Here is a 95,928-nt window from a genome sequence, read left to right as displayed (position 1 = left end):
TCCGGGAACCGGATGTGCGCGACCTTGTCCGAGACCCGGACCTCGTCGAGGGCGGCCATCAGCTTGTCCGCCCGCTTGGCCATGTTCTGCGCCGCGGTCGCCTTCGTCGCCTTCGCACCGAGCTTGGCGGCCTGCACCCGCAACGCGCCCGCCTTCTTCTCCGCGTTCGCGCGCTCACGGCGGCGGCGCTGCTCGTCGGTGGCGCGGGCGTCGAGGTACTTCTTCCAGCCCATGTTGTAGATGTCGGCCTCCCCGCGGACCGCGTCGAGGAACCACACCCGGTTCACCACGTCGCCGAGGAGCTCGACGTCGTGGCTGATCACGATCAGCCCGCCGTCGTGGTTCTGCAGGAACCCACGCAGCCAGGTGATCGAGTCCGCGTCGAGGTGGTTGGTGGGCTCGTCGAGCAGCAGGATGGTGTCCGAGCGGCCGCCGGATCCGTCGGAGGCGGCGAACAGGATGCGGGCCAGCTCGACGCGGCGGCGCTGACCACCGGAGAGGGTGCGCAGCGGCTGGGCGAGGATCCGATCCGCCAGCCCGAGGCTGCTGCAGATCCGGGCCGCCTCGGACTCCGCCTCGTAGCCGCCCGACGCCGAGAACCGGTCCTCGAGCTGCCCGTACTTGCGGATCGCCTTGTCGCGCTCGGCGTCGTCCACGGCCTCCGCCATGATCGCCTGCTGCTTCTCCATGCTGCGGAGGATCTCGTCGAGGCCGCGGGCAGAGAGCACCCGATCCTTGGCGAGCACGTCGAGGTTGCCCTCCCTCGGGTCCTGCGGCAGGTAACCCAGGTCCCCGCCGCGGATCACCTCGCCCGCGTAGGGCTCACCTTCACCCGCGAGGATGCGCAGCGTGGTGGTCTTGCCCGCACCGTTCCGGCCGACAAGACCGATCCGGTCGCCCGCCTGGACCCGCAGGGCCGGGCCCGGCGCGAAGAGCAGGGTCCGCACACCGGCACGAACTTCGAGGTCAGTAGCGGTAATCAATGAAATCTCCTGAAAGAAAACGAATGTGCCTCGGCGCGCGCGCAGCACACGACCTCGAGGGCGGGCGTCGCGGTCTGTCCTGAGGCTGTGCTGAACTCGATGTCCGAGGCGTGAACCAGGGAAGGCTGCACCCGAGCCGTTCGTCTCCGGACGGCTCGTCGCGACGGTTACACGTCGATTTCGCGTGCCATTTCTCGCCGGCCGGACGTGCGAATCGCGGCGTCGACCCGGGACGGGGTACGGCGGCGTATCAGGGGCCGTTGAATGCATGCACCGTCGCGAACAGTGCTGAGAATGGGTTCTAGCGCTGCGTTCTCTGTACCCAGATCAGGCCGGTGAGAAGCCGGCCTCGGGTCTTCGCGGCGGAACGGACATGCATAGCGGGGCACTGTACGAGGTGGCCCCGACCGTGTCAAAAGTGTGCGAGCAGGGTCGCTGCGGGGCGCGATCGTCGACGTGTCGTGGGGTCGGGCTCACCGAGCGTCGGCGGCCATCCGGCGTCGAGGCCCGGTCCGCTGCTCATACGGATGGGGCATCCGACGACTCCGGACAACTGAAATCCGTTGCGTCAGTAGCTCACATCGGCGCACGCGACCGTCGACCGTCGAGCGCTCCCAGACGTTTGACGCCTCGGGTCGCCCGGTGTGGCCGATGCGGGCCGGCCGGCGCCGCCGGACGAGGAGGGGTCCGGTGGACGGTCCGCGCCTGCTCGGCGCCGCATGTGCGGCCGGGTGTTTCCGGAGCCGACGTGGTGGTCGGTTTTGGGGCACATGTGATACGCCGCCGCGTCGCTCGGTGGACGGCGTTTGCAGAGCTGAGCGGGGGTGGCGATCCGGGAGCGGGTCGGTTTCGTCCGATTTACGCGCCGGGTCGGCGGCAATCGTCCCACTGAACGGAATTGTGACTGGCCGCACTGGCGCCGACGCCCTGTGATGTGGATTACACATTCGGTGCGAGTTCGCCGGGTGCACAGCTCCACCCCCTTGTAGTCCGTGCCGCACACGTGCCCGGATCGCACATCGAGGCCTGAAATCCATTGGGCCTGAGATTTATTGGTATCCCGGAAGGACCCCACCACGATGGTCACCACCCGCACAGGCGGCGAGATGTCGCAGCCCCCCGGCGCCCAGGGAAGCTCGTCCGCACCCGAAAAGTGGACGCCCCGCCTGATCTTCTCGCTGGCCTCGATCGTGCTCGTTCTCGAGATGCTCGCGGTCAGCTACATGATGATCTCGATGGCCCTGCCGGCGATCGCCGCGCATTACCAGACCACGCAGGGTGCGTGGCTGCTCACGTCGTTCCTGCTGCTCGGCGCGGTCACCGCCCCGCTGATCGGCAAGCTGGCCGACATGTACGGCAAGCGCAAGATGCTGCTGGCCTGCATCGTCGGCGCCGCGCTCGGATCGTTCATCTCGGCGATCGCGGGCAGCTACGCCGTGCTCATCGCCGGACGCGCGCTGACCGGTCTGCTGGTGCCCTGCCTGTTCCTGAGCTACTCGCTGATCCGTGACGTGTTCCCGGCCAAGACCATCGCGCTGGCCGTGAGCATCGCGACCAGCGGCATGGGCCTGATCGCGATCCCCGCCCCGTTCCTCACCGGCTGGCTGATCGACAACCACGGCTTCCGCAGCATCTTCTGGTTCTTCGTCATCGGTCTCGCGGTGCTCGCCGTGATGATCTTCGTCAGCACCTCCGAGTCCCAGGTCCGGCTGCGTTCGCGCCTCGACTTCCTCGGTGCGGCCCTGCTGGGTGCGGGCATTGCCGGCATCCTGATCGGCATCAGCTTCGGCCCGACCTGGGGCTGGAAGTCGGGCTCGACCCTGGCCTACCTGCTCGGTGGCGTCGCGCTGGTCGTGGCGTGGCTGGTCACCGCCGGCACCGTCAAGGAGCCGCTGATCGACCTGAAGGTGCTGAGCCGTCGTTCCGTTGCCTTCACCGCCACCGCGGCCGGCTTCATGTACGGCGTCAGCGGCCTGTACACCATGCTGCTGCCGATGCTGGCCATGACGCCGGCGATCATGGGCCTCGGCTACGGATTCGGCGTCGACGCCGAGGGCTTCGCGGTCTTCCAGGCGCCGATCGGTGCCCTCACGGTGGTCGGCGGCCTCATCGTGGGCATGCTCGTCGGCCGCAACGTCAAGCCGCGGCTGCTGCTGGCGCTCGGCGCCGCCTCCGCCGCTCTCGGCTGCACCCTGACCGCCTACTCGCACGACACCAAGGGCCTGCTGATCGTCTTCGCCGGACTGGTCGGCCTCGGCATGGGCCTGGGCTACGCCTCGATCCCCAACCTGCTGATCGAGGCGGTCCCGCCGCAGCTGCAGGCGTCCACCGCGAGCATCGTCGGCGTGTTCCAGAGCGTGTTCCCTGCGGCCCTGCCGGTCATCGCGTTCACCGTGATGAACAACTCGCACATCGCGCCGATCCCGCTCGAGATGACGCAGGGCGTCGTGTTCTACACCGACAGCGGCTTCAAGGTCGCCTTCCTGATCGCGGCGGCCGCCTCGGTCGCGTGCCTCGCGGCGGCGCTGCTGCTGCCGAAGCGCATCGAGCAGGTGAAGGTCCCGGCGGCCCAGGCCTCCGGCGAGCCGGCCATGGCCACCGTCGACTGATCGCCCTCACCAACTGAAGGGCACCCCCGTCCGGTCGGAACCGGACGGGGGTGCCCTTCACCCGTTTCGGTGTCGGATTCGCCCACTGACCGGAACAGCGTCTGGGTGTCCGGTGCCCGCAGTGGCAATGTGACGGTGAACACTGGCGGACCTATACCGCCTGTCGAGACGGAGGTAGGCGATGACATCGGACCTGAGCTACGAGGGCACTCTTCGGGAGATCTCCACGGAGTCGGGCATCCTGCGTTACCACGAGGCCGGTGACGGGCCCCCGCTGCTGCTGCTGCACGGCTCTGGCCCCGGCGTCACCGGTTGGCGCAACTTCCGCGGCAACCTCGGTGTCTTCGCCGAGCACTTCCGCTGCCTGGTCCTCGAGTTCCCCGGCTTCGGGGTCAGCGACGACTTCGGTGGTCACCCGATGGTCACCGCCCTGGAGTCGGTGGTGAAGTTCGTCGACGCCCTCGGGCTCGACAGCGTCGACATCATCGGCAACTCGATGGGTGGCGGCGTCGCCATCAATTACGCCATCGCTCACCCCGAGAAGGTGCGCCGGCTGGTGACCATCGGCGGCATCGGCAAGAACATCTTCAGCCCCGGCCCCGGCGAGGGCATCAAGCTGCTCCAGGAGTTCACCGAGGCGCCGACCCGCGAGCGCCTCATCCAGTGGCTGCACTCGATGGTCTACGACCCGGCGATGGTGACCGAGGAGCTCATCGAGGAGCGCTGGACCCAGGCCACCGATCCGGAGACCCTCGACAGCGCGCGCCGGATGTACAGCAAGGTGGCCTTCTCGATGATGGTCAAGGCGATGGAGGCCTCCGACGCGCCGCCGCCGTGGGCGATGATGCACAAGGTGAAGGCGCCCACGCTGCTCACCTGGGGTCGCGACGACCGGGTCAGCCCGCTGGACATGGCGCTGATCCCGATGCGCACGATCCCCAACGCCGAACTGCACGTGTTCCCCAACTGCGGACACTGGGCGATGATCGAGCAGAAGGACGCATTCGAGAGCGCCGTCCTGGCCTTCCTGCGTCGCAAGGACGCGGCCGGCCGGCCCTGATCGTCACCCGAAGCGCGCAGCGCCGAGGCGTCGAAAGACGCCTCGGCGCTGCGTTTTTGGTTTCAGGTGCGGTAGCGCTCGAGAGAATGCTCCGAAAACGACTCGGGCGCTGTGACCGAAACGGTCACAGCGCCCGAGAGGAGAGATGCCTGGCTCAGGCGCTCGCGCCCTCACGCTCCGCGACGATGTTCAGTGCGATGTCGATCAGCATGTCCTCCTGGCCGCCGACCAGCTTGCGCTTGCCGGCCTCGAGCAGCAGGGTGCGGACGTCGACCCCGTACCGCTCGGCCTGGATCTCGGCGTGCCGCAGGAAGCTCGAGTACACACCCGCGTATCCGAGGGTCAGGGTCTCGCGGTCGACGCGGACCGGCCGGTCCTGCAGCGGGCGGACGATGTCGTCGGCGGCGTCCTGCAGGGCGAACACGTCGCAGCCGTGCTTCCACTCGTACAGGTCGGCGACCGCGATGAACGGCTCGATCGGGCAGTTGCCCGCGCCCGCGCCGTGTCCGGCGAGGGACGCGTCGACGCGGTAGACGCCCTCCTCGACGGCGACGACGCTGTTGGCCACCGACAGCGAGAGGTTCTCGTGGGCGTGGATGCCGATCTCGGTGCCCTCGTTGAGCACCTCCTTGTAGGCCCGGACCCGGTCGCGGACCCCGCCCATGGTCAGGCGTCCGCCCGAGTCGGTGACGTAGACGCAGTGCGCGCCGTACGACTCCATCAGCTTGGCCTGCTTGGCGAGCTCCTCCGCGGGCGCCATGTGGCTCATCATCAGGAAGCCCGAGACGTCCATGCCGATCTCGCGGGCGGTCTCGATGTGCTGCGCGGAGACATCGGCCTCGGTGCAGTGCGTCGCGATGCGCACCGATCGCACACCCAGCTTGTAGGCGTGCTTGAGCTCCTCGATGGTGCCGACACCGGGCAGCAGCAGCGTGGTCAGCCGAGCGTTCTTGATGGAATCCGCCGCGGCCTCGATCCACTCCCAGTCGGTGTTCGAGCCGGGGCCGTAGTTGACCGATCCGCCTGCGAGACCGTCACCATGGGCGACCTCGATGGCGTCGACGCCCGCGGCGTCGAGGGCGGTCACGATTCGCTTGACGTCCTCCGGCGAGATCCGGTGGCGCACCGCGTGCATGCCGTCCCGGAGGGTGACGTCCTGGACGAAGATGGTGGGGTTACTCGTCGGGCGGGTGGTGGGAGTGCTCACTGGGTGGCTTCCTTCTTCTGTGCGATCCGCTCCGCGATCTGCTGTCCGGCGGAGGTCATGATGTCGAGGTTGCCGGCGTAAGCGGGCAGGTAGTGTCCGGCGCCCTCGACCTCGAGGAAGATCGACACCTGGTGGGTCGGGCGGTTGCCGTCGACGACCAGCGTCTCGACCGGCTGGTCGGCGGGGATCTCGGTGATCTGGACCTGCTGCTTGAGGCGGTAGCCGGGGACGTAGGCCGAGACGTCGCCGACCATCTTCTCGACGGACTGACGGATCTCGTCGTGCGTCGCCGGGTCCGGGGCGTCGACGAGGCAGAACACCGTGTCGCGCATGATGAGCGGCGGCTCGGCGGGGTTCAGGATGATGATCGCCTTGCCGCGCTTGGCGCCGCCGACCGACACGATCGCGGCGGACGTGGTCTCGGTGAACTCGTCGATGTTGGCGCGGGTACCGGGGCCGGCCGACTTCGACGCGATCGAGGCGACGATCTCGGCGTAGGCCACCGGGACGACCCGGGAGACGGCCGCGACCATCGGGATGGTGGCCTGGCCACCACACGTCACCATGTTCACGTTCGGGGCGTCGAGGTGGTCGTCGCCGTTGACCGCGGGGATCACGTACGGCCCGATGGCGGCGGGGGTGAGGTCGATCATGCGCTTGCCGAGCGGGCGCAGGCGCGCATCGTTCGAGATGTGGGCCTTCGCCGACGTGGCGTCGAAGACGATCTCGATCTCGTCGAAGTTCGGGAGCCCGACGAGGCCCTCGACGCCCTCCGCGGTGATCGGCACGCCGAGCTTCGCGGCCCGTGCCAGACCGTCGGAGGCGGGGTCGATACCGACCATCGCGCCCATTTCCAGGTACTCCGAATGGTTGAGCACCTTGATCATCAGATCGGTGCCGATGTTGCCCGATCCGATGATCGCGACCTTGACTTTGCTCATGCTTCCTTCTCTCCCACGAAACGGGCGGTCACGGTGCCGAGACCGGACACGGTGACGGTGACGGTGTTGCCGGCGGCGACGGTCGCCATCGGGCCGAGGGCGCCGGACAGGATGACCTGACCGGCGAGCAGCGGCTGGCCGAGGTCGCGCGCCGCGCGGGCGAGCCACACCACGGCCTCGATCGGGTCGCCGAGGCAGGCGGCGCCGTTGCCGGAGGAGACCTCCTGGCCGTCGACGGCCATCGACATGACGACGTCGACCGGTGCGACCTCGTCGAGGGTGCGGCGCTCGGTCCCGAGGACGTACACGCCGGAGGACGCGTTGTCGGCGACGGTGTCGCCGAAGCGGATGTCCCAGTTCTCGATGCGGCTGTCGCAGACCTCGAGTGCGGCGACGGCGTACTCGATCGCGCCGCGGACCTGGGCCGCATCCAGCGGGCCCTCGGCCAGGTCGGCGCCGAGCACGAAGCCGACCTCGCCCTCGATCTTCGGCTGGATCAGCAGGCTCATCGGGATGTCGGCGCCGTCGGCGTACGCCATGTTGTCGAACAGGACGCCGAGGTCGGGCTGGTCGACGCCGAGCTGCTGCTGGACCGCGACCGAGGTCAGGCCGATCTTGCGGCCCACGATCTTGGCGCCGGCCTGCTGCCGGAGGTCGTTGACGCGCTGCTGGACGGCGTAGGCGGCGGCGAGGTCGTCGGCGCCGATCAGCTCCCGCACCGGCGTGCAGGGCGCACCGGCCGCGGCTGCGGCCGCGAGGCGGTCCGCGGCGGCGGCGATGTCGGACTCGCTCGCCGCGATGGAGTTCGTGGGCTGGCTCATGGTCCCTACTGTTACGGGATCCGTGCGGCCGAACCAGCCCTTCGTCTCACTCAGCGATACGCTCGAATGATGACGGCCGCCGCGAACCTCGACACCGTGCTCGGCAAGGCGGTGACGATCCTGCGTGCCTTCCGGGCGGAAGACCAGGTCCTCACCCTCGCCGACCTGGTCCGGCGGACGGGGCTGCACAAGGCGACCGTGCACCGCCTCGCGGGGGAACTCGTCGCGAACCGACTGCTCGACCGCGTCGAGGGCGGTTACCGACTCAGCGGCGGCCTCTTCGAGCTGGGGATGCGGGCATCGCTCGAGCGCAGCCTGCTCGAAGTCGCGATGCCGTTTCTGCAGGACCTGTACGAGCGGACCCACGAGACCGTGCACCTCGGTGTGCGGGAGGGCCACGACGTCGTGTACATCGCGAAGATCGGTGGCCACCGTCAGGCGAAGTCCCCTTCCCGAACCGGTGGACGAAATCCGTTGCACTGCACCGCGATCGGCAAGGCCCTGCTCGCGCATGCAGGTCCGGAGATCCAGCAGGAGGTGCTCGCGTCGCCGATGACCCGGCGCACCGCGCACACGGTGGTTGCCCCCGGGCTGCTGCGTCGCCAGCTGACACGGATCGTGGAGACGGGCGTGGCCTTCGAGCACGAGGAGTCCGCGCTCGGCCTCACCTGTGTGGCCGCGCCGGTGCTCGGCCAGGGCGAGGAGCCCCTCGCGGCCATCAGCGTCACCGGGCCGACCGGACGGTTCCGACCGGAGGGTCAGGTCGGAGCCGTGCGTGCGGCGGCCGCAGGGCTGGGGAGTACCTTGGCGCGCCGCGAGCGGCTCCGGTAGGGGGAATCGGGACCGTCCGCCATCGCAGCGCGGCGCGGGGGCGGCCGGGCACCGTATGTAGAGTGCACATCGCATGCATGACGCGCCGTGCACCAGGACCGTTGCCCTCGTGCCCGGTGTCGACTTCCCGCACTAGTGAGGCACTGTGACTGACTCGATCGCTCATCAACAGCAGTTCTACGTAGCGGACGGCGTGTCCGACGACGAGATCGCGCGGCAGGCGGACCTGTACGGGCCGCTGACCGACAGCGTCAGGGAGCTGATCGAGATCGCGCTGCTGACCGAGGTCGACGACCCCGAGGTGCGTGCGGCGCAGGAGCACATCGAGTCCGCGAAGCGGTTGCTGCGGCAGCGGATGATCCCAGGACCCTATGGCGTGCGATGGGGCGCCTCGGGCCAGAAGCGGGCCTGGGGCAACGCCGCGGCCGGGCTCCGCAACGCGGTCGCGCCGCCGTTGGTCGTCGAGTGCGAACCGGACGGTCGAGCCTGGGCCGATTTCCACCTCGGTGCGGCCTACGAGGGACCCGCCGGACTGACTCACGGTGGGGTGTCCGCGCTGGTGCTCGATCAGGTTCTCGGTGCGGCGGCCGAGGCGGGCGGTGCCCCCGGAATGACCGGGACGCTGACCCTGCGCTACCGCCGCCCCACCCCGCTCGGCGCGCTGCACGCCGAGGCGCGCATCGATCGCCTCGAGGGCGTCAAGACCATCGTCACCGGGCATCTCGCCGGGCCGGACGGTGTCTGCGTCGAGGCGGAGGGGGTCTTCATCCTGCCGCGCTGGGCTCGGGGCAAGGACAGCGCCACGGTCTCCGATCCGGTCTGACGGTCTCCCGCCCGGACCGCGGCGGGGTCGGCGCCCGATGGCGGCGTCGGAATCGACACCGTCGCGCCCGACGGTCCGGAGCCTCGGCACCTCGCTCCGAGAACCGGCGCGCCGCAACTGGACCTGACCCCGGACACTGCGGACGTCCTGCCCGGCGAGCCGAGTCTGTGATCCGAGTCCGCGGCGACGCGCTCTACCGTGCGATCGGGCGCAAGATGATCTCGGTCGGGTGTGCGTCGCGCGGCGTCTCGATCGCGCCCCGTACCGCGCCCGCGACGCTGCTGGCCTTGAGGAACTCGTCCGGGTCGTAGGCGCCGCCCTCGGTCCCGATGATGTCGCGTTGCATGTCGGTGTCGATCCGGCCCGGGTGGATCGAGGTCACCCGCAGGGCGGGCTCCTCCAGCCGCAGCGCATCGCCGAACGCGCGCAGGGCGAACTTACTGGCCGCGTAGGCGCCCCAGCCGGCGTTGGCGCGGAGTCCGGCGCCCGAATTGATCAGCACCACATGTCCGTTCGCCGCCCGCAGTGCGGGCAGCAGCAGCCGGGTCAGCTCCGCGACGGCCACCACGTTCGACTCGAACGAGCGGCGCCACGCCTCGGCGGGGGTCTCGGCGATCGGGCCGAGCTCGGCCACACCCGCGTTGTGCACGAGGACGTCGAGACTCTCGATTCCCGCGACCGCGGCGGCGACCGCGCCGTGGTCCGTGAGATCCGCAGGCAGGCCGACGGCACCGGGCAGCTCCGCGAGCATCGGCTCCAGCGACTCGGGTCGGCGCGCGCCGAGCAACAGGTCGTGGGTGGGCGCGAGCTCGCGGGCGATGGCGGCGCCGAGGCCGCGGCTCGCCCCGGTGATCAGTGCAGTCGGACGCATGGAGTCGAGGCTAGCCGAACCGCCGGGGCGCCCTATGCGTTCTCCTTGGCGAAGGTGCGGGCCCCGATCAGGCCCAGCACCAGCGCGAGGCTGACGGTGACGAGGGTGCCGATGTAGACGTCGGAGGACCCGAAGTCGCCGCGGAACAGGGCGCGAGCGGCGTCGACGGTGTGCGAGAGCGGATTGAGCCGCGCCAGGGTCTGCAGCCACCCTGGGCCGAGGGTCATCGGCAGCAGGATCCCCGAAAGCAGCAGCAGCGGAACCGAAACCATGTTCAGCACGGAGGCCAGCGAATCCTCGGAGCGCGTCGCGAGGGCGAGCGCATACGAGGCGGAGGACATCCCGGCCGCGATGATGGCGACCAGAATCAGCGTCAGCACGAAGCCGAGCGGGTTGGGCCGCAGGTCGAAGAGCACCACCGCCACCAGGGTCAGGATGGTGGCCTGGACCATGAGCACCACCATGTCCTTGAGCACCCGGCCGAGCAGCAGGGCCCCGCGGCTGGCCGGGGTGACCCGCTGGCGTTCGATGATCCCGGCGCGCAGCTCATAGACCATCGCGAAGCCGGCGAACATCGAGCCGAACAGTCCGATCTGCATGATCAGTCCGGGCGTGAACAGCAGCCAGGGATCGGTGCCCGCGCCCATCGGGCCCGCGACGCCCTCGAGCAGCGGACCGAACAGCACCAGGTACAGGATCGGCTGGGTCAACCCGATCAGGACCCACAGCGGGTTGCGCAGGTTCGCGCGCAGGTGCGCCCAGAAGATCAGGCCGGTCTCGTTGAAGAAGGTCATGCTTGGTCTCCGTCCCGAAGGGATCGCCCGGTCACGGTCAGGAACACGTCGTCGAGGCTGGGTCGCTTGACGGTGAGCGAGCCGGGCACGATGCCTGCCCCCTGCAGCGCGTGCAACAGCGGGATGACCGCCGCGTCGCCGTGCGCGACGGTCAGGTGGATGTGATGGCCCTCGGTCAGCTGCGAGCGGAGGTCGAGGGCGTCGTCGGCCACCGCGATCGCGCGCGCCGTCAGCTCGGGGGCGATCTCGAGGCTGATCACGTCGCCCGAGATGCGCCGCTTGAGCTCGTCCGGGGTCCCCTCCGCGACGATCTCCCCGTGGTCCATCACCAGGATGCGGTCGCAGAGGGCGTCGGCCTCGTCGAGGTAGTGCGTGGTGAGCACGATGGTGGTGCCGCGGTCGCGCAGCGAGCGGATGTGGTCCCACAGATTGGCGCGGCTCTGCGGGTCCAGGCCGGTGGTCGGCTCGTCGAGGTAGATGAGGTTCGGCTGGTGCACGAGTCCGAGCGCGATGTCCACCCGTCGGCGTTGACCGCCCGAGAGCTGCTTGCACTTTCGGCCGCCGAGGCCGTCCAGGTCGAGGGCGGCGAGCAGCGCCTCGGCGTTCGCGACTGCGGTCGTCTTGCTCAGCCCGAACAGCCTGGCCTGCAGGATCAGTTCGTCGAGGACCAGCTCCTCCTCGTTGGTGGACCCGCCCTGCGCGACGTATCCGATCCGGGAACGGACCCCGCGGGGGTCCCGGCGCAGGTCCGCGCCGGACACCGTGGCCTCGCCTGCGGTCGGGTTGATGAGGGTGCTGATCATGCGCAGTGTGGTCGTCTTGCCCGCACCGTTGGGACCGAGCAGGCCGAGGATCTCGCCCTCGTACACCTGGAAGTCGATGCCCTTGACGGCCTCGACGGGTCCGGTCTTGGTCGAGAAGGTGCGCGCGAGTCCCGAGACGCTGATCATGGCTGGGATGCTCATGGGCCCACGATAAGCAGACCCACCGACATCCGGCGACCGATATTCAGCGCGCCAGTGCGGGATGCAGCTCCAGTTCCTGGGTCTTGACCACGAAGTAGACGTGTTGTCCCGGGGTGAGGTCGAGGTCGGCGACCGCGGCCGCCGTGACGTCGGCGGCGGGGCCGATGCTGCCGTCGGGGTGGTCCGCGCCCCTGACCCGGACGGTGGCCCCGTGCACGTCCAGCTCCGCGATGGTCACCGCGATCACGTTGCGGGGGCTGGCGTGCGGCGGCGGCTCGAGGTGCACGGCGACCGCGCCCGGCCGGAACAGGGCGACGGCGTCGGACCCCACCGCGGTCTCGCCGATACCGGACAGCGTTGTGCCCCAAGAGGTCCGGAGAAGTCCCGGCTCCTCGATCGTCCCGGACACCAGGTTGACCCCCGCCATCCGGGCGGCGAAGGCGCTCCGCGGCGAGGTCAGCACGTCGCGCACGCTCCCCCGTTCGACGATCCGACCGGCCTCGAGGACGATCACGTGGTCGGCGAGCGCGAGGGCGTCGAGCAGGTCGTGGGTGACGAGCACGGCGGTGCGCCCTTCCTCCCGCAGGATCCGGCGCAGCAGTCGACGCACCGCGGGAGCCGAGCCGACATCGAGGGCGGCCATGGGTTCGTCCAGCAGCAGCAGCTGCGGGTCGGCGGCGAGGGCGCGGGCGATCGCGACGCGCTGGGCCTGGCCCCCGGACAGCTGCGACGGCCGCCTGCCCGCGAGCGGTTCGGCCTCCACCTCGCGGAGCCATCGGTCGGCGATCCCGCGTGCCGCGGAACGGGTTTCGCCCCGGCTGCGTGGCGCGAACGCGACGTTCTCGGCGACGCTCAGGTGCGGGAACAGCAACGCCTGCTGCGAGAGCATCGCCACGCCGCGCGCGTGTGCAGGTACGAAGGTCCCCGACGCCGTGTCGGTGAGAACCCGTCCGTCGAGCTCGACGCGGCCCCGGTCGGGCCGGACGAGCCCTGCGATCAGTGAGAGCAGCGTCGACTTGCCTGCGCCGTTCGGGCCGAGGACGGCGAGCACGTGCCCGCCGTCCAGGTCCAGGTCGAGGTCGACGCCGCGATGGTCGAGGCGGGCATGGACCCGGAGCCCGCGGTGTCCGGCGGCCCGCTCCGTGGTCGCGCCTGCCCGGCTCACAGCACGCCGCCGGACCGGCGCCTGCTGGTGCCGATGACGATCAGCGCCGCGACAAGGACGAGCAGCAGCGACAGCGCAACCGCGGCCTCCGGATCGGTCTCGCGCTGCAGGTAGATCTCCAGGGGCAGGGTCCGGGTGACACCCTGCAGCGAGCCCGCGAAGGTGAGGGTGGCGCCGAACTCGCCGAGCGAGCGCGCGAAGGCCAGCACGGCGCCGGAGATCAGGCCGGGCAGCACGAGCGGGAGGGTGACCCGGCGCAGCACGGTGGTCGGCCGGGCGCCGAGGGTGGCGGCCACGGTCTCGTAGCGACTGCCTGCCGTGCGCAGCGCGCCCTCGAGGCTGACGACGAGGAACGGCAGCGCGACGAAGGTCTGCGCCAGGACCACCGCGGTGGTGGTGAACGCGATCCGGATCCCGAACGCCTCGAGCTGATGCCCCAGCAGGCCCTGCCTGCCGAAGGTGTAGAGCAGCGCGATGCCGCCGACGACGGGCGGCAGCACGAGCGGAAGCAATACCAGCGAACGCAGCACCGACTGGCCGGGGAAGCTGCTGCGGGCCAGGACGAGCGCCATCGGGACGCCGATGAGCACGCACAGCACCGTACTCGCTGTGGCGGTCCGCAGGCTCAGCAGCAGTGCGGCCCTCGATGATTCGGAGGTGACGAGCGGCACGAAATGGGCCCAGTCGATCTCCAGCAGCATCGCCACCAGCGGCAAGATCACAAAGCAGGCGCCCAGCAGGGCCGGGAGGTACACCCATCGGGGCAGTCCTACGGCGACCTCGCCCCCTGGCCCTCGGGAGCGGGTCACGGTGCGGAGCGCCCCGATGGGGGTCACGGTGCGGCGAATCCCGCCCCGGCGAGCACCTGACGGCCGGTGGGGCCGGTGACGAGTTCGACGAACTCGGCTGCGGTGGTGCTGTTCTCGGAGCTCTTGAGCTCGGCGATCGGGTAGGTGTTCACGGCACCCGAGGACTCGGGGAACGGGACCGTGGTGACGGCGGCACCCGCGCCCGCCGCGTCGGTGACGTAGACCAGCCCGGCGTCCGCCTGCCCCGAGGTGACCTTCCCGAGCACGTCGGTGACCGAGGACTCCTCGCTGACCGGGGTGATGTCGGTGCCGGTCGACTCCTCGATCTTCTGGGTCGCCGCTCCGCACGGCACCTGCGGCGCGCACACCACCACCTGGTTGCCCGGGTTCGCGAGGTCGGCGAAGGTGGCGATGTTCTTCGGGTTGCCGGGCGGGGTCACGATGGTGAGCGTATTGGTCGCGAAGTTCACCGGGTCGGTGGCGGTGAGCCCGGCGTCGACGGCCTTGGTCATGTTCTTGGTGTCGGCGGAGGCGAACACGTCCGCGGGCGCGCCCTGGGTGAGCTGGGCGACCAGGTCGGACGAGCCGGCGAAGCTGAACTCGACGTTGGTGCCGGGGTGCTCGGCCTCGAACTTCTCACCGAGCTCGGTGAACGTCTTCTTCAGCGAGGCCGCGGCGAAGACGGTGATGTCGCCGCTGACCGGGGCGGCCGCCGCGGACGTGGTGGTGTCCCCGGCCGGCTCGGAGTCCGAGCTCGAGCAGCCGGCGACGAGGGTGGCGGCCGTCAGCGCGGCGAGCGCCGCGGCCGTCGGGCCTATGCGCCTCGCGCGGGAAGTGCGGGTCACGACATTCCTCCTGGGGTTTCGACGATCACAGTGGTCGCCTTGACAACCGCTACTGCGACCTTCCCGGGCTCGAGCCCGAGTTCGGCCGCGGATTCACTGCTCATCAGGGAGACGACGGTGAAGGGGCCGCACTGCATCTGCACCTCGGCCATCACCTTGTCGGCGGTCACCTTGGTGACCAGGCCGACGAGGCGGTTGCGGGCTGAGCTGCCGACCCCGAGCGGGTCCGGCGGGGGCGTCGCGTGCTCGCGGGCGAAATCGGCGAGGGCCTTGCCGTCGATGACCTTGCGACCGGACTCGTCCTTGGAGGCGGCGAGACTGCCACCGTCGATCCAGCGACGGACGGTGTCATCGCTGACCCCGAGCAGCGCGGCCGCGTCCTTGATCCGTATGGACGACACGTGAATCCTTCCGTTGGAACGGCTTTCGATGCCGTCGATAGTCGAGAGTGTGATGGTCAGTTCATGCCGAGGTCGACCACCCGTAGCTCGGTCAGTCCGCTCACGTAGCGGCCGCCCTTGGCGTCGCCGGGGACCACCAGCCGTGGCTGCTCCAGGGGACGACCGTCCTCGGTATGGGCCACGAGTACCGGCGTCGCGGCGAAATCCGGGGCGAACTCGCCCCAGGAGACGGCTGCGCGGTACCCGTCGGAGCCCGTGGCGAGCACGGCCAACCGCAGGGCCGCATTCTTCGCGCTGGGGTCGGTGACGACGCCGAGGCCGTTCAGGACGTCGGCGAGGGCGGCACCGTCGTAGACGTGCGACTGCCTGCCCTTGCTGCTGTCGAACTCCACCGCCTGGGTCTGGGCGGGGAAGGACCGCAACCACTCGGCGGTCAACGTGACCGGTTCCCTGACGGCACCGACGACGACCCTGACGCCGGCCGGCTGCCCCGCAGCCATCTCGGTGGCGACGGACGCGGAGGAAACCGGCCCCGCCGCGGCGGATACGACGACCACGCGGTCGTCGGACGAGCAGCTGGAGCCGACGAGCGCGACGCCCACCAGGAGCAGAGCAGAGCAGATATGGTTCCGCGTTCGCGTCATATCATGAACTCTAGAACAGAATTTGCGTTGATTCGATACCAGATTTCCCGCAACTGCGGTTCCGATAGAGGCGGCATGGCCGAGGGGTCAGTAGACATCGCGCACGTACCTCTTGTCGGCCGCCAGGGACCGCACGTAGGCCTTCGCCTCATCCGGGTCGAGGCGCCCGTGTTCCCCGGCTATCTCGACCAGGGCCAGGTCCACGTCCTTGGCCATCCGGCTCGCATCCCCGCACACGTAGAAATGGGCGCCGTTCTGGAGCCAGTCCCACAGCTGCGCACCGCGCTCGCGCATCCGGTCCTGGACGTAGACCTTCTGTTCCTGATCGCGCGAGAACGCCAGCTCGAGCTCGGTGAGGAAGCCGTCCCGGTGCATCGACTCGATCTCGTCGCGGTAGTAGAAGTCGGTCGCGGCGTGCTGCTCGCCGAAGAACAGCCAGTTCGGTCCGGAATGCCCGAGCGCGCGGCGCTCGTGCAGGAAACCGCGGAACGGGGCGATGCCGGTGCCGGGGCCCACCATGATCATCGGCGTATCGGAACCGCTCGGCGGCCGGAAGTGGCTCGACTTCTGCACGTAGATGCCGATCTGCCTGCCCTGCGCGTGATCGGCGAGGAACGTCGAGCACACTCCCCTGCGCGCGGCGCCCGCGACCTCGAAGCGCACCGCGGAGACGGTGAGCTGGACCTCGTCGGGGTTGTGCTTGGCGCTCGAGGAGATCGAATAGAGTCGCGGCTGAAGGGGTTTGAGTGCGGTGAGCCACTCGTCCGGGTCGGCGCGGGTGGGTAGCTCGGCGAGCACGTCGACCGATTGACGCCGCCAGATCCACCGCTCGAGGTCGGCCTTGTTCTCGGGCTGGAGCAGGGCGCCGAGGTTCTCGTCCCGGGTGCGCTCGGATACGAAGCGGAGCAGATCCGGGGTGATCCGGGCTATCTCGAGTCGTTCGGTCAGCGCGGTCCGCAACGACATCTCCCCGTATCGGGGAACGTCCACCACGGATTCGCCGCGCGAGCCGGTCACCGCCAGCCACTCGTCGACCAACTGCACGCTGTTGCGTGGCCACACCCCGAGCGCGTCGCCCGCGTTGTAGGCGAAGTCGGGATCGGAGGTGTCAAAGGCGAACTGCCGCACATCCTTCGATGATCCGGCGCCGCTGAGCGCGACGTTCTTGACCAGCGTCGTCAGCAGCGGGTTCTTCTTCCCGAAGGGGGCTATCTCCGGTTGCACCCGTGGCGCGGGAGCCACCGCCGGTGCCGGCGCGGGCGCGGGCGCGGGCGCACCGACGGTGACCAGGCTCCGCTCGCGGACCGACAGGGCGGTCAGCACGGTGTCGAGCCAGGCCGCGGCCGAGTCCTCGTAGTCGGGTTCGCAGTCCACCCGCGGAGCGATCCGGGTCGCGCCCAGCTCCGCCATCCTGGCGTCGAGCTTGCGGCCGTGTCCGCAGAAGTCGTCATAGCTCGGGTCCCCGAAGGCGAGCACCGAGAAGCGCGTCTGCGCCATCGGCGGGGCGCCCGCCGCGGTGAGCGTCGCCCACAGTCCGCTGCCGTTGTCCGGCGGATCCCCGTCGCCCGCCGTGCTGGTGATCAGCAGCAGCTCGCGGACCTCGGGGAGCGTGCTGAGGTCGTACTCGTCCATGCCGTGCAGCGAGGCCGGGTGGCCCGCCGCGGTCACCTGCGCGGCACAGGCGGTGGCGAACTCCTCCGCCGTTCCGGTCTGGGAGGCCCAGAGGATCACGACCGGCGGGCGTTCGGGTTCGGGGGCGGTGCCCTCCTGCGGCGCCGGTGCGGGTCGGGCCTCGGCCCGGGGAAGTTCGGTCGCCAGGCCGCCGGGAACCGCACTGCGCGAGAACATCCCGGCCAGGAGCCCGTCGATCCACGCCCGGTTCTCCGGCTCGAAGGGCGCGCCGGCGGGCAGCGTCGGCACGCCGGGTGCGCGGCGGGCCCCGTCGGAGCCGAGGGCCGTGAGCATGCCCGCGAGATACCGACGCTCGAGGGCACCGAACGCGGCTGCGGGCTCCGCGTCCAACCCGAGGATGCGGGCGAGCGTGTCGACCTGGGGCAAGGTTGATTCCTCCGTGCGGGGTGCCGCGGGCTCGGGGCTCGGATCATCGGCGACCACGAGCGGCGATTCGTCGTCGGCGCTCGTGGACACGCGGGTGAGGGTCACGGCGCAGGCCTTGAACTCGGGTTGCTGGGAGATGGGATCGATCGCGTCGTTGGTGACCGCGTTGATGCTGAGGTACTCGCCGAATGCGTCGTTCCAGTGGAACGGGGCGAAGCAGTTCCCCGGCCGGACCCTGTCGGTCACCACGGCGGGCAGCACGGCGCGGCCGCGTCGGGAGGCGACCTCGACCCGGTCCCCCTCCGCGATCCCGAGCCGGTCCGCGTCCTCGGGATGGATCTCGACGAACGGCCCGGGGTTGAGCTTGTTCAGCTTGGCGACCTTGCCGGTCTTGGTCATCGTGTGCCACTGGTGCGGGAGCCTGCCGGTGTTCAGCAGGATCGGGTAGTCGTCGTCGGGCATCTCCGACGGCTCGATGTGGGGGCGGGCGAAGAACACCGCCCGCCCGGTCGTGGTCGGGAAGGCCAGCCGCGGTGTGGTTCCGTCCTCACGTACCAACAGCGTCTGGCTGACCCCGTCGTTGAGGTAGCGGACGGGGTTGCGGTCCTCCTCGCGGCCGGGCGGAGCGGGCCACTGGACCGGTGTCTCGCGGAGCCGGTCGTAGCTGACACCCCGCAGGTCGTAGCCGGTCTTGGGGTTCCAGAACCCCTTGATCTCCTCGAAGACCTCCTCGGCCGAGCCGTAGGTGAAGGCCTCCGCGTAACCCATCTCGCAGGCCACCCGCGCGATGATCTGCCAGTCCGGCATGGACTGGCCGACGGGATCGAGGGCCTGCCGGAACAGCGTCAGGTTCCGCTCGGAGTTGACCATCACGCCGTCGGACTCGGCCCACAGCGCCGCGGGCAGCAGGATGTCCGCGTAGTCGTTGGTCTCGGTCTCGAGGAAGGCGTCCTGCGCGATCACCAGCTCGGCGGCCTCGAGGCCCTCGATGACGGTCTTCCGATTGGCCACCGTGGCAACGGGATTCGTGCAGATGATCCAGCACGCCTTGATCTCGCCCGCTGCCATCCGCCCGAACATCTCGATGGTGCCGCCGCCGACCTCCGTCCGCAGCGACCCCCTCGGGATGCGCCACCGGTCCTCCACGAACTCCCGGTCGGCGTCGGAGATCACCGAGCGTTGCCCTGGCAGGCCGGGCCCCATGTACCCCATCTCGCGTCCGCCCATGGCGTTGGGCTGGCCGGTCAGCGAGAACGGGCCGCTTCCGGGCTCACAGATCGCACCCGTGGCCAGGTGAAGGTTGCAGAGCGCGTTGGTGTTCCAGGTGCCGTGGGTGCTCTGGTTCAGCCCCATCGTCCAGCAGCTCATCCAGTTCCGCGCGGATCCGATCCATTCGGCGGCCTGGCGGATCCGGTCCTCGGGGATGCCGGTGATCTCGCTGACCCGCTGCGGCGAGTAGTCGTCGAGGAAGCTCGGCATCACCTCCCAGCCCTCGGTGAACTCGTTGATGAACTGCTGGTCGGTGTGCCCGTTCGCGATGAGCAGGTGCAGCAGACCGTTGAGCAGCGCGAGGTCGGTTCCCGGCTTGATCTGCATGAACAGATCGGCTTTCTCGGCGGTTGTGGTGCGCCGCGGGTCGACGACGATGAGTTTCGCCCCCGCCTTCACCCGGTCCATCAGTCGCAGGAACAGGATGGGGTGGCAGTCGGCCATGTTGGCCCCGATCACGAAGAAGACGTCCGCATGGTCGAAGTCTTGATAGGAGCCGGGCGGGCCGTCCGCGCCGAGGGACAGCTTGTAGCCGCTGCCCGCGCTGGCCATGCACAGCCGGGAATTCGATTCGATCTGGTTGGTGCCGATGAAGCCCTTGGTGAGCTTGTTGGCCAAATACTGTGCCTCGAGCGACATCTGGCCGGAGACGTACAGCGCCACCGCATCTGGGCCGTGTTCGTAGACGATGGACCGCAGGCGCGCCGCCGTCTCGCTGATCGCGGTGTCGACCTCGCGGGGCTGCGGCGGCTCGCCCCGTGCAGGGCGGACCTGGGCGGTGTCCATGCGCCCGCCTGCGGCGAGCATGTCGGCCGTCGTGGCGCCCTTGGTGCACAGGCGCCCTGAGTTGGTCGGATGCGACTTGTCCCCGGCGGCCTTGGCGACGAGGCGGAGTCCGGTACTGCTGTCGAGGCGGACGTCGAAGGTCATGCCGCACCCGACCCCGCAGTACGCGCACACCGTCTTGACCACGGCGCCAGCCTGTTGCTCCGCCACCGCCCCTCCTTCCGGTCACAGTCGGTGCCAGGCACCCGGTCAGGCGACCGCCGCGGGTCGCATGAAAATCTTCATCCGCGGGTATTTCGCGGAATGGACTCCGCTGTTGCCGATACATGAACTAGTTCTCTCCGCCGATGCGGTTTCGTGTGTGCCGCGACCTGTGCCGCCTTCGGTAGCGTGGCGTCCGTCATCCCGTCGACCAGGAGGCCGTCCATGCGTCTGTCCACCCGCAACCAGCTGACCGGGGTCGTCACCGAGGTCACCGTGGGCGCCGTGATGGCGACCGTGAAGGTGCGGCTCGACGGGGGCGAGCAGATCGTGACCGCGTCCATCACCAAGGAGGCCGTCGAGGAGCTGGGCCTCGCGCCGGGGGTGCCGACGACCGTTCTCGTGAAGTCGACCGAGGTCATGCTCGCCGTCGAGTGAACGGCTGTGGTGGCGCCGAGGTGTTCCTAGACTGGGCGGTGCGATGAGACGCCCGTCACATCGCGGCGGCACGACCGAGGTCGAGGAGCACCCGTGGCTGGAGAAACCGCGTCGGAGCAGGCTGCGTTGAAACAAGACGTGTTCAACTACGTCATCGTCGGGGCCGGCAGCGCCGGATGCGTTCTTGCGGCCCGCTTGACCGAGGACCCGGGCGTCTCGGTGCTGCTGCTCGAGGCAGGCGGCGAGGACGACGCCGACGAGATCAAGATCCCGGCAGCCTTCCCGACCCTGTTCAAGACCAAGTGGGATTGGAACTACGAGACCACCCCGCAGAAGCACCTGGACGAGCGCCGCGCGTACTGGCCGCGGATGAAGGCGCTCGGCGGCTGCTCGTCGATGAACGCGATGATCTACATACGCGGCAACCGCGCCGACTACGACGGCTGGCGCGACGAGCACGGCGCGCAGGGCTGGGGATACCAGGATGTGCTGCCCTACTTCGTTCGCGCGGAACATAATTCGCGCCTGTCGGGCCAGTATCACGGCAGCGACGGTCCGCTCCGGGTGGAAGACCGCCGATACACGCACGAGCTGACCGACGCCTGGGTCGCCGCCGCGGTGTCGGCGGGGATCAAGCCGACCGACGACTTCAACGGCGCCGAACAGGAGGGGGCCGGCCGATACCAGGTCACCTGCCACAAGGGCAGGCGCTGGTCAACGGCCGACGGCTACCTGAGGCCCGCCCTCGGGCGGCCGAACCTCACCGTGCGCACCGGCGCCCACACCACCCGGGTGCTGCTGCGCGGAGACCGTGCCGTCGGCGTCCGATACCTGCAGGGCGGTGTCGAGGGCACCGCCCACGCATCCGTCGAGGTGATCCTCAGCGGCGGGGCCATCAACAGCCCGCAGCTGCTGATGCTCTCCGGCATCGGCCCTGCCGAGCACCTGCGCGAACTGGGCATCGACGTGGCGGTCGCACTGCCGGGGGTCGGCGAGAACCTGCGGGACCACCCGGTCACCCCGATGCTCTGGAACACGAGGAACACCACCGACCTGGCCGACTTCTCCACCCCGCTGCGGCTCGCGCAATGGCAGGCCACCGGCCGCGGACCGCTGGCGTCCAATGTCGGCGAGGGCGGCGCCTTCTTCGCCAGCCGCGACGGCCTCCCGGCTCCGGACCTGCAGATCCTGGTGGCGGCGTCGGGCTTCTACGACAACGGCCTCCGGGAACCGGTGGGCAAGCGGTTCACGGCCGGGGTCACCCTTGTCGACGTCGCCAGCCGCGGCCGACTGCGGCTTCGTTCGGCGGATCCGCTGTGGCGGCCGGAGATGGATCCCGCCTACTTCGAGGAGCAGGTCGACATGGATGCGATGCTGGCCGGCTGCAGGCGCGCCGTCGACATCGCCGGTGAGTCCGCGATCGCGGCGTTTCTCGACGGGCCGAGTCTGCCGATCAGGATGGACAGCGACCGCGAGCTCGCCGACCACATCCGCGCCTGGTGTCAGACCCTCTACCACCCCGTCGGCACCTGTTCGATGGGCGACGGCGAGGACGCCGTGGTGGATTCGCAGCTGCGCGTGCGCGGGGTCGAGGGCCTGCGGGTGGTCGATGCCTCCGTGATGCCGACAGTGCCTCGCGGAAACACCAACGCCCCCACCATCATGATCGCCGAGAAGGCCGCGGACCTGATCCTCGGCAAGCCCCCGATCGGCACGCCGGGACCACGATGACCACCGCTGACGACAACCAGATTCGAGGACATGCCATGACCACGCTCGAGACCGGCCCCACCACCGATGCGGGAGCCACCTTCGACTCGCTGGATCCAGGGACCGGCGAGGTCGTCGGCACCTATCCCATTCAGGATGCGGCGGCGGTGGCCGAGACGGTCGAGCGCGCGCGGGTCGCGGCGAAGTGGTGGTCCGGGCTCAGCTTTGCGCAGCGCCGGACCCACCTGGACGCGTGGGCCGGAGTGCTCACCCGCCGGATCGCCCAGCTGGCCGAGGTGATGCACGCCGAGACAGGCAAGCCGCATTCCGACGCCCAGCTCGAGGCCGTCATGGCGATCGGCCATCTCGCCTGGGCGGCCAAGAACGCGCCGAAGGTGCTGGGGCGCAAGCGGGTTCCCTCGGGGCTGGAGATGATCGACCATGCCGCGAGCGTGGAGTACCTCCCGCTCGGGGTGGTCGGCGTGATCGGGCCGTGGAACTATCCCGCGTTCACGCCGATGGGCTCGATCGCCTACGCGCTCGCGGCAGGCAACGCGGTGGTCTTCAAGCCCAGCGAGTTCACCCCCGGCGTGGGGGCCTGGCTCGTCGACGCCTTCACCCAGGTGGTGCCGGATCATCCCGTGTTGCAACTGGTCACGGGTCTCGGGCCGACCGGGGAGGCGCTGTGCCGCTCCGGCGTCGACAAGCTCGCGTTCACCGGATCGACCGCGACCGGCAAGAAGGTGATGGCAGCCTGCGCGGACACCCTCACGCCGGTGGTCATCGAGGCGGGCGGCAAGGACGCGCTGCTGGTGGATGCCGATGCGGACCTCGACGCCGCCGCTGACGCGGCGCTGTGGAGCGGAATGTCGAACGCGGGACAGACCTGTGTCGGCACCGAGCGGGTGTACGTGCACGAGCGCGTGTACGAGCCGTTCCTGGCCAAGCTCGTCGCGCTCGCCGAGGGCGTGCGGGCGGGCACCGATCCCGAGGCGAAGATCGGCCCGATGACCATGCCGACCCAGTCAGGCGTGGTGCGCAGCCACGTGCTCGACGCCATCGAGCGGGGCGGCCGCGCGGTGGTCGGAGGCCCGGACTCGGTGGGAGACAGGCTGGTTCAGCCGACCGTCCTCGTCGATGTCCCCGAGGACTCGATCGCGGTCACCGAGGAGACCTTCGGCCCGACGCTGACGGTCGCGCGGGTTCGCGACATGGACGAGGCGATCGAGCGCACCAACGCCTCGCGCTACGGACTGGGCTCGGCGGTGTTCAGCAAGCGCCGCGGCACCGAGCTCGCCCGCCGGATCCGGTCGGGGATGACGGCGGTGAACTCGGTGATCGCGTTCGCGGCGATCCCGTCGCTGCCGTTCGGCGGGGTCGGTCAGTCCGGCTTCGGCCGGATCCACGGCCCGGACGGGCTCAAGGAGTTCACCTACTCCAAGGCCGTCGCCCGCAGGCGGATGCCTGCGTTGATGGCGCTGACCAGCTTCACCCGCACCGCCAAGACCGACAAGATCCTCACCACAATCGTGACGCTGCGGCACGGACGCGGGTGAGACGAACCGCCGTTCGCGCCCCTGAAGGGTCACCCCTCCAGGGGCGCTAGGCGGGTACGTCCACAGTTGCGTCGCCTGCCGGTTCCGCCGAGTCCGCCGGCTTGCGGACGAAAAGGCATGCCGCGATGAGCACGAACGACAGGATCCCGGCGACGAGGAACACCGCCCGCACACCCTCGACGATGGCGTCGGGCGAATCGGCAGCATCACCGGATCGTGAGGACACCACCGTCATCACCGTGACGAACAGGGCCGTGCCCGCGGCACCGGCAACCTGCTGGAAGGTGCCGACCACCGCCGAACCGTGCGCGTAGAGGTGCGGGGCCACCGATCCCAATCCCGATGTCATCAGCGGTGTGAACGTCGCCGCCAGACCAAGGCACAGCGCCATGTTCGACAACAGCAGCCACCACAGCGAGGTCGAGGTGCTCACCGCCGTCAGCATCCACACACCGACGCTGACGAGGATCGATCCGGGGATGACCAGCACGACCGGGCCCCGCTTGTCGTAGACGCGGCCCACGATCGGTCCGGCGAGACCCATGAGGAGGCCGCCGGGCAGGGTGATGAGACCCGTTTCGAACGGGTCGAGGTGAATCACCGACTGCGCGAAGTACGGAACGATGATGAAGGTGCCCATCATCGTTCCCATGCCGACCAGCATCGCGACGACGGAGATGGTGAACTGGCGGGATCCGAACACGCGCAGGTCCAGCAGGGCGCGATCCTCGCGTTGCAGCCTGGTCTGTCGGGCGATGAAGCCGAACATCGCGGCCGCACCGATGAGGAACGGCAACCACACCGGGGTCGTCGAGGATCCCTGCGCCGATTCGCCGATGCTCACCAGGCCGTAAACGAGGCCACCGAATCCGAGTACCGCGAGTGGGACCGACAAGAGATCGATGCGCGCCGTCGTCGTCTCGGACACCGACACGAGGAAACGTGCGCCGACGACCAGGGTCACCAACGCGAACGGGGCCACGAATCCGAAGATCCAGCGCCACCCGAAGTGGTCGAGGATGAAGCCCGACACGGTGGGCCCGAGGGCAGGCGCCACCGCGATCACGATGGAGATGTTGCCCATCATCGCCCCCCGGCGAGCGGGCGGTACCAGCGTCATGATCGTCGTCATCAACAGCGGCAGCATGATGGCCGTCCCCGACGCCTGCACGATGCGGGCGATCAGCAGCACACCGAAGCCGGGTGCGGCGAACGCGATGAGTGTTCCCGCCGTGAACAGCGACATGGCGAGCGTGAACAGGGTGCGGGTGGGGATGCGCTGGATGAGATAGCCGGTGAGCGGGATGATCACCGCCATCGTGAGCATGAACGCGGTCGTGAGCCACTGCCCCACGCTCGGCGGTACGCCCAATTCGACCTGCAGGACGGGGATGGCGATGGACATCACCGTCTCGTTGAGGATCACCACGAAGCTGGCTACCAGCAGGACACCGATCACCTGGAGGTGGCGCCGTTCGATTCGGTCGCCTGCGTCGGCGACCCCGTCGGTCTCGAGACGGGTGGACTCGGTCACGGTGGACCTTTCGGATGGTGGGAACAGGGGTCACGCCGGCGGCCGACGGGACAGGGTGGGGATGGTTATCGAACCTACTGGTCTCTTACGCTGCCTGCCACTCAATTTTCGGGCCGCCGCCTCGCGAAGCCGATCACCCGGTGCGGGCGCGGACGGGTGAATCGAATTCGGGATCGAGGTCACCCCGGCGGGCGTAATCGGCGCGGCGGACGCAAACTAGGACGATGGCCGCCGATCCCGGATTCATCCCGACGCAGCTCGCGGCCCGGGCAGCGTACCTGCTACGCGGCAACGACCTGGGCACCATGACCAGTGCTGCCCCACGGCTGTACCCGCACATGTGGAGCTGGGACGCCGCGTTCGTCGCGGTCGGGCTGGCGCCGCTGAGCGTGGAGCGGGCCGTCGTCGAGCTGGACACGCTGCTGTCCGCCCAGTGGGGCAACGGGATGATCCCGCACATCGTGTTCGCGAACGGGGTCGACGGGTACTTCCCCGGACCCGCGCGCTGGGCCTGCGGCGAGCTGGCGGCGACGGCCCCCGTCGTCCCGCAGACCTCCGGCATCACGCAGCCACCGGTGCACGCGATCGCGGTCCAGCGGATCCTCGACCACTCCCGTAGGCACGGCCGCAGCACCAGGGCGGTGGCCGAGGAGTTCCTCGACCGGCGCTGGGGCGATCTGGTGCGCTGGCACCGGTGGCTCGCGACCGCCCGCGACCCGAAGGACAACGGGCGGATCAGCCTGTACCACGGCTGGGAGTCCGGGATGGACAACTCACCGCGCTGGGATGCCGCGTACGCCAACGTCATCCCCGGTTCGGTGCCGCCGTACCTGCGCGAGGACACCGCGATCATCTCCGACCCGACGCAGCGGCCGTCGAACGCCGAATACGACCGCTACCTGTGGCTGCTCGAGGAGATGAAGCTGGCTCGCTACGACGACGCCGAGCTGGCGTCCACGATGAGCTTCGCCGTCGAGGACGTGTTCGTCAGCGCCGTGTTCTCGCTCGCCTGCGACGTTCTCGCGACGATCGGCGAGGAGCATTCGGCGCCGAAGTCCGACGTCCGGGACCTGCGGTACTGGGCCGAGAAGTTCCAGCGCGGCACCATCGCGACCACGGACCCGCGTTCGGGCGCCGCCCGCGACTTCGACCTGCGGTCAGGGCGCTGGATCCCCACCGAGACCCTCGCGATGTTCGCCCCGCTGCTGTGCGGCGGGCTGGACCGCGACGCCGAGCGCGCTCTGGTGCGGATCTTCGAGGGACCGCGGTTCTGCGGGCATCCGGATCTTCGATACGCGGTGCCGCCGTCGACCTCGCCGGTCTCGGGCGACTTCCGGCCGCGCGAGTACTGGCGCGGCCCGGTGTGGCCCGTCATGACTTGGCTGTTCTCCTGGGCGTTCGCCCGCCGCGGGTGGGCCGAGCGGGCCAGGCACCTGCGGGCGGAGGGCCTGCGGCAGGCCGCCGACGGCAGCTTCGCCGAGTACTACGAGCCGTTCACCGGCGCGCCGCTTGGCAGCATGCAGCAGTCCTGGACCGCGGCCTCGGTACTGGACTGGCTGGGCTGAGCCCATTCGCGGATTTCGTCTCGCTGGGCGGGAAGTCGGGATCCGGTACCCCGGGTGCATCGGGTCAGGTATGACGTAGACCACACCGGACCGAAGGAGCAGGGCAGTGCGATTCACCTATGCCGAGGCCATGACCGACCCGGCCTTCTATGTGCCGCTCGCGCAGGCGGCGGAGGAAGCCGGCTATCACGGGATGTCGATCGCGGACAGCCTCTGCTACCCGAAGGAATCCGATTCGGTCTATCCGTACACGCCCGACGGGAGCCGGGAGTTCCTCGAGAACAAGGCGTTCGTCGAGGCGTTCGTCCTCGCCACCGCGCTCGGGATGGCGACGACCACGCTGCGCTTCACCACGTTCGTGCTGAAGCTGCCCATCCGTCCCCCTGTCCTCGTCGCCAAGCAGGCCACCTCGGTGGCCTACATGATCAACAACCGGCTGAGCCTCGGCATCGGACTGAGCCCGTGGCCGGACGATTTCGAGGTGCTCGGCGTGCCGTGGGAGCGGCGCGGCAAGCGGACGAACGAGGCGATCGACATCCTTCGCGGTCTGGTGAGCGGTGACTACTTCGAGTACCACGGCGAGATCTTCGACCTGCCCGCGATCAAGCTGAGCCCGGTGCCGAGCGAGCCCATCCCGATCCTCGTCGGCGGCCACAGCGACGCCGCGCTCCGGCGGGCGGTGGTCAGGGGCGACGGGTGGATGCACGCGGGCGGGGGTGACGAGGAACTGGACGTCCTGCTCGCGAAGCTGCAGCGGATGCGCAAGGAGGAGGGCAAGGAGACCAGCCCGTTCGAGATCCACGTGATCTCGCCGCAGGCCTATACGGTCGACGGGATCAGGCGACTCGAGGACAAGGGCGTGACGGACGTGATCGTCGGCTTCCGCGACCCCTACAGCGTCGCGCAGGACACGGAGCCGCTGGACGCGAAGGTCGCAGCCCTGAGGGGCTATGCCGAGACCGTGATGTCGAAGTGCGGGTGACACGCGCGATCCGACGCCAAAAGTTCATCCTCGGTTTCGTGGTCGTGTCCGAAATATCGGTTTAGTCTCGGGCGATGACGTCGTCGAGTCGTAAGCGTGTCCGAGCCGTCACCCGCCTGGTCCCGGTGCTGCTGGCCGGTGCCCTCGCCTTCGCCGTGCCTGGCACCGCGGGCGCCGAACCGATCAACGGTCCCGACGTCGCCTCGTGGCAACACCCGGGCGGGTCGGGCATCGACTGGTTCGCCGTCCGCGCCTCCGGCCACGAGTTCGCGATGGTCAAGGCCACCGAGGGACTCTGGTACGTCAACCCGTTCTTCGTGCAGGACGGGATCGGCATGCGCGCGGCCGGGATGAACCGCGGCGCTTACCACTACGCCGACGTCCGGCAGTCGCCCGAGGCGCAGGCCGCGTTCTTCGCCTCGACCTCGTTCCCCGTGATCGGGGGCGACGGACTGCCGCCGGTGCTCGACATCGAGGACGCCAAGGGCCTGCCGCCCGCCGCGGTGATCGACTGGACGCGCCGCTACCTCAACTCCGTGCAGGCGCTCACCGGCAAGCAGCCGATCATCTACACGTACCCGAACTTCTGGCGCACCGCGATGGCGAACACCACCGAGTTCTCCAACTACCCGCTCTGGATCGCCGACTACAACGGCAGGAACGAGCCCGGCCCGCTGCCCGGCGGCTGGCGGCACTGGACGTTCTGGCAGTACACCAGCACTGGCCGGATCCCCGGCGTGAACGGCAACGTCGACCTCAACGTCTACGGCGGTGGCCTCGGCGACTTCGGCAGCTCCGCGAACCCGTTCGGTTCCTGAGGTCACGAATCGGCCATCCGCCTAGCGAGATCGGCGGGCGTACGCTTCGGGGGTGCGCAGGCGCGAGGCAGCCTGGGAGTATCTCCGCGGCGCGCTGTGGGTGCTACCCGCCATAGCCGTGGTGCTGGCGCTGGCCCTCGGGTCGGTCCTGTCGACCGTGAACGCCCGCCCCGGTACGTGGATTCACCGGATGGCGTTCCAGGGCACCCCTGACGACGCCCGCACGCTGCTGATCGGCACCGCAGGCACGATGATCACCGTCATCGCGCTGACGCTCGGCCTCACCGTGGTGGCGCTGCAGCTCTCCTCCACCCAGTTCTCGCCGCGGATCCTGCGCAACTTCCTGCGTGACCGCCCGAATCAGGTGGTGCTCAGCGTCTTCGTGGCGACCTTCGCGTACAGCATCGCCGGTCTCTACACCGTTGGCGTGTCCGCGGGCAGCCGGACCGCCGACTATCCGCGGTTCGCGGTGAGCTGGGCGATGGTGCTGCTGTTCCTCAGCCTCGGTGCGCTCGTCTACGAGATCCACCACCTGACCCATTCGCTGCAGATCGACGAGGTCATGCGCACGGTGGAACGGAACACCCGCGAGGTGGTGCGGCACGGGCTGCCGGGCACCACGGCGCCATCGGCGCTCCCGGACGCGCCGCCGTCGGCGACGGTCGTGTCCTCGAGCCGCAGCGGCTACGTGCAGGCGGTGCACCCGGAGGAGTTGGTCGGTCACGCCGCCAGGCACGGGGTGAGCATCAGGATCGCGCCCCGCGTCGGGGACCACATCGCCGCGGGCGCCACCCCGCTCGCCTGGGTGTGGAGCGAGGCCGGTGGTGGTTTCGACGAAGCCGGGGTCGGGCGCGCGGTCGAGCAGTCCGTCCGGATCGGGTTCGAGCGGACTCTCGAGCAGGACGCGGCGTTCGGGATACGCCAGCTCGTCGACGTCGCCTCGAAGGCGTTGTCCCCCGCCATCAACGACCCCTACACCGCGGTGCAGGCGATCGATCACCTCACCGCGATCATGGCCTCGCTCTCCCGTCGGGACCTCGGGTCGCTCGTCCTGGCGGCGGGTCCGGCAGGCGGCACCGTCACGGTCCCCGCCCACACCTTCGCCGACTATCTGGATCTGGCGTGCGCCCAGATCCGGCGCTATGGCGCGCGCGAGCCCACCGTCGTGCTCGCCCTGATCCGGCTGTTGCGGGACAGCGCCGCGGCCACCACGGACGCCGGACGCCTCACGGCGATCGGGTTCCAGCTCGGGCTGATCGAGGCGGACGCCGCCCGCGAGATCGTGCAGCCGGCGGACCTGACCGCCGTCGCTGCGGCAGCGGGCGAGCTCCGGGATCGGCTGGAGCTCGCCCGCTGACCCAGGTGACGGTCAGCCGCAGATGGCCGCGTCCACGATCCCGTACACGGCGTCGTCGGAGTCGGGGCCGAGCCCGTTCGTCACCGACGCCTCCATCCGCCTGCTGCCGTCGAGGGTGGTGAAGGCGAGGGTGGTGTAGCCGGGGATGCCGCCGCTGTGGCCCCACACGGTCTCCCCACACGGGGTGTTCCTGGACAGGGCGCCCAAACCGTACCCGTGATCGTCGGTGATGGACCGGGCCGAGGTCAGCTCGGCGAGCTGGGCGGGCCGCAGGAGCCGGCCGTCGACCAGTGCGGTCAGGAAGAGGTCTAGGTCGGCGGTGCTGGAGATCAACTCACCTGCCGCGCCACCCCAGCTGGGGTTCAGCTCGGTGACGTCTACCAGCCGCCCGTCGACGGGCTCGTAGCCGCGGGCGTGCAACCCCGGGATGAACACGCTGCCACCCGGCGCGCTGGTCTCGCGCATCCCGAGCGGCCGGGTGATCCGCTCGGCGACCTCGGTGTCCCAGGATCGCCCGGTGACCTTCTCGATCAGCATGCCCGCCACGATGTAGTTCGTGTTGGAGTACGACCAGTCGGTGCCAGGGGCGAAGTCGAGTGGCTTGTCGGTGGCGATCGACACCAGCTCGTGCGGCGTGTAGGGCCGGAACCGGATGTCGAAGAACGCGGCGCCGTGCAGCGGAAGCGCCTTGACGTAGTCGTACAGCCCGCTGGTGTGCTGCAGCAGCATCCGCACGGTGATCGCGTCCCCGTCGGGGAGCAGTCCCGGCAGGTACCGCGCGATCGGCGCGTCCAGGTCGACCCGGTCCTCCTCCACGAGCTGCAGAAGCACGGTCGCGACGAAGGTCTTGGTGACGCTCCCGACGCGGAACAGGCCGCTGGTCGGTACCGGCCACGAGGTGCCGAGCACGCTCTCGCCCGAGGCGGCTGTCGTGGTCAAGTCGTCGCGCGTCGTGCGGACCTGCACGCCGACCGCGCCGTTCGCGAGGACGCGGTCCATCGCCTGCTGCACCGCCGTACCGGTGGCGGTGGCGGGTGCCTGCGGCTGCGCGAGTGCAGGCGTCGCGCCTGCGAGCAGTGCGGTGACCGTGACGGCCAGCGCGCCTGCTACGAATCTGCTTCTCATGGTGGGGTTCTCCTCGACTGTCGCCCGATGTCTCTCGGCACCGACGCTATTGACGCGCGACGGGTGCGACGATCCCCCTGACTGCCGGATCTGAGGTACAGCCTGCCCCACCCCGGACACGAAAGGGCGCCCTCCGGAAAACCGGAGGGCGCCCAGGTTCGCGAGGGTCAGACGCCGACCCGTCCGCCGCCCGACTTCCACGCCACGACGACCGACGGCCGCGGCTGGCTGGTGCCGCCGTCCGGCCAGTGCGAGGCCGGCTTGTCGGCGCTGGCCCCGTCGAGTTCACCCGGGTGCTGCACGCAGACCATCACGCGGGACTCGCCGACGATCGGCCCGCAGGTCTCGGCGCCCTTCGGGACGGTGAGGAACTGCTTGGTCTCGCCGCGCCGGTCGCCGTCGAGCACCACGCTGAACAGGCCGTCGTTCGACTTCAGCGCGTTGCCGTCGGTGGAGATCCACAGGTTGCCGTGCGGGTCGAACGCCAGGTTGTCCGGGCAGGAGATCGGGCTGACCTGCGTCTTGTCGAACCCGCCGAAGTAGGTGTCGGCGGCCGCGGGATCACCGCAGACCAGCAGCAGGTTCCACGTGAAACCGGTCCCCGCGTGCTCGTCCTCGATCTCGAGGACCTGCCCGTTCTTGTTGTTGTTGCGGGGGTTCGGCTCGTCGGTGGCGGGCTTGCCCTCCTCGCCGCGCTTGGTGTTGTTGGTCAGCGCGACGTACACCTTGCCGGTCTTCGGGTTCGGCTCGAAGTCCTCGGGGCGGTCCATCTTGGTGGCGCCCACCTTGTCGCCCGCGAGCCGGGTGAACACCGCGACCTCCTCCGGGCTCATCCCGTCGACCAGGGACTCGGCCTTACCGTCCTCGCCGGTGCGCAGCAGCGGGATCCACTGGCCCTTGCCCGCGAACCGTCCGGAGGACGGCAGCTTGCCGGAGCCGTCGATCTGGTCCGGCTCGTCGCCGGTCAGCTTGGCGACGTACAGGGTCCCCGCGTCGAGGATGGTCAGGTTGTGCCGCATGCTCGATTGTCCGTTGCCGGGCATCATCTTTCGCGCGGAGACGAACTTGTACATGTAGTCGAACCGCTCGTCGTCGCCGCTGTAGGCGACCACGGTGCCGTCGTCGGTGACATAGATGGTCGCGGACTCGTGCTTGAACCGGCCCAGCGCGGTGTGTTTGATCGGGGTGGACGCCGGATCCCACGGGTTCACCTCGACGACGTACCCGAAGCGGTTCGCCTCGTTCGGCTCCTGCACGAGGTCGAAGCGGGGATCGAAGCGCTCCCACTTCCGCTCACTCGCCCCGCCCTCGATGCCGTACCGCTTCAGCCGGGCGGCGACGGTCGGGTCGGTGACCTGATCGGCGTTCGCGAAGTACTGGTTGAAGTTCTCCTCGCCGGAGAGCACCGTGCCCCAGGGAGTGATGCCGCCGGAGCAGTTGTTGAGCGTCCCGGCCACCCGGGTGCCGGTGGGGTCGGCGGTGGTCTTGAGGAAGTCGCTGCCCGCGGCGGGACCGGTCACCAGGAACTGCGTGTTCGCGGTGATGCGGCGGTTGTTGGGGCCGAATTCCGGTGTCAGCCTGCCTGTTCCGGACTCGCCCTTGACCTGGACGACGGAAAGGCCGTGCGCGGAGATCGCGGTCTGGAACTGCTCGACGGTGGGGTTCGCGGGGTCGTAGCCGGTGAACATGAAGGGCTCGGTGGTGTACTCGTGGTTGACCACCAGCAGGTAGGTGTTCGGCTGGCCCTCGACGGGGAGCAGACCGGCGAAGTCGTTGTTGAAGCCGAACTGCATCTCCTGCGCCTGCGGCGTCTGGTTGGCGAAGTCGAACGCGGGCGCGCCGGGCAGCACCGGGTCGCCCCAGCGGATCACGACGGCCTGCTCGTAGCCCTCGGGGACCACGACGGCGTCCTCGGTGTTCGGCGCGACCGCGGTGAACGCGGTGCCGGCCGGGGCCTCGCCGCCGCCTGCCGCCGCCGTCGTGGAGCCACCGGCCGAGCCGCTACCGGAGTCGTCGGAACATGCGACCAGCGCGCCGCCCGCACCGACCGCGAGCACCGCGACGGCACCGGACTTGAGCAGCCCACGCCGCGACATCGCGGAGCGGACGATGTCGCCGAAGTACTCACCGCCGGAGGTGTTGGGCACCTCGTGCGAGCAGGCGTTGCCGCACTTGTACTGGCAGGTGATCGATGCCCGCGATGACTTGCCGTCGTGAGTGACGAACAGCGCGAGGGGCTTCAGCTTCACGTGGTTCTCCTGGTCGAAGGTTCAACTCGGGAGACCGTAGAAGCAGTAAGCAAGGGCAAAGGAACGGCAAAGTGAACGACCGGACAATGAGGCGACCCTAATGTCCAGCGTCCTTGCCGCCCAGGGGGAAACGGCCTTGCCGCGCTGCCGGCCAGCGCAGAGCATCGATCGGATCGACGCTACCGAACAATCCTGGAGGAACATCAATGACGCTGAACTCCACCGACGGGGGCAATGTCCGTGAGATCGAGGCCGTGGCGGCCCCGGACCGGTTCGCCCGCGGCTGGCACTGCCTCGGGCTGGCGCGGGATTTCCGCGACGGTAAGCCGCACTCGATCGAGGTCTTCGGGACCAAGCTGGTGGTCTTTGCGGCCAGCGAGGGCGAGCTCAAGGTGCTCGACGCCTACTGCAGGCACATGGGCGGGGACCTGAGTCAGGGTTCGGTCAAGGGTGACTCGATCGCCTGCCCGTTCCACGATTGGCGCTGGGGCGGTGACGGCAAGTGCACCGGCATCCCCTACGCCCGCCGGGTCCCGCCACTTGCCCGCACCCGCGGCTGGCTCGCGCTCGAGCGTAACGCGCAGCTGTTCGTCTGGCATGACCCGCAGGGCAACCCGCCGCCAGCCGACGTGACGATTCCCGAGATCGAGGGCGTCGGCAGCGACGAGTGGACGGACTGGACCTGGAACTCGGTGCTCATCGAGGGCTCGCACTGCCGTGAGCTCGTGGACAACGTCGTCGACATGGCGCACTTCTTCTACGTGCACTTCAATGTGCCGCGTTCGTTCAAGAACGTCTTCGAGGGCCACGTCGCCTCGCAGTACATGAGCTTCACCCCGCGTACCGACGTGAACGTGGACGTCGATTTCGGCGAGGACAGCATCACCCAGTCCGACGCGTCGTATCACGGCCCGTCCTACATGATCGACAGGTTCCACGCCGACATCGGTGCGGACGAGCCGCTCGAGGCCGTGCTGATCAACTGCCACTACCCGGTGACGTCGAATTCTTTTGTGCTGCAGTACGGGATCATGGTCAAGAAGATGGCCGGGATGTCCGCCGAACAGGCCGACGAGATGGCCAAGGGCTTCGGGGACGGCACGATGGCGACCTTCGAGCAGGACATCGTGATCTGGAAGAACAAGGCAAAGATCGACAACCCGCTGCTGTGCGAGGAGGACGGCCCGGTCTACCAGCTCCGGCGTTGGTACAGCCAGTTCTACGTCGACGTCGAGGACATCACCCCGGACATGGTCACCCGGTTCGAGTTCGAGATCGACACCACCCGGTCCGGGAAGCACTGGGATGAGGAGATGGCCGCGAACCGGGCCGCCAGGGCGGCGGAGCCGGCGAACGCGTAGCGCCCACACCGAACCGTGCGCGAGTCCCACCCCATACGAGGGTGAGACTCGCGCACGGGCGGCGAAGGGGCTACAACACCTGGGAGAGGAAGGCCTGCAGGCGTTCGGTCTGCGGGTCCTCGAACAGCGCCTCGGGTTTGCCGGTCTCCACCACGACCCCGCGGTCCATGAACAGCACGGTGTCGGAAACCGAACGGGCGAAACCCATCTCGTGGGTGACTACGACCATCGACATGCCGCCGGACGCGAGGTCGGTCATCAGCGCCAGCACCCCCTTGACGAGCTCCGGGTCGAGCGCGGAGGTGGCCTCGTCGAAGAACATGATCTCCGGCTTCATCGCCAGGGCCCTGGCGATCGCGACCCGCTGCTGCTGACCGCCGGACAGGTTGCCCGGCCGCGACTGCGCCTTCTCCGCCAGCCCCACCAGCTCGAGCTGTTCGAGGGCGACCGCCCGCGCCTGGTCCTTCGACAGCCCGCGCAGCTTCCGGGGTCCGAGGGCGATGTTGTCGAGCACGGTCCGGTGCGGGAACAGGTTGAAGTGCTGGAACACCATGCCGATTCGCTGCCGCAGGGCGTCCGGGTTGTCGCCGAGCACCGACCGGCCGTCGAGCAGGATGTCGCCCTGCTCGGGCTCGTGCAGGCGGTTGAGCACCCGCAGCAGCGTCGACTTGCCGGAGCCGGACGGGCCGATGACCGAGGTGGTCTTGCCTGCGTCGACGTGGATGTCGACGCCGCGCAGCACCTTGTTCGTACCGAAGGACAGGTGCAGGTCGGTGCCGGTCAGCGAGACCGAGGTGGTCGCGGTGGTCACGGGCTATCCCCTTTCCACGACGATGGCTTGTTCGAGCGGGTCGAGTGTGCCGGAGGTGTCGGCCCTTCCGGTCCGCAGCCGCCGGTCGATGTAGTTCACCAGGTGGGTCAGCGGGATCGTCAGCGCCAGGTAGAACAGCCCGGCGGCCACCAGCGGCGACAGGTTGCCGGTCTGCGCGTTGAGGTCGCGTCCGACGGCGAACAGCTCCCTCTGGGTCGCCAGCAGGCCGAGGAAGTAGATCAGCGAGGAGTCCTTGATCAACGAGATGAACTGGTTCATCAGCGCGGGCAGCACCCGGCGGACGCCCTGCGGGATCACCACCAGGGTCATCGCCCGGCGGTAGCTGAAGCCGATCGCGCGGGCCGCCTCCAGCTGCCCCGGCTCCACGCTCTGGATGCCGGAGCGGAAGATCTCGCCGATATAGGCGGCGGCGAGCAGGGCCAGCGCGGCGGCGCCGAGCCAGTACGGGTTGTTGCCGGTCAGGCCCTTGACCACCGGTCCGACGCCGAGGCCGATGATCAGGATGATGACCACCGCGGGCAGCCCGCGGAAGACGTCGGTGTAGACCCGGGCCGGCCAGCGCAGCCACCGGGTGCGCGAGATGCCTGCGACCGCGAGCAGCATGCCCGCCACGGTGCCGATCACGCCCGAGGTGACGGCGAGGATCACCGTGTTGGGCAGGCCGGTCTTGAGCAGGTCCGGGATGGCCTTGCGGTACAGGTCCCAGTCGAAGAAGGTGGCGCCGAGCTGGGCGAGCGTCGACTGCTGGGCGGTCTGCGACTGCTCGGATCCCGTCGCCTCCGGCTTGGCGAGCGCCGCGAAGTCCGGCAGCTCCGGCGCGGGCGCCGCCTTGCTGCCCGGCTTCCAGCCCTCGGGCAGCTCGCGGGGCACCCAGTCCGAGTACAGCGACGCCCAGGTGCCGTCGGCGATCACCGCGTCCAACCCGGAGTTCAGTGCATCGATCAGGGGCTGCTTGTCCTTGTTCACGGCCCAGCCGACGAAGTTGTTGAGGCTGAAGGTGTTCTGCACGATCGAGGTGGGGTCACCGGGCTTGATCGCGCCCTCGGCCTGCTGGGACGGGGCCACCCAGGCGTCGATCTGACCGGTCTTGAGGTTCGCGTACGCGGTGTTGTAGTCGGGGAACTTGACCGGGTCGAGCTTCAGCGTGTTCACGACGTAGTCGTCCTGGACGGTGCCCTGCACGACCCCGATCCGGGTACCCGCGTTCAGGTCCGAGAACCCGTGGATGGCGCTGCCGTTGGGCACCACGAGCGAGAAGTAGCCGAAGTCGTAGCCGTTGGTGAAGCCGACCGTCTTGCGCCGCTCGTCGGTGGTGGTGATCGAGGACGACCCGACGTCGAATCGGTTCGTCGCGACCTGCGAGAGCAGACCGGCGAACTCGGTACCGGAGAACTCGATCTCCAGGCCGAGCTTGGCGGCCACGGCCTTGAGCAGCTCGTTGTCGTAGCCGGTGAAGGTGCCCGAGGAATCGACGCAGATGCTCGGCGGGGCGTCGGACAGGGTCCCGACGCTGAGCTTGCCCGGCGTGGCCAGGCCGAGCGCGCCGATGTCGATCTGATCCAGCGGCTTGGTGCTCGGCGTGGTGTACCGATCCTCCGCGGCCGCGGCGGCGGCCGCGTCCAGGTTGGTGGGTACGGCGGAGGCGCTGCCGACGCCGGGCGGGGCGCACAGGTCGGTGGCCGAGGTGGCCGAGTCGTCGCCGCCACCGCACCCGGTCAGCGTCAACGCGAGCAGCGCCAGCAGGGCGACGAGCACCCGACTCTTCACGACATGTGGACGAACCATGCAGAGGAGCCTAGCGGCGCCCGGGGCCGGGACCGGGGAACCGTTTCGGTTCGGTGAAGGCCGATCAGGCCAGGCCCTCGATCGGCTCGGGCAGCCGGTCCGCGCGCCAGCGCAGGGCCTCGAGGACCGTGGAGAGGTCGTAGTCGGGCCCGCCGGCGCCGACGGTGAACAGGGTGACGCCCGCGTCCAGGAAGTCCTGTGCGGCCTCCGGGCCGGGCCAGGCGACCGACCGCTCGATCCGCGCGGGTTCGCGGCCGACGGCCGCGCAGTGGTCGGCCAGCACCCCCGACTTGTGTCGCAGCGCCTCGAGGTCGGCGAAGCTGTGCCACACGTCCGCGTACTCGGCGACAAGGCGCAGCGTCTTCCGTTCGCCGCCGCCTCCGATGAGGATCGGGATGTGCCGGGTCGGCGCCGGGTTGAGCTTGCCCAGCCGCGCCGAGATCCGGGACAGGTTCTCGCGGAGCAGCTTCAGGCGGTGCCCCGCGGTACCGAACTGGTAGCCGTACTCGTCGTAGTCCTTCTCGAACCAGCCCGCCCCGATGCCGAGGATGAGCCGCCCCCCGCTGATGTGGTCGACCGTGCGGGCCATGTCCGCGAGCAGGTCCGGGTTCCGGTAGCCGCCGCCACTGACCAGCGCGCCGATCTCCACCCGCTCGGTCTGCTCGGCAAAGGCCCCGAGCATCGTCCAGCACTCGAAGTGGGCGCCGTTCGGGTCGCCGTAGAGCGGATAGAAGTGGTCCCAGGTGAAGACGATGTCGACGCCCGCGTCCTCGGACCGCAGCACCGCGTCGCGGATCAGGCGGTAGTCGGGCGCGTGTTGCGGCTGGAGCTGGACGCCGATGCGAAATCCGTGGGTCATCTGCACTCCTTGACTCGTCGAGGAAGGCCGGATCCCACGGTAGTCCGTGAGGGGCCGGCCCCGCAGTCCTCTGCAGGGTCGGGAGATCAGCGCCCTCTGACCGCACAGAGTGTGTACGACGCGGGGAGCCGCTCGGGGTTCTCGGCGAGCCGCCACTCCCCGCGCTCGTCACACACCATCGCGTCGGGCAGGGCATTCCAGGGAACGCTGTCGTGCTCGGTGAGCGCGGTGATCTCCATGCCTGCCCGGAGAAGTGCGGTCACGATCTCGCCGAGGCCGTGGTTCCACTCGTGCGTTGTGCTGGCCTGGAGCCGGATCTCCGTCTCGACGTACGTCTCCTCGTCCGTCCACACCAGCGGTTCGACCTGCTCGAAGTAGGGGTACCGCAGGGCGAGCACATCCGAGCGGGCGTCGTCGAGCGCCCAGAGCACGGGATGGGCCTCGCGCAGGAACAGCCGGCCGCCCGGTCGGAGGAGCCCCGCAACCGTCTCGGCCCACCGCTCGATGCTCGGCAGCCAGCACAGCGCCCCGATTCCGGTGAACACCAGATCCTGCGACGCCGGACCGAGGATCGCCACGGCGTCGTATACGTCCGCCTCCACGAAGTCGACCGGGTCCGCGGTGCGGGCGACCAACTTGCGGGCCTCCGCCAGCGAGGCCCCGGAGAAGTCCAGCCCGGTCATCCGCGCTCCGAGCCGGGCCAGCGACACCGTGTCGGTGCCGATGTGGCACTGCAGATGCACTCCCGTCAGCCCCGAGATGTCGCCGAGCATCGGACGGTCGAACTCGACTACCGCGCTGACGAATTCGGGATCACTGACGAATCGCTCCACCGCATAGTCCGACGAGACGGCGTGCGCGGGTGCGCGTTCGTCCCAGTTCGCCTTGTTGATCTCTCGGTACTTTTCGCCCACGAGCAACACCCTAGGCGCCGCGTCAGCGCTGGGTTTCGCGCCGCACGATCCGTGGCAGGCGAAGCAGCGGGAGCGGCCGGTGGGTGGTGACGATCCAGGCCTCGTATCCGTTCAGCGCGAGCAAGACCGCGAGAACGAGCGCGGCGGTGGCGAGAGCAGGCAGCAGCGTCGCTGCCACCGCGATCGCGCAGCAGGCGGCGGCCGCGGCGGCCCGCTGCACGGTGGCCGCGCCGAACATCCGCCACCGTGCATAGCAGAACCCGAACAGGTACAGCGCCACGCCGGGGGCGAGGAGCAGCTCGGGCAGCGAGTGCGGCACGGACAGCGGATAGGCGAGCAGCTTCTTCAGGCCGACCGCGATCGCGATGATCGCGGTGACGTAGATGAGGTGGGCGTAGCTGAAGACGTCGGTGACGATGCGTGCCTGCTCGGGACTGTGTTCCAGGCTGTGACGGGCGGCGGGGGCGCCGTAGTGGAAGTACGTCCACCACAGCAGGACGATGATGAGGAACGCGAGCGCGAAGGCGGCGTAGGTGGGCCCGTCGAGGTCGATCCCGGCGGCCTGGCCGCCGACCGCGACGACCGTCTCACCCAACGCGATGATCAGGAACAGCCCGAACCGCTCCGGCAGGTGTGCGGTCTCGATACGGACATGGTTCAAGCCCGCGGGCAGGACCCGCGGGGCGATCAGCTCGATCAACGCGGCCGCGGTCCACGCGGCGATCCGCCCCGGACCCTCGAGGAAGGCGCCGATCAGGAACAGCGGCGCGGCGACAAATGCCGCCACGGCGAAGGGCTCCAACCGCGGTCGGGCAGAGCCGCCGGGAAGTCGACAGGAAATGACCCACAACAGCAGGCGCAGCACGACATATCCGGCGGCGAAGACAAGGGCGTGGTCGTCGAACGCCCCGCCGACGGCCACCGACATCAGGAGCCCACAGCCGGCGACGCTGAAGAGCGCCACCCGGCCCAGCGCCTGATCCACGAGGGCGCCCGCCCGGTTCGCGAGCAGCGTCGTGCCCACCCACCCCCACCACAGCGGCATGAACAGCAGCAGTAAACGCGCCGCCTCGCCGATGTCGTGTGCACCGGCCAGCGCGGTGGCGATCTGGGTGACCGCGAAGACCCAGATCAGGTCGAAGAACAGCTCGGCCCATGCGACCCGCTGCTCGGGTGGGGATTCGATCGGAGCGTCGGCAACCGAATCGGCGCCGTCGAGTGCAGGCTGGTCCACGCGGTCTCCCCCATTGCCGACTGGTACGGCGACGAAGTGTAGGGCCACATCTCATGGGCGGCAACGGCACTCCGGTCCGGCCAGACAATTCGGACATCGGGAAGAGCGCCGGTTCCGATGGGGTTGGCATGGGCGATGATCGTTGCCGCAGACCGATGCTCGGGCGGGAACGGACGTCGATGATTCAGCACGGCGCCGAACCAGGCGGCCGGCGAACTGTGGGGAGGTCACGATGGAGACGGAGCGTGTCGAGTTTCGCGCGGAGGACGGCACCAGCCTGGTGGGGGTCCTGCGCGTGCCGGCAGGAGCGACAAGGGCGGTGACGTTCACCGGCCCGTTCACCGGGGTGAAGGAGCAGGTCGTCGGCACGTACGCCGAGGCCATCGCGCGCGCCGGATTCGCCACGCTGGCCTTCGACCATCGGAACTACGGCGAGTCCGGTGGTGCGATCCGCAGGCACGAGGACGCCGCGGGCAAGGTGGCCGACCTGCGCGCGGCCGTCGGTCACCTGGGCGCACTGGGATTCGGACGGATCGGCCTGACGGGCGTGTGCCTGGGTGGCGGGTATGCACTCAAGGCCGCCGCCCAGGACCCCCGGGTGGCCGCGCTGGCCTGCGTGGCGGGCGCGTACCCCGGTGCGCCGGGCAGCTTCGCCCACCGCGGCGGTGATTACCGGGAAGCGTTGCGGGACATCTGGGATCGCGCGTGGACCGAGGACGGTCAGCCGGTCTATCAGAAGGCGGTGACCGACGACGGCGGTCCGGCGGCGATGATGGGCGCGGAGCCGTTCGAGTACTACGGCACGGACCGCTCGTACAGCCCCCACTGGGAGAACAGCGTCACCGTCGCGTCGGGATACCAGACGATGACGGTCGACACCCTCGCCGCCGCCGACCTGATCTCCCCCACCCCGCTGCTGGTGGTGCACGGCACCACCGATGAGTTCTGCAGTCCCGAGGGCGCTCAGGCCGTGTACGACCGCGCCGGCGAGCCGAAGAAGATCGTCTGGCTGCCCACCATGAACCACATCGACCTCTACGACGTCCCGGAATTCGTGAACCCGGCCGTCGACGAGCTCACCGCCTTCTTCTCCGAACACCTCTGACACATCGGTTCGGCCGGTGGCTCACACCCGCACCACCCCGACCACCGGCGCGAAGTCGCACGGCGGCAGGCCCCAGCTCGTGTTGTCCAGGACGCTGCCGAAGACCACGAAAACGACGGTGCCCGTACCGGTTTGGAGGGTGTTGGACAGGGTGACGATGTAGTCGGCCGGGCGCTCCTGGAACATCGGCGCCCGGCCCGACTGCATGGTGTTCAGGTTGAGCCAGGCGACCTCGAGGTGATCGGCCTGCACGGGCGAGGACATCGCGGTGTTCATCGCGCTGAAGAACACGTTGACCTGCCCGGGCGCGATGGCGGGGACGGGCAGGTTCGTGTCGACCGCGGGCCCCGCGATCGCCTGGGCGATGCCGACCGAGTCGTTGTCCTCGCCGAAGCCCGGCGGAAGGCAACCCGCGGCGGTCGTGTCGTACAGGAACGGCTGGGCCCGGCCCTCGACCAGGTGCACCGACCGCGGGAAGTAGTTGTAGCGCGGCGTGCCGCTCGCCGCGCGCTCGATCGTCGTCGCGATCGATTCCGCGGTGCGGGTGCTGATCGGCATCGCCGCCGACCGCAGTGCGGTGTGCACAGCGGCGAGGTCGTCGACCGGAACCGGCGCGGCCTGCGCCTGCCCTGGCAGGGCGAGCAGTGCGCCGAGGCACGCCACCGACGCCGCGATCCGTCCACGCATCTTCCGACTGTCGTTCATGCTCTGCGATCTCCCCCTGGGTCAGCGAACGCGGTCCGAATGGCTGCGGGCCGAACCCGCCAACCGTCAATCGGTGCCGGGCGGCTCGGAGTTAGCGGCGAGACCGAAACGTGACGATCGGTACGAAATGTGTAGAGAGAAGATGCCACCGTGACCGTCACGCGCTGCCGGCGTCACCCACCGCCTCGAAGTCGGGGAACGAGTGGTGCTCGTGGGCGACGACCCAGTTGCCGTTCTCGCGGCGCAGGCCCACCGTCAGGCGCAGGCGGTTCTCGGGGCGTTCGGCGAGCTCTCGCGGCAATCCGCAGCGCAGCAGCGCGTGCGCGAACGCGACGTCCGCGCCCGCGGTGACGTCGAGGGAGACGATCTCGAACGCCGCTCCCCTCGACTGCCACTCGAAGAACTGCGGCCAGGTCTCCCGATAGGCGGGGAGGCCGCGGACGCCCTCGCAGGGCGGCGGTACGTCGAACATGACGATGTCGTCGCTGTGGTCGGCGAGGACACCGTCGAGGTTCCCCTCGTGCACCGCGGCGGCCCAGCGTTCGATCAGGCCTCGGATCTGCTCGGTGTCGCTGCTCGTCATCGCGCTACCTCCTGCGTACGGCCCCGTCGGGCTTCTCAACGGGTAGACCCGCCTCGACGGAGGAACTCATCGGCAGGCTCTGCGATACTGGCCGCGAACCACCCTCAACTCGGATCGTCCGGCACGTTCCTGCCGGTGAAGGGATCGAACGACACCCCATGGCGACAGTCACCTACGACTCCACCAGCTGCGTGTTCCCCGGCTCGACGACGCCGGCCGTGGACAAGCTGAACCTGCACATCGAGGACGGCGAGTTCCTCGTCCTGGTCGGGCCGTCCGGCTGCGGCAAGTCCACCTCGCTCCGCATGCTCGCGGGACTGGAGGAGGTCGACTCCGGACGCATCCTGATCGGCAACAAGGACGTCACCGGCACCGAGCCGAAGGACCGGGACATCGCGATGGTGTTCCAGAACTACGCGCTGTACCCGCACATGTCGGTCGCCGAGAACATGGGCTTCGCGCTGAAGCTCGCGGGCACCCCGAAGGCGGAGATCCGCCAGCGGGTGGAGGAGACCGCGAAGCTGCTCGACCTGACGCAGTACCTCGACCGCAAGCCGAAGGCGCTCTCCGGCGGTCAGCGTCAGCGTGTCGCGATGGGCCGCGCGATCGTGCGCCAGCCGCAGGTCTTCCTCATGGACGAGCCGCTGTCCAACCTGGACGCGAAGCTGCGCGTGCAGACCCGCACCCAGATCGCGCAGCTGCAGCGCCGGCTCGGCACCACCACCGTCTACGTCACCCACGATCAGGTCGAGGCGATGACGATGGGCGATCGGGTGGCCGTGCTCAAGGACGGACTGCTGCAGCAGTGCGCGTCGCCGCGCGAGCTCTACTCCCGGCCCGCGAACATGTTCGTGGCGGGCTTCATGGGCTCGCCCTCGATGAACCTGTTCACCCTGCCCGTCACCGACGGCGGCGTGCTGTTCGGAGAGACCGTGATCCCGGTGCCGCGCGGCGCCCTCGCGATGGCGCACGAGCCGCAGGTGGTGCTCGGCATCCGCCCCGAGCACCTGGAGCTCTCCGATCGGGGCATCCCGATGGAGGTGGACGTGGTCGAGGAGCTCGGCTCGGACGCCTACATCTACGGCCGCACCACCCTCGCGGGCGCCCCGCACGAGGTCGTCGCGCGCGCCGACTGGCGCAACCCGCCGCAGAAGGGCCAGCAGGTCCGGCTGCACGTCGACCCCTCCGAGCTGCACCTCTTCTCCGCTGCGGACGGCCGCAGGCTCGGCTAGATTCCTGACCGATTCAGGTTCGACGTAATGTCTCGGTTCGGCGGTGTTCCGTGCCACAGTAGGCAACGACACGGGCATCGGCGTCGCGCGTTTCGTGCTGCGCCGGACCGACCGATCCGATCCACCGACTACCGGGGAGATACTCCATGGTTCTGAATACGAAGGCGGTCCGCCGTGCGGCGGTCGCGGCGACTGCCGCATCGCTGCTCGCGATCACCGGTTGCTCGAGCGACAGCGGCTCCGGCTCCGGCGACGCCTCGGCTGAGAACACCGGCGGCCGTGGTCCGATCTCGTTCGCGATGGGCAAGAACGACACGGACAAGCTCACCCCGGTCATCGCGAGCTGGAACGCATCGCACCCGGACGAGCAGGTCGAGCTCAAGGAACTCCCCGGCGAGGCCGACGACCAGCGCGACAAGCTGGTCCAGTCGCTGCAGGCAGGCAACTCCGACTACGACGTGATGGCACTCGATGTCACCTGGACCGCCGAGTTCGCCGCCAACGGCTGGCTGCAGCCGCTCGAGGGTGACCTGGCGATCCAGACCTCCGGCCTGCTGCCCGCCACCGTGGCCAGCGCGACTTACCGCGACAAGCTGTACGCGGCCCCGCAGAACACCAACGCGCAGCTGCTCTACTACCGCACCGACCTGATGCCGACGGCGCCGGCGAACTGGCAGGCGCTCACCGACAGCTGCGCCACGGCCACCGCCAAGTCCGTGGACTGCCTGGTCACCCAGCTCAAGCAGTACGAGGGCCTGACGGTGAACACCACCCAGGCGATCAACTCGTGGGGCGGCTCGGTCGTCGGCCCCGACGGCCAGACGCCCGAGGTCGAGTCGCCCGAGGCCAAGGCCGGCCTGAAGTCGCTGGTCGACGCCTACGCGAAGGGCCAGATCGCCAAGCGCTCCACCGGCTTCACCGAGGAGGAGACCAACCTCGCGTTCGTCGGCGGCGAGTCCATGTACGCCTACAACTGGCCGTACATGTACTCGAACGCCGAGAAGGACAGCTCCAAGGTCAAGGGCAACGTCGCGGTCGCGCCGATCGTCGGCCCCGCCGGCCCCGGCGCGTCCACCCTCGGCGGCTACAACAACGGCATCAACGTGAACTCGAAGAGCAAGCAGACCGCTCGCGACTTCGTCGAGTTCGTGCAGAACCCGGCGAACCAGCAGTCCTTCGCGGACGCGTCGTTCCCGCCGGTGCTCGCGTCCGTGTACGACGACGCCGCGCTGATCGCCAAGTACCCGTACCTGCCCGCGCTCAAGGCCGCGCTGGAGAACGCCGTGCCGCGCCCGGTCACGCCGTTCTACAACGCCGTCACCAAGGCGATCCAGGACAACGCGTACGCCGCCATCACCGGCAAGAAGAGTGTCGACCAGGCGACCGCGGACATGTCCGCGGCCATCTCGGCCGCGTCCAAGTAAGTCAGTAAGGCCGGGACCCGGCTCGGGTCCCGGCAGTTCGAATCACGAAGAGAACCAGGTACACCAACGATGGCTGACTCTGCTGGGCCACGGCAGGCAGACGAGGCCCGCGCCGCGGCCGGAGTCCTCACCGACTCCGGCCGCGACGTCAGCGCCTCCGGGCGCGAGGTATCCGACAGCGGGTATCCGGGTCGCGACGACGTAGCACCCCCACCGCGCAAGCGCGACCTGCGGGCGGTGTGGCTGATCGCGCCGACGATGGTGATCCTGGCGATCGTCATCCTCTACCCGGTCCTGCGGGCAATCTGGCTCTCGTTCCAGGCCGACAAGGGCCTCGACCCGGTGACCGGCACGTTCACCAAGGGCGGGTTCGCCGGCTTCGACCACTACCTGATGTGGCTGACCCAGAACTGCGGTTCCGGGATGGGGTCCTGCCCGCCGGGCACCCTCGGCGCCGACTTCTGGCCGTCGGTCGGGATCACCTTCTTCTTCGCGGCCGTCACCGTCACCATCGAGGTCCTGCTCGGCCTCTGGATGGCGACGATCATGGGTCGCACCTTCTTCGGCCGCTCGCTGCTTCGCGCCGCGGTGCTGATCCCGTGGGCCATCCCGACGGCGGTCACCGCCAAGCTGTGGTTCTTCATCTTCGCGGAGAACGGCATCGCCAACAAGATCCTCGGGACCGACATCGCGTGGACGACGGATCCGTGGGCCTCGCGGTTCGCGGTGATCGTCGCCGACGTCTGGAAGACGACGCCGTTCATGGCGCTGCTCATCCTGGCCGGGCTGCAGATGATTCCGCAGGACGTCTACGAGGCAGCCAAGGTGGACGGCGCCAGCGCCTGGCAGCGGTTCACTCAGATCACGCTTCCGCTGGTCAAGCCCGCGCTGATGGTGGCGGTCCTGTTCCGCACCCTCGACGTGCTGCGCATGTACGACCTGCCCGCGATCCTCAACGGCGACAGCGGCGCCACCCCGACCACCACGATGTCGATCCTGGTGGTCGCGGACATCCGCAACGGCAACTTCAACAGCGCGTCCGCGCTGTCGACGCTGGTGTTCCTGATGATCTTCGCGGTGGCCTTCATCATGGTGAAGTTCCTCGGCGCCAACGCGGTGCGCACGCAGGACGAACAGCGCAAGGGAGACAAGTAGTGATGGCGGGACGGCACCGCAGCGACGAGCTGGCGAAGTCGCCCTTCGGTCGCAGCCAAGAGCCGGCCGCGGCGACCGCGCGTCGCCGGCGGTCCCCCTGGCCGAGCGTGCGCACCTACATGGGCGCGGCCATCATCCTGATCTGGGGGTTGGCCCCGTTCTACTGGATGGTCATCACCGCCTTCCGGGATGTCGACCACACCTTCGACACCACCCCGTGGCCGACCTACGTCACGCTCGACAACTTCCGGGACGCGCTGGCCACCGACAAGGGCAACGACTTCCTCGCCGCCATCGGCAACAGCCTCATCATCGGCGCCGCGACCACCGCGGTGGCGATGATGCTCGGCATCTTCACCGCGTACGCGCTGGCGCGGATCGAGTTCCGCGGCAAGTACGTCGTGACCGGCATCATCCTGGCGGCCTCGATGTTCCCCGGCGTCGCGCTGGTGACGCCGCTGTTCCAGCTGTTCGGTGACATCGGCTGGATCGGTCACTACCAGGCGCTGATCGTCCCGAACATCTCGTTCGTGCTGCCGCTGACCATCTACACGCTGACCTCGTTCCTCGGCGACCTGCCGTGGGAGCTCGAGGAGGCGGCCCGGGTCGACGGCGCCTCGCGGGGACAGGCCTTCCGGAAGGTGATCCTGCCGCTGGCCGCGCCCGCGCTGTTCACCACCGCGATCCTCGCCTTCATCGCGACGTGGAACGAGTACATGCTGGCGAACATGCTCTCCACCCGCGCGACCGAGCCGGTGACGGTGGCGATCGCCCGGTTCGAGGGCCCGGACTCCTTCTCGCAGCCGTACACCGCGGTGATGGCGGCGGGCACGCTGGTGACGATCCCGCTCGTGATCATGGTGCTGCTCTTCCAGCGCCGGATCGTGTCCGGCCTGACCGCGGGCGGCGTCAAGTCGTGAGCCTCGGCTCGTGAAGAACCGGGCGCGGCGCCGCCAGCAGGTCGAGATGCTGATCGGGATCCTCGGCTTCTTCACGGTGATGGCGTTCATCGGGGCGGTCGCCGGGATCGTGCGCGGCGACCCCGGCCTCACCGAGTCGCTGGTGCTGGCCGGCTGCGTGGTGTTGCTCGGGCTGGCCGTCGCGGTGTGGCGGCGGGTGCGCTGACCCTCACCCTCCGCGGGTGAATCTGGTGACACGCCGACGGCGGGGCGGCGAAATTGTGGCGCGTCGATGGCCACGCCTGTTGATGAATGTCAGGATGCAGGGAAGACTCGGTCTCCCAGACAGGAATCCTGCATGTGAGCTCGCCTACCAGCACGGCCCCGACGACCCCGCCGCCGCCCGAGAAACCGGGTGGTGGCGACCCGCCGGATGGTGAGCCCACTCCCCCGAAGCGGAGCAGGCGCCGCCTGATCCTGTGGATCGCGGCCGGGGTCGTGACGCTGCTCCTGGTCGTGCCTGCCGCGGTGTTCGCGGTCGGCTACTGGCAGGCGGAGGTGCCGCATCCCTCGGACATGCGCACCAACCAGGTGGCGACGATCTTCGCCACCGACGGTTCGACGATCACGAAAGTCGTGCCGCCGGAGGGCAACCGCACCGATGTCGAGCTCGCGCAGATCCCCGAGCACGTCCGGCAGGCGGTCCTGTCCGCCGAGGATCGGGATTTCTACACCAACCCAGGGTTCTCCGTCTCCGGCTTCGCCCGGGCCGCGCGCGACAACATCCTCGGCAAGGCCAGCGCGGGTGGCGGCTCGACGATCACCCAGCAATACGTGAAGAACACCCTGGTCGGCGCGGACCGGAACGTCATCCGCAAGATGCGTGAGCTGGTGATCTCCTCGAAGATGGCGCGGCAGTGGTCCAAGGACGACATCCTCGCCGCCTACCTGAACACCATCTACTTCGGTCGCGGCGCGTACGGCATCGCGGCCGCGTCGAAGGCCTACTTCAACAAGCCGGTCGAGGAGCTCACGGTCGAGGAGGGCGCCGTGCTCGCCTCCGTCATCCAGAGCCCGTCCAGCCTCGACCCCGAGACCAACCGCGCCAGGCTCGAGTCCCGCTGGCGGTACGTGCTCGACGGCATGGTCAGCCAGGGCCAGCTGTCGAAGGAGGAGCGGTCTGCTGCGCTGTTCCCGGCCGTGGTGCCGTCGAGTCAGCTGGTGGACGCGAACGCCGCGCGCGGACCGGAGGGGCTGATCCGGACGCAGGTGCTCGCTGAGCTGGCCGCGGCCGGGATCAGCGAGCAGCAGCTGAACACCGAGGGGCTGCAGATCACCACCACCATCGACCCGAAGGCGCAGGACGCGGCGATGGAGTCGGTGCGCGAGACGATGGCGGGCGAGCCCAAGGAGCTGCGCGCGGCGGTGGTGTCCATCGATCCTCGCAGCGGCGCGGTCCGCGCGTACTACGGCGGAGCCGACGGTGCCGGTTTCGACTTCGCGCAGTCGCCGCTGCAGACCGGGTCCGCGTTCAAGGTGTTCGGCCTGGCCGCCCTGCTCAAGGAGGGCAAGGGCCTGCAGACGATGTTCAACAGCGCCCCGCTCACCGTCGGTCAGGTGGAGATCACCAACGTCGGCGGCGACGGCTGCGGGACCTGCACCATCGCGCAGGCGCTCAAGCAGTCGCTGAACACCAGCTTCTACCGACTCACCCTGTCGATGGAGAACGGCTCGCAGAAGATCGCCGACGCCGCGCACGAGGCGGGCATCCCGAAGCAGATCCCCGGCGTCGAGGGTGAGAGCCTGACCCAGGACGGCGGCCCGCCGGAGAACGGAATCGTGTTGGGGCAATACCAGTCCCGGCCGATCGACATGGCGTCCGCGTACGCGACGCTGGCCGCGTCCGGTATCTACCATCAGCCCTACTTCGTGCAGCGGGTGGTGACGGCGGACGGCGCGGTGCTGCTGGATCGTCCTGCGCCGCAGGGAGAACGGCGGCTCGATGCGGCGGTGGCCGACAACGTCACCCAGGCGATGCTGCCGATCGCGGCCTACTCGAACGGGCACGCCCTGTACGGCGGCAGGCCGTCGGCAGCCAAGACCGGGACCGCGCAGTTCGGCGACACAGGAATGAACAAGGACGCGTGGATGGTCGGCTACACGCCGTCGCTGTCCACCGCGGTCTGGGTCGGAACGGAGCAGTCGCAGGCGATCGTGAACCAGTGGGGCGGATCGATTTACGGTTCCGGGCTGCCCTCGGATATCTGGAAGGGCACGATGGACGGCGCGCTGGAGGGCACGGACTGGGAGTCGTTCCCGTGGCCGCAGCCCATCGGCGGCCAGTCGGGCGTGCCCGCCTATTCGGGGGGCGGCACCGGTGACGGTTCCCGCGTGAACACGGGTGGCCCGGCACAGCAGGCCCCGCTGCCGCAGGCCCCCGCGGGACCGCCGGCCCAGGAGGGCCCACCCCCGGTCCAGGCCCCGGCCCCGCCGGTGTTCGAGCCGCCCGTCCCGCTCCCGCCGCCGCCCCCGCCACGGAATGTGGAGATCCTGCCGGGCATCGTCATCCCGCTGCCGGGCTGACCGTGCCGGGACCCGACTGTAGGGTCAGCCGGTTCCGTCCTCGGGACCGGGAAGATCGGGGCAGACCTTGACGTAGTCGGCATCCGGTGAGACCCATGCGTCCCACTCGGCCCGGCTCATGTTGCGAGTGAGCTTGTCGCACAGGGCGTCTGGCCACCCCGTGGGGTCGAGCGGCGGTACGGACCACCGCCGCACGGTGAAGTCGGAACCGCCCGAGACGAGCGAGCGGCCGTCGGGACTGTAGGCGACCGAGGACGCAGGGCCGATGTGCCCGGTCATTGGTTCTCCGATCGGCTCGCCGGTATCGGCGTTCCACAGCCGGACTCCGTCGGTTCCGGCGGAGGCGAAGAGATGACTGTCTGGGCTGAACTCGACGCTGACGGTCCAGCCTTGGGTCGACAGTGGTTCGCCGAGCTGCCTTCCGGTATCGGCGTCCCATCGACGAAGTGTGGGGTCGAATCCGTACGAGACGATCATGTCGCCGTCGGGGCTGAATGTTGCGTACACGGAACCGCTGTGCCCTGTCATCGGTTCGCCGATGGGTTGGCCGGTGGCGGCATCCCATCTGCGGACAGTGCCGCTGCCGTCGCCGGTGACGATGGTCAGGCCGTCTGGGCTGAACTCCACCGACATCGGTGGGTGGCTTGGATTCACCGTCATCGGCTCTCCAATGGAGCGCCCGGTTGTCGTATCCCAACGACGCAACGTGTTGTCGTCGCCGCCGGTGACGAACACGCGACTGTCGGGGCGGAATGCAATCAGGTGAACCCGCCCGTTGTGTCCGGCCATCGGCTCGCCTATCGGCTGCCCGGTTTCGGCGTCCCAACGACGCACGGCCCCATCGTCGCCACCGGTGATGATCCACTTGCCGTCCGGGCTGACCTCCACGTTCGCCAGGCCGGGACTGCTCATCGGATCGCCGAGGGGTTGCCCGGTGGCATCCCACCGACGGAGTGTGCCGTCCTTGCTGCCGGTGACGAACAGGCGCCAATCGTGGCTGATGTCGAAGGTGTGGACCGGGGAACCTTGTCCTGCCATGTAGCCGGCCGGAGTTCCGGTTTCCGCGTCCCACAGTCGAGCCCCGTCCTGGCTCACTGACACAATTCGGCTTCCGTCCTCGCTGAATCGAACGCCGTACACGCCCGAGCCCGAGCCGGTGTGACCGGTCATCCCTACCGCGGCGGTCGTATCCCAGATCCGGATGGTCGTGTCCGCGCTGGCGGAGAGGATTCGACCGCCGTCGCTACTGAATGCGACGCTCGTGACGCTTCCCTTGTGGCCGACCAGGGGTTTGCCGGCGGGACGACCGGTCGCGACGTCCCAGACGCGGATGGTTCCCGCGAGGTCGCCTGAGACGATCCGTCGACCGTCGGGGCTGAACGCCACACTGGTCACCGGGGCCTCGTGGCCGGCCATCGGCGAACCGGTCGGTGTGCGCCGCTGCGCGTCCCACAACCGCACTGTCCCGTCCGCACTCCCCGAGGCGACCTGGCCGCTGTCCGGGCTGAACGCCAGGCTTTGAACCGCACCCTGATGGCCGGCCATGGCTTCGCCGACCAGGGTGTACCCGGGCGTTGAGAGGTCCGCCAGCCGAATGCTGTTGTCTTCACTGCCTAGTGCGAGCCATCGTCCGTCTGGGCTGAAGGCCATGCTCAGGACTGTTCCGCCGACGAGGTTGCTCACCGGTTCGCTGTCGAGTTGCCCGGTGCCGGGATCCCACCACCGGAGTGAGCCGTCGAGGGTGGCCGATGCAATCCGCTGGTCATCGGCCTTGAACGCCAGGCCGAGGACGGGACTTCGGTCGTCGGTGTCGGGTGTGTTGAGGGGCTTCTGGGTACTCGTTTCCCAAAGCCGCACAACGCCATCGCTTCCTCCGGCGGCGATCGTGTCGCCGTCGCGGCTGAACGCGACCCGGCTCACACCGCCGCGATCGGCGGTCATGGGTGTGCCCTCTGGCTGTCCTGTGTGTGCGTTCCACAGCCGAACTGTTCCGTCAGAACCGCCTGAGACGATGTGATCGCCATTCCGGCTGAAGGCCGCGCTCCCGACCAGATTTGGGGTGCCGATGATCTTGACGACATCGCGCCGGGCGACCAATGCGCCGAGCATGGGGTCGTCGTCTGCGTTCGAGGCGATGTGCTGCGCTGCGAGCAACTCACCGAGGGCACGGAACTCGCTTTCCGGTCGTGTGCCGGCGAGCATCGCCTGGGCCTCCGAGTTCAGCTGTGAGGCAAGCGCTTCGTGGGCGCGGTCGCGCTGCTGGAAGTAGAAGACCACGGCGACCATCGCCACGATCAGCGTCACAGCCAACACCGCGCGAAGCAACCGGGCCCGCTTGCGCAGCGCCGCCGTGTGCGCCTGCGCCTGCTCTTTGGCCTCGGTCTCCGCCTCCGCGAGGGCCTCCGCCGCCTGTTGCTTGTCCTTGGCGGCCTGCAGTTCTGACTCCCGGCGGCGCTTCTCCTCCTCGGTCCGGGCGGTCTCCCGCTCCCGCGAGGCCAGCAGGAAACCCCGCGTCGGCTGCAGTCGATCGATGAAGTCCGGTTTGGTCGAGAGGACCTCGGCGTCCTCCAGCCGCGTCCCCTGCAGGAGCCAGTCCTCGTCCCTGTCGCGGCGCTCCCATTCGGTGGCTGCGCCCTCGAGGCGATCCGCGGCCTTGAGGTCCTCGGCCTCGGACCGCAGCCACCCGGCCAGCTCGTCCCACTGGCGCAGCAGGCTCTCCAAGGCCACCTCGACCACCGTCTCGCCGCCGCGCTCGTCCTTGACCAGCAGGCGCTTGGCCACCAGTACGTCGATCAGTGGTCGGCTGCCGGCCGGGATGTCGGACCAGCGTGCGACGCGGCGCATCGGCTGGTCGCTGTCCGGGTTGATCGTCGCCAGCCAGGGGATGAAGGCCCTGCGCAGCCGTTCGAGCTGCCGCTGCCGTTCGCCGGGGGCGGCCGAGAGCGCCGAGTCGATCTCGGTCTGTACCACGCGCGACATCCCGCCCATGGCCGTGTACTCGTCCAGGGTCAGGTCGACGTCGCCGCCGTAGTCCCGGTACAGCCGCGAGAGGGTCAGCGACAGGAGCGGCAGCGTGTCCGCGCCCTGCCCGCATTCCTCCAGTAACCGGTCCACCAGCGCAGGCTCCACCCGAAGCTGGCGGCCGGTTTCGCCTGCGCGCCGGACGGGGCCGACGACGACCTCCTTGAACTGGGTCGGCGGCATGGGCTTCAGTTCGCCGAACACCGCGCTCTTCAGGCCGGCCAGTTCCGGCGCCGTCTGCCACGCCTCGTAGAGGTCGGCGCGGATCGTCAGCACGACGAACATCGACACCCGGTCGCCGTTCGCGTCCCGCATCAGGCGCGCGAGCAGCGAAAGAAGTTGGCGGGCTTGCGCTCCCGCATCGACGCCGAACAGTTCCTCGGCCTGGTCAACCGGCAGGATCAACGCGGGCGCAGGCGCATCGGGGGGCAGGTCCAGGACGCGCGCTCGGGCGGCCTGCTGCGCCTCGAGCAGCCACTCACGGAGACGGTCGACGCCGTCGGGGCAGGCGGCCTTGATCTCCCCGAGTGTCGGCCGGGTGAGCCCAAGGCGCACGCGCATCGCGTGAATCGACTGGGCCAACCCGGAATCGCCGGTGAGCGCGTTGCGCTCGGGCCGAACGATGTCGAGCAGCAGGTAGTTCCGGTCGTCGCGCCGCAGCCGTGGTAGGAGTCCGGCCCGCAGGAACGAGGACTTGCCGACCCCGGACGGTCCGAGAATCACGAACAGCGACTCCACCCCGGTGTTGCGTATGCCGCGCAGGCGGTCGAGCCCGTCGAGGATCTGCGCGTCCCGCCCGAAATAGACTGCGGCATCGACCTCTTCGAACGGTTCCCAGCCCCGATAGGGCGCCCGGTTCGAGTCACCCGGGGGCGGCCAGGGGAAGTACTCCGCGCCGACTCCTGTCGCGCGTAGCCCGGTGCGCAGCCGTTCCAGCCCGTCGGTGAGGAACACGACCGGCTCCGACCCGTCACCGAGCGAGATCTCCGTCTGTGGTCCGTCGCCGAACAGATCGCAGCGCTGCCATTCCCGGGTGATCTCGCCGCTCTCCATCGGCTCCAGCCGGACGACGAAGACCGGTTTGTTCAGGTCCTCCGCATGGCGGTACTCGAGCTTGCACTCGTGCGAGCTCTCCCAGGCCGGTGAGAGCAGGACGATGACCGCCTCGCACCGGTCCTTCGCCTTTCGCAGTGCGTCCTTCCACCGGATGCCAAGCGGGAGGCCGGTATCGACGTCGACGTCGAGGAAGATCTCGCGGGCCAGGCCGGGCTCCCGCTCCGCCAGCCATCGCTTGAGTGCGATCGCCTGGCGGCGGTCCCGACTGGAGTATGTGATGAACACCCGCGACATGGCACTCCCATCGCAGGTCGGCGGTGTGCACATTCAGAATGAACCTGCCCGCCGCCGCGGGCACGCGTAGTCGACTACTCGACTGTCGTGGTTCGTCGGCCAGGACGAGGTCGCCCGAAATGGCTGAAGGGCACGTTCGTTCGGTTCAACCGAACAAACGTGCCCTTCGCCGCGTGGCTGCGGAGACTATGCCTCGATGATGAACGCCTCGAGCTCGGCGCGGGCCTTGTCGTCGGCCATCTGGACCGGCGGGCTCTTCATCAGGTAGGCCGAGGCCGGGTAGACCGGTCCGCCGATGCCGCGGTCGAGCGCGATCTTGGCGGCGCGGACGGCGTCGATGATGATGCCTGCGGAGTTCGGCGAGTCCCAGACCTCGAGCTTGTACTCCAGGTTCAGCGGGGCGTCGCCGAAGGCGCGGCCCTCGAGGCGGACGTACGCCCACTTGCGGTCGTCGAGCCACTCCACGTAGTCAGAGGGACCGATGTGGACGTTGCGGTCGTGGACCTTGCCCGCGAGCGAACCGGTCAGGTTCGACGTGACGGCCTGCGTCTTGGAGACCTTCTTGGACTCCAGGCGCTCGCGCTCGAGCATGTTCTTGAAGTCCATGTTGCCGCCGACGTTGAGCTGGTAGGTGCGGTCCAGCACGACACCGCGGTCCTCGAACAGCTTCGCCATCACGCGGTGCGTGATGGTGGCGCCGACCTGGCTCTTGATGTCGTCGCCGACGATCGGGATGCCGGCGTCCTTGAACTTGGCGGCCCACTCCGGGTCGGAGGCGATGAACACGGGCAGCGCGTTGACGAACGCGGCGCCCGCGTCGATCGCGCACTGGGCGTAGAACTTGTCGGCGTCCTCGGAGCCCACCGGGAGGTAGGACACGACGACGTCGACCTTGGCCGCCTTGAGGGCCGCGACGACGTCGACCGGCTCGAGGTCGGAGACCTCGATGGTCTCGGAGTAGTACTTGCCGATGCCGTCCAGGGTGGGGCCGCGCTGGACGGTGACGTTGCTCGGCGGCACGTCGGTGATCTTGATGGTGTTGTTCTCGCTGGCGAGGATCGCCTCGGAGAGGTCGAAGCCGACCTTCTTGGCGTCCACGTCGAATGCGGCGACGAACTCGACGTCGCGGACGTGGTACTGGCCGAACTTCACATGCATCAGGCCAGGCACGGTGGCCGTCTCGTCGGCGTCCTTGTAGTAGTGGACTCCCTGGACCAAGGACGAGGCGCAGTTCCCCACGCCCACAATGGCCACGCGCACCGAGGTGCTGTTCTCACCCATGGTCGGGTTCTCCTTCTTTCTTGGGTACTGCTGTCGATGTTTGTTCGGCCACGATCAGCTCGTTGAGCCAGCGCACCTCGCGCTCGCTCGATTCGAGACCGAGCTGATGCAGCTGCCGGGTGTAGCGGTCGAGGGAACCGGTGGTCCGCCCGACGGCCTCGCGGAGCCCCTCGCGGCGCTCCTCGACCTGACGTCGCCTGCCCTCGAGGATCCGCATCCGCGCCTCGGCGGGGGTGCGGCTGAAGAAGGCGAGGTGAACGCCGAAACCGTCGTCCGTGTAGTTCTGCGGACCGGTGTCGGCGACCAGTTCGGCGAACCGCTGCCTGCCGGCAGGGGTCAGCTCGTATACGCGGCGGGCCCGTCGCATGGAGGCGCCCGTCGGCCCGGCGTCCTCGGCGATCAACCCGTCGGTCTGCATGCGGCGCAGCGTCGGGTAGAGCGAACCGTAGGAGAAGGCGCGGAACGCGCCCAGTAGGCCGGTCAGCCGCTTGCGCAGCTCGTATCCGTGCATGGGTGACTCGAGGAGCAGCCCGAGGATCGCGAGTTCGAGCATCACTGCACCTCCTGAGTCCCTTACCAACTGATGCGACGCCAAACTATATCGCGCCGATATATAGGAGCGTACGGGAATGCCCGTTTGTGTGACAAGGTGTCACGCTTAGGTGTGCGGTTCGGCCGGACTAGTCGTCCGCGGGATGGATCTCGAAGACCTCGCCGTCGAACCCGGCGGTCAGGTGTCCGGACGTGCCCGCCCGCCCGTCGGACAGGTACATCGACACCTCAGGAGCCTCGTCCCCAGACTCGACGGACATGTGGATCGAATCCGGTGTGGCCACGCCCAGGGTCTGCGGGGCGCCCAGCAGCAGTCCGACCACGGCCGGAATGTCCAGCCGGGCCAGATCGACCGGCACCGTCTTGGGGTCCCGCCCGGTCCGGGAGTCAGGTTCCTCGAGCCCGTCCCGGTAGTCGATGTCCTGGTACATGCCGGGCGCCCCCGGCTCGGCGCGCTGGATCCGTGCGTACTCCGGATAGATCGTCGCCTCGTCGACCACCGCGTCGCCGTACTGCGCGCGCAGGTCCTCGATCATCCGGGCGAGGCCCGGCGCGGACAGCACGTTCTCGGGGCGGTCGGGAGCGTCCGCGCCGTCGTCGCCGATCGTGGAGAACACGACGGCGCCGAGCGCGACCACGGCGGCGACCGCGACGGCCGCGGCCACGCCCTGGATCCGGCGGCGGTCGGGATCGGCAGGCCGGACCGGCAGCGATCCCTTCAGCTTGTCGGGGATCTGCAGGTCCGACACCAGCGCGTCGAGCTCGGTGAGGGTCCGGGCGGACATCGCCGCCTTGGTGCGGTCGCGGTGCTCGAAGTCGGAGAGCTGGCCGTCGTCGTGGGCGGAATCGAGGAGTCCGCACACGTCGACGCGGTCGGTGTCACGGGCGCGCAGGCGCATCGAGGAATTACTCGGCACCCGCCGAGCATAGGAGTGCGCCGCCTATCGGGTGGGCGAGTAGGCGGACACGCGGGTGACCTCCCCCGTGGGAGTCAGCTCCAGGTAGCCGCTCGCGCCGGTCTTCTCGTTGTTCACGTAGATGGAGACCACCGGGTCACCGTCCTCGAACTGCATCCCGATGTGGCTGACCGTCCCGCCCGGTACCCGCACCGACTCGGCGGCGCCGAGGAGGTGGCCCGTCAGGGCGCCGAGGTTGACGCTCGCCAGGTCGAACGGTGGTTCGCTCCCGGAGTGGCTGGACACGCTGTCGGGCTGGAAGCCGCCGCGGAAGCTGAAGTCCTGCTCGCTGCCCGGCTGGCCGGGCACCATCCGCGTGATGCTCGCGTAGTCGCCGAAGAAGCTCACGTCGTAGACGAGGGTGTCGCCGAACTTCTCCCGATACTTGCGGATGAACTCCTCGATGCCGGCCGCGGTGAGGGTGTCGATCGGCGCGATGACCACCGGCTTGATGTCGGCGTACTTGCCGGGCGCCGGCGGTGCGGGCGGGTTCGGCGCGAGCGGCGCGACCACCGGTGCGGCCGCCGCGGGAGCGGGGTCGGGGCCGTCCTGGTTGACCATGACGAGCGTCACCGCGGCCGCCACCACGGCGGCGGCCGCGACGCCGGCCTTCAGTGCCAGCTGCCGCGGCGGTGAGGTCCGGTCCGTCACGGTGAGCGTGTCGGTGAGGGCTGTCGGCAGCTGCAGGTCGGTGACCAGGGACTCCAGTTCGCCGAGGGTCCTGGCGGACATGGCCGCGGCCGTGCGCGACTTGTGCTCGTCGAAGTCCAGCTGGCCCTCGCCGTACCCGGCGTCGAGCAGCGTGCAGGTGTTCGAGCGGTCGATGTCTCGAGCTCGGGTCGTGTTGCGGCTGGCCACGGTCGGAATGATAGGAGACGCCGCGCGGCGGGGTCCGAACGCCGGGAAGTGGCGCGATCGACAGTGCCGATTCGCGAACCGGTGTGGGCGCGGCGCAGCCACTGGTGGGGCGGGGTGCGCCGCGGGTGTCGGTCCGGCGTGTCGCAGCTCGCGCCGCCGCCAACCCGAGACCTCGCACGATTGCCCACGTACTCTGGTCACGTGCGATTGCAGCGGCAGGTGGTGGACTACGCGCTCCAGCGGCGATCCTTGCTGGCCGAGGTCTACTCCGGTCGGACGGGTGTCGCCGAGGTGTGCGACGCCGGTCCCTACCTGCTGCGTGCGGCGAAGTTCCACGGCAGGGGCTCCGACGCGACCTGTCCGATCTGCAGGAAAGAACAGCTCACCCTCGTCTCGTGGGTGTTCGGCGACAGACTGGGCCCGATCTCGGGTTCGGCACGTACGTCGGAGGAGCTGGTTCGGCTGGCGACCACCCAGGAGGAGTTCTCCGTCCACGTCGTCGAGGTGTGCCGCACCTGCAGTTGGAACCACCTGGTGCAGTCGTATGTGCTCGGAGCGGCCCCGGCCCCGAAACGGGCGCGCCGCCCCTCGGGTGCGCGCGCGCCGAGTCGCCGCATTGCGAGTGAGTGAGAGCACCACCCCGCCGAACGATGTAACTGACACAGCCGTGTCTACGTGAGCACTGGAGATTCCTACGTGAGTTCCCCCTACGACAACATGCAGGGTGGTCGACCCGCCGGACAGCAACGGCCGAGTGGCCCGCCACCGGGCGGCAGGCCTCCGGGGTACTCACAGCCGAACGCTCAACCCGGATATCCGCAGCCCCGGCCCAACCAGGCGCCCGGGTACCCGCAGGGCGCGCCGCCGCGGCCGAACCAGGCCCCCGGATACCCGCCACCGAACCAGGCGCAGCCCAACTACGCCGCGCGCGGCCAGGCGCCCCGCCCCGCCGCGCAGCGGCCCCAGGCTCAGCGCCCGCAGGCTCAGCGGCCCGCCGCGCCCCGCACCGCGCCGGGTGGCGGCAACGGACCCGGCGGCCGTCCCCCGGCCGGCCCGCCGCCGAAGGCGAGGGGCGGCTCGTCCGGCGGTCAGCCGCCGAAGCCGCCGAAGAAGGGCACCTCGAAGCGCTGGAAGATCATCCGCCGCACGGTGATCAGCCTCGTCGCCATCGGGCTGGTGGTACCGCTGCTGACGTTCATGGTCGCCTACACGACCGCCGACGTGCCCAAGCCCGGCGACATCAAGACGAACCAGGTCGCGACGATCTACAACAGCGACGGCACCTCCGTGCTCAGCACGATCGTCCCGCCGGAGGGCAACCGGACCGACGTCACCATCGATCAGATCCCGCCGCACGTGCGCAACGCCGTGCTCTCGGCCGAGGATCGGGACTTCTACACCAACCCCGGGTTCTCCGTTTCCGGCTTCGCCAGGGCCCTGCGCGACAACGTGCTCGGCAGGGAAGACGCGGGCGGTGGCTCCACGATCACCCAGCAATACGTGAAGAACGCGCTGGTCGGCAACGAGCGCGCGCTCACCCGCAAGATGCGCGAACTCGTCCTCTCCTCGAAGATGGCCCGGCAGTGGTCCAAGGACGACATCCTCGCCGCCTACCTGAACACCATCTACTTCGGTCGCGGCGCGTACGGCATCGCGGCCGCGTCGAAGGCCTACTTCAACAAGCCGGTCGAGGAGCTCACGGTCGAGGAGGGCGCCGTGCTCGCGGCGAGCATCCAGCTGCCGTCGCTGCTCGACCCGGAGTCGAACCCGACCGGCGCCGAGACCCGGTGGAACTACGTCCTCGACGGCATGGTGAGCGCGAACACGCTCGGCGCGGGCGAGCGGGCGGCCGCCAAGTACCCGCACACGATCCTGCAGTCCGAGATCGACAACGGCAGCTCGGCGAAGGGGCCCGAGGGCCTGATCCGCAGCCAAGTGATCAAGGAACTCGCCGCGAACGGCATCAACGAGCAGGTCCTGAACACCGAGGGACTGCAGATCACCACCACCATCGACCAGCAGGCCCAGCAGGCCGTCGTCGACGCGGTCACCAGCAACATGGAGGGCGAGGACACCAACCTGCGCACCGCCGTGGTGTCGGTGGACCCGAAGACCGGCGGGGTGAAGGCCTACTACGGAGGCTCCGACGGCGCCGGCTTCGACTTCGCCCAGTCCGGGCTGCAGACCGGTTCGTCGTTCAAGGTGTTCGGCCTCGCGTCTGCGCTGAACGAGGGCATCCCGCTGTCGAAGATGTACGACAGCAGCCCCCTCAAGCTCGGCGGCGTCACCATCAACAACGCCGAGGGCCAGTCCTGCGGCACCTGCACCATCGCGGAGGCGACCAAGCGCTCGCTGAACACCAGCTTCTACCGGCAGATGATGTCAATCGAGAACGGCCCGGAGAAGATCGCGGACATCGCGCACAAGGCCGGCATCCCCGAGGAGATCCCGGGGGTCGTCGAGGGCACCACCCTGCAGGAACCGAACGGGTCCTCCGAGTACGGAATCGTGTTGGGTCAGTACCAGTCCCGGGTGATCGACATGGCGTCCTCGTATGCCACGCTTGCGGCCTCCGGGGTCTACCGCGCGCCGCACTTCGTGCAGAAGGTCGTGACCGGCGACGGCACCGTGCTGCTCGATCGCGGGCCCGCGACGGCGGGTGAGGCCCGGCTGAAGCCGGCGGTCGCCGACAACGTCACCTCCGCCCTCCAACCGATCGCGGCCTACTCCCGCAACCACGGCCTGGCCGGTGGGCGCCCGTCCGCCGCGAAGACCGGAACCGCGCAGCTCGGCGACACCGGCGAGAACAAGGACGCCTGGATGGTCGGCTACACCCCGTCGCTGTCCACCGCCGTCTGGGTGGGCACCGAGCAGGGCCTGCCGCTGCAGAACAGCTACGGCGGGCTGATGTACGGCTCGGGGCTCCCGTCCGACATCTGGAAGGACGCCATGGACGGTGCCCTGGAGGGCACTGACGTCGAGTCCTTCCCGAAGCCCGAGGCGATCGGTGGCCAGGCGGGCGTGCCCGCGTACACCGCGCCGTACGTGCCGCCGAAGACCACGTCCGCCACGCCGAGCCCGACGCCCGCGCCGGGACTGACGCTGCCGCCGGTCATCATCACCCCGCGCCAGGTGGAGGTCCTGCCCGGCGTGACGATCCCGCTGCCGGGTCTGGCGCCGAAGCCGACCACACCGCCCGCGACGGTCGACCCCGGTCCGTCGCCGGGTCAGCCGACGCAGGAGGAGATCGACGCCGAGGAGGAGGGGCTTGGCCAGGCGGGCAACGCGCAGGGCAGCCCGCAGGGAGCGCCCATCCGGCCGAACCGATAGCCGGTCGGTAACGTCACCGGGGTGGCCGAGCAACCTGACGACAGCACCGTGACCGTCGTTCCGCAGGCTCCATCGCGGGGGCTTGCGGGCGGCGCGGTCATCGCCTCGCCGGGGCCGCTCGCGGACGACTGCCGGTCCGTGGTGGACCGGGATCTGCCCGGCCGCACCGATCCGGTGGTGGCCGAGCTCAGCGGGGTCATCGGTGGACCGGTCGGGCGGCACGCGCTGATCGGCAGGTCCCGGTTCCTCACCCCGCTGCGGGTGATCCTGCTGCTGGCGGTCGTCTTCCTCGCCCTCGGCTGGTCCACCAAGGCGGCGTGCCTGCAGCAGGCCCCGAATGGGCCGGACGGCGCGCTCGGCCTCGACTGGAGCGGCAGCCGCCAGTACACCGCGCTGTGTTACTCGGACACGGTGCCGCTGTACGGCGCGGAGCGGCTCGACGAGGGCGCCTTCCCGTACAAGAAGTCCTGGGAGGAGAAGGCAGGCGACGGGTCGACGCAGCAGCGGTACATGGAGTATCCGGTGCTCGCGGGGCTCTACCAGTACGGCTCGATGAAAGTCGCGAAGGCCTGGGACGCGGTCTCCTGGCTGCCGGGGGCGCTGCAGGTGGTCCTCTACTTCAACGTGGTCGCGCTCGGGTTGTCGCTGGCGTGGCTGGTCACGGTCTGGGCGACGGTGCTGCTGGCGGGCAGGCGCGTCTGGGACGCCGCGCTTGTCGCGGTGTCCCCCTTGGTGGTGGTGCACGCGTTCACCAATTTCGACCCGCTGGCGACGGCCTTCGCGGCGGGCGGCCTGCTCGGCTGGGCGCGAAGGCGGCCGGTGCTGGCAGGCGTGCTGCTCGGTCTCGGCGGCGCCACCAAGATGTACCCGCTGTTGCTGCTCGGTCCGCTGCTGGTGCTGTGCCTGCGGGCCGGTCGGATGCGGCCGTGGTGGCAGGCCGTGGCGGGCGCGGCCGCGGCCTGGCTGGTGGTGAATCTGCCCATCGCGCTGCTGTTCCCGGCCGGCTGGCGGGAGTTCTTCCGGCTCAACTCCGAGCGCGGCGCCGACCCGGACTCGATCTACAACGTGATCACCTCGTTCACCGGCTGGCGCGGTTTCGACGGTCCGCTGGCCGCCGGCGAGACCCCGACGAATCTGAACACCGTGTCGTTCATGCTGTTCGCCGCCACCTGCGTGGGCATCGGGTACCTGGCGTTGACCGCCGCCCGCAGGCCCCGAGTCGCGCAGCTGTGCTTCCTGGTGATCGCGGCCTTCCTGCTCACCAACAAGGTGTGGAGTCCGCAGTACTCGCTCTGGCTGGTCCCGCTGGCGGTGCTCGCGCTGCCCCACCGTCGAATCCTGTTGGCGTGGATGACGATCGATGCCCTCGTCTGGGTGCCGCGGATGTACTACTACCTTGGCGTCCAGAACAAGGGCCTGCCCGAGCAGTGGTTCACGGCGACGGTGATCGTCAGGGACCTCGCGGTCGTCGCGCTGTGTGTGCTGGTGATCCGGCAGATCCGCCGCCCGGAGCTGGACCTGGTGCGCGGCGGCGGGGTGGACGATCCGGTCGGCGGCGTCCTCGACGGCGCCCCGGACCGACCGCCGGGGTGGTTGCCCGCCTGGCTGCGGCCGCGGGAGCGGGGCACGCAGGCGTGGTCCGAGGCGCCGGCTATTCGCTGATCCGCGCCTCGAGCTGGGTGCGGGCGAGCGGCCAGTCATCGTCGATCATCGAGAAAAGCGCTGTGTTCCGCCAACTTCCGTCCAGGCGTCGGCGGTGCTTGCGAAGCAGCCCCTCGAACTCGGCGCCCAGCTTGGCGATCGCGCCGCGCGAGTGCGCGTTGAGCTCGTCGGTATGCCACTCGACCCGGACCGCGCCGAGATCCTCGAAGGCCCGGCGCAGCAAGAGCAGCTTGGCCTCCGGGTTGATCCGGCCGCCCTGGGCAGAGCGGGAGAGCCAGGTGTAGCCGATCGCGAGCGACTGGTGCAGCGGGTCGATCTGGTAGTACGAGGTGGTGCCCACCACCACACCGGTCGCGGCGTCGATCTGGACGTACGCCAGCCGCTGCGGGTCGTCGAGCGCGTGGGTGATGTATTCGGTTGCGTCCGAGACGCTTTCGATCGGACGCCAGGTCCAGCGGAACAGCGTCGGATCGTCGGCGGCCCGGTACAGGTCCTCGGCGTGCGCGAGGGTGAGCGGCTCGAGGCGGACGTAATCGCCGGTGAGCGTTGGCTGTTCGAACCAGGGGCCCTTCATGACGCCGCCGTCAGGGCCGGATCCCGGTGACCGGCTGCGTGCCGTGGACCCGCCTCGCCGCCCCCGGCCTCCCACCGCGGGCCGGCGCGGAGGAAGACGAAGAACAGCACCACCAACAGCGCCGCGCGGCCCCAGACGCCGAACTGCACCACGAACTCCATCACGGCCGCGTCCGATCCGGTCGCTAGCTCGTAGAAGTAGCGGAACACCCCGATCCCCATCGCCAGATCCGCGAGCAGGTAGCCCCCGATCAGCGCCCACGGCACCCGCAGGAGCACCAGGAAGGGGATGAGCCACAGCGTGTACTGCGGCGAGTGCACCTTGTGCAAGAGCATGAAGCCGCACAGCATCGCGGCGCTCACCGCGATCCACGGGTAGCTGCCCTCCCGGCGGTACCGGCCCCAGCCGAGCCAGAGCGCCAGCGCGAACGACGCGGCGATGAGCAGCGGCGAGGCCACGCCGACGAAGGTCGCGTAGGCGCTGTCCTGGCCCTCGACGCCGTCGAACAGGCGCAGCACCCCCCAGTACCAGATCGAGTTGGTGGTGATGTCGGCCTGGCGGGCGGACTGGAAGGTGAACGAGGCGAGCCAGCCGGGGTAGCCGGCGATCGCGAACGGCAGGTTGATCGCGATCACCGTGCCCGCCGCAGCGGCGGCCACCATCAGCGCGCCCTTCGGGTCGAACCGGCCCCGCACCGAGGCGGGCAGCTCGGAGCCATCGGTGCCGCCGGTGAACACGAAGGCCATCAGCGGCAGCACGAAGGCGCCAGGGTAGATCTTCAGGCACAGGCCGATCGCGAGCAGGACCGCGGCGCCGATCGCCCTGGTGCGCAGCGGGACCCGCTGGAAGTACACGACCACGAAGATCGCCGCGGTTGCGGCCGCGACGACCGGCAGTTCCCAGTTGTGGAAGGCGTACAGGACCAGCGGCGGGGCGGCCGCCCACAGCAGCGCGGGCCAGCCCGCGAGCCGGCCCAGCATCCACGCGGTGGCGAGCCCGAACGGGACCAGGATCAGCGCCGAGTTCATCAGGAACTCGGCGTCGTTGTGCGCGCCGATCCCGCCGAGCCACATCAGCAGCCCGCTGAGCACGGGGTACTCGACGGTGCCGCCGGTGAGCAGTCCGTCGGGCGTGATGCCGCCCGTGAGATAGGGGAAGACGTGGTTGTCGATGTCGCGGCCGAGCCAGAGGAACTGGATGTCGGAATAGCAGAAGTTGCTGTCCTTGAGCCGGTCGAAAACGAGGCTGCGGCCGTTCTCGGCGAACGGGGCGCCCGCACACCTGGCCTTGTTCAGGTAGCCGAGGGCGAGGGTGAGCCCACACAGCAGCGTCACGGTGACCGCCACCACCGGTGTCCCTGCCTTGGCGCGCGTCCGCATGGGTTCAGCCTAGGTGCTCCCGGCCGCGAGAGGGGATCCATCCGGCCCCGCGGCTGTCCCCCGGGCAAGAGCGATTTCGCAGGTCAGGGGCCGCTCGTGTAACCTGCATGGGTTGCTGACGCAACGACCCTCCTGTCACGGATAGTCCGTGGCCGTTTCACTAGTCCATAGGAGGTGATGAGGTCTTATGCGTCATTACGAATTGATGGTCATCCTTGACCCCAGCCTGGACGAGCGCACCGTCGCCCCGTCGCTGGATACGTTCCTCAATGTTGTTCGCCAGGACGGCGGCAGTGTCGACAAGGTCGACGTTTGGGGTAAGCGTCGTCTCGCCTACGAGATCGCCAAGCACAGCGAAGGCATCTACGCGGTGATCGACATCAACGCAACCCCTGCCACCGTGAACGAGCTGGATCGTCAGCTCGGCCTGAACGAGTCGGTGCTCCGCACCAAGGTTCTGCGCCACAACAAGTGATTTCTGTCTGCGCGTAGCCCTAGGCTCGGCGCAACAGGATTCCACACACTGCAGGAGGAACCCACATGGCAGGCGACACCGTGATCACCGTCATCGGAAACTTGACGGCTGATCCCGAGCTTCGATTCACCCCCGCGGGGGCCGCGGTTGCGAACTTCACGGTCGCATCGACGCCCCGCACCTTCGACCGTCAGACCAATGAATGGAAAGACGGCGAGGCGCTCTTCATGCGCTGCAACATCTGGCGTGAGGCCGCGGAGAACGTTGCCGAGTCCCTGACTCGCGGTTCTCGGGTGATCGTGAGTGGACGGCTCAAGCAGCGGTCCTACGAGACTCGCGAGGGCGAGAAGCGCACTGTCATGGAACTCGAGGTCGACGAGATCGGCCCCTCGCTCAAGTACGCCACGGCCAAGGTCAACAAGGCCAGCCGCGGTGGCGGCGGAGGCGGCGGAGGGTTCGGTTCCTCGGGCGGTTCGGGCGGCGGACGCCCGGCTGCTAGCTCCGGCGGCGACGACCCGTGGGGCAGCGCCCCGCAGTCGTCCGGCTCGTTCGGTGGCTCCGGTGGTGGAAACGACGAACCCCCGTTCTGATCCCCGTACTGGCGACAGCGCCGGGATCTGATGCGAACGAACATTGAAAGTACGGAGAAAGACAATGCCGAAGCCGCCGTTGCGCGACAAGGTGATGAAGAAGAAGGTCTGCTCCTTCTGTAAAGAGAAGAACACGCAGATCAACTACAAGGACACGACGCTGCTGCGTAAGTACGTCAGCGACCGCGGCAAGATCCGCGCGCGCCGTGTCACCGGCAACTGCGTCCAGCACCAGCGGGACGTGGCCGTTGCCGTGAAGAACTCGCGTGAGGTCGCTCTGCTTCCTTACGTCTCGACGGCTCGCTAAGGAAAGGGAAGACATGAAGCTGATCCTCACTGCAGACGTGGACAACCTCGGTGCGCCCGGCGACACCGTTGAGGTCAAGGACGGTTACGGCCGTAACTACCTGCTGCCCCGCGGTCTCGCGATCGTCGCCACCCGTGGCGCCGAGAAGCAGGTCGAAGGCATCCGCCGTGCGCAGGAAGCCCGCGCCGTGCGCGGACTCGACCACGCCAAGGAGATCAAGGCCGCGATCGAGGGCCTCGAGAGCGTCTCGCTGACCGTCAAGACGGCCGGCGACTCGGGCAAGCTGTTCGGCTCGGTCACCGCCGCCGACGTTGCCGGTGCCATCAAGGCCGCCGGTGGCCCGGTTGTCGACAAGCGCAGCCTCGAGCTGCCGAAGTCGCACATCAAGGCGACCGGCAAGCACGCCGTGGTTGTGAACCTGCACCCCGACGTCGTTGCCAAGTTCCACCTGAACGTGGTCGCCGGCTAGTCCGACCCACGTTCGCCCTCGGGGCCCCGCAGACCATAGGTCCGCGGGGCCCCGAGTCGTTTGTGGATAACTTTCCGCCCTTTGTGATCGATCCCTAGACAAGCGTCCAGTTCGTGTGATCGATCACTGTGATGCAACTCATATTGCGAGGTCGGTGCGTTTCGGCAACACGCCCGGATGCCCAACCCGTGGGACACGCCGAAAGTATTTTCATCCACAGGTGTGTGAATAACAAAAGGTACGATGACCAGCGCAGATGGGAAGTAGTTACGCAGTTATCCTCAGGTTGTCCCCAGGGCGCTAACACTGGCCAACTGCGGATTCCACAATTCATCCACAGTTGTGTACACAGTCCGTGTTGAACGAGCGGGTCCGGATGCCTAACGTCGTGCGCGCGCGTCCTGCGGCGGCTGTGCCGGACCCCGATTCCGGGGGTCGGGATCAACCTGTCGGTCCGGGCGCGTATGTATTGCGTGGACGTACCGGACGGCGAGGCCGACCGGGCGTCGAGGTTTGCGGGAGAGGACGGTTATCGCGTGGCGGTTGTCGACGATCGTGGTCACTCGGACTACTCGGAGCCGGCTGAGCCGCCCCGCGAGGATTTCGGGCGCCAGCCCCCGCAGGACATGGCGGCCGAGCAGTCGGTGCTCGGCGGCATGCTGCTGAGCAAGGACGCGATCGCGGACGTGCTCGAGCGGCTGCGGCCAGGCGACTTCTACCGGCCGGCGCATCAGAACGTCTACGACGCGATCCTGGACCTGTACGCCCGCGGCGAGCCCGCCGACCCCGTGACCGTGTCGGCGGAGCTGGAGCGTCGCGGCGACCTGCGCCGGGTGGGCGGCGCGCCGTACCTGGTGACGCTCACCCAGACGGTGCCGACCGCCGCGAACGCCGGCTATTACGCCGAGATCGTCGCGGAGAAGTCGATCCTGCGCCGCCTGGTCGAGGCAGGCACCCGGATCGTGCAGTACGGCTACGCCGGGTCCGAGGGCCAGGACGTGGCCGAGGTGGTCGACCGCGCCCAGGCCGAGGTCTACGACGTCACCGAGCGCCGGACCAACGACGACTTCGTGCCGCTCGAGGAGCTGCTGCAGCCGACGATGGACGAGATCGACTCCATCGCCAGCCGCGGCGGCCTCTCGCTCGGCGTGCCCACCGGATTCACCGAGCTCGACGAGGTCACCAACGGCCTGCACCCGGGGCAGATGATCATCGTCGCGGCCCGTCCCGGCGTCGGTAAATCGACCATCGGCATGGACTTCATGCGGTCGTGCTCGATCAAGCACGGCATGGCCAGCGTCATCTTCTCCCTCGAGATGGGAAAGACCGAGATCGTCATGCGCCTGCTGTCGGCGGAGGCGAAGATCAAGCTCTCCGACATGAAGTCCGGCAAGATGAACGACGACGACTGGACCCGGCTGGCACGGCGGATGAGCGAGATCAGCGAGGCCCCGCTGTTCATCGACGACTCCCCCAACCTGACCATGATGGAGATCCGGGCCAAGGCGCGCCGGCTCAAGCAGAAGCACGACATCAAGCTGATCGTGCTCGACTACCTGCAGCTGATGTCGTCCGGCAAGAAGGTCGAATCGCGTCAGCAGGAGGTCTCCGAGTTCTCCCGAAGCCTCAAGCTGCTGGCCAAGGAGCTCGAGGTCCCGGTGGTCGCGATCTGTCAGCTCAACCGTGGTCCCGAGCAGCGAACCGACAAGCGCCCCATGGTGTCCGACCTCCGCGAGTCCGGCTCGCTCGAGCAGGACGCGGACATGGTCATGCTGCTGCACCGGCCTGACGCCTTCGAGCGAGACGACCCGCGCGGCGGCGAAGCGGACATCATCCTCGGCAAGCACCGTGGCGGTCCGACGGCCACCATCACCGTCGCGCACCAGCTGCACTACTCGCGGTTCGTGGACATGGCGCGGGGTTAGCCAAATGTCGAGATGCAGCGAAGATTAGCGAAGCGCGACGCTGGATTAACTAGGCAGGACGCGAAGGGGCCACGTCCTACGCTGCGCTCCGTTCAGCGCCCAGACTCGGGATCAATGGCCGACTATCAGGATGCACCGGTACTCGATTGGGAGCGCGGCGAGGATCGCGTCGACGACAGTGATCACAGCCTCGCGCCACACTTCCTGCCCTGCCCCAGTCCTTCCCAGTCGAGCTAGGTCAAGGCGTCGACGGCGGCGTCCTCGTACGTTTCTCGGGCGGCGGCTTCGATCATCACGCCACGGGCGGTGTTGGTCACGGCGGCTAGCGATTTCCTTGCTGCTTGATCTCTTCAAATCTTTCTCTGAGCAACGGAATGAACGCAACGGCATCAAAGTCTTGGAAGCGGTCTTTGTACCTCATGAGGGCTTGCTCGAGATGATTCACGATATCGTCGCAAAGCTGTGTCCTCGTCTCCCTCTCCGATAGATTCTCATACTCGTCTACGACGAGTATCTGATCGACCAGAAGCTTGTCGTCCTTCTTGATATACCGAGCAAGCGACCTCAGGTTGCCCTTCTCGACATTGATCTTGTGATAGAACCGCAGGATCAGGCCGAGTGCAATGTGACTGAACTGGGAATCAAGGTTCCGCAATTGGGGAGCAATTCGATCCTGCCAGGCGTAGTCATTCAGGCTGTTGAGAACGCCATCCAGGATGTTCTGGTTTGTAGTGGCCTTTTCTGCCGTTTTCCCGCCTTGTGAATCATAAGTGATCTTCAAGAAGATTCCCATAATTAAACCGCCCTTCTTCGTCGCCGACTATTGTTTGCGGTTCACCTGCGCGGTGCGAGCGTGTCTGACTTCCCTACCGCGTCGTCAGCATCCACGACGACGCTTAGGGTGTCGCGCGACTGACCGGACGCCCAACGCGCAGTGGCCGCTCACCCCGACCGAGGTGGGCGGCCACTGTCCTTCGCGCCGACAGCACAACAGGAAAACGCCGCTGTCCCACACTGCACCGGACGGCATCGCACGACCCACATCAGCGACAAAGCGCGACACGCCCGGAATCCGTCAAAGTGGAGCAGCGTGTCCTGCGAATCCTCGCTGCATCTCGACAAAAACAGCTAATAAGTGTTGTTGGGACCCGATCCTGTGTTCCCTCTCCAGCGCCGGGTACCAGCGCGCCTGAGAACTGGCCGGCATACGGCGTGATCCTGGGGGACGAGGACCTCATTTGCCCTGGTCGGTCCAGATAGAGGCGAGCGAAGGACCGGCTCGAGGTTGACAGTGAGGATGAGTGACGGGCGGTTTAGCGCGATGCCCGCCGGTCTCAAAGGCGACCGCTTCTGAGTCACTCCCACACGCCACCTCCCCCGATCAAGAAGATGGCCGGACCCCAGCGCGTCTAGTGGTCTCGGCACCAACCCGGCGGAGGCGACGACGTCGGAGGCCGAACACTTTCGTGGCTCATCAAGAGACGTCCCCGCCCGCGCAAGAGTCGGGGTCTGATCAATCGAGCGCTGGCAGAGCTGTGTCCGTCAAGTGCCCGTTCCGGTCGAGTTCGATTACAGCCGTGAGCCCGAGCCTGGCGAGGAAGCGATCGTCGTGGCTGACGAGCACGATGGCGCCGCGGTAGCTGTTTAGCGCCGCGACCAGCTGGTCGACACTCGCCAGGTCGAGGTTGTTCGTGGGTTCGTCGAGCACGAGCAACTGCGACGGCGGGTCGGCGAACAGCAGCCGGGCGAGCGACACCCGGAACCTCTCACCGCCCGACAGAGTCGATACAGCGCGGTTGACGTCGCTCCCTCTGATGAGCAGACGGCCGAGTTGGTTGCGAATCTGCGCATCCGGAACGTCGGAGGCGACCGCGCGGATGTTCTCCAGAGCGGTGAGGTTGTCGTCGACGCCGTTCAGTCGCTGACCGAGATAGCCGACCCGGTCGGTGTGGAGCTCGCCGTGCGCCCGGCCCAATTGGGCAGGGCGGGCGTAGACCAGGTTCTCCAGTAAGGTCGTCTTCCCGACCCCGTTCGCACCGACGATCGCGATCCGTTCGGGGCCTTGCACGATGATTGTGCGGTTCGTTCCGCGCAGCTCCCCGATGCGCCTGCCGGTCGCGACATCGGGGTCGGGAAGTTGCAGGCTGATCTTCTGGTCCGGGCGGATGCGCGCCGCCGCCGCCTCGCTTGTGGCCTTGGCTGCGTCGAGCCGGTCGTCAATCCCCGCCCTCAGTTTCCCCGCCGAGACCTCCGCCCGGGAGGCGAGCCCGTTCATCAGGATCTTGGACCCGCGCTTGTTCTCGTTCGCAGTCTTGGCTGTGCGTGCGCGTCGGGCGAGTTTGATTTCGGCTTCAACGCGCTGGCGCCGTTCGGCGTTGACCGCGTGCTCCGCGGCCTGTGCCGCTTGTACGGCCGCTGCCTGCTGGCGGTCGAGGTTCTCCCGCCACTGTGAATACGGTCCGCCGAACACGGTGAGACGACCGTCGTAGAGTTCGGCGGTCTCGTCCATCCGGTCGAGCAGGTCGAGGTCGTGGCTGACGACGACGAGTGTCCCCGGCCAGGTGTCGACCAGTTGCGCCAGCATCCTCTTGCCGTCGCGGTCGAGATTGTTGCTCGGCTCGTCGAGCAGAGTGATCGGCAGGCGCCGCACATGGAGTCCTGTGATGGCGATGAGCATCACCTCGCCGCCCGACAGCTGGCCGACACTGCGGTTGAGGTCGGTCGCGGAGAAGCCGATACGCCGAAGCTGTTCGTCCGCCCGGGCCTCGATGTCCCAATCGTCACCGATGGTGTCGAAGTGGCCCTCGGAGGCGTCGCCGCCCTCGACGGCGCGGATGGCCTCGACGATCGGAGCGATACCGAGCAGATCCGCCATTGTGGTGGAGTCCCGCCAGGTTAGCGACTGCGTGAGGTAGCCGACCTCTCCGGTGGCACTGACGTTGCCGGAGGCCGGAGTGAGCTCGCCGGCGATGAGACGGAGCAGCGTCGATTTGCCGGCGCCGTTTTCGCCTACGAGGCCGGTTCTTCCTGTGGTGAAGGCGCCGGTGATTCCGGTGACGGCTGGCTCACCGTCCGGCCAGGCGAAGGAAAGGTTGGACAGGACGATGGATGCGTTGAATGAAGACATGAGATCCCAAGGGGTTGTGCACTCGACCGGTTCGCGGTGAAGCTGTGTCACGGGAGCGGTGCAATATGAACGGAAACCTGCCGCCGGATGGCGGTTCGGCGGCATCGCAAAGGACCGGAATCTCCTCGAAGAACGAGGTACCGGGTTCGTTGCGGGACCGCCACCGATAAGTCGGTGGCTAGGCTCTGTCGATTTCAGGGATCAGCACGGTCCCAAGGATAGCGCTAGTGAGAACCGCTCCCCGAAGTCGCCGCAACCACCTACACCGAGGTATCTGATGTGGTGACTGCGTCACGGTGTCGAGCGCGAAATTGCGATGCCTTCACGCGATTTCCTCTTCACTCGAGAAGCTGAAGACAGCACTGACAGGCCGAGGGATGCGCAGCTGGCGAGTCTGTCGACGTCCGCCGCCCGCGCTGAGACACGCAAGCCCGGCGCCATCCGCCGAACACTCATCGCGGTGACTCCTCTACCCCAGGACAGCCGGCTACGTCGGAATCGACCCGAGCAGGCGGGTCGGAATGACCATCTTCGACACGATCGCCACCTACGCAATCACAACCGGCATCTCCTACGCCGGTGCCGCGGATATCGGCACCGATGTGGGCGGCCGGCGTAGGAGATGTCGGAGGGTTCTGGGACCTCAGCTTCTGACGGCGCTCTCTCCCAAACCGATACGAGGCGTTCGATGTCGCCTGAACCGTGTGCCGTGAGGGCACCATCCTCGCCGACGAAGCCAACACCGACCACCTGCCCGCATCAGTGCTGCAGTGGCTCGCTGACACCGGATGGCGCACCCAACCGGGATTTGTCTGTCCAGACCATGCCTGACCCGCCCCGCCCGACCAGGCGCCACGTGAACTTCGTCGTCTTGTGTGCCACTACTACCGCGGCCCCTCGAGTTTCAGCTCACGGATGGCGATGGTGGAGCTCGTGGTCATCAGTTCTGATTCCCTTCTTCCTTTCCGTCAATTGCGTACGGGTGGCACTGAGCAATGGCCTGATGCTATGGGATCCGCAGCGAGGTGCCGTCTGGGGTAATCGACGACCGCCGAAGTTATCGGCCTAGCCTCGGCCGAACTCGCCGGCCGATGGGGATGTTGCGTGGAGCCGTCTCGGTAGCTCGCACTGTGCGGACAGGGCATCGTCCGCGACCGTCATTGTCTTCCTTGCGGAGGGGCACGCGACGACACAGTATTCCGGGCATGGGATTCTCGCTGATCTTCGTCCGCGTCCAGGGAGACGAGCAGCGCGACGCGGATCGCGATGCCGTCGCCGCCTTCCTCGAGGCGCGCGGCCTGCGCGCGATGGACAGCGACGGCCAAGGTTCGCTTCTCGTCGATGCGGACGGGCAGGCGCTCTCGTTCGACGGCCACTGGACCGACCTGTACCTCGACCCGCTTGATCAGGAGGAGCCGCTGAGCGGTGGGATCGATCACGCCTCGCTGTCGGAGGAGGAGACGACATTCATCTATGAGCTGTGCGTCGCGGCGGGATTCCTCATCGTCAATCCGCAGGGCAACCCGACCTATGTCGTCGCCGGCGCCAACCATGCCCCGGAAGATGTGCCGGACCCGGAGGACATGGACCGGGTGAACAGCGCTGCCGAGCTGCGGCACGCGCTCGCCGGCAAGTTCGACGACTTTCGCGAATGGCGTGACCGCGTGGTCGCGCATTACGCGGACGGGCGGGCCGACGGCGAGTAGCACGCGCCGTGACAACGGGACCTATCCGGGAGCCCATACCGACCGTGTGCCTCGGCATCGAGTGCCGGCGCCACTCCTCCCCAGAACCATGCGGGTGGAGGGACGGCAACGATCGCTGCTCAGGTGCCCGAGAGTGTGATCCTTGGATGCTCAGTACCCGAGGGCCTGCGGAATAGGACATCTACAGCCGGAATTTCTAGGGCATTTACCGTGGAAGATCTTGAAAACCGCAGGCCGATCGGACAAGTAGAACCGGAACCTACAACAGCAGCCGCCGCGGTGTAGGTTCCGGGACGATGCTCGGACCTACGGATGGACATGGGCAGGTAGACCCCGAATGTGGCGGGCCTTTCGTGATATCCCAGACTGGTTCACTCCGTCTGCGGCTCTCGGCATCTGGTATCCCGCCGCCATCTGGTGCCGTCGGTGGCGTCGCGAAATGCCCGCAGCGCGTACAGGTGGCCCATTCGCCGGCCGATGTGGTGCAGGTCTTTTTGAATCCCCGCGGCGACCGGCCGATCGTTGTGGGCATAGGAGATGAAGGCGTCGTAGTCGAACGACTCCCCTGGAGTCAGCTGCTCGGGAGCCTCCGCAGCCTGAGCGCACATGGGCTATCCCCCCGCTCTCGCGAGGCGGCAGGTCCACGCCCGCGGGACGGTTCCGGCGACCGGCTTGTTGATCCGAGGGAGCGCTTCCATATGCTGAGTGTTGCGCACGTCGTAATCGGCGCCGGTTCGCGAACTGATCCACCGATCCAGAGGCTGACCGGCGAGTGACATGCGTCTCGTCCGGGCCGGCATCCACCCACCGGACGTGCCACACGAGCCGACAAGGCAGAGGAGCGCAGTGAGCACAGCGGAATTGGCACAGTGGAACTCCGAAGAGGCACTTGCGGAGGCGATGATCCCGATCATCGGCGGCCTGCACCGCAGGCATTCGGTGACCATTCTGCTGCACAGTCGCTCGCTGGTGAACAAGTCGGTCATCAAGATCCTGCGGACCCATCGCTTCGCCCGACAGATCCGTGGTGACGAGCTGTCCGTCGAGGAGACGTTCCCTTTCCTCGAGGCGCTGACCGACCTCGATCTGCGGCCCTCGAAGATCGACCTCGGCCTGTTGGTGACCGCTTACCACGCCCACGGTGGTGGAGCGCCGATCCCCGAGTTCGTCGCGGAGAGCCTCGCCGACCTGGTCGGTGGTGCCCAGACGAGCCCCGCGCGGCCCCAGGATGTCGTCCTCTACGGATTCGGGCGTATCGGTCGACTCGTGGCGCGACTCCTCATCGAGAAGGCCGGTTCGGGCAATGGCTTGAACCTGCGTGCCGTGGTCGTCCGAAAGGGTGGAGCAGACGACCTGGTCAAGCGTGCGTCACTGCTGCGCCGCGATTCCGTCCACGGTCAGTTCAAAGGCACAATCAAGGTCGACGACGAGAACAACGCGCTCATCGCCAACGGCAACGTCATCAAGTTCATCTACAGCAACGATCCGACGAGTGTCGACTACACCGAGTACGGCATCGACAATGCGATCCTGATCGACAACACCGGGATCTGGCGTGACCGCGACGGGCTCTCGCAGCACCTCCGCCCTGGTGTGGCGAAGGTGGTGTTGACCGCGCCCGGCAAGGGTGACCTCCCCAACATCGTGCATGGCGTCAATCACCGCGACGTCGATCCGACCGAGAACATCGTGTCGTGTGCGTCCTGCACCACGAACGCCATCGTCCCGCCGCTGAAGGCCATGGACGACGAGTTCGGCGTCGTGCGGGGCCACGTCGAGACTGTCCACTCGTTCACCAATGACCAGAACCTGCTGGACAACTACCACAAGGCCGATCGGCGGGGCCGATCGGCGCCGTTCAACCTCGTTCTCACCGAGACGGGTGCGGCCTCCGCGATTGCGAAGGCACTTCCCGATCTGAAGGCCAAGATCACCGGCAATTCGATCCGCGTGCCCACGCCGGACGTGTCCGTCGCGATCCTCAACCTTCAGCTCGGTCGCGACACCACCAAAGATGAAGTGTTGGAGCACCTTCGCCAGGAATCGCTCACCGGAGCGTTGAGCCGGAACCTCGACTACACCGCGGCAACCGACGCCGTGTCGAGTGACTTTATCGGCTCGCGTGCGGCGTGCATCGTCGACGCGAACGCCGCGATCGTCGACGGCGACACCGCCATCCTGTACGTCTGGTACGACAACGAGTTCGGCTACTCATGCCAGGTAGTGCGTACCGTCCAGTACCTCTCGGGCGTGGAGTACCCGGTCTATCCCGCGACGGACGGCGCTGCCGTGGAGTCGCGCAGGTCGCCTGCCACTGCTCAGTGACCTCGCCCCTGCGAGGGGTCGTCTGCGGGGTGGATGCTGTTGCAGCAGAGCTGCGTTCGCCATCTAAACCCTCCTTGCGGTTCCGCGTCCCGTGAACCAGGCCGGCGGTGTGTATCTGGGATACGCCGTGATGACGCTCGGTGCGTGACCGTCGGGCCATACGTCGATCAACTTCACGGCCAGTCGGTGCTCTCAGCAGGTTGAGCTGCAGAGGAGTTACAGCAACTGGTGTGGCTTGCGCGTCCTGTGATTGTGTCGAGCGTGGACTCTGGAGCGTCTGTGGAAGCGGACATCTTCGCGCGGGATTCTTGCGACGAGTGTCATGGAAGATCGTGGAAGCGTCAGGTGTCACGGACAAGTTGGTCCGGAACCTACAGCCGCTGCCGCGTGGGGATCAGGATTCTGAGAAATGGCTCGGTCCACTGTCCCGCTGCCACACCCGGTGAGGGACCACAGGAGGAGCACGACACGCCCGTCAACCGTCAAGATGTGCAGCGGGCGAGTCCTGGCCGCACGTCGACAGGCGCCTCACAGCATGGCTGGACGACCAAAAGCCGTGCTGCGATTACTCACCTCGGGCGATGCGCTGTCAGACCGTGGCTCAGACGCCTGGCGCGCGCTCAGCGGAATCCGGCGTGAGGAGTTGCTCGGACAGCAGCTCCAATGCCTGCCTGGCGTAGCCGCGCCACATCGAGGTGACCAGCGGCATCACGGGCGCCCCGACACCCTTTGGGTGCAGGACCCATCGCCAGGTGATGAGGGTTCCGGTGCCCTTTGGAGTGAACTCCCAGCATCCGTCGATGCTGTCGACCAGCAGTCTCAGCGGACCGGTGATGTTGCTCAACCGGTAGCTGAACGAGTGCGGGGCATCGACCTCGGTCAGCAGCTCTCGCATCGTTCCGCCGTCGGTGGTGACGACTGTGCGCGACTGTCCGACTTGGCCCCAGATCCCGTCCTGTCCGCGGACCCGCTTGACCGGCGGGAGCAGGCCGTAGCGCCGGGAGAAGATCGCAGTCAGCGGGATCGGCAGGGTCAGGTCGAAGGCTCGCTGGAGCGTGATCGGAATCGCGCGCGACTGTTCGACGATGACCGGGGTCGACATCGCTCAAGACTATCGCGGGTAGGAAGCCGGCCAGTCCGGGTCCACACTGGATCTGCAAAGGCGTCCGGTCTAGGACAACGCCGCCTGATCCGACGCATCGTGACCTGCGCACTTCAATGCCGCGGAAACGCCAACGCCTGTCTCCCAACCCGGGCTGCGGAAAACCTACAAGCGGCGTAAGGGTATGAATAGCCGACCGATGTCGGTGTCCGATGGCGCTTTGTTCGAGTGTGCCGGCTTTTTGTTGTGTGACTATGGGTTTGGTGTCGTCGGGCGCACCCTGATCGCCGTAGCTCAGATTCTGCCCTGGCCCTGACTGATCCAAGGGCATTGATGGTTCCGGTTCTCGTCCGCCCCGAACCGCACCAGAGGCGGCGCAAATTCCATCTGTTGATGATGATCTCGAAGCGACCGTTCGATGAGAAGAAGAACAGTAGTGTGCTTTGTTGTTGTCGAAGAGCACCGGGCACAAGCCCGCCGGATCCCGGTAACTCTCACCGGGACAACCGCAGCGGTGTGCGGTGTGATCACCAGGACGTCGCTCGGCGTCGAAACATCATTAGCGCAGAGGATCCGACTTGAAGCGTTCAATCATCGTTGCATTGGCCGGCGCAGCAACCATCGCCTTCGGCACCGTGGCTTCGGCATCGGCGGCCACGGCCCCCGATGGCATGCTGTCCTTGGAGGTGTCCCCGCCGCCCGGCGGATACGTCGTGGGTGTGCAAGCGAGCATCGTCGTGGAGGGGATCGGTGGCTCGATGTTCCCTCTCCCCCAGTCACGGGTGACCGTCAGCGACAACGGAACCTGCATCAACTCCTTCCTCCCGGGCCAGGCTCCCTCCGGACCCAGCTACCGGCCGTGGACACCGACCACAGCCGGTGCCCACACGATCAGTGTCACCCAGTATGGAACGACGGTGTCGGAGTCCGTCACGGTCAATCCGGCGCCCGACGGTGCTCCGGTGCCGGTTCAGGAGACCCCGGGGTGCGGGGGCGGCGGTAGCCTCGACGTCTTCAACTTCGGCAGCCTGGGAAGCCTCGGATCCTGACCGCCCGGGCCACGCACCTGGTCGGCATATGAGCACAAACAGCATGGCTGCCTGCCGGATTTGAAACTCATAGCCGCAGAAGCTGTTCGATACGCGTCAGAGAGCCGCGCAGCATGGTGCCGCGCGGCTCTCCAACGCGATCTCGAGACTTACGTCGTGAACCACCAGGGGGCCGCAGCCGGTGGATCGGCGGACGCGCTGAGGTGCCGCGACGACGAGCGCTGCGTTGCTCAGGCCGCTGAGTTGCTGGCCTGGGCGATGAGGTGTTCGACGAGCGCGATCAGTACGGACTTGCACGACTCGCGATCACGAGCGTCGCAAAGCATGACGGGGGTATCGGTGTCGAGGTCGAGTGCCTCGCGAACCTCGTCAGTTGTGTAGGCCTGGGAGCTGTCAAAGCAGTTCACCGCGACCGTGAACGAGACACCGCGCCGTTCGAAGAAGTCGATGGCGGCGAACGAGTTCTCCAACCGACGGGTGTCTGCGAGAACGACGGCGCCGAGGGCCCCTCGCACCAGTTCGTCCCAGAGGAACCAGAACCGGTCCTGTCCAGGCGTGCCGAACAGGTACAGAACCAGGCTCTCATCGAGGGTGATACGACCGAAATCCAGGGCCACGGTGGTCGTGGTCTTACTCTCCACGCCCGACAAATCGTCGACGCCGGTGGACAGTTCGGTAATCGTTTCCTCGGTGCGCAGTGGTGTGATCTCGCTGACGGAGGACACCATCGTGGTCTTGCCGACTCCGAAGCCGCCGGCTACGAGGATCTTGACCGAAGCAGCCAGGTCGGCTGCGGACGCATTGTCAGGCATAGTGGTCTACAGCTTTCGGATTCCATCGAGTACTGCTTGCAGGATGTGCAGGTCGCCGATCCCGGAAATGTCGTTGTAGGAGTCGCTGGCGGCGGGAGCTCGGAAGTTCAGCATTCCCTCGGCGATGAGATCACCGACCAGGATCTTGGTCACCGCCAGAGGCAGATTCAGGTGCGCCGAGACCTCGGCCACCGACTGCGCAGTGCGGCACAACTGAACGATCTCCGCGTACTCCGTTTCGATGTGCTGCAGCCGCGGAGCGGGGGACACGGTCACTACGAGCGTGAGCATGTCGAGATCGTGTCCCGCGCCCATCGTGCGGCCCCGCGTGACGGCGTACGGGCGGACCAGGGGACCGGCCGCATTGTCGAACCACGGTTCGCCTATACGTGTCACGGCGATCTACGCTCCCTGCTCCGCCACACCGATACGAGGATCGGCGGACAGGTAGCTACCGACACGCTGCACAGTCAGGTTCATTTCATACGCGACCATACCCAGATTCGCGGTGTCGACGGCCTGCAATGCGAGACATGCGTTGCTTCCGGCCGCCGTCACGAACAGCACTGCCTTCTCGAGTTCGATGACGGCCTGGCGAACGCCGCCGCCTTGAAAGCGATGTCCCGCACTGCGTGCGAGCCCGTACAGAGTGGCGGACATGGCGCCGAAGTGCTCGGCGTCCTCACGGCTCATGGCGGTGGATCGGCCCAGCAGCAGCCCATCGGTGGAAAGCACGACTGCATAGCGCACCCCGGCGAGACGATTGACTAGATCGTCGAGAAGCCAGTTCAGATCACCTGAGTTAGAAGTCGTCACCTTCACCTTCCCTCACCTTCCATTTCGTCCCTGGTGGCATCCCCGGTCGGGGATGCCGAATGCCGAGCCTGCTGGGTACCGTACGCGATGGCGGACATCAGATCTCGCGCTTGCTCCGCCGATTGTTGCGGCTGCTGCGCTTCCGCCTCGAGCTGAGTGTCGTGCGCCAGCTCCGGTGCCAGACTGGCCTGCCGACGACGCCGAGGCAGGCTTGGGCGAACGCCACTGCCGTTGTCGGGCAACGGTTGCGGGGTATGGGACTCCGGTTCGACGGCAGGGGTCGGCGGCTGGTGCCACGTGGTTTCCACAGGAGGCTCCGTGTACTCGTTGTGTGGCGCGCCATCGATGTGCTCGAGGTGCGCCCACGCTCGCGGCGGGGCCACCGACTCCGCTGGCTGTTCGGTGGGAGGCGCTGGAGTGGGGGGTGCCAGCGTTGCGACACCCACTGCGGCCGAGACGGATTCGCCGAAATCGGGTTCCGGCATCGCGCTGGCCAACTGAAGCTCGGGCCGACGTCCGGCGAACCGATCTGGCAGATCGCCGGCTACAGGTGTCGCATCGGCGACGACCACCGAGTTCGGCACCAGCACGATGGCGCGGATGCCGCCGTACTCGGATTCGGTTAGCTGCACACTGATTCCGTGCCGTGCACCCAGCTGTGAAACGATGAACAAGCCGAGGCGCGAAGTCGCCGAGAGCGTATCGACTCCGAAATCCGGTGGATTGCGCAGCATCTCGTTTACGCGGTCGATTTCTTCGACGGACATTCCCATGCCCTGATCGGTGATCTCGATCGCGACCCCCTTGCCGACCACGTTGCCGCTCACTTCGACGCGCGACTGCGGCGGGGAGAACGCCGTCGCGTTGTCGACCAGTTCGGCGAGCAGGTGGATGAGGTCGGCGACCACGTTTCCGACGATGAACACCTGAGGCATGCGGCGGGTGTGCACCCGCGTGTAGTCGAGGCTTTCGCCGACCGCGCTACGCGCCAGATCGACCAGTGGCACCGGACTCCGCCACTGGCGACCGGGTTCGCCGCCACCGAGGATGATGAGGTTCTCAGCGTTGCGGCGCTCGCGGGTAGCCAGGTGGTCGAGACGGAAGAATGTCTCCAGCATGGCGGGATCCTCTTGGCTTTGTTCGGCCTCGTCCAGGACCTCGAGTTGCCGGTGTACCACCATCTGGCTCCGGTGGGCGATGTTGAGGAACACCGCGCGCACGCCCTCACGGGTGCGGGCCTCGGCGACCGCGGCGGAGACGGCCGCCGTGTGTGCACGGTTGAAGGCCTTTGCCACCGCACCGATTTCGTCGTCACCGAAGTCCAGGTGCGCGGCTTTGGGATCGATGTGCTCGCCCGCGCCCAGCTTGCGCATGGTTTCGGGCAGTTCGACCTCTGCCAGGTCCAGTGTTTCCTTGCGTAGGCGCTTGAGTCGCCCGATCAGTCGGTTGGCCAGCCACAGCGACAGCAGGAACGCCACGAGCGCAAGCGCGAGCACAGCGGCACCCGCCCACAGTGAGTTCGCCGCGGTGCGCTTGCCCTCGTCGGCAGCGATCTGGTTCGCATGGTCGTTCAGGCCTTTCCATGCGCCGATCACGCCTTCAGACAGCGGCTCCTGCGCGGTGTTCCACTCGTCGAAGGTCATGGGCGGTGGCGGGACGACGCCGGTTTTGTCTGCTTTCGGCGGATTGATGAGGTAGTCCTCCATCGCGGCCACCTGCTGCCAGTTGGGAGAGGCCAGCGCCGCCCGGATCTTCTCGGCTGCTGGATCGGCGCCGAGGTCGGCGGCCAGCTGCGGAAGTGCGCTCCGGTAGGACCCGACCAGATTTCGATAGTCGTTACGCAGTGGACCGCTGCTGAGCTGTCCCTGTAGTTCGGCAGCGGTGAGCGCGGCGGAACGTGACATTCCCTCCATCGCGTGCAGGATGCGCACGCCATTGATGAGTGCGACGCCGACCTCGGCATTGGGCGCGTTGGAGGTGATGAGGTTGGTGCCGAGCGCGACCGCATCGAGAATGGTGTTGTAGAGGGCGTATGTGTCCTCGATCGGCATCTTTCCTGCATCGATCGCGCCGCGAATCTGGGGCAGGCGAGCAAGCAAGGTGTCGAATCCACCCGTGTCGGCACCCATGGTGCCCTGCGACGCGCTCTGCAGCCTTGATGAGTAGGGGGCCAGCTCTGCGAACGCAGTGTCGAGCTTGGTCCGTGCTGCGGCGAGCGCGGCCGGATCGCTCTGTTCACCGGACAGATGCCACAGCGACAGCATCCGTTCCTGTTCTACCCCGGCAACCACGTCGCGAGCGTGGCTCATGGCATCGCCGTTCGCTGCCGCCCACTGTTCGGACTGTCGGCCCTCACGTATCAGGTATCCCGCTGTGCCTACACCGACTCCGAGCAACGCCAGGCTTGGAACCAAAGCGATAGCCAGGATCCGGGCTCGGACCCCGAGGCGCACTTTCAACATCGGGGGAATATAACTGGTCGAATTATTAACCCGTACGTCGGCCTCGCTACCCCGATCTTCTCGATTCGGCCGGGCCGCTTGGCGTTTAACGCTATTCGCGCACGCGTCGGTGTGAATTGCAAGGCTAACGAAGCTTGCTATTCGTAGTGCTCCTGGAGACGATGGCGGACGTGGCCGATGGGGACTATCCCGGCGGTGTCCCGTCCGGCTCGCACAGCTGGGGCAATTCGGTGGGGCAATTCCTGATCACGTTTATTGCACTGCGGTTTGCGATGGCAGGATCGGACCATGAATCAACTGACCAGCCGGCTCGCGGGGCAGCTCGACTTCGGCGAGGACTCGGCGGCCGGTGCCGTGCTACCCGCTGGGATAGACGGATTCGGACCGGGTGCCTGGTATTGGGTTCACGGTGACGAGACTCTGAACCAGAGCGAACTCGACAAGGCAGAAGCCGCGCTCGGCGATGTGCGGGCTCTGGTCGCTGCGGCCTTCGTCGCCTTCGCAGCCGAGCTGACCGATCCGCGGTCGACAACGTCGTTGTTTCGCGAGTTTCACGTCGAGGAGATTCCGGAAGAGATGGTGTGCGAGCTGTTCGACGTGGATGCCCGTGAGGTCGTCACCGACGAGGTCTTCCTCGACCATCTACACCTCGTCGGCATCGCGGTCAGCCCCGCGGCCACGGAACGTGCCCTCGCACTCGACTTCGCAATCGGCGCCGACAAGGCCACCGACCAACTGCTCGTCGCCGTGTGGGATCGGAACGACACCGTCACCGTTCACCACGAAAGTTGAGCCCGGCGGCCGAGCCCTCATCGTTCGTGCCGCCGAGTGCCTCGTGGATCGGTTCCCACTCCTCGTCCTCGCGGGCCCAGCAGCCGAGCGTTCGGCGATCGCGACCCTCGTCACTCATCTCCGGTCCCGTCCTTCAGCAGCACCGCGATCGCCTGTCGGTCATACGGCAGGCCGACGCGCATGAGCGCCAGACCTGCGTTGCCGACGTTCGTTCCCCACAACCTCTCGTTCGCCACCAAAGCCGCGAGGAACTGACGCTGAGGCGCGCCGATGTTCTCGGGTACCGGTGGGTACTCACCCGGAACGAACTCGACCTCGGGGAACGCGGCACGAAGCAACGGTCCCCAGTCGTTGTCGGCCGTGTACGGGGTCGAAAGCTGCACTATCGCAACTGCCGCCGGCAGGATCGCGGCGAAGGACGTTTCCCGTTGCAGGAGCGAATTCAGCAGCGTGAACCGGACGTGCATGGGAAAACTGCTCGGTCGCCGTTCGAACCACCGGTCGACTGCTTCCGGCTGAGTCAGCGCACGGACGAGTTCTTCCGCCGCCTCCCCGGAACGCGGCAGGCACAGGGCGGCACACGCGCGGATCGCGGGATCGGCGTCGGCGAGCCAGCCGCTGACGTCGGCCCCGACGGTGCCGAGAGCGAGAACAGCCGTGGCTCGGTCATCACGCTCCGTGGCGTTGTCCGCGAAGGAACCCAGCGCTGCGGCGACTCGGTGCTGATACGGCGGAGTGGAATCGCCGTTCCATCGCGCCAGCGCGCTCACCGCCCCGGCCTTGTTGGCGAGGGCATCCGATCTCATGAGCTGAAGAAGCCCCTCCAGGACCGGGTCCGCCTGCTGCCGGAGCGCCGAGATGGCGTGAGCCATGAGCGCTTCTGCCACCGGCGACTCCCACGCCTCTTCTGCTTCCTCTTCGTCGTCGGACTCAAGGGCCTCGAAGAACTCGCGTTCCTCCTCGTCGGAAGGCGGCCCGACCTCGTCTTCGGACGCACGCAGCTGCCCGACCAGGGCAAGACTGTCGCCCGCCGCCCCAAGGAAGTCCACCAGCGCGGGCAGGCGCGCTGACGCGGTCTTCTGGTCCGCGCCGCCGATCCAGAACGAGACGGCTTGTGCAACAGCGGCAACCGCGGGTGCCGTTGCCGGGTAGATGGTGCCCTGATGCAGCACCGCGCTGTATAGATGCTCCATCGCCGTCGAGAACGCCGTCTCGTCGGCACCCACCAACGCCTCCAGGTGAGCCGGCGTGTCCGTCGCCACCGCATAGGCGTGGAAGAGTTGATCCCAGTCGTGGGTCTCGCTCACGCGACGTAGTCCTGTTCATCACGCCGCACCCGATCGATGTACTCCTCGGCCAGTGCAAATGCACCGTCGTCGAGCGCGCGACCCGGCACGAAGAACGCCGCCTTCCCCGCCGTGTTCCGAAATACGATGCCGCCCTTGATGCGTACCGCGCCGGAGAACGAATTCCACGGCGCGCGCGATGAGCCGAAACTGCCATCCAACCCCAGCCCGTCCGGAGCTATCCGCACCGTGAGTCGCGATCCGACACGCATGGCGTCATCGACCGCCTTCGCGGCAACGCGACGAAGGACGACCACGAAGACGACGAGCAGCAGCGCGAGCGCTGCGATCACCCCGAATGCGAACACCCCGGTGGAGCGACCCGACACCGCCAACACGATGCCGACGACCAGCGCGATCGGGAGGGCGATCATGCCCGTGATCCGCAGGCGACGTGACACCGCCGCGTCGACGAACGCCCGCCGGACGGCTGACCTGTCCGCGGCATCGATTGTGATGCTGTTCTCGAACACGGCCGCCTACTCGCTTCCCTGTTTCGCCGGCCCGGTGAGCGCCGCACGAATCCGCTCGAACGCCTGCCGAGTCTCCGGAGGTTCGAGGAAGTCATCCAGCGGCGCCCCACTCGCCTCGAAGTCCGTCTGTTCGAGCAGCGCGATGCCGAGAGCGGCGATCCGCTCCGAGGATCGTTCCTCCAGAAAGTCGGCCCACGTCTCCAACGCGGTGATCGCGCGCAGGAGATCCGGATCCATGTCGCCATCGGACAGGTCGCCCTCGTCGATCTCCACGATCCATGCCCGGAGCTGCTCGACGGACGCCGTACCCGCTCCGTCGGCAGCCGCGCTGACCGCGCGTGCTCCGGCCTCCGTCAGCTCGGCTGCCGCCGCCGCGGCCACCCCATCCGCGGTGAGGAGCTCCCGCGTGACCGCGATCCCGAACTCGACCTGCGCCTCGACCGTAGCGTGCGTTGCATACTCACGAACGGAGTTCTCGACTTCCTCGTAGCTACTCACGTCGCGCCACCTTTCCGGCCTGGGCGAGGTTCGCCGCGACGATTGTTCTACCAGTTTCCGGAGCCGTTGATCGTCGGGCCTTCGATCCGTCCGGGTCGTTGAACTCGCCGGCGACGACCCAGCCGTCGCGCACGCCGACCCGGTCAGCGCCGGGTGCCCGTCGGCGGTGAGATCAACAGGGCAGTGGAAAGGACAGATTTCGCGCGGATGGCGAAGTGGTTGCCATGGTCATGGCCCTGTTCTTCAGGGGACATGCGGATCTCGCTGGATCCGAGGCACTTTTGGTGGACTGCCATGGTGACGTCAACGGGGACGCGAGGAGCCTGGAGGTGTTCGCGCGACGTGGTGCACGTGATCGCACAGCCTTTTGCAAGCAGTCAGACTGTGCGCTCGCCTCCGGTCCGGGTGTCGGGTGACTTGGGTTCCGAATGCGGGACGGGGCAGCCTCTGGGGAAGGTGCCGAGGTCCTCGACGTTGTAACCGTTTGGGTAGCTGCGGATGTAGGGAAGCGCGGAGGTCGGCAGTGGGCGAGTTCGTGGGGCTGTGCGTCGGATGAGTCGTCCGCGCGCCTTCAGCACCGTGGACACGAGGACTCGCTCGACTGCACTGGGCCGGCGGTAGCCGAGCGCGTTGGCCAAGGGTTCATCCATCAGCGCACGGGCGATTCTCTTGGCCATCGACGGTGGGATCAGATCATTGGGTGGAAATGTCGCCATCAGGTCCAGGGTCGAGTCTGCCACCGCTCGTCCGCCGGCCGAGTAGGCGAAATGGGTGCGTTCGTAGTCGTCGTGGAACGTCACGAAGTCTGCGTAGGTGGTCGGAATCTCCTTGATGCCCATGTGGTGGCCGACGGTTCGCAGATGGTTGGTCAGCGCGGTGATCTCATGATCGGTCAGGTCCCGCCAGCCGTACCGGGAGATCCATCGCACCGGGCCGACAACCAACGTCGTGAGGGTATAGAGCATGTCGCCGTTGGCGATGTCGTAGGCGCCGTGCATGTTGTTGAGCCTGCGGATCGCGCGGCGTCCGATTTCGCTGCCGAAGTCGTGTTCGATGAACGTCCCGAGGATCAGGGCGGTGTCGTCGAACCGTTTCTGCACGCGTTCGGTGTACTCGCCGGTCGCATAGAGCAATTGGCCGATGCTCGGGACCGCAAAGGTGCGGAACTGCGCAAGGCTCTCGGCCTGGATCAGATCCCAGGGGAACTCGTGGTGATGGAGTATTCGGACGATCTCGCGGCAGTCAGAATTATTGTCCAGCAATGCAATTCGGTCTCGCCACGCGAACCGGTCCGATTGTGGGGTGGGCATCGGTGTGAACCTTCCTGGTCAGGTGGGCGCGTCTGCGCGCCTAGATGGGGCATCCACGCGACCGTGTGTCCGGTGCGAACGAGGTGAGGCCGAGGCTGCGGTAGCTGCGCGAAAGCTCCTCGTACCGCCACCGGTTGTAGGCCAGCGGACTGTACTGGAGCCGTTTCGGCAGATGCCGGAACGCGAAGCGCACCCCCGCGGTGAGGACGCGGAACTCGATCTCATGGCGGCGAGTCCAGCGGACCCGAGTCAATGCTCGAACGCCTGGGTGCATGATCCCGAAAGACAGGATGCAGACACCGTGTCCGGCCACTGGGCCGATCAGCCGCCACAGCGGCGACGCGACCGCCGGGATGAAGTCGGGCCGCGGCGGAGACAGCAGGGAATCGACGGCATTGTCGAGTGTGTCGTTGGCCCGCAGTCTGGTTCGCGCCATCTCGTCGTAGTTCTCACGCAGCTCGCAATAGGTTTCGGGCAGCGCGGATTTGCCGGGCAGGTGCAGGCCCACAGTGGCGGCCTTGAAGTACTCCCAGAATGCCTGGTCGTCGTCGGCGGTGAGCCGTTCGCCGGTCATTGGGGTGTAGGAGTTGTGCATCATGAAGAAGGTGCTGGTCAGGATCCAGTTCCACGACTCGGGCGAGAGGGCGCTGTACCGCTCGCCGTCGTCTGTGACCCCCTTGACGTCGCGGTGTAGGAGCTTGAGGCGGCTGAACTCGGCCCTTCGGTCGGCCTCGGTGCCCCAGAACACGAGCTGGTCGGACGCCGCCGTCCGAATCGCCCTCGCCCACGTGGCATTCCGGATACGGCCGGTCGACTCGACGCCCGCGGCCACTGACGGCAATGCAACCTGGTCGAAGAGGGCTCCGCCGAACAACCCCATCAGCACGCTGGCGCCGTGCCAGCGGAACTTCTCGAACCGCGCCGCAGCGGCCGTCTCAGCCAACTCGCGCTGGTTGGTAGCAGGGGGTGAATCGTTGTCCGTCTCGATCAGGGAAGTCATGCCATCCTCCAGATGATAGAACCGATGCGTGAATCTATCGTGATAGATATTGACTGCGTTTCTATCACCGGCGACGCGACGTGCGCAAGGCTCGAGCCATGGGCACGTAGACTCCGAACCCATGCCCGCCGATGAGGAACCGCTCCTGACGAGCCTTTTTGCCGAAACCGGCGCTTCGGATGAGGGAACCGACCGAATCCTGGATGCGGCCCTGACGCTTTTCGCGTCCTCGGGGATCCGGAAAACGACGATGAATCAGATCGCCGAGGCCGCCGAACTCGGTGTCGCGACCGTCTACCGGCGGTTCCCGCAGAAGCGGCAGCTCGTGCATGCCGCTCTCCTGCGGGACGTGAGCCGCTTCATTGCCTTCGTGGAGGCCAGCGTCGCCGGAATCGAGGCGCTCGACGATCAGATGGCAGTCGGCTTCGCCGCGTTCGTCCGAGGTGTGTCTGAGCGGCCGGTGATGCTCTCCGTGGTTCGGGGTGATCCGGAAACGGGTGTCACGCTGCTTGCGGATCGGGCGATACTCGACCTGGGGCGCACGTTCATTGCGCGGACGATCCGGCCATGGCAGGAATCCGGCGTCCTCGCCGACTTCGACACCGACATGGTGGCCGAGATCTTTGCGCGGCTCGCGCAATCGCTGATCCTGACCCCGGGTGGCATCATTCCCGCTGAGAACGGCGACAACACAAGCAAATTCGCACGCACATACCTGCTTCCGTTGCTCTATCCACGCATAGCTCGCGATCCGGACTGAGTACGGCGAACTATCCCGCGCCACCGAAGATCGGTGCGGGTCTGGCCCTTGCAGCCGACACGAGTACGAGGTGACCGTCGCCGGCGACCCCGTCGACGATCATCGACGGCATGCAGAACACCAGCGCCCAACCCCGCGACACCGTCCGCGAGTCATACTCGGCCAGATCCCAGGAGTACGTCGATCTCTTGGGCTCCATGACCTCGACACACCCCTCCGATCGAGCCCTGGTGCGCAGCTGGGCCGCCACCCTGACGGGCCCCGTGCTCGACGCTGGGTGCGGTCCGGGGCAGTGGACAAACTTCTTGGCCACCGAGTGCGGACAGGCCGTGACCGGGATCGACCTGGTTCCTGAGTTCGTTGAACGAGCTCGATCGGAGTACCCCGACCTCACCTTCGAAGTCGGCGGCTTCGAGGCACTGGATGCCGCGACAGGATCACTGGGCGGCGTGCTCTCCTGGTACTCGCTCATCCACCACCGTCCGCAGGACATCCGGACTCCGCTCGCCGAGTTCGCGCGCGTGATCCGGCCGGGCGGAGGGTTGTTGGTGGGCTTCTTCGAAGGTGCGGCCGTAGGGCCTTTCGACCACGCCGTCACCACTGCCTATTGGTGGCCGGTGGCCGAACTCGGTCAGGAGTTGGTCACGGCCGGCTTCGAGGTGATCGAGACGCATACCCGAACGGGGAGCGGCTACCGGCCTCACGGCGCGATCGCCGCACGCAGGCAGGGCCCCCGGTGAGGGATCGACGAAGGCCGCGCCCGCCGGACCGATCTCGGGACGCGGTCAGTGCGCCGCGTCCGCCTTCTTCCGCTTCGGGATCAGGTGCATGATCAGGACGACGATCGCGCCGACGACGAGTCCGACCAGTGCCGACGCCACGGTCCCCGCGGTCCAGGACAGCACGCCGCCGAAGCCACCGTGCACGAGTTCACCGAACCAGTGCTCGAGATCGTGGAGGCGATCGGCCGGCCAGTGGAAACCTGCTTCGCCGACGTTGACGATGAGGATGTGACCGCCGACCCACAGCATCGCGGCGATCCCGACCACGGTGAGCACCGCCATCACCTTCGGCATCGCTGCCACGAGGCCGCGGCCGATCCGCTGACTGAACGATGACTTGCGCCCCGCGAGCGCGAGACCCACGTCATCCATCTTCACGATCAGCGCGACCACGCCGTACACCAGGATGGTGATGAGAACCGCGACGACGATGAGCACCATCAGCCGGGTGAAGAACGGTTCGTCCTCGACCGACGACAGGGAGATCACCATGATCTCGGCGGAGAGGATCAGGTCGGTGCGGATCGCGCCGCTGACCATCGTCTTCTCGTGTTCGGGCCCACCCAGCGCCGCGGTCTCCGCCTCGCCCTCGTGATGACCGCCGGTCAGCGCCTCGTAGACCTTCTCGGCGCCCTCGTAGCAGAGGAACAAGCCGCCGGCGATCAGCAGGTAGGGCAGGGCCTGCGGCAGGAACTGGCTGAGGATCATCGCCACCGGGAGGATGATCAGCAGCTTGTTGCGGATCGAGCCGATCGCGATCTTCCGGATGATCGGCAGTTCGCGCTTGGGAGAGAAGCCGTGCACGTACCGCGGCGTCACGGCGGTGTCGTCGACAACCACACCCGCAGCCTTGATGCTGGCCTTGCCGGCCGCCGCACCGATGTCGTCGATGGACGCCGCGGCCACTTTCGCGATCGCTGCGACGTCGTCCAACAGGGCGACGAGACCACCAGCCACGGGAACCTCCCAGTTCGGATAATGCAGAGCCGATCGAGCGACACGCGGTAGCGGGTCGACACAGAACGGTACCGAACCGGCGGGCACCCCTGCCCGGCTGACCGCGGACGGGTGGCCCGGCCCGGGCACACCGACTCAGCGAGGTGTGGTCGCGGCGGGGAGCGGCAGCCACACCGGCTCCGCAGGGATCCGCTCCAGCACACCGTCTGCGAAGACGTCGTACAGCGGAAGCTGCTCTGCGTGCACATAGCCGATGTGGCAGTCACACACGTCCAGCGGGCAGGGGCGCGGCCGCAATGCATGCCGGAAGGAGCCGTCGTACAGGTTGCCCAGGACCTCGGGAACGAAATGGCAGCGCCGGACGGTGCCTGCCCCGTCGACGGACACCACCGAGTCACCCGTACGGCATGCGCTCCCCCGCGTCCGGTGCGGGTGCCTGCTGAACTCGAAGAGGGGGTCGATCTCAGTCCAATCGGCCGCGTCGGCGTCGATGTACTCGTGTCCCTCGGCGGCGTTGACCCATAGGTACACCGAATCGGGAAGCTCGGCACGCAGCCGACGGGCGGCGGCCAGGTGCTCCGGCAGTCCCACGATCCCCACGCTGAAGCGCACGCCCAGCGCGGTCAGTTCGGCGGTCTTGGTGAGGAACCGGTCGTGGGGCGTCTGACCGGGGTGGTACGTGCACCACAGGGCGACCGTGTCGCGGTCGGCGTCGGCGAGCCAGCCGGTGCGGTAGCTGAGGTTGGTCTGGATCGCCACCCGACGTACCTGCGGCAGCAGGGACAGGTCCACCAGGGCCCGCCGGTACCAGGAGCGGACGAGGCCCTCCCCCCACGGTGTGAACAGGATCGACAGCTCCCGGTCCTGGCCCGCCACCCATGCACAGAAGCGCTCCAGTGCGGCCAGGTCGGCCCGCAACTGTTCGGGGGTGTCCCGGCGCTTGGCGAACGGGCAGTACGGGCAGTCGTAGTCGCAGGACGCCAGCGGGCCTCGGTACAGGATGGTCAGCACCGTCAGCGGCCCTCGTACTCGGCCATCGCGGCGCGTACCTGCGGCGAGAACAGCTCCGGGCCGAGGGCGTCGGAGTAGGCCAGACCCAGTTCGGTCAGTCGCAGCCGGCCACTGTCGGAGTGGAGCCATCCGCGCTCGGACCACCGGTCCAGCTGGGCGCCGAAGTGCTCGTGGGGATCGGCTCCGAACCGGGACCGGTAGTCCGCCAACGGCATTCCCGAGGCCTGCAGCACGGACTGCAGCAGGTGCCGGCGTCGGGTCTCGTCCTCGGTCATCGCGTGGCCGACCACGGCACGGCGGAAGTCGTCGACGGTGCCTGCCACGTAGTCGTCGATGATGGTGCGCACCTCCCGCGCGTCGACCGCGTAGTCGAAGGAGTAGTGCAGTCCTCGGGTGTACGACCGTGCGCCGCACCCGAGTCCGATCATGCCGTCGGTCTGGCAGGCGTAGTCGTCCGGACCGACGTCGGGGGCGTCGGCGCGGCGGAACATGCGCATCGACTCCTGGACGTAGCCCGCGGCGATCAGGTGGTCGCGTCCGCGGCGGTAGAGGTCGAGCCGGTGCGCGTCCCAGTCCGGGTCGGGTCCGGCACCCCGCCGGGCCAGACCGGTCAGCGGTCGCACGTACAGCGGGTACAGGTACAGCTCCTCGGGACGCCAGACCAGCGCGGCGTCGAGGGAGGCGGCCCAGGACTGCGGTGTCTGGCCGTCGATCCCGTAGATCAGGTCGATGTTGAGCACCTCGATCGCGGCGTCCCGGATGCGCTGCAGGGCCGCGTCGACGTCGGCACGCCGCTGCGGCCGCACCGCCGCCCGCGCCTCGGTGTCGTCGAAGCTCTGCACGCCGAGGCTGAGCCGGGTGATCCCGCGCTGGGCCAGGACCGCGAGCCGGTCGGCGGTGGCGGTCGACGGGGACGCCTCCACCGACAGGGGGATCGCCCGCAGGTCGGCGCCCATGCCCTCGGCGATGTCGCACAGCCGGTCCAGTTCCGCCGCGGTCAGGTAGGTGGGGGTCCCGCCGCCGAACGCCGCCGTCGCGAATCGGGCCGACGGTGCCAGGGCCTCGCGCACCGCCTCGGACTGCCGCTCCAGGGCGTCGAGGTACCGGGTGGTGAGTTCGTCCGGCGCCCCGACCCGGGTGAACAGATTGCAGAATCCGCAGCGCACCTCGCAGAACGGCACGTGCAGGTACAGCGACAGCGCGTCCTGCGGTTCGTCCGCCCACAGCTCGGTCAGGGCCGGACGCGGGTCCAGCGGCCGGTAGGCGGTTTTGTGCGGGTACGCGTACACGTAGTTCTGGTACGGCGGAAGGTAATCCGCCGCAACGGAGTCCGGCGGTACCGGCAGGGGCAGGTCGACGGCGGTCATCTCGGTCCCTCGAGGAAGAAGTGGGCATAGGGCACCGTCCACACCAGGGGGTGGCCCAGCCGGTGCCCGGTGTAGCCGTCCTCGCCGTAGGTGGTGCCGTGGTCGGAGCACACGATCGCGAAGCACCGGCGCCGGCTCGACATTGCGGCGAACAGTCGTCCGATGTGCCGATCCACGTACTCCAGCGCGGCCGCGTGCGTCGCCCGGGTGTCCCCGGCGTCCGCGGTGGCTCCCTCGGCGAAGAACCAGTTCGGTTGGTGCAGGGCCGAGACGTTGACGAACAGGAACAGTCTGCGCTCGGCGGGGAGTCGGTCCACCGCCCGTGCGGCGAGGTCCACCTGCGCCTCGAACGACGTCGGCGATGTCACCCCGAGCTCGGGTGACCAGTGCGCCTCGTCGAACAGATCGGGCAGCACCGAGCCCAACGCGCCCCGACGGTTGAAGAAGCCGACACCGCCAATGCACACCGTGTGGTACCCGACGGAGGCAAGGCCCGCAACGAGATTCGGCTCCGCGAACACGAACGTCCCGTCCGCGGTCGACTCGCTGCCACCGAACTCGGCGGCGAACAGTCGCGGGTGCGGCCCCTGCCCGACCGGCGTGGGCAGGAACCCGGCGAACATCGCCTGGTGCGAGGCGTAGGTGAAGCTGCCGGGGGCATGGCGTTCCTCCCACCTGCCACCGGGCAGGTGCCGCGCGAGGTTCGGGATCCGACCGGCGGCCGCGAGTTCGCAGGCCACGTCGTAGCGCAGGGTGTCGAGCGTGATCAGCAGGATGTCGTCGGAGCCGACGACGGTGTTCATGTCCGGCTGTGCCGCAGCCGATTCCGGCTGCGCGCCGACCGTCATGTCAGGCCGCGACATGATCGGACCACCCTCCTGCGACCGCGGCCAGTTGCGCCGCATAGGTGTCGAGGCCGTCGGCGCGGCCCGGGAGCCCGCTCAGGCCCGGGAGTAGGTCGCCGAACGCATTCACCTCACCGACCGCGGCACCGCGCCAGTTCGCGGCGGGCAGCAGGTCCACCCCGACACACAGCGTGCGCGGGAAGCAGGCGGCGGCACCTTCCGCGACGGCGAGCGCGCTCTCCCAGCCGTATCCCGAGGCGTCGAAGCCGACCCGCGCGGTCTCCAGGTCGCCGCGTTGCCCGCCCAGGTGCAGGTTGGTCATGGGGTGGGCGCTGGTACGCAGCACCGCGTGGGTCGCCCGCCCGGCGATCACCACGACCCGCAGATCGGCGGCGCGACCCTGCCACGACGGCTTCGGCAACCACGCCTCGATGTGCAGGCATTCGCCTGCCAGCGCGTCGATCAGGGCGCCGACCTCGGTTTCGCCCGTGAGCCGGCGCACGCGCAGGGAGTTGTAGAGACCGTCCGCGGCGATCTCCACGCTGCTGCGGGCCTGCACCCGGCCACCCGGTGCGGTCTCGACGGCAACCACACCGGCCGCGGACGATCCGTGCGCGGGTTTGACGAAGAACCGCCGCAACCCGGCAGCCGTGGCCAACGCGCGCACCTCCGGCCAGCTCCGCGGCATCGGCGCGTCGCCGCCCGAGGTGGGCGAGATCGGCACCGGCACAGCATTGCTCGCGAGGATCGCGTGACACCGTCGCTTGTCGAACAGGACGGCCAGATCGTCCGGATCGGTCAGCCGGCGCCCGCCGCGCAGCGTGTCGACCGCGGCGAGCAGCGACGCGTACCACCGCGGGCCGTCGGCGATCCGGGTCGGGTCCCCGGCTCCGCGCAGCAGCGCGTCCACGTCGGCGTCCTCGCCGGGCGAGTCGAGGCGTACCCACTCGTCGGCGTCGAACCGGGCCCCTCGGCCAGTGAGCACCTCGCGCCAGGACACCACCCGCGGGGTGGGCATGCCGGAGCGGGTCGCGGCGTCGAGCAGCATCGTGACGCGGCGGTTCTCCGGATTGCCCACGACCGCCAGTCGCGGGCGGGTCATTCGCCGACCGCGACCGTCCGGTAGATCGTTCCGTCGTACTCGTCTTCCTCGGCATTCTCGCTGTCGAGACTCAGTTGCACTCCGGACGGTTCGAGTGCCGCCCGCAAACGCTCCCGCATGCCGTCGCTCAGGTAGTTGTGGTGCAGGTCCAGCGTCTCGAGGTGGGTGAGCGACTGCCCCGCGAGCAGCGCCTCGGCACCGGCGTCCAACAGCACGCCCTTGGACAGATCCAGGACGCGCAGCTGCAAAACGATCGCCGCCGTCGCGACGGCGGCCGCGATCTCGTCCTGGTACTCACTGTTCGAGAGCGCGAGGCGCGTCAAGCTGGGGAGCTTCTCCCCGGCGAGGATCGGGGCGAGGTCCTCGACGGTGGAATCGGCACCGTATTCCTCTGTGCCCAACCACAATTCCAGATCGGTGAGGGACGGCAGATCTGATTCAGCCACCGCCCGGACCACGTCGGCCGGCAGGCCGCCCGACTCGAACACCAGGCGGCGCAGGTTCTCGTGCCGGACCGGGGTCAGCTCCAGCTGGTTGCCGCCGCGCACCGCCAGGTGCTCCAGCCGCGGAAAAGCCGTCAGCAGTGCGGTGACGTCCGACTGCACGATCCAGGAGATCTCGCAGTCCTCGACGGTCATGTCCCCGATGAACAGGGCCCGCAATGCGGGCAGTTCGCCGGAGGCCGCGACGAGAGCCTCCACCACGTCGGAGGAGCTCTCCTCGTACGGATCGGTCCAGCCGCCGACGACGATCGCCTGCACGGTCGACGGATCGACCGCGGCACGGAACTTCTCGAAAGCCTCCGGCCACTCCATGGGCGGTTCGTACGTGGGAACCGAGATTCGCCAGGCGACCGGGCCCTCCGCGGGCATGATGGGGGCAGTGTCGATGGGGAACTCCACGACCGGAAGTCCGTGGAACTCTTTCTGCAGCTCGCTGATCACCGGGGCGCTCCTGGTCTCGGGTGGGCTCGATGGGCACTATGCCCGATTTGGGACGGTTGCTGACGACCCTACAGACCACCGAGTTCGGGCATTCATCAACGGCCTCCGAGGTCAACCCGACGTCAGCGGCGGGTGAGGTCTACCGCCGCTGACCCTGAAACCCGTTGTCGCGCAGATGGGCACCAGCGGCGGTGGCAGCGCGGTCGTCGACTTCCTCGGCGTCGAGTCGGGGTTCGGGGGTGCTGTCGGTGTTCGATCGTAGGGTCTGCACGACGGGCCGAGTGGCTTCGTGGATGGGAAGGAGTGAGCTATGGGGACCTGGGGTTCGGGACCGTTCGAGAACGACGGTGCGCTCGACCTGCTCGCGGCGCTTCGGGCCGGTGACTTCGACATCGACGATTTTTGCAGGCATGCCGACGAGGAGTACCTCGAGTCGCACGAGGCGGAGGCCGCCATCGCGCTTGCGGAGGTCGTCGCGGTGGCACACGGACTCCGGCCCGCACCTCAGCAGTTCGACGGCATCGA

The 95,928-nt window shown here is 68.2% G+C and carries 85 protein-coding genes; 34 read left to right on the top strand and 51 right to left on the bottom strand.

The window, feature by feature from the left end:
- A partial coding sequence (locus BR31_RS0117695; protein ID WP_037177131.1) for an ATP-binding cassette domain-containing protein occupies nt 1–983 on the bottom strand: 983 nt, incomplete at its 3' end.
- A gap of 1,106 nt (nt 984–2,089) precedes the next feature.
- Between BR31_RS0117695 and BR31_RS29090 the strand changes: the two genes are divergently transcribed.
- Together BR31_RS29090 and BR31_RS0117685 are read left to right on the top strand one after the other, a co-directional pair.
- Complete coding sequence (locus BR31_RS29090) at nt 2,090–3,592, top strand: MFS transporter (RefSeq protein WP_231496543.1); 1,503 nt, start codon at nt 2,090–2,092, stop codon at nt 3,590–3,592.
- Nucleotides 3,593–3,773: 181 nt separating this feature from the next.
- Nucleotides 3,774–4,652, top strand: coding sequence for an alpha/beta fold hydrolase (locus BR31_RS0117685; protein ID WP_027502143.1), 879 nt, complete (start codon nt 3,774–3,776; stop codon nt 4,650–4,652).
- 154 nt (nt 4,653–4,806) lie between these two features.
- On the opposite strand, the gene dmpG is transcribed toward BR31_RS0117685, so the two are convergent.
- From dmpG to BR31_RS0117670, 3 genes are read right to left on the bottom strand one after another with little or no spacing between them, the layout of a single operon-like run.
- Entirely contained in the window at nt 4,807–5,859 is a 1,053-nt protein-coding gene (dmpG, locus tag BR31_RS0117680; RefSeq protein ID WP_269321357.1) for a 4-hydroxy-2-oxovalerate aldolase, read from the bottom strand.
- Complete coding sequence (locus BR31_RS0117675) at nt 5,856–6,800, bottom strand: acetaldehyde dehydrogenase (acetylating) (protein WP_027502141.1); 945 nt, start codon at nt 6,798–6,800, stop codon at nt 5,856–5,858. The genes dmpG and BR31_RS0117675 overlap by 4 nt, the downstream gene beginning before the upstream one ends.
- On the bottom strand, nt 6,797–7,621 hold the full coding sequence (locus tag BR31_RS0117670) for a 2-keto-4-pentenoate hydratase (RefSeq protein WP_027502140.1): 825 nt from the start codon (nt 7,619–7,621) through the stop codon (nt 6,797–6,799). The genes BR31_RS0117675 and BR31_RS0117670 overlap by 4 nt, the downstream gene beginning before the upstream one ends.
- Nucleotides 7,622–7,690: 69 nt before the next feature.
- Here BR31_RS0117670 and BR31_RS0117665 point away from each other — a divergent pair, with 69 nt between their 5' ends.
- Complete coding sequence (locus BR31_RS0117665) at nt 7,691–8,452, top strand: IclR family transcriptional regulator (RefSeq protein ID WP_027502139.1); 762 nt, start codon at nt 7,691–7,693, stop codon at nt 8,450–8,452.
- Nucleotides 8,453–8,597: 145 nt separating this feature from the next.
- Nucleotides 8,598–9,275 (top strand): PaaI family thioesterase, encoded by a 678-nt coding sequence (locus tag BR31_RS0117660; RefSeq protein WP_027502138.1) that lies wholly within the window; start codon nt 8,598–8,600, stop codon nt 9,273–9,275.
- Between the two features lie 193 nt (nt 9,276–9,468).
- On the opposite strand, the gene BR31_RS0117655 is transcribed toward BR31_RS0117660, so the two are convergent.
- From BR31_RS0117655 to BR31_RS0117615, 9 genes are all read right to left on the bottom strand, one after another.
- The gene (locus tag BR31_RS0117655) at nt 9,469–10,146 is read right to left on the bottom strand and encodes an SDR family oxidoreductase (RefSeq protein ID WP_027502137.1); all 678 of its coding nucleotides are present in this window, start codon (nt 10,144–10,146) and stop codon (nt 9,469–9,471) included.
- 32 nt (nt 10,147–10,178) lie between these two features.
- Nucleotides 10,179–10,940, bottom strand: a complete 762-nt coding sequence (locus tag BR31_RS0117650) for an ABC transporter permease (protein WP_027502136.1) — start codon at nt 10,938–10,940, stop codon at nt 10,179–10,181.
- The gene (locus BR31_RS0117645) at nt 10,937–11,905 is read right to left on the bottom strand and encodes an ATP-binding cassette domain-containing protein (protein WP_231496542.1); all 969 of its coding nucleotides are present in this window, start codon (nt 11,903–11,905) and stop codon (nt 10,937–10,939) included. The genes BR31_RS0117650 and BR31_RS0117645 overlap by 4 nt, the downstream gene beginning before the upstream one ends.
- Before the next feature lie 43 nt (nt 11,906–11,948).
- Complete coding sequence (locus BR31_RS0117640) at nt 11,949–13,070, bottom strand: sulfate/molybdate ABC transporter ATP-binding protein (RefSeq protein ID WP_081830552.1); 1,122 nt, start codon at nt 13,068–13,070, stop codon at nt 11,949–11,951.
- Nucleotides 13,067–13,879 carry an ABC transporter permease gene (locus BR31_RS0117635; protein WP_027502133.1) on the bottom strand — a complete coding sequence of 271 codons (813 nt, stop codon included), beginning with the start codon at nt 13,877–13,879 and terminating at the stop codon, nt 13,067–13,069. Before BR31_RS0117635 ends, BR31_RS0117640 begins: the two co-directional genes overlap by 4 nt.
- A 23-nt stretch (nt 13,880–13,902) precedes the next feature.
- Nucleotides 13,903–14,724, bottom strand: a complete 822-nt coding sequence (gene modA / locus BR31_RS0117630) for a molybdate ABC transporter substrate-binding protein (protein ID WP_269321356.1) — start codon at nt 14,722–14,724, stop codon at nt 13,903–13,905.
- A complete protein-coding gene (locus BR31_RS0117625) occupies nt 14,721–15,125 on the bottom strand; it encodes a TOBE domain-containing protein (RefSeq protein ID WP_027502131.1) in 405 nt (134 codons plus the stop codon). Before BR31_RS0117625 ends, modA begins: the two co-directional genes overlap by 4 nt.
- Before the next feature lie 56 nt (nt 15,126–15,181).
- Nucleotides 15,182–15,769, bottom strand: a complete 588-nt coding sequence (locus BR31_RS0117620; RefSeq protein WP_027502130.1) for a molybdopterin-binding protein — start codon at nt 15,767–15,769, stop codon at nt 15,182–15,184.
- Nucleotides 15,770–15,856: 87 nt separating this feature from the next.
- Nucleotides 15,857–20,092, bottom strand: coding sequence for a bifunctional nitrate reductase/sulfite reductase flavoprotein subunit alpha (locus tag BR31_RS0117615; protein ID WP_027502129.1), 4,236 nt, complete (start codon nt 20,090–20,092; stop codon nt 15,857–15,859).
- A gap of 216 nt (nt 20,093–20,308) precedes the next feature.
- Here BR31_RS0117615 and BR31_RS0117610 point away from each other — a divergent pair, with 216 nt between their 5' ends.
- The 3 genes from BR31_RS0117610 (at nt 20,309) to BR31_RS0117600 (ending at nt 23,787) form a co-directional block, all read left to right on the top strand.
- Nucleotides 20,309–20,521: a TOBE domain-containing protein gene (locus tag BR31_RS0117610; RefSeq protein ID WP_027502128.1), complete on the top strand. Its 213-nt coding sequence runs from the start codon at nt 20,309–20,311 to the stop codon at nt 20,519–20,521.
- A 93-nt stretch (nt 20,522–20,614) separates the two neighbouring features.
- The gene (locus tag BR31_RS0117605) at nt 20,615–22,252 is read left to right on the top strand and encodes a GMC family oxidoreductase (RefSeq protein WP_231496541.1); all 1,638 of its coding nucleotides are present in this window, start codon (nt 20,615–20,617) and stop codon (nt 22,250–22,252) included.
- A gap of 35 nt (nt 22,253–22,287) precedes the next feature.
- Nucleotides 22,288–23,787, top strand: a complete 1,500-nt coding sequence (locus BR31_RS0117600) for an aldehyde dehydrogenase family protein (protein ID WP_027502126.1) — start codon at nt 22,288–22,290, stop codon at nt 23,785–23,787.
- 46 nt (nt 23,788–23,833) lie between these two features.
- On the opposite strand, the gene BR31_RS0117595 is transcribed toward BR31_RS0117600, so the two are convergent.
- Nucleotides 23,834–25,321 (bottom strand): MDR family MFS transporter, encoded by a 1,488-nt coding sequence (locus tag BR31_RS0117595; protein ID WP_027502125.1) that lies wholly within the window; start codon nt 25,319–25,321, stop codon nt 23,834–23,836.
- A 224-nt stretch (nt 25,322–25,545) separates the two neighbouring features.
- Between BR31_RS0117595 and ggh the strand changes: the two genes are divergently transcribed.
- From ggh to BR31_RS29085, 4 genes are all read left to right on the top strand, one after another.
- Nucleotides 25,546–26,886, top strand: a complete 1,341-nt coding sequence (ggh, locus tag BR31_RS0117590) for a glucosylglycerate hydrolase (RefSeq protein ID WP_027502124.1) — start codon at nt 25,546–25,548, stop codon at nt 26,884–26,886.
- A 106-nt stretch (nt 26,887–26,992) separates the two neighbouring features.
- On the top strand, nt 26,993–27,868 hold the full coding sequence (locus tag BR31_RS0117585; RefSeq protein ID WP_027502123.1) for a TIGR03619 family F420-dependent LLM class oxidoreductase: 876 nt from the start codon (nt 26,993–26,995) through the stop codon (nt 27,866–27,868).
- A 74-nt stretch (nt 27,869–27,942) separates the two neighbouring features.
- On the top strand, nt 27,943–28,686 hold the full coding sequence (locus BR31_RS0117580; RefSeq protein WP_027502122.1) for a glycoside hydrolase family 25 protein: 744 nt from the start codon (nt 27,943–27,945) through the stop codon (nt 28,684–28,686).
- 52 nt (nt 28,687–28,738) lie between these two features.
- Nucleotides 28,739–30,043 (top strand): DUF2254 domain-containing protein, encoded by a 1,305-nt coding sequence (locus tag BR31_RS29085; RefSeq protein WP_051637523.1) that lies wholly within the window; start codon nt 28,739–28,741, stop codon nt 30,041–30,043.
- Nucleotides 30,044–30,055: 12 nt separating this feature from the next.
- Here the strand turns inward: BR31_RS29085 and BR31_RS0117570 are convergent, their stop codons facing one another.
- On the bottom strand, nt 30,056–31,168 hold the full coding sequence (locus BR31_RS0117570) for a serine hydrolase domain-containing protein (protein ID WP_027502121.1): 1,113 nt from the start codon (nt 31,166–31,168) through the stop codon (nt 30,056–30,058).
- 167 nt (nt 31,169–31,335) lie between these two features.
- Nucleotides 31,336–33,417, bottom strand: coding sequence for a PhoX family protein (locus BR31_RS0117565; RefSeq protein WP_027502120.1), 2,082 nt, complete (start codon nt 33,415–33,417; stop codon nt 31,336–31,338).
- A gap of 206 nt (nt 33,418–33,623) precedes the next feature.
- Here BR31_RS0117565 and BR31_RS0117560 point away from each other — a divergent pair, with 206 nt between their 5' ends.
- Nucleotides 33,624–34,778, top strand: coding sequence for a 3-ketosteroid-9-alpha-monooxygenase, oxygenase component (locus tag BR31_RS0117560; protein ID WP_027502119.1), 1,155 nt, complete (start codon nt 33,624–33,626; stop codon nt 34,776–34,778).
- Between the two features lie 70 nt (nt 34,779–34,848).
- On the opposite strand, the gene BR31_RS0117555 is transcribed toward BR31_RS0117560, so the two are convergent.
- The 5 genes from BR31_RS0117555 to BR31_RS29080 all read right to left on the bottom strand — a co-directional run bounded on the left by BR31_RS0117555 (nt 34,849) and on the right by BR31_RS29080 (nt 40,402).
- Complete coding sequence (locus BR31_RS0117555) at nt 34,849–35,589, bottom strand: amino acid ABC transporter ATP-binding protein (protein WP_027502118.1); 741 nt, start codon at nt 35,587–35,589, stop codon at nt 34,849–34,851.
- Between the two features lie 3 nt (nt 35,590–35,592).
- Complete coding sequence (locus BR31_RS0117550; RefSeq protein ID WP_027502117.1) at nt 35,593–37,395, bottom strand: ABC transporter substrate-binding protein/permease; 1,803 nt, start codon at nt 37,393–37,395, stop codon at nt 35,593–35,595.
- 64 nt (nt 37,396–37,459) lie between these two features.
- The gene (locus tag BR31_RS0117545; protein ID WP_027502116.1) at nt 37,460–38,254 is read right to left on the bottom strand and encodes an LLM class F420-dependent oxidoreductase; all 795 of its coding nucleotides are present in this window, start codon (nt 38,252–38,254) and stop codon (nt 37,460–37,462) included.
- An 86-nt stretch (nt 38,255–38,340) separates the two neighbouring features.
- The gene (locus BR31_RS0117540) at nt 38,341–39,168 is read right to left on the bottom strand and encodes a class I SAM-dependent methyltransferase (RefSeq protein ID WP_027502115.1); all 828 of its coding nucleotides are present in this window, start codon (nt 39,166–39,168) and stop codon (nt 38,341–38,343) included.
- Nucleotides 39,169–39,190: 22 nt separating this feature from the next.
- Entirely contained in the window at nt 39,191–40,402 is a 1,212-nt protein-coding gene (locus BR31_RS29080; protein WP_051637522.1) for a low temperature requirement protein A, read from the bottom strand.
- Nucleotides 40,403–40,634: 232 nt separating this feature from the next.
- Here BR31_RS29080 and BR31_RS29075 point away from each other — a divergent pair, with 232 nt between their 5' ends.
- The gene (locus BR31_RS29075; RefSeq protein ID WP_037177077.1) at nt 40,635–41,507 is read left to right on the top strand and encodes an alpha/beta hydrolase; all 873 of its coding nucleotides are present in this window, start codon (nt 40,635–40,637) and stop codon (nt 41,505–41,507) included.
- Between the two features lie 21 nt (nt 41,508–41,528).
- Here BR31_RS29075 and BR31_RS0117525 read toward each other — a convergent pair whose 3' ends face one another.
- Nucleotides 41,529–42,212, bottom strand: a complete 684-nt coding sequence (locus tag BR31_RS0117525) for an Rv1157c family protein (RefSeq protein ID WP_442970221.1) — start codon at nt 42,210–42,212, stop codon at nt 41,529–41,531.
- A 157-nt stretch (nt 42,213–42,369) separates the two neighbouring features.
- On the bottom strand, nt 42,370–42,795 hold the full coding sequence (locus BR31_RS0117520) for a YybH family protein (RefSeq protein WP_027502113.1): 426 nt from the start codon (nt 42,793–42,795) through the stop codon (nt 42,370–42,372).
- A 158-nt stretch (nt 42,796–42,953) separates the two neighbouring features.
- Here BR31_RS0117520 and BR31_RS0117515 point away from each other — a divergent pair, with 158 nt between their 5' ends.
- The 6 genes from BR31_RS0117515 (at nt 42,954) to BR31_RS0117490 (ending at nt 50,088) form a co-directional block, all read left to right on the top strand.
- Complete coding sequence (locus BR31_RS0117515) at nt 42,954–44,027, top strand: ABC transporter ATP-binding protein (protein ID WP_027502112.1); 1,074 nt, start codon at nt 42,954–42,956, stop codon at nt 44,025–44,027.
- A 146-nt stretch (nt 44,028–44,173) separates the two neighbouring features.
- Nucleotides 44,174–45,451, top strand: coding sequence for an ABC transporter substrate-binding protein (locus BR31_RS0117510; protein ID WP_027502111.1), 1,278 nt, complete (start codon nt 44,174–44,176; stop codon nt 45,449–45,451).
- Between the two features lie 69 nt (nt 45,452–45,520).
- Nucleotides 45,521–46,606 (top strand): carbohydrate ABC transporter permease, encoded by a 1,086-nt coding sequence (locus BR31_RS0117505; protein ID WP_027502110.1) that lies wholly within the window; start codon nt 45,521–45,523, stop codon nt 46,604–46,606.
- Between the two features lie 119 nt (nt 46,607–46,725).
- Complete coding sequence (locus BR31_RS0117500; protein WP_051637528.1) at nt 46,726–47,526, top strand: carbohydrate ABC transporter permease; 801 nt, start codon at nt 46,726–46,728, stop codon at nt 47,524–47,526.
- Between the two features lie 10 nt (nt 47,527–47,536).
- Nucleotides 47,537–47,731, top strand: a complete 195-nt coding sequence (locus BR31_RS0117495; RefSeq protein ID WP_027502108.1) for a hypothetical protein — start codon at nt 47,537–47,539, stop codon at nt 47,729–47,731.
- Between the two features lie 86 nt (nt 47,732–47,817).
- On the top strand, nt 47,818–50,088 hold the full coding sequence (locus BR31_RS0117490) for a transglycosylase domain-containing protein (protein ID WP_081830549.1): 2,271 nt from the start codon (nt 47,818–47,820) through the stop codon (nt 50,086–50,088).
- A gap of 24 nt (nt 50,089–50,112) precedes the next feature.
- On the opposite strand, the gene BR31_RS0117485 is transcribed toward BR31_RS0117490, so the two are convergent.
- The 5 genes from BR31_RS0117485 to BR31_RS0117465 form a co-directional block, all read right to left on the bottom strand.
- The gene (locus BR31_RS0117485) at nt 50,113–54,459 is read right to left on the bottom strand and encodes an nSTAND1 domain-containing NTPase (protein WP_027502106.1); all 4,347 of its coding nucleotides are present in this window, start codon (nt 54,457–54,459) and stop codon (nt 50,113–50,115) included.
- A 186-nt stretch (nt 54,460–54,645) separates the two neighbouring features.
- Nucleotides 54,646–55,740, bottom strand: a complete 1,095-nt coding sequence (locus BR31_RS0117480; protein WP_027502105.1) for an inositol-3-phosphate synthase — start codon at nt 55,738–55,740, stop codon at nt 54,646–54,648.
- On the bottom strand, nt 55,733–56,293 hold the full coding sequence (locus BR31_RS0117475) for a PadR family transcriptional regulator (RefSeq protein ID WP_027502104.1): 561 nt from the start codon (nt 56,291–56,293) through the stop codon (nt 55,733–55,735). Before BR31_RS0117475 ends, BR31_RS0117480 begins: the two co-directional genes overlap by 8 nt.
- A 127-nt stretch (nt 56,294–56,420) precedes the next feature.
- Nucleotides 56,421–57,209, bottom strand: a complete 789-nt coding sequence (locus tag BR31_RS0117470) for a DUF1707 SHOCT-like domain-containing protein (protein WP_027502103.1) — start codon at nt 57,207–57,209, stop codon at nt 56,421–56,423.
- A gap of 24 nt (nt 57,210–57,233) precedes the next feature.
- A complete protein-coding gene (locus tag BR31_RS0117465; protein ID WP_051637520.1) occupies nt 57,234–58,106 on the bottom strand; it encodes a DUF1707 SHOCT-like domain-containing protein in 873 nt (290 codons plus the stop codon).
- Nucleotides 58,107–58,307: 201 nt separating this feature from the next.
- On the opposite strand from BR31_RS0117465, the gene BR31_RS0117460 reads away from it, so the two are divergent.
- The 3 genes from BR31_RS0117460 to BR31_RS0117450 all read left to right on the top strand — a co-directional run bounded on the left by BR31_RS0117460 (nt 58,308) and on the right by BR31_RS0117450 (nt 63,098).
- Entirely contained in the window at nt 58,308–58,736 is a 429-nt protein-coding gene (locus BR31_RS0117460; protein ID WP_027502101.1) for a DUF5318 domain-containing protein, read from the top strand.
- An 87-nt stretch (nt 58,737–58,823) separates the two neighbouring features.
- Nucleotides 58,824–61,436: a transglycosylase domain-containing protein gene (locus tag BR31_RS0117455; protein ID WP_442970222.1), complete on the top strand. Its 2,613-nt coding sequence runs from the start codon at nt 58,824–58,826 to the stop codon at nt 61,434–61,436.
- Nucleotides 61,437–61,535: 99 nt separating this feature from the next.
- A complete protein-coding gene (locus BR31_RS0117450) occupies nt 61,536–63,098 on the top strand; it encodes a glycosyltransferase family 87 protein (protein WP_027502099.1) in 1,563 nt (520 codons plus the stop codon).
- On the opposite strand, the gene BR31_RS0117445 is transcribed toward BR31_RS0117450, so the two are convergent.
- Both BR31_RS0117445 and BR31_RS29070 read right to left on the bottom strand, forming a co-directional pair.
- Nucleotides 63,088–63,672: a GNAT family N-acetyltransferase gene (locus BR31_RS0117445; protein WP_027502098.1), complete on the bottom strand. Its 585-nt coding sequence runs from the start codon at nt 63,670–63,672 to the stop codon at nt 63,088–63,090. The genes BR31_RS0117450 and BR31_RS0117445 overlap by 11 nt on opposite strands.
- Entirely contained in the window at nt 63,669–65,051 is a 1,383-nt protein-coding gene (locus BR31_RS29070) for a glycosyltransferase family 87 protein (RefSeq protein WP_081830546.1), read from the bottom strand. Before BR31_RS29070 ends, BR31_RS0117445 begins: the two co-directional genes overlap by 4 nt.
- A gap of 187 nt (nt 65,052–65,238) precedes the next feature.
- On the opposite strand from BR31_RS29070, the gene rpsF reads away from it, so the two are divergent.
- From rpsF to dnaB, 5 genes are all read left to right on the top strand, one after another.
- On the top strand, nt 65,239–65,526 hold the full coding sequence (gene rpsF, locus BR31_RS0117435; RefSeq protein WP_027502097.1) for a 30S ribosomal protein S6: 288 nt from the start codon (nt 65,239–65,241) through the stop codon (nt 65,524–65,526).
- Between the two features lie 65 nt (nt 65,527–65,591).
- Entirely contained in the window at nt 65,592–66,116 is a 525-nt protein-coding gene (locus tag BR31_RS0117430) for a single-stranded DNA-binding protein (RefSeq protein ID WP_027502096.1), read from the top strand.
- A gap of 64 nt (nt 66,117–66,180) precedes the next feature.
- Nucleotides 66,181–66,423, top strand: a complete 243-nt coding sequence (gene rpsR / locus BR31_RS0117425) for a 30S ribosomal protein S18 (RefSeq protein ID WP_027502095.1) — start codon at nt 66,181–66,183, stop codon at nt 66,421–66,423.
- A 13-nt stretch (nt 66,424–66,436) separates the two neighbouring features.
- A complete protein-coding gene (gene rplI, locus BR31_RS0117420) occupies nt 66,437–66,892 on the top strand; it encodes a 50S ribosomal protein L9 (RefSeq protein WP_027502094.1) in 456 nt (151 codons plus the stop codon).
- 536 nt (nt 66,893–67,428) lie between these two features.
- Entirely contained in the window at nt 67,429–68,817 is a 1,389-nt protein-coding gene (gene dnaB / locus BR31_RS0117415; protein ID WP_027502093.1) for a replicative DNA helicase, read from the top strand.
- Nucleotides 68,818–69,139: 322 nt separating this feature from the next.
- Here dnaB and BR31_RS29065 read toward each other — a convergent pair whose 3' ends face one another.
- The gene (locus BR31_RS29065) at nt 69,140–69,610 is read right to left on the bottom strand and encodes a hypothetical protein (protein ID WP_081830545.1); all 471 of its coding nucleotides are present in this window, start codon (nt 69,608–69,610) and stop codon (nt 69,140–69,142) included.
- A 720-nt stretch (nt 69,611–70,330) separates the two neighbouring features.
- Nucleotides 70,331–71,944, bottom strand: coding sequence for an ABC-F family ATP-binding cassette domain-containing protein (locus BR31_RS0117405; RefSeq protein WP_027502092.1), 1,614 nt, complete (start codon nt 71,942–71,944; stop codon nt 70,331–70,333).
- Nucleotides 71,945–73,149: 1,205 nt separating this feature from the next.
- On the opposite strand from BR31_RS0117405, the gene BR31_RS0117400 reads away from it, so the two are divergent.
- A complete protein-coding gene (locus tag BR31_RS0117400) occupies nt 73,150–73,650 on the top strand; it encodes a hypothetical protein (protein WP_027502091.1) in 501 nt (166 codons plus the stop codon).
- Nucleotides 73,651–74,021: 371 nt separating this feature from the next.
- Here the strand turns inward: BR31_RS0117400 and BR31_RS0117395 are convergent, their stop codons facing one another.
- Entirely contained in the window at nt 74,022–74,258 is a 237-nt protein-coding gene (locus BR31_RS0117395) for a toll/interleukin-1 receptor domain-containing protein (protein ID WP_027502090.1), read from the bottom strand.
- Nucleotides 74,259–74,496: 238 nt separating this feature from the next.
- On the opposite strand from BR31_RS0117395, the gene BR31_RS0117390 reads away from it, so the two are divergent.
- Nucleotides 74,497–75,975 (top strand): glyceraldehyde-3-phosphate dehydrogenase, encoded by a 1,479-nt coding sequence (locus tag BR31_RS0117390; RefSeq protein ID WP_027502089.1) that lies wholly within the window; start codon nt 74,497–74,499, stop codon nt 75,973–75,975.
- A gap of 601 nt (nt 75,976–76,576) precedes the next feature.
- Here BR31_RS0117390 and BR31_RS0117385 read toward each other — a convergent pair.
- Nucleotides 76,577–77,077, bottom strand: a complete 501-nt coding sequence (locus BR31_RS0117385; RefSeq protein WP_027502088.1) for an SRPBCC family protein — start codon at nt 77,075–77,077, stop codon at nt 76,577–76,579.
- Between the two features lie 578 nt (nt 77,078–77,655).
- Between BR31_RS0117385 and BR31_RS0117380 the strand changes: the two genes are divergently transcribed.
- Nucleotides 77,656–78,126, top strand: coding sequence for a hypothetical protein (locus BR31_RS0117380; protein ID WP_156042531.1), 471 nt, complete (start codon nt 77,656–77,658; stop codon nt 78,124–78,126).
- Nucleotides 78,127–78,356: 230 nt separating this feature from the next.
- On the opposite strand, the gene BR31_RS0117375 is transcribed toward BR31_RS0117380, so the two are convergent.
- The 4 genes from BR31_RS0117375 to BR31_RS0117360 are packed head-to-tail and all read right to left on the bottom strand — an operon-like array spanning nt 78,357 to nt 82,063.
- A complete protein-coding gene (locus tag BR31_RS0117375) occupies nt 78,357–78,938 on the bottom strand; it encodes a GTP-binding protein (RefSeq protein WP_037177076.1) in 582 nt (193 codons plus the stop codon).
- Between the two features lie 6 nt (nt 78,939–78,944).
- Nucleotides 78,945–79,334, bottom strand: coding sequence for a DUF742 domain-containing protein (locus BR31_RS0117370; protein ID WP_027502085.1), 390 nt, complete (start codon nt 79,332–79,334; stop codon nt 78,945–78,947).
- Nucleotides 79,335–79,340: 6 nt separating this feature from the next.
- Nucleotides 79,341–79,754 (bottom strand): roadblock/LC7 domain-containing protein, encoded by a 414-nt coding sequence (locus BR31_RS0117365; RefSeq protein ID WP_037177100.1) that lies wholly within the window; start codon nt 79,752–79,754, stop codon nt 79,341–79,343.
- Nucleotides 79,755–79,756: 2 nt separating this feature from the next.
- Nucleotides 79,757–82,063 (bottom strand): sensor histidine kinase, encoded by a 2,307-nt coding sequence (locus BR31_RS0117360; RefSeq protein ID WP_231496538.1) that lies wholly within the window; start codon nt 82,061–82,063, stop codon nt 79,757–79,759.
- A 441-nt stretch (nt 82,064–82,504) separates the two neighbouring features.
- Here BR31_RS0117360 and BR31_RS0117355 point away from each other — a divergent pair, with 441 nt between their 5' ends.
- Nucleotides 82,505–83,008 carry a DUF2004 domain-containing protein gene (locus BR31_RS0117355; protein ID WP_027502082.1) on the top strand — a complete coding sequence of 168 codons (504 nt, stop codon included), beginning with the start codon at nt 82,505–82,507 and terminating at the stop codon, nt 83,006–83,008.
- On the opposite strand, the gene BR31_RS31585 is transcribed toward BR31_RS0117355, so the two are convergent.
- The 6 genes from BR31_RS31585 to BR31_RS0117330 form a co-directional block, all read right to left on the bottom strand.
- The gene (locus BR31_RS31585; protein ID WP_156042530.1) at nt 82,986–83,126 is read right to left on the bottom strand and encodes a hypothetical protein; all 141 of its coding nucleotides are present in this window, start codon (nt 83,124–83,126) and stop codon (nt 82,986–82,988) included. The two genes, BR31_RS0117355 and BR31_RS31585, sit on opposite strands and share 23 nt — an antisense overlap.
- Nucleotides 83,119–84,315, bottom strand: a complete 1,197-nt coding sequence (locus BR31_RS29060) for a hypothetical protein (protein WP_051637518.1) — start codon at nt 84,313–84,315, stop codon at nt 83,119–83,121. The genes BR31_RS31585 and BR31_RS29060 overlap by 8 nt, the downstream gene beginning before the upstream one ends.
- A complete protein-coding gene (locus BR31_RS0117345; protein ID WP_156042529.1) occupies nt 84,312–84,728 on the bottom strand; it encodes a YcxB family protein in 417 nt (138 codons plus the stop codon). Before BR31_RS0117345 ends, BR31_RS29060 begins: the two co-directional genes overlap by 4 nt.
- 105 nt (nt 84,729–84,833) lie before the next feature.
- Entirely contained in the window at nt 84,834–85,325 is a 492-nt protein-coding gene (locus BR31_RS0117340; protein WP_027502080.1) for a hypothetical protein, read from the bottom strand.
- Between the two features lie 377 nt (nt 85,326–85,702).
- The gene (locus BR31_RS29055) at nt 85,703–86,635 is read right to left on the bottom strand and encodes an oxygenase MpaB family protein (RefSeq protein WP_081830544.1); all 933 of its coding nucleotides are present in this window, start codon (nt 86,633–86,635) and stop codon (nt 85,703–85,705) included.
- Between the two features lie 40 nt (nt 86,636–86,675).
- Nucleotides 86,676–87,758 (bottom strand): oxygenase MpaB family protein, encoded by a 1,083-nt coding sequence (locus BR31_RS0117330; RefSeq protein ID WP_231496537.1) that lies wholly within the window; start codon nt 87,756–87,758, stop codon nt 86,676–86,678.
- On the opposite strand from BR31_RS0117330, the gene BR31_RS0117325 reads away from it, so the two are divergent.
- Complete coding sequence (locus BR31_RS0117325; RefSeq protein ID WP_027502078.1) at nt 87,757–88,395, top strand: TetR/AcrR family transcriptional regulator; 639 nt, start codon at nt 87,757–87,759, stop codon at nt 88,393–88,395. The genes BR31_RS0117330 and BR31_RS0117325 overlap by 2 nt on opposite strands.
- Nucleotides 88,396–88,405: 10 nt before the next feature.
- Here BR31_RS0117325 and BR31_RS31930 read toward each other — a convergent pair whose 3' ends face one another.
- Complete coding sequence (locus BR31_RS31930; protein WP_197023647.1) at nt 88,406–88,594, bottom strand: hypothetical protein; 189 nt, start codon at nt 88,592–88,594, stop codon at nt 88,406–88,408.
- On the opposite strand from BR31_RS31930, the gene BR31_RS0117320 reads away from it, so the two are divergent.
- Complete coding sequence (locus BR31_RS0117320) at nt 88,506–89,135, top strand: class I SAM-dependent methyltransferase (protein WP_027502077.1); 630 nt, start codon at nt 88,506–88,508, stop codon at nt 89,133–89,135. The two genes, BR31_RS31930 and BR31_RS0117320, sit on opposite strands and share 89 nt — an antisense overlap.
- Nucleotides 89,136–89,180: 45 nt before the next feature.
- Here the strand turns inward: BR31_RS0117320 and BR31_RS0117315 are convergent, their stop codons facing one another.
- The 6 genes from BR31_RS0117315 to BR31_RS0117290 all read right to left on the bottom strand — a co-directional run bounded on the left by BR31_RS0117315 (nt 89,181) and on the right by BR31_RS0117290 (nt 95,403).
- Nucleotides 89,181–90,134, bottom strand: a complete 954-nt coding sequence (locus BR31_RS0117315) for a DUF808 domain-containing protein (protein WP_027502076.1) — start codon at nt 90,132–90,134, stop codon at nt 89,181–89,183.
- A 135-nt stretch (nt 90,135–90,269) separates the two neighbouring features.
- Nucleotides 90,270–91,145 carry an STM4011 family radical SAM protein gene (locus BR31_RS29050; RefSeq protein ID WP_197023644.1) on the bottom strand — a complete coding sequence of 292 codons (876 nt, stop codon included), beginning with the start codon at nt 91,143–91,145 and terminating at the stop codon, nt 90,270–90,272.
- A 2-nt stretch (nt 91,146–91,147) separates the two neighbouring features.
- The gene (locus BR31_RS0117305; protein ID WP_027502075.1) at nt 91,148–92,512 is read right to left on the bottom strand and encodes an STM4012 family radical SAM protein; all 1,365 of its coding nucleotides are present in this window, start codon (nt 92,510–92,512) and stop codon (nt 91,148–91,150) included.
- A complete protein-coding gene (locus BR31_RS0117300; protein ID WP_231496536.1) occupies nt 92,509–93,375 on the bottom strand; it encodes an STM4013/SEN3800 family hydrolase in 867 nt (288 codons plus the stop codon). The genes BR31_RS0117305 and BR31_RS0117300 overlap by 4 nt, the downstream gene beginning before the upstream one ends.
- Nucleotides 93,362–94,459: an STM4014 family protein gene (locus BR31_RS0117295; protein ID WP_027502073.1), complete on the bottom strand. Its 1,098-nt coding sequence runs from the start codon at nt 94,457–94,459 to the stop codon at nt 93,362–93,364. Before BR31_RS0117295 ends, BR31_RS0117300 begins: the two co-directional genes overlap by 14 nt.
- Complete coding sequence (locus tag BR31_RS0117290) at nt 94,456–95,403, bottom strand: STM4015 family protein (RefSeq protein WP_027502072.1); 948 nt, start codon at nt 95,401–95,403, stop codon at nt 94,456–94,458. The genes BR31_RS0117295 and BR31_RS0117290 overlap by 4 nt, the downstream gene beginning before the upstream one ends.
- Before the next feature lie 310 nt (nt 95,404–95,713).
- Between BR31_RS0117290 and BR31_RS0117280 the strand changes: the two genes are divergently transcribed.
- Nucleotides 95,714–95,928, top strand: a 215-nt coding sequence (locus BR31_RS0117280; protein ID WP_027502145.1) for a DUF4259 domain-containing protein, incomplete at its 3' end; no start/stop codon positions are given.

It is taken from the genome of Rhodococcus sp. UNC363MFTsu5.1, assembly GCF_000686785.1.
In the GTDB taxonomy this organism is placed as follows: Bacteria; Actinomycetota; Actinomycetes; order Mycobacteriales; family Mycobacteriaceae; genus Rhodococcus_G; species Rhodococcus_G maanshanensis.
This window is presented reverse-complemented; position numbering and strand designations above follow the sequence as displayed.

Bases quoted from the DNA above. Each gene is read 5' to 3' on its own strand.
- BR31_RS29090 (WP_231496543.1), top strand. From the start codon at position 2,090: ATGTCGCAGCCCCCCGGCGCCCAGGGAAGCTCGTCCGCACCCGAAAAG.
- BR31_RS0117685 (WP_027502143.1), top strand. From the start codon at position 3,774: ATGACATCGGACCTGAGCTACGAGGGCACTCTTCGGGAGATCTCCACG.
- BR31_RS0117675 (WP_027502141.1), bottom strand. From the start codon at position 6,800: ATGAGCAAAGTCAAGGTCGCGATCATCGGATCGGGCAACATCGGCACC.
- BR31_RS0117670 (WP_027502140.1), bottom strand. From the start codon at position 7,621: ATGAGCCAGCCCACGAACTCCATCGCGGCGAGCGAGTCCGACATCGCC.
- BR31_RS0117665 (WP_027502139.1), top strand. From the start codon at position 7,691: ATGACGGCCGCCGCGAACCTCGACACCGTGCTCGGCAAGGCGGTGACG.
- BR31_RS0117655 (WP_027502137.1), bottom strand. From the start codon at position 10,146: ATGCGTCCGACTGCACTGATCACCGGGGCGAGCCGCGGCCTCGGCGCC.
- BR31_RS0117650 (WP_027502136.1), bottom strand. From the start codon at position 10,940: ATGACCTTCTTCAACGAGACCGGCCTGATCTTCTGGGCGCACCTGCGC.
- BR31_RS0117645 (WP_231496542.1), bottom strand. From the start codon at position 11,905: ATGAGCATCCCAGCCATGATCAGCGTCTCGGGACTCGCGCGCACCTTC.
- BR31_RS0117620 (WP_027502130.1), bottom strand. From the start codon at position 15,769: ATGACGCGAACGCGGAACCATATCTGCTCTGCTCTGCTCCTGGTGGGC.
- BR31_RS0117610 (WP_027502128.1), top strand. From the start codon at position 20,309: ATGCGTCTGTCCACCCGCAACCAGCTGACCGGGGTCGTCACCGAGGTC.
- BR31_RS0117600 (WP_027502126.1), top strand. From the start codon at position 22,288: ATGACCACGCTCGAGACCGGCCCCACCACCGATGCGGGAGCCACCTTC.
- ggh (WP_027502124.1), top strand. From the start codon at position 25,546: ATGGCCGCCGATCCCGGATTCATCCCGACGCAGCTCGCGGCCCGGGCA.
- BR31_RS0117580 (WP_027502122.1), top strand. From the start codon at position 27,943: ATGACGTCGTCGAGTCGTAAGCGTGTCCGAGCCGTCACCCGCCTGGTC.
- BR31_RS0117570 (WP_027502121.1), bottom strand. From the start codon at position 31,168: ATGAGAAGCAGATTCGTAGCAGGCGCGCTGGCCGTCACGGTCACCGCA.
- BR31_RS0117560 (WP_027502119.1), top strand. From the start codon at position 33,624: ATGACGCTGAACTCCACCGACGGGGGCAATGTCCGTGAGATCGAGGCC.
- BR31_RS0117550 (WP_027502117.1), bottom strand. From the start codon at position 37,395: ATGGTTCGTCCACATGTCGTGAAGAGTCGGGTGCTCGTCGCCCTGCTG.
- BR31_RS0117545 (WP_027502116.1), bottom strand. From the start codon at position 38,254: ATGACCCACGGATTTCGCATCGGCGTCCAGCTCCAGCCGCAACACGCG.
- BR31_RS29075 (WP_037177077.1), top strand. From the start codon at position 40,635: ATGGAGACGGAGCGTGTCGAGTTTCGCGCGGAGGACGGCACCAGCCTG.
- BR31_RS0117525 (WP_442970221.1), bottom strand. From the start codon at position 42,212: ATGAACGACAGTCGGAAGATGCGTGGACGGATCGCGGCGTCGGTGGCG.
- BR31_RS0117520 (WP_027502113.1), bottom strand. From the start codon at position 42,795: ATGACGAGCAGCGACACCGAGCAGATCCGAGGCCTGATCGAACGCTGG.
- BR31_RS0117515 (WP_027502112.1), top strand. From the start codon at position 42,954: ATGGCGACAGTCACCTACGACTCCACCAGCTGCGTGTTCCCCGGCTCG.
- BR31_RS0117510 (WP_027502111.1), top strand. From the start codon at position 44,174: ATGGTTCTGAATACGAAGGCGGTCCGCCGTGCGGCGGTCGCGGCGACT.
- BR31_RS0117505 (WP_027502110.1), top strand. From the start codon at position 45,521: ATGGCTGACTCTGCTGGGCCACGGCAGGCAGACGAGGCCCGCGCCGCG.
- BR31_RS0117500 (WP_051637528.1), top strand. From the start codon at position 46,726: ATGGGCGCGGCCATCATCCTGATCTGGGGGTTGGCCCCGTTCTACTGG.
- BR31_RS0117490 (WP_081830549.1), top strand. From the start codon at position 47,818: ATGTCAGGATGCAGGGAAGACTCGGTCTCCCAGACAGGAATCCTGCAT.
- BR31_RS0117485 (WP_027502106.1), bottom strand. From the start codon at position 54,459: ATGTCGCGGGTGTTCATCACATACTCCAGTCGGGACCGCCGCCAGGCG.
- BR31_RS0117480 (WP_027502105.1), bottom strand. From the start codon at position 55,740: ATGGGTGAGAACAGCACCTCGGTGCGCGTGGCCATTGTGGGCGTGGGG.
- BR31_RS0117475 (WP_027502104.1), bottom strand. From the start codon at position 56,293: ATGCTCGAACTCGCGATCCTCGGGCTGCTCCTCGAGTCACCCATGCAC.
- BR31_RS0117455 (WP_442970222.1), top strand. From the start codon at position 58,824: ATGCAGGGTGGTCGACCCGCCGGACAGCAACGGCCGAGTGGCCCGCCA.
- BR31_RS0117445 (WP_027502098.1), bottom strand. From the start codon at position 63,672: ATGAAGGGCCCCTGGTTCGAACAGCCAACGCTCACCGGCGATTACGTC.
- BR31_RS29070 (WP_081830546.1), bottom strand. From the start codon at position 65,051: ATGCGGACGCGCGCCAAGGCAGGGACACCGGTGGTGGCGGTCACCGTG.
- rpsF (WP_027502097.1), top strand. From the start codon at position 65,239: ATGCGTCATTACGAATTGATGGTCATCCTTGACCCCAGCCTGGACGAG.
- BR31_RS0117430 (WP_027502096.1), top strand. From the start codon at position 65,592: ATGGCAGGCGACACCGTGATCACCGTCATCGGAAACTTGACGGCTGAT.
- rpsR (WP_027502095.1), top strand. From the start codon at position 66,181: ATGCCGAAGCCGCCGTTGCGCGACAAGGTGATGAAGAAGAAGGTCTGC.
- rplI (WP_027502094.1), top strand. From the start codon at position 66,437: ATGAAGCTGATCCTCACTGCAGACGTGGACAACCTCGGTGCGCCCGGC.
- BR31_RS29065 (WP_081830545.1), bottom strand. From the start codon at position 69,610: ATGGGAATCTTCTTGAAGATCACTTATGATTCACAAGGCGGGAAAACG.
- BR31_RS0117405 (WP_027502092.1), bottom strand. From the start codon at position 71,944: ATGTCTTCATTCAACGCATCCATCGTCCTGTCCAACCTTTCCTTCGCC.
- BR31_RS0117400 (WP_027502091.1), top strand. From the start codon at position 73,150: ATGGGATTCTCGCTGATCTTCGTCCGCGTCCAGGGAGACGAGCAGCGC.
- BR31_RS0117395 (WP_027502090.1), bottom strand. From the start codon at position 74,258: ATGTGCGCTCAGGCTGCGGAGGCTCCCGAGCAGCTGACTCCAGGGGAG.
- BR31_RS0117385 (WP_027502088.1), bottom strand. From the start codon at position 77,077: ATGTCGACCCCGGTCATCGTCGAACAGTCGCGCGCGATTCCGATCACG.
- BR31_RS0117375 (WP_037177076.1), bottom strand. From the start codon at position 78,938: ATGCCTGACAATGCGTCCGCAGCCGACCTGGCTGCTTCGGTCAAGATC.
- BR31_RS0117360 (WP_231496538.1), bottom strand. From the start codon at position 82,063: ATGAGCCACGCTCGCGACGTGGTTGCCGGGGTAGAACAGGAACGGATG.
- BR31_RS0117355 (WP_027502082.1), top strand. From the start codon at position 82,505: ATGAATCAACTGACCAGCCGGCTCGCGGGGCAGCTCGACTTCGGCGAG.
- BR31_RS31585 (WP_156042530.1), bottom strand. From the start codon at position 83,126: ATGAGTGACGAGGGTCGCGATCGCCGAACGCTCGGCTGCTGGGCCCGC.
- BR31_RS0117345 (WP_156042529.1), bottom strand. From the start codon at position 84,728: ATGATCGCCCTCCCGATCGCGCTGGTCGTCGGCATCGTGTTGGCGGTG.
- BR31_RS29055 (WP_081830544.1), bottom strand. From the start codon at position 86,635: ATGCCCACCCCACAATCGGACCGGTTCGCGTGGCGAGACCGAATTGCA.
- BR31_RS0117325 (WP_027502078.1), top strand. From the start codon at position 87,757: ATGCCCGCCGATGAGGAACCGCTCCTGACGAGCCTTTTTGCCGAAACC.
- BR31_RS0117330 (WP_231496537.1), bottom strand. From the start codon at position 87,758: ATGGGTTCGGAGTCTACGTGCCCATGGCTCGAGCCTTGCGCACGTCGC.
- BR31_RS0117320 (WP_027502077.1), top strand. From the start codon at position 88,506: ATGCAGAACACCAGCGCCCAACCCCGCGACACCGTCCGCGAGTCATAC.
- BR31_RS31930 (WP_197023647.1), bottom strand. From the start codon at position 88,594: ATGGAGCCCAAGAGATCGACGTACTCCTGGGATCTGGCCGAGTATGAC.
- BR31_RS0117305 (WP_027502075.1), bottom strand. From the start codon at position 92,512: ATGACCGCCGTCGACCTGCCCCTGCCGGTACCGCCGGACTCCGTTGCG.
- BR31_RS0117300 (WP_231496536.1), bottom strand. From the start codon at position 93,375: ATGTCGCGGCCTGACATGACGGTCGGCGCGCAGCCGGAATCGGCTGCG.
- BR31_RS0117295 (WP_027502073.1), bottom strand. From the start codon at position 94,459: ATGACCCGCCCGCGACTGGCGGTCGTGGGCAATCCGGAGAACCGCCGC.